The following is a 108490-nucleotide window of genomic DNA, read 5'->3' as shown; positions in this document are numbered from 1 at the left end:
CCACCAGCCACAGCACGAGCGGAATTCCGGGCACCGACCGCGCAGTCGATCAGGCGGCCGCGCTACTCAGCTCCAGCGGTCTTTCGGCGCACGCGCCCTGACGTCGATCGTTTGGCGACCCGGCTCCACTCGTCCTCTTCTTCGAGGTACGCGCGAGTGGACAACGCTCACGCACCCCTTCACGCGGTGTGTGCTCGCCACGGGTGCGGAACCGGTTCGCCCGCCCGTGCCGGGCTCCGATCATCCGGACGTTCGCTGCCTGCGTTCACTGACCAGCTCCCGCGAGCTGCGAGCAGCGGCCGGGCCGGCGCGCAGCACGGTGGTGGTGGGCGCCGGATTCATCGGTTGTGAGGCCGCGGTTTCACTGGCCCGGTCGGGCGTGCAGGTCACAGTCCTGTGTCCCGATTCGGTGCCGCAGCAAAAGCGCCTGGGCCGGGATGCCGGTGAGCTGATCCTGCACTGGCTCAAGACCGAAGGCGTCGGCGTGCTGCGCGAAACCCGGCTCAGGTCGATCACCGAAGGCCACCGGGAACACCTGCGCACCAGCCGCCCCGACGTGTACGCGGCCGGTGATGTCGCCTTGGCCCACAACCCGTCGGCTGGGCGCGCGCTCGCCGTAGAGCACCGGAGCGAAGGCCTCGCCATGGGTGAGGTCGCCGGCCGGTCCGCCGCGGGCGTGGCCGTCGGCGTCCTCACGCACAACGCCGACGACGACTACGAGCGGGGCGCCGAACTGATCCGCGAGCACCGTCCGGTTCCTTCGCGGTAGGCCCGGACCGGACCTTTTCGCGGTAGCCCGCCGCCGGAACCGAACGCCGGCGCCGCAGGCAGCTTTGGAACCGCCCGCGCGGGGGTAACCGGTGGGCGCAAGGACCCTGACTGCACAGGAGAAGCGCATGCCCGACCGACAACGTCCGCCCCAGGAGCAGGAGCCGCCCGGGGTCACCGAGGAGATGGAGCCGCGACCGCGGGACACGATGGACGGCTACGAGGGCCACGGGCTGCTCGCGGGCCGGCGCGCGTTGGTCACCGGGGGCGACTCGGGCATCGGACGGGCCGTGGCGATCGCGTTCGCCAAGGAAGGCGCGGACGTCGCCATCGCCTACCTCGAAGAGGACGACGACGCGAAGTACACCGCGAGCCGCGTCGAAGCAGAAGGACGCAAATGCGTGCTGCTGCCCGGCGATCTGGCCGCCGCGCGGCACTGTCGTGACGTGGTGGCCCGCGCCGTCGAGCAGCTCGGCGGTCTCGATCTGCTCGTGAACAACGCGGCGGTGCAGTGGCCCGTCGACGCGCCGGAGAACCTCACCGACGAACAGTGGCTGCGTACGTTCGACGTCAACATGCACAGCTACTTCCGCGTGACCGCCGCCGCGCTGCCCCACCTGGGCGCGGGCTCGTCGATCATCAACACCGGCTCGGTGAACGGCCTGCGCGGCAACAAGTCCCTCATCGACTACTCGGCCACCAAGGGCGCGATCCACGCGTGGACGTACTCGATGGCCCAGGCGCTGGCCGAGCGCGGGATCCGCGTGAACTGCGTGGCGCCGGGTCCGGTGTGGACACCGCTGATCCCTTCGACGTTCCCGCCGGAAAAGGTCGAAACGTTCGGCTCGCAGGTGCCCTTCGGCCGCGCCGCGCACCCCGACGAGCTGGCACCGTCCTACGTCTTCCTCGCCGCCGACCGCCTTTCCTCGTACTACAGCGGCGAAGTCCTCGCCGCCCTGGGTGGCGAGACCACCCCCGGCTGAACCCCCGACCGATCGGCAGACAGGAACCTCGTGATGACCTCGTTGCTGAGTGCCGAGCCGCCCGCGGAACCGCTTCCGATGCGGCGGACCGTCGAATGGGTGGCGGCCGAACTGCGTGCGCTGCTGGCAAACGGCGCGCTGGAGCTGCCCGTGCCCGGCCACGGCGGGCTCGCGCGGCGCTGGAGGGCGCTTGCCGCGTGGGGGCGGCGAGACCTCGCGTTGGCGCGGCTGGCCGAAGGGCACACCGACGCCGCGGCGATCCTCACCGAGGCGGGCCGCAAGCCGGAAACCGGTGCGCTGTACGGGGTCTGGGCCGCGAAGTCCGGGGGGACCGGCGCGGTCCTCGACGGCGGCCGGCTCTCCGGGACGGTCCGGTTCTGCTCCGGGCTGACCACGCTCGACCGCGCACTCGTGGCCGCCGGGAGCCGGCTCGTGGAGGTCGACCTCACCGCTGCGGGCGTGGTACGCCACCCCGAAGCGTGGCAGGCACTGGGGATGGACGCCTCCGACAGCGGCGACGTCGTCTTCGACTCCGCTCCCGTCGCGTCCGACTCGGTCATCGGTCCCCCGGGCTGGTACGTCGAGCGGCCCGGGTTCGTCTTCGGTGGCACGGGCGTCGCGGCCGTGTGGCTGGGCGGTGCCGCCGGTGTCTTCGACGGGGTCCGCGAAGTGCTGCGGGAGAAGGCCGACGACCACCAGCTCGCGCATTTCGGTGCGCTGCACACCGCGATCACCGCGGCCGACGCCCTGCTCACGGCGACCGCCGGCGTGCTCGAGGACGCGCCGGATCCCGAGCTGCTCAACGACACCTGCCGCGCGAGCGTGGAGCAGGCCGCCCGTGAGGTGCTCGACCGCGCGCCCCGCATCACCGGCCCCGCGCCGATGTGCCGCGACCGCGGGTTCGCCCAGCGCCTGGCCGACCTGCAGGTCTTCGTCCGCCAGCACCACGGCGAGCGGGACCTCGCCGCGCTGGGCCGCCGCGCGCTGGAGGTGACGCCGTGAAACCGTTCGTCCCGGAGAACCAGTGGACGCGGGAGTACGAGCCGTGGCCGGACGACGGCTTCCGGCGCGTGCTCGTGGTCGCCGCGCACCCCGACGACGAAACGCTCGGCGCCGGTGGGCTGGTGCAGCACCTGCACGCCGCCGGCGCGGCGGTGACGCTCGTCGTCGCCACCGACGGCGAAGCCGCCTTCCCCGCCGCCGGCACCGACGAACGCCGCCGGCTGGGACGGGCCCGCCGAAAGGAGCTGGCGCGGGCGCTCGCGGCCCAAGGACTGTCCGAAGTGGAACCGATCTGGCTCGGCCTGCCCGACTCGCGCCTGGCCGAGCACACCACGGAGCTCACGGACGCATTGCGCGAGCCCGCCGCCGACCGCGACCTGTGCCTGATGCCGTGGCCAGACGACCCGCACCCGGATCACCGGGCGGCGGGGCGGGCCACGGCGGCCGCCGCGCCCGTGACCGCGCACTGCTGGGCCTACCCGATCTGGCTGTGGCACTGGGGCCGGCCGGACTCGCCGGACGTCCCGTGGCACCTCGCCCGCGCGTACTCGCTCAACGGCGCCGAGCGGGCGGCCAAGGCCGCCGCCGTGCGCGAGTTCACCTCACAGCTCAAACCCGGCCCCCGCGGCGAAGACCCCATCCTGCCGCCCGAGGTGCTCGCCCATTTCGACCGGCCGCACGAGACTTTCCTGCGCGTGCCACCGACCCGCTCGGCGCCCGTCGGCCGGTTCGCCGAGCTCTACGACCGCGCGGCCGACCCGTGGCAGGTCGCCACCAGCTGGTACGAACGCCGCAAACGCGGGCTGCTGCTCGCCGCGCTGCCCCGCGAGCACTACGGCACCGTCGTCGAACCGGCCTGCGGCACCGGGGCGCTGACACGCGAACTCGCGGCCCGGTGCGACCGGCTGCTGGCCTCCGACCCGGTGCCGCAAGCTGTGCGACGCACCCGGGAAGCCACGGCCGGACTGTCCACAACGGACGTCCATGAGGGCGCCGTGCCGGACGTGCTGCCCGCGGGCCCGGTGGACCTCGTCGTGTTCGGCGAGCTGCTCTACTACCTGGACGACACCGACCTCACCGCCACCATCGACCGGACCGTGGCCTCGCTCGCGCCCGGCGGCGAGATCGCGGCCGTGCACTGGCGCCGCTGGGCACCGGAGGCGCCGCACGACGGCCAGGAGGCCCACCGGCGGCTGGCCGGGCACCCCGGGCTCGAGACCGTGGTGGAGCACGTCGACGAGGAGTTCCTGCTGCACGTGCTGAGGCGCCGGTGATCGACGCCGCCGCAGTGGTCGTCCCCGCCCGGGACGAAGCCGCGACCCTGCCCCGCTGTCTCGACGCCATCCGCCGTGCCCTGGCCCAGCTGCCGGCCGGGATCGCCCGCACCGTGGTCGTCGTCGCCGACCGCTGCACCGACGCCACCGCCGCGCTCGCCCACTGCCACGGAGCGCGCGTCACGACGAACACCCGGCTCACCACCATCGGCGCGGTGCGCGACCTCGGCTGCCGCACGGCGCTGCGAGCGCTCCCCGGGTATCCGGCCTCCGAGGTGCTGCTGCTCAACACCGACGCCGACACCGAAGTCGCGGGAGCGTGGGCAGCCCGCCACCTGGCTCGGGCACGCCGCGGGTGGCACGCGTCGGCCGGCCCGGCGCTGCTGTCCGAGCCGTTCCCGGGCAGCAGCGACGCCGCCGCACGCTACCGCGGCATCGTGGCCCGGGACAGCCCCAACGTCTACGGCGCCAACCTGGCCGTCCGCGCCGACGCCTACCGCGCCATCGACGGATTCGGCCCGATCGCGACCGGGGAGGATCACGCGCTCTGGCAGCGCCTCGGCCAGGCCGGGTTCCGCCGCTGCCACGAACCGGCGGCCCAGGTGTTCACGAGCGCCCGCCGGCAGGGCCGCGCACCGGGCGGGCTCGCTTCGCTGCTGAGGGAACTCGGGGCAGGGGGCTGAGCCGCCCCAGGCTTGACCTGGCCGGTCCACGCCGCGGCCTGGGTGGAAACCGGGCGGCAGGACGGGAGCCCACGATGCTTGGGCTGCTCGACGCGTCGCGGAGACCGGGGCAAGAAGCGAGAAGCCGTTTCCGCATCGCGCCAGGGAAGCGTTGTCAGGACCAGTCCAGGGTGCCCGCCGGCACCCCGATGTTCATCGAAGGGTTTTCGCGCCGTTGATGAACTTGTTGGACGGAGTGGTGAAGGAGAGCGCAACGCCGACGACCGCGGGCCAGGACACCGATGTACCCCAGGACGGTGCACTGACCCACGAGCAACGAAATCAGCTGCAGTGCGGTGATGACGGTGAGCACGATCCGCGCCCGGTTGCGCCCGGCCCGCAGCTTGAAAGCAAAAAGGAGACAGAGCAACGCGATCACCACGGCGACGACCATTCCGACGTTGACCGCCTGATCGATCTGGGCATCGGTGAGCTGCCCGCCATTCTGTCTGTTGGACGATCGCAGGGCATCTACCAACGCGCCTTTGTTCCCGAAGATCAGCACCGCCCCTACGACGACCACCTCGCCTGGGCCGCACGCGCACCACCCCGGCTTTCCGTCCGGCGAACTTCGAGCGCACGTCGGTGTGCACCTTCGAGTGGGTAAGCCTCTGGGCCGATCACCCGGCGTTGCTGCGCGAAAGCCGCACGCCGTACTTCCAGCGCGGCCCCGACCAGGTGCCCTGCGCGAACACCTTCGAGCCGGCCCTCTGGCTCGACGGCCGCGCCGCGGCCAGCCCGGCGCTCGTCCCGTTCAGCGGTGGTCCCGCCGCCTGCCCGGGCCGCGACCTGGTGTTCTTCACGACGTCCGCGGTGCTCGCCAACCTGGTCCAGCAGCACGGCGCCACCCTCACGCCGGGCGACCTGCCCCTGACGCTCGACAACTTCGGGCTCCGCTTCGAGGTCACCGCACGTTGATGCCAGGAGAAGACGACGCCGGGGGTCGCTTCGTGTCGGTTCAACGATGGTCGGTGCGTTCCGCGCTCCAGATTCCGGCGGACTTGAGCTCGGCGAGCACGGCGGCGGTCGTCTCCTGCGGCATCGCCGCCGTACGCCGGGTGCCGGCCGCGACCACCACCGCGGCGACGTCGTGCAGTTTCACGTTCGTGTGCTGCGAAACCTCGCGCAACGCCGTGAACGCGTCGTCCGCCGACCAGCTCCGCAGCACCATGAGCATGCCCTTGGCCTGCTCGATCACCGGCCGCGTCGCGAGCGCGTCCTCCAGCCGCTTCACCTTCATGGACTGCTCGACACGATCTGCTTGAGGGTTCACTCGAGAGTCCTCACACCCGTCCCGATTCAATGCTGTGACGACAAGCTGTTCCGCTCGGCCGTTTTCCCCAGAACTGTCCACATCGGACGTCCGCTGGTTCGATCACGCAGCCACCTGCGGCATGGCTCCTTCTTCCAGAGCTGATTCCGCTTCGGCGAGAACTGCGTCGATCGCACGCAGCTGCGCTTGGGTGCGGCGGATGGTGCCCTCGGCTTCCGCGCGCAGGGCGGCCGCGCGGCGCTGCGCCGTCAGAACGAGGTCGTCGGCTTCCGACCGGGCCAGCGCGAGCAAACGGCTCACCTTCGCACCGACCGCGGCCGGGTCCGCCGGGGCGCGGCAGAAGCGGTCGAGCTGGTCACGCAGCGCGGTGATCTCGGCGCGGGCTTGGGTGAGCCGGTCGGCGAGGAGTTCAGCCTGGGAATGCGCGGCATCGCGGTCGAGGGTGAGCAGGCGCAGTTCCTCGTGGAGCTCGGCGAGCCGGTCGTCGACTTGCTCGCGGTCGTAGCCGCGCAGTGTGAGCGCGAAGCTCTCGGGCAGCGGCAGCGTCATCACGGCCGCACCCTCTCGCCGAGCAGAGCGACAAGTTCCTCGGCGCGGCCCGCGGTCCGGAGGCGGGGCGGATCGGGTGTTCCGATCGTGTGGTCGTCGGCCAGCACGGCTTCGGTGAAGCGAGCCACCTGCTCCGGCGTCGGTGCGACGGTGCCGCCCAAGTAGCGGACGACGATGAGGTCTTCACCGGAGTGGGTCTCGACGGCTGCGGCCCAGCCACGCTCCTCGTCCCACAACAGCGCGAAGTCGCGGTCCGGGTACGCCGGGTGCCGCTGGTCCAGCGCGACGTAGGCCGACAGCGGCGAAGCGTGGTCGAGCGTGCACGACTCGAGGCCGATGCCCAGTTCGGCTGTCACGGCTCGCAGGTACGCGGTCAAAGCGGCGGCGGCGTGGTGGTCGGTCGGGATGTCGATCGATGCGGTCACGGGAGCCGATCTCCTCTCTCGTGCGGGAGGGCCGGGCCGGGGCGAGCCGGCCCGGCCCTCGGAAACGGCACGACGTCGTCAGGAAGTGATCTCCTTGCGGTCCGCACCGGAGGTTCCGGTGGAGACCGCGATCCGGCGCGGCTGCGCGGTTTCGGCGACCGGGATCCGCACGGTCAGCACGCCGGCTTCGTACGCGGCGGAGATCCGGGTGGTGTCGAGCCCATCGCCCAGCAGCAGTTGCCGGGAGAACACGCCGTACGGCCGCTCGGAGACCTGCAGCCGCGCATCGTCGCCGGTGGACAGCGGGCGGCGCTCGGCCTTCACGGTCAGGACGTTGCGTTCGACTTCGAGCTCGACCGCGTCGGGATCGACGCCGGGGAGGTCGAAGCAGGCGACGAACTCGTCGCCGGCACGGTAGGCGTCCATCGGCATCGCGGCGGGCCGCGACCACGTTCCGGGCGACGCGCTGCCCAGCAGCTGCTGCGTGAGCCGGTCGAACTCGCGGAACGGATCGGTGCGCATCAACATCTGTTCCACCTCCTGGAGTCGTATCGGGCTTGTCAACGCGCAGAACTGTTCTAACATGTCATCGGAACGTTGACAAGCCGAAAGTCATCGGAAGGTTGACAGGATGGACGAAGCCGATGTCGTGGCCCTCGTAGGTCAAGCCGTGACCGACGCTCGGGCCGGCGCCGCCGACGGAGAGCAGCTGCTCGCGGCGCTGAGTGCCCTGCACGCGCTGCGGGCGAGCCTCGCCGAGTGGGAGCCGGAGCTCATCACCGCGGCGCGCGTGGCCGGCGTGAGCTGGGCGGCCCTCGCACCGTCGCTCGGCGTCACGAGCCGGCAGGCCGCCGAACGGCGCTACCTGCGGCTGCAGCCCTCCGCCACCGGAGAGGAGACCGGCGAGGGCCGCATCGACGCCCAGCGCGACCGCCGGGCCGGCGACCGCGCGGTGTCGGAATGGGCGCGGCGCAACGCCGCGGTCCTGCGCCAGCTCGCCGCACACGTCACCGCGGCGGAAGGCATGTCCGCCGCGGGCCGGCGGGCCGCAGCGGGTGTCGCGCGAGCCCTGGCCGCGGACGACGCGTCGGCGCTGCTCGAACCACTCGCCGCGACGCGGCGCCACCTCGTGGCCGGCCACGCCGATCTCGCCGGCCGGGTCGGCGACGTCGACGCGGAGAGCGGCCGTGTGCGCGACGAGGCGATCTCCGATCGCCGGCGCCGGACGAACAGCTGACCGCCCCGCACGGTCGCCGCGAGCTCGTGGAGCAGGCGCCGGCGCGCGGCGACCGCGGCGCATGCTCGGGTCTGGCGAACGGTGGCCGCAACCGAAGGAACGACAAGCCGGGGCAGCGGGGTTGAAAAGCCGGGATGTCGGGTAGCCGCCGACCGTGACCGACTCCACCATCGCCGTCCTCGACGTCGACGGGACGCTCGTCGACTCCAACTACCAGCACGCGCTGGCCTGGTACCGCGCGCTGCGCTCGGTGGGCGAGACCTACCCGGTGTGGCGGCTGCACCGGCTGATCGGCATGGGCGGGGACAAGCTGCCCACGGCGCTCGGAGGCGAGGACCTCGAGCGCCGGGTGGGCGACCGGCTCCGGGAGCGGCAGGGCAAGGAGGTCGACGCCCTGCTCGAGGAGATGGCGCCGCTGCCCGGGGCCCACGACCTGCTCGTGGCGATCAGGAAACGCGGGCACCGGCTGGTGCTGGCCAGTTCCGGTCAGCAGCGTCACGTGGACGTCTACCTGGACAAGCTGCACGCCCGCGACATCGCCGAAGGCTGGACCACCAGCGCCGACGTCGAGGCCTCCAAACCAGCACCGGACCTGCTGCAGGTGGCGCTGAAAAAGCTGGGCGCACCGCCCGACGCGCGCAGCGTCATGGTGGGCGACTCGGTGTGGGACGTCGAGGCGGCGAAGAGCGCGGGCATGCCGGCGATCGTCGTGCGCTCCGGCGGCTTCGGCGAGGACGAGCTGCGGGAAGCCGGGGCCGTCGCGATCTATGACACCCCAGGCGATCTCCTGGACGCTCTGGACGACACCCCCCTCGCCTGACCCCGGCCGTCAGGTCTCGGCTCCCGGGAGGCCGCGAGGGTGGCCAAGCGACGATCCGCGAGCCACCTCCGGCGATGACCCGGGTTCGGATTCTCGCCGCAGCGCCCCGATTGGACCCGGCCCCCGCCGGGTAGCCGCCCCTGCAACGCCGCATTGCGGGGAAGAAGGACCCGATGGAACCCGAGCTGCCCCTGGCCGACGAGCTCGCCGCCGTGTTCGCCCGACTGTCCGGCCTGCTGCTCACCGCCGAAACGGTGCGGTCGCTGCTGAAACTGATCATCGCGGCCGCCCGGGAGGTGTTCCCCTCGGCGCTCGGGGCGGGGGTGACGGCCGCCGGCGACCAGGGCGCGCCGGTGACCTGGGCGGCCACCGGCGAAGAGGTCGAACGGGCGGACCGGCTGCAGTACGAGCTGGGAGCCGGCCCGTGTCTGACGGCGTGGCAGGAGCGTTCGGTGATCGACGTCGGCGACATGCACGACGACGACCGCTGGCCGGAGTGGGCGGCGTCGGCCGCGCGCCTCGGCCTGCGCTCCGCGCTGAGCGCGCCGATGGTCGCCGGCTGCCGCAGTGTCGGCGCCGTGAAGGTGTACGCCGACCGGCCGCACGCGTTCGGCGAGCGCGACCGGACGCTGCTCACGATGTTCGCGTCCCAGGCCGCGGTGCTGGTGGCGAACGCGAGGTCGGCCGAAGCCGCCGAACGGCTCAGCACCGAGCTGCGGTCTGCGCTGCGTACCCGGGACATCGTCAGCATGGCCAAGGGAATCGTGATGGCCCGCGACCACGTCCCCGAGGAGACGGCGTTCCTCGTGCTGGCGGACGAGGCCGCGCGAGCCGGCAAACCGTTGCGGGACAACGCCGAGGCGATGCTGCGCGCGGTCGCCCGCCCACGCCGATGAACGGGGACCAGCGTCGCGAGATCGTCCTCGCCTGCCGGCATGCCGACCTGACCGCGGAACAGCTCTGGACGCGGTACTTCGCCCTCGGCGGCAGCCAGGACCTGATGGAGGTCGAGGCCTACCTCGACGGTGTCGCCGGACTGCCGCCAAACCAACGCGACGTGCTGGCCCACGCGGTCAACGAGTGTCTCGACGAGATCGCCTGGACCCGCCGCGCCCCCTACAGCCGCACCCTCCGCCCCCGCCGGCCGCACGACGACACGCTGGCCGCTCTCGTGCACCTGCTCGAAGGCGCGGAACTGGCACCGCCCGATCGCCTTCCCGGCCTCGTCGAAGCGGCGGGCGAGCTGATCGGGATCGGGTTCAGCGCCTACCTCGCCGATTACGCCCAGCAGTATCTGCACCCGGTGTCCGCCGTCGCGGATTCCGGGCCACCGCTGCCGATCGACAGCACCCTGGCCGGGCGCGCCTTCCGCAGTCTGGAGATGCTGCCCGCGGATTCGGGTGGCCGGCCGTGCCTGTGGATACCCCTCGTCGACGGGGCCGAGCGGATCGGCGTCCTGCGAGCCGACGTGCCCGACGAGGACACGCTCGAGGACCCCGGGCTGCGTGCGCAGTGCCAGTGGGTAGCCCTGCTCGTCGGGCACCTCGTCGTGTTGATGACGCAGTACGGCGACGGCCTCGACGCGGTCCGCCGCCGCAGGGACCGGACGATCCCCGGCGAACTGATCTGGTCCCTGCTGCCGCCGCTGACCGCGGGTGTCGACGGCTTCGTCGTCACCGGCGTGCTCGAACCGCGGCACGCCGTCGCCGGGGACGCCTTCGACTACTCGCTCTCGGACACCACCGCCGTGCTGTTCATCGTCGACGCCGTCGGGCACGACCTGCGCAGCGGCCACATCGCCGCCACCGCACTGGCCACCCACCGCAGCGCCCGCCGCGCCGGCTACGGGCTCTTCGAACAGGCCCGGCAGATCGACGAGACGATCGGCGCGGCGTTCGGCAACGCCTCCTTCGCCACGGCCGTGCTCGCCGAGATCGACCTCGCGACCGGGCGGATGCGATACATCAACGCCGGCCACCCGGAGCCGCTGCTGATGCGCGGCGGCAAAGTCGTGAAACAGCTGACCGGCGGCAGACGGGCCGCGCTGGGGCTCGGCTCGGGCGAGCTGGTGGTCGGCGAGGAACGGCTGCAGCCCGACGACTGGCTGGTCCTCTACACCGACGGCATCACCGAGGCCCGCAACCGCGAAGGCGAGTTCTTCGGCGAGGCACGGCTGGCCGACTTCCTGCGCCGCGAGGCGTCGACCGGTTACCCACCACCGGAGACCGTGCGGCGCCTGATCCAGGCCGTGCTCGCCCACCACGACGGCACCTTGCAGGACGACGCCACCGTCCTGCTCGCGCGGTGGACCAACCCTCGCGACCTCGATCCGGGAAGGTGACGCTCTTTCCGGGTGAAGGGCGGATTCGGCTTCCCCGCCGAGCAATCCGTTCTGCCCGCTCAGCGTCACCGATGCCGCGGGTCAGCCGACGACGGTCGGCGGCCGGTGGGCGGCCCAGGGCATCGCCTGCTCCAGGTCGCCGGCGAGGGCGAGGAGGGTCGCTTCGTCGGCGTCGGGCGCCATGAGCTGCACGCCGACCGGCCAGCCCTCGTCGGTCCGGCCGAGGGGGAGCGAGATCGCCGGGTTGCCGGTGACGTTGGCCAGTGCGGTGAAACCGCCGAGGCGAAGAGGTGGTCGTACCAGCCGCGGGCGGTGAGCGAGTCGTCGTCGGCGTTCAGGTGGCCCAGGGGGGTGTTGGGCACGTTCATGGTCGGCGACAGCACGACGTCGTACTGCTGGTGGAAGGCCGCGATCGCGCGGGCGGTCGCGTTGAACACCCGCTCGGCGCCGTAGAGGTCCGCCGCCCGCAGCGTCCGCCCGTGTTCGACGCACGCCCGGGTGGTGGCCTCGAGGTGCTCGGGTCCGGCCGACACGCCCAGGGCGGCGCACAACCCGTCGACGCCGTCGGCGAGGAAACTGGTCCAGGCGACGAAGTTGGCGTCGTCGAGCTCCGCCTTGGCGATCCCGGGCGCGGCCGGCTCGACCGTGTGCCCCAGCGCCTCCAGTGCGCGGCCCACGGCCTCGGTCGCCGCCACACAGCGCGCGTCGACGGCACCGTTGCCACAGAACGGCGTCATGGTCAGCGCGATCCGCAACGGCCGGCAACCCGAGCGGGCCTCGTCCACGTAGCTGCGCGGCAGACCCGGCAGCTGGTACCGGTCGCCGGGCTCGTACCCGTGCACCGCGTCGAGCAGACCCGCGCAGTCCCGCACGGTCCGGGTCACCGCGAACTCGACGCCCAGGCCCATGAGCGGGTCGGCGTAGTCAGGACCCACCGACACCCGCCCGCGGCTGGGCTTGAGGCCGACCAGCCCGCAGGCCGCGGCCGGGATGCGGATGGACCCGCCGCCGTCGTTCGCGTGCGCGACCGGCAGCGCGCGGGCCGCGACCATGGCGGAAGACCCGCCGCTCGAACCACCCGCGCTGCGCGTCAGGTCCCACGGGTTGCGGACGGAACCGGACGTCAGCGGCTCGGTGTTGGCGTTGAAGCCGAGCTCCGGCGTGGCCGTGCGGGCGAAGGTGGCCAGGCCGGCACGCCGAAAGCGCGCCATCAGGTGGGTGTCGGACGGCATCGGCACACCCTCGCCGAGCAGCCGAGTGCCGGCGGCCTGTGTGACACCCTCGGCGTGCAGGATGAGGTCCTTGATGGCGAAGGGGACGCCGGCGAACGGCCCGTCGGCGGCGTAGTCCAGCGGTGCGGCGAAACGCTCGCCGACCAGCCCGTTCACCGTGGGCTGAACGGCATCGAGCGCCGCCGTCGCGGCGGCGTGGACCTCGTCCGTGGTCACCTCGCCGGACCGGATCAGCTCTGCGAGGGAGGTGGCGTCGAAATCGGCGTATTCGTGGGGCTTCATGGCGTCCTCCGATGTGTCGAAGGCGCGACCGTAGGAGCGAGCGTTCCGGAAAACATCGGTAGGTTGACGGATGTTTCGTCACCGTCGTCGGCTGTTCGAGAGCCCGCCGCCGGGGTAGCTTGCGCGGGTGACCGCCCTCAGCGCGGCCCGTGAGCTGCGCTCATTCCTGCGCCGAAACGGCAGCCGCTCCCTCGGCGCGGCGACGGCAGCCCTCGACGGGCTGCACGCCGTGGTGCCCTCCGAATGCTCGGCGCTGTCGGTCTGGGACCCCGTGGCCCGGCACCACCGATCGCTCGCCTCGTCGTACCCGCCGGTGGCCACGACCTTCCTCGACGCCCTCATGCACACCGATCCGGTCTTCACCTTCGTGCAGGCCGGGCGGACGCTCGTCCGAATCCGGGACCTCGCTCCCCCACTGCGCAACGGCCGGACCTTCGAGCAGGTCATCACCCCGCTGGGCTTCCGGGAAGGCTTCACCCAGTGCCTGTTCGCGACAGACGGGCGCTACGTCGGGATGCTGAACGCGAGCTCGCTCGACGTCGATCACGCCGGTGACGACACCGTCGCCCTGCTCGAACTGCTGGCCCCCGACCTCGGCGCCGCTCTGGACCCGGTCCCGGCGCCACGCCCGGCCACCGCCCGGCTGGCCGACGGAGAACTGGACGGGTTCGTCGTCGGCCCGGGCGGCGCGATCACGCCGCTCTCCCCCGGGGCGCGGCCGGACCTGCTCACCCCGCCCTCGCCCCTGCACGCCGCGGTGGCGCAGGTCCGCGCCGGCCTGCCGCCCTCGGCCCCGGTGCTGCACGTCGTCCGCAACGACAGCGTGGTCGCCGTCGAACTGCACCCGTCGCCGCCCGCGGTCGTGGTCCTGCACCGGGAAACCCCACCGCCCGCCGGCCTGACCCAGCGCGAGCTGCACGTGCTCGCCGACGTGGCCGAGGGCCTCAGCAACGGGGAGATCGCCGCCGCGCACTGCGTCAGCTCCCGCACAGTGGCCACCCACGTCGAGCACATCCTCGCGAAGACGGGCTGCCGCAACCGCATCGAGGCCGCCCGGCTGTCCTCGCGGTGGGGACTGCTGGTCACGCCGAACCGCTGACGCACTACAGCTCCTGCCGTCGCCGGTCAGGAGATCTTGCGGCGGTACGCCAGGATGGCGAAGAAGTAAGCCACGACGAGGATGCCGACGCACCAGGCCAGCGCGACCCAGATGTCGCTGCCGACCGGTTGCCCGGTGAACAGGTCGCGGACGGCGTTGACGATCGACGTCACCGGCTGGTGCTCGGCGAAGGCACGCACCGGGCCGGGCATCGTGTCGGTCGGGACGAAGGCCGAGCTGATGAACGGCAGGAAGATCAGCGGGTAGGCGAACGCGCTCGCGCCGTCCGCGGATTTCGCGGAAAGGCCGGGGATCACGGCGATCCAGGTCAGCGCCAGGGTGAACAGGATCAGCATGCCGGCGATCGCGAGCCACGCCAGCACACCCGCGCCCGAGCGGAATCCCATCACGAGGGCGACGACCACCACGACCACGACCGAGATCAGGTTGGCGACCAGCGAGGTCAGCACGTGGGCCCACAGCACGGACGAGCGGGCGATCGGCATGGACTGGAAGCGTTCGAAGATGCCGCTCTTCATGTCCAGGAAGAGCCGGAACGCGGTGTAGGAGATGCCCGAGGCGATCGTGATGAGGAGAATGCCGGGCAGCAGGTAGTTCACGTACGAGCCCGAGCCGGCCTTGATCGCGCCGCCGAACACGTAGACGAACAGCAGCATGAAGGCGATCGGCATGATCGTGGTCGTGATGATGGTGTCCACGCTGCGCGTGATGTGGCGCAGCGACCGTCCCAGCAGGACAGTGGTGTCACCGAAGAAGTGTCGGGTCATCGTCGTTCCTCACCGATCCGGGCCGGCGCCGCGTCGTCTGCGGTGCCGTTCTGGCCGACGATCGCGAAGAAGACGTCTTCGAGGGTCGGCTGCTTTTCGACGTATTCGACCTTGGCGGGTGGGAGCAGCTGCTTGAGCTCGGACAGCGTGCCGTTCACGATGATCCGGCCCTCGTGCAGGATCGCGATCCGGTCGGCGAGCTGTTCGGCTTCGTCCAGGTACTGCGTGGTGAGCAGCACGGTCGTCCCGTGCTCGGCGAGAGTCTTGACGGCCTGCCACACCTCGATGCGCGCCTGCGGGTCGAGCCCGGTCGTCGGCTCGTCGAGGAAGATGACGTCCGGGTTCCCGATGAGGCTCATCGCGATGTCGAGCCGGCGGCGCATGCCACCGGAGTACGTGGAGACCTTCCGCGCTGCCGCGTCGGTCAGCGAGAACCGCCGGAGCAGGTCGTCGGCGATCCCGCCCGGGTTGTTCAGGTGCCGCAACCGGGCGACCAGCACCAGGTTCTCCCGTCCACTCAGGATTTCGTCGACGGCCGCGAACTGCCCGGTGAGGCTGATGGATTCCCGCACGTTCGCCGCCTTCGTGGCGACGTCGAAGCCGTTGACGTCGGCGGTCCCCGCGTCGGCTTTGAGCAACGTGGAGAGGATCTTCACGATCGTGGTCTTGCCCGCTCCGTTGGAACCGAGCAGGGCGAAGATGCTGCCGCGCGCCACGTCGAAGTCGACCCCGCGCAGCACCTCCAGGCTCTTGTAGGACTTCTTCAGGTCTTGCACGCGGATCGCAGGCCGGTGCCCCTGATCGGCTGTCATCCCGGTGTCCGTTCTCTCAGCTCCGTGGTGGATGCGGATTTCGTGGCGTCGGCGGCCACGATTCCCCACGGAGCTGACATCCGGCTGACACGGCTCTGACGGGCGGTCACCCTGGTGGTATTGCGGCGATTCCGGTCTCCTCGGCGCGGTCGATCGTGTTCTTCGGGCCGCGCCACCACAGCACCCGCCCCCAGCCGAACACGGTCATCAGGATCGCCCCGACGACGACGTAGAGGCTCAGCACGATGAGCTGCTGGGTGATCGAGTTCCCGTGGAAGTACAGGGTGTTGCGGATCAGGGTGACGCCGTTCCACGGTGGCAGGATCGGGCCGATGAACTGCCAGAACGCGGGCAGGTACGCCGTCCCGTTCACGCCGCCGGTGGAGGGGTTGCCGAGGAACACGACCAGGACCACCGTCAGCAGCGTGCCCAGCGGCCCGATCAGGCTCTGCAGTGTCCCGGTCAGCATCGCCACCGCGAGCAGGACCAGGGCGAATTCGCCCCACAACGGCCAGAAGTTGGCTCCCACGTCCGGGTAGGCGTGCAGCCCCGGGCCCACGATCAGGTTGAACACCAGGCTCGCGACGACGGCGTACCCGGCCATGATGGTGACCCGGAGGTGCGCGGCGGCCTTCCCCGTGCGCTGCATCGCCATCGTGGACCCGAGGTAGCCGGCCACCATCAGCACGAACACCACCAACCCGGGAACCACGCCTTCGGGATCCTCCTGCGGCAGCGTGTTGATCACGCTGAAGTGGACGGGCTGCCCGAGCGCCCGGCTCGCTTTGAGGTATTCCGCGGGCATGACGCCGGGCGCCCACAGGCTCGCCGCCTCCGAGATCACCACCGTGTTCGTCTGGGCGTTGAAACCGCCGTAGATGGTGGTCTGGCCGGCCGCGTTCTCCAGGTCGGACTGGTCGGCGTAGGGGTAGATCTTCATGCTGACGTCCTGCTGCACCGCGCTGGTCAGCGCCGAGGATCCGGTCACGCCCCAGGGCAGGTTGCGGGCGACGACACCGTGGTTCGCCGAAACGTAGGTGGTCACCATGATGGTGCCCATCACCAGGGCGATCAGCAGGCCGACGAGCACCTTCCGCACCTGCGGGGCCCTCGCCTCCGTCGCGGCCCCGTCCGGCCGGCGAGCTTCTGCTTCCTGCCGCGCGTGTTGGGGTTCAGGGGCTGTCGGGTCTTCCGAGGGCGCCGGCGCTGCGTCCGCGTGGGCTGCGCGCTGGTCCGGGTCCTGTGCGCCTCCGGGTGTGCTCATGGCAAACCCTCCCTGGGGAGCGTGGCGATGCGCCTGCACCATCACAGGGCTCGCCGCGCTCGTGCATCACCCCGTCGAGGTGAGGCCGCCGGGCTGCCGCAAGGGTTGTCCGGCTACGACCCCAGCTTCGTCCATCGCCCTTCGGAGATCACCTCGACTGAGCCGTCGAGGACCTTGATGGCCGTCTGCTCGTCGATGGCGTAGGCCGGGACGCCGATTTCGGCGGCCCACCGCTGGGCGTCGGCCAGGGTGTTGGTGGGAAAGAGGTCCAGGTGCGGGAAGATCGAGAAGTCGACGACGCCCAGCGTGCGGTCGTCCGGCGCGGACCGCCACTCGACGAAGTACGACCCGATCCGCGGCGTCAGCACCATGCTTCCGGCGCTGACGCCCACCCAGACCGTGTCGGGCAGCGAAGGCAGCAGATCGGCCAGCCCGGACTCCCGCATCCAGTGACACAGGTACGTCGCGTCGCCGCCTTCGACCAGGAGCACGTCCGCCTCCCGGACCCAGGGTACCCATCGCTCCGCGCCGATGGTGGGCAGCGCGGTGAGCTCGAGGACCCCGAGCGACGCCCAGCCCAGGCCGGAGAAATGCTGCCAGGTGGGCTCGGCGGCGACGAACCCCCGCACCGAGGTCGGACCGCACATCGGATGCCCCCACTGCGCGGTCGGGACGCAGAGGGCGTGACACTCGGAGATCGGCTTGCCGAGAAGCTGCACGAGCGCCGAGCGGATGCTCGGGTTCGTGACGCCGCCTGAGGTGAGCAAGAACTTCAACGGTGCCTCCGGATTCGCGCGCGGAAGGTGGATGTCCCTGAAGATCAGGAACAGATCGTAGTCCGCGCGTCCGGTTCGCCGGCCTCGTCGGAGAACTCGGCCACGGGACCAGCGGCTTACACTGTCGTGCGTTGTCCTGCTCGTTGTCACCGCTGTGCTCGCGCGTGCGGAAGGGAACCAGGGAATGCAGATCCAGATCAGCACAGACAGAAACCTGCGCGGCGGCGCGGATGTGATCCAGGGCTTCGAGGCCGATCTCGAATCCAAGCTCGCGCGGTTCAGCGACCGCCTCACCCGGGTGGACGTCCACCTGAGCGACGAAATGGGCGGTGGTACCGACGGCGAAGACCTGCGGTGCGTGATCGAAGCCTTCCCGGCCGCGCGAGAGCCGGTCGTCGTCACGAACCGCGCCGGCTCGGTGCACGACGCGTTCAACGGCGCGGTGTCCCGGATCGAGCACGTCCTCGCCGGCCTGTTCGGCCGCACCGGCCACCACAAGGGCGGCGACTCCATCCGGCACCTGCCGAGCGACGACCACCGCTGAGCAGGTCTTCCGGAGCTAGACTCTGCCGATGAGCGAACGCGTCGAAGTCACCCGGACGGGGCCGATGGAGTATCGCGCTGTCGTGCAGGACGGGTTGGACACCACGCAGCACCGGATCACGATGTCGCATTCGGTGCTCGACGATCTGCTGATCCCGGACCTCGACACACACGCCGTGGCGCGGGAGACGGTGAAGTACCTGCTCGACCGCGAATCCGGCGACGAGCTGCCGGAGGACATCGACCTGGATCACCTCAGCAACGAAAACCCCGACTTCATGGCCGAGCTGAAGGCCCGGCTGACGAACTAGGCGCACCGGGGGCGCCGTGAAAAGCCACCTGAGCCCCGTCACCCGGCCGGGCACCCGCCGGTCCGCTACGCCAGGGCCATGCCCGGCACGCGGGCGCGGATGGCGTCGAGCTCGGCCTCGTCGGAGATGCCCTGCCAGTCGTGGCGCGGGGTGTACGGCGTGATGAGCGTGCGGACCTCGTCGTCGGTGAGGGTGAGGTCCAGGGAGGCCACGGCGTCGTCGATCTGCTGCACCGAGCCGGCGCCGACGAGCGGGGCGGTCACCACCGGCTGGCGGTGCAGCCAGGCCAGCGCGATCTGGGCGCGGCTCACGCCGCGGGCGGCGGCCACCGCGCCGACGGCGTCGACGATCGCGCGGTTCGACGCCTCTTCCGCGGGCGAGTAGAGCAGGTCGGCGTAGTCGCCGTCGGTCGCGGCGCGCGCGGTGGCCTTCGCGTCGTCCCAGGCGCGGGCGAGGCGGCCGCGCGCCAGCGGGCTCCAGATGATCGTGCCGACGCCCTCGTCCAGGCACAGCGGGATCATCTCGCGCTCCTCCTCGCGCTGCAGCAGGTTGTAGTGGTTCTGCATGGACACGAACCGCGCCCACCCGTGCTCGCGTTGCAGGTGCAGGGCCTTCGCGAATTCCCAGGCGTGCATGGAGGACGCGCCCAGGTAGCGCACCTTGCCCGCCTTCACGAGGTCGGAGAGGGCCTCGAGGGTCTCCTCCAGCGGTGTGGCGTGGTCGTTGCGGTGCACCTGGTACAGGTCGAGGTAATCGGTGCCGAGCCGCCGCAGCGAGTGGTCCACTTCGGACATGATCGCCTTGCGCGAGAGCCCCCGGCCGTTCGGACCGGGGCGCATCGGGTGGCGCAGCTTGGTGGCGATCACGACGTCGTCGCGGTCCGCGAAGTCCTTGAGCGCGCGGCCGAGGATCTCTTCGCTGGACCCGTTCGAGTACATGTTGGCGGTGTCGAAGAAGTTGATGCCGGCCTCGAGCGCGTGCTTGATCAGCGGACGGGCGTCCGGCTCGCCCAGCGACCAGACGGGGTGGCCGCGGTCCGGCTCGCCGTAGGTCATCGCGCCGATCGCGATGGGCGAGACGTCGAGGCCGGTGGTACCGAGCTTCACATAACGCATGAGCGGGTCTCCTGTCGAGGCAAACTCGCGGAGGATTCTCCGCGAGTACTCTCGAAACTAGCGGAGGATTCTCCGCGAGTCAAAGGTGGGGCATGATCGGAGCCATGACCGACGGGACGCCGGGCACCTACGGCACACAGCGCAAAGCGGCCGCGCGCAACCGGGTCGCGATCATCGAAGCCGCGCACGAGCTGTTCGCGCAGAACCCACTCGTGCCGCTGAGCGAGGTCGCCAAGCGCGCCGGCGTCGGCGCCGGGACGCTCTACCGCCACTTCCCCACCCGCGAGGACCTGATCCTGGGGGCCTACCAGCACGACATCGAGCGCCTCACCACCACCGCCGACGAGGTCCTGGCCCGTCAGCCGTCGGCGAAGGCCGCCTTCATCGAGTGGTTCGAGACGCTCGCCGCGTACATCCGCATCAAGCACGGCCTCGGCGACGCCCTCCACAGCGCCGCGGCCCAGGAGTTGATCACCGCCTCCTGGGCCCCGGCCACCGCGGCGGTGACGAAGCTGGTCGACGCCTGCGTCGCCGAGGGCACCATCGCGCCGGGCCACGACCCGGCGGACATCATCCTGCTGATGAGCTTCCTCTGGCGAGTCCCGAACAACGACACCGGCGCGGCACAGGGGCGGCGTCTTGTCGCGGCGGTGTTTTCGGGGTTGGCGGCACCGCCGCAGGCGAGCTGAGGCGTGGTGGCGTTTTCGGGCGGGATCCGTCGAGGGCGATCGCCTGGCCGGTCGGGTCGCCGCGGGAGTCGAGGGTCAAGAATGGGATGCGCCGGCTTCGGCTTCCTTTGTCGGGAAGCACTACTCAACGACACGGACCTCGCCGGGCTCAAAACGAGGCCTTCGCATCCCGTAGATCTCCCAGGCCGCCTCGGGAGCCAGCTGGGCCATTCGCCCATCTGGCACATCAGGCACGACGTATCCGTTCCGAGCAGCGTGCCAGACAAACTCCGGGTCGAGTTCCAGGTGATGCTTTTTGACCAAGTACGGCAGATCGAGTCGCCACACCCAAACCCCGTCGGTCATCAGCGACGAGCCACCCGAAACACCGGAACCGTCGTTGGCTATGACGTCGCTGGTGCCCTCCATGATGGCGATCAAAAAATGCCCGCCCTGCAGGTACGCGACCACATTGCTCTCACAGGGAGCCCGGTTCCTGCAGATCACCTCGAATATGCTCCCCTGGAACACATCGGGCCTCCGCTCTTCGAGCTCGGAGAAGAAGCCCACCCTCCTGAAACTCACCCGTTCATCCTTCCGACGGCGCAACCAGAGGTGACCACGTAAGTCGTTGCAAGGCAACGGCGTGAGGGTCACCTCGAGGACAGCGCCGGGATGATCTCCTTCGCGATCACGTCCGCGTGCCGGGCCTGGTCGTACAGCGGGGTGAAGAGGACGAGTTCGGCGCCGGCGTCGATGACCTCGCGGACGGCGGTGACGCAGTCGTCCGGGGTGCCGGCGATCGCGGCCGCCTCGATGGCGGGTGGGAGGCCGCCGTAGACGCCGGTGAGTTCGGCGTTGACGCGTTCGCGGGCGAGGGCGGGGTCGGATTCGACGGCGATGTAGACGCGTTTGGCGATCTCGAAGTCCGGGCGGGGGCCTTGCGCGCGGACGAACCGGACCTGCTCGGCGAAGTCGGCCGTCGGGGCCGAGCCCGCGCCGAAGAAGCCCGTGCCGAGGTCGAGGGCGCGCCGCAGCGCCTTCGGGCCGCTGCCGCCGAACCACAGGGGCGGATGCGGCTTCTGGAACGGGCGGGGCGTGATCGTCGCGCCGGACAGCTGCCAGAACTCGCCGTCGTGGTCGACGCCGTCCTGCGTCCAGAGCTTCTTGACCAGCTCGACGCCCTCGGTGAACCGCGCCAGGTAGCGCTCGGGCCGCATGCCGAACGCCGGGAACGGCCGGTTCTTGCCGCCGGAGCCGACGCCGACCTCCAGGCGCCCCCGCGACAGCTGGTCGAGGCTGCTGGTGCTCTTCGCCAGCTGGGCGGGGATCTGCAGCGTGGACACGAACACCGTGCAGCCCAGGCGCAACGTGTCGGTGCACGCGGCGGCGAACGTCATCGCCTCCAGCGGGCTCAGCTGCGGGCGCTTGCCGAACACGGCCTCCTGCGTCCACGCGCTGTGGAAGCCGGCCGCCTCCGCTCGCTGCAGATAGTCCCGGAACGCACCCGGGTCGAACGAGCCGTCGGCGTAGTACTGCGGAATCGCGATCGCGTACCTCATGATCACCGATCCTACGGCCGGCGCGCCTCAGGTGCCCGAACGCAGCGCCTCCACCGGTTCCAGGCGCGCGGCCCGCATCGCCGGGTACAGGCCGGCGAGCAGCCCCACCAGCGCACCCGTCACCGCGGGGCCGCCGCGAGGGACAGATCCAGCACCGGCGTCCCGCCGTTCACCGCCGACACGACCACCACGGCGATGATCCCCGCGCTGCTGCCGAGCAAGCCGCCGAAAACCCCCACGGTCACCGATTCCAGGAGGAACCGCGCCAGCAGCGAGTCGTGACCGTTGGGGCTCAACACGATCGGCGCATGGCGGGCGATGAGGCTCGCCGCGCCGAGGTCCGTGCGGATGAGGACCTTCGTCGGCCAGCCGGTCGGCCGAGTGACGAAGCGAAAAAGTTGATCCACGGCAGCGGCCCGCCACACTGGGTGGGGCGCCCGCACCGGGCGTCGCCGGCAACCTCACACACCCCAGGTGATCACGATGCACGAAGTGACCGGGCTCCTCCGCGAGTACGACCGGGCCCGCGCCTACACCGACCTGCTGTGGAAAGACCTCAGCGCCGACGAGGTGACGTGGCGCCCGCACGAGAACTCCAGCGCCATCGGCTGGCACCTCGGCCACCAGGCCCACGTGGCCCACTTCATGGTCCGCAACCTCACCGCCGCCGAGCCGAGCCCCGACCCCGAGCTCGACGGGCTCATGGACTCGGCGCAGCCCGAGCAGTTCCGCGGCGCGCTGCCGACGGTGGAGCGGCTCACCGCGTTCCGGGAAACCGTCGCGGCCCGCGTCCACGCGCGGCTCGGCGCCATCGCCGGCGGCCAGGTCGGCGCGCCCGACCAGCTCACCGTCGTCGGCCGGCACCTGCTGATCGCGCTGATCAACCACGAGTACCAGCACGACCAGTGGATCGGCGAGGTCCGCTCCGAGAACCTCGGGCACGCCCTGCCGCCGGACCCCGACACCGACCAGGTGAAGCGCCTCGACGGGTATCTGGTCCTCGACGCCCTCGGGTGACTCGCGAATCACTCCGCGAGGCTTCGGGCGACCGTGAAGTGGTGTTCGCCGCGCGGGTTTTCGAGTTCGTCGAGCACCGCGAGCGCGAGGTCGGGCGCGGAGATCCGCGAGTCGCCCGTCCCGTCGGTGAGGAGCGTGGTGCGCCCCCGCCGGTAGCCGCCGGTGCGCGTGCCCGGTTCGAGGATCGCCGGCGGACTGAGGTACGTCCAGGCGTCGTGGGGATGGTCCCGGCAGACGCGGAACTGGTCGAGACTGGCCTGGGCGATGGTCTTCCACTCGGCGGGGACGTAGGCGGGATCGTCGATGACGAGGCGGCCGGCGTCGTCCGGGGAACGCAACGGTGCCGAGCCGCCCACCACGAGGACCCGGGTGCCGCAGCGCTGCGCCGCGTCGAGGAAGCCGTGGGTCAGGGGCGCCAGCAGGTGCTCGCGGCCGGGGGCGAGGCGGACGGCGAGGACGGCGGCGTCCGCGGCGGTCAGCACCGGCGCCAGGTCCTCGGTTCGCCCGACGTCCAGGGCGAGCACGCTGAGCCGGCCGTGGTCCGGGGCGGGCGGCCGGCGCGCCACGGCGGTGACGGTGTGCCCGCGGGTGAGGGCCTCGGTGACGACGGCGCGGCCGGCCATTCCGGTGCCGCCGAAGACTGCGATTCTCATGACAGGCTGGTTTCCTTCTTGTTCGGTGGATTGAGCTGCCCGGCGACCGTCGCGGTGAGGGCGAACGCGAAACCGGCGAGCTGGACGAGCGTGAGTGCTTCCCCGGCCACACCGGCGCCGAGGACCGCGGCGACGAGCGGCGAGAGCAGCCCGAGCAACGCGGTGGCGGTGACCGGCAGCCGGCGGATGCCGGCGAACCAGAGCGTGTAGGTGAGCAGCGCGCCGACGAGCCCGAGCCACAGGTATCCGCCGACGGCCGGTCCGTCGATGTCGCCCGGAACACCGTCGAACACCAGGGCCGGGATCAGGAGGAAGAGCCCGGCCGCGGTGAGCTGCCACCCGGCCAGGCCGAGCGCGCTGACGTCTTCGGGCCGGCCCCAGCGTTTCGTCAGCACGACGCCGGTGGCCATGGACGTGGCACCGGCCAGGCCGGCGAGGATGCCGACGGGATCGAGCGCCGCGTCGGGCCCGAGGACGACGAGGGCGACGCCGAAAACCCCGACGACACCCCAGGCGACCCGCCAGGTGGAGAGCCGTTCGCGAAGGATCGCGACCGCGAGGAACGCGACGACGACCGGCTGCGCCGCGCCCAGCGTCGCCGCGACCCCGCCGGGCAGGTGCTGCGCGGCCAGGAAGAGCAGCGGGAAGAACGCCCCCATGTTCAGCACTCCCAGTACCGCGCTCTTCCACCACCACGACCCGTGCGGCAGGCGGCGCGCGAGCAGCAGGGCGATCAGCCCGACCGGCAACGACCGCATCAGCGCCGCGAACAGCGGATGCCCGGCCGGCAGCAGGTGGGTCGTGACGAGGTAGGTGGTGCCCCACACCGCGGGTGCGAGGGCCGTCAGTGCGGTCCACCCGGCGCGCGTGGCGGCGGGATGTGCAGTCGTGGTCACCGGTCCATCGTCGGCCGGTGGGACCGATGAGTCCAACACATGGATGTCATCGCAGCAATGAACATCGATAATCGGTGCATGGAGTTCCAGCAGATGCGGTACGTCGTCGCGGTGGCCGAGGAGCGCAGCTTCACCCGCGCCGCCGAACGTTGTTTCGTCGTGCAGTCCGCGCTCAGCCACCAGATCAAGGCGCTGGAGACGGAGCTCGGCCTCACGCTGTTCGCGCGGACGAGCCGGCGCGTCGACCTCACCGCCGCGGGCGAGGCGTTTCTCTCGGCCGCGCGCGCGAGCCTGGAAGCGGCGGACCGCGCGGTCGCGGACGCCGCCGCCGCGACCGGGCAGGTCCGCGGCACCCTGACGATCGGCGTGATCCCCACCGTCACCGCCCTCGACTTGCCCGCCGCGCTCGGCGGTTACCACCGGGCGCACCCGGCCGTGCGCATCAGGCTCCAGAGTGGCGGCAGCGCCGAGTTCATCACCGCCATCGCCGAGGGCAGTGTCGACGTCGCCCTTCTCGGGTTGCCCGAGCCGACGTCCGCGAAAGGAGTGGCCACGCGCGAGCTGGCGCGCGAACGCCTCGTCGCCGTCGTGTCCGCGGATCATCGTCTCGCGGGCCGCCGCCGGCTGAAACTGGCCGACCTGGCCGGTGAGACCTTCGTCGACTTCCCCGCCGGCACCCCGGGCCGCATTCCGTCCGACCGAGCGTTTCAGGCCGCCGGCGTCCACCGCGAGGTCGCCTTCGAGGCCATGAGCCCCACCCTCATCCTCGACCTCGTGCGGCACGGCCTCGCCGTCAGCCTGCTCTCGCCCTTCGTCGTCGCGGCCGACGCGGACCTGCGCAGGATTCCGGTGAGCGACGGCCCGAGCCGCATCGAGTACCTGGCGTGGAGCTCGTTCAACCCTTCCCCTGCGGCACAAGCGTTTCTGGATCAGGTACGGCCGCGGTGAGCGTTCAGTCGAGGTGACTCAGGCCGGGCCACAACTGCGCCCAGGTGCCGTGGGGTTGGCGGCACAGGTAGATCGCCGCGTGGTTGGTGGTTTCTTCGTTCGGGACGCCCCCGGGGGTGGTGACGGGGGCGATCTCGCGGACGTCGGACCAGAAGCGGCGCAGGTAGTCCGGGCCCCACTCCCCCACGCAGAGCACGGTGTCCGGGATGCCGGCGGGCGGGCCCCACAGGAGGTAACCGTTGTGGGCGCTGGAAACCGGCAGCCGCAGGCCCGCGTCGGGACCAAGGAGGGTCAGGGCGCCGGCTTCGCCGTAGTTGCTGGTGAAGACGCTTGCGCCGGGCGGCAGGGTGTCGGCGACGGCGGTGACCTGGTGGACGAAGTCGGGCCAGCCGTAGGTCTCCACCAGTTGCGGGTTGACCGAGGCGAACACGCGTTCCGCGCTCACCGGCAGCACCGGCAGTCCGATCAGCACCGCGAACACCGCGGAGAGCGCGATCGCGACCTGCCATCGTCGCGGGGTGACCGCGGCCCGGGTTTCGGCCCACACCCCGCCGGCGGCGAACAAGCCGAGCAAGGCCGGTGCCGCGTAGTAGCTCTTGCCGCCGCCCGCGGTGAAGACGACCAGGGCGGTCACCGCGACGACCAGCACCCACCGGTGCTCACGATTCCCCGCCAGCCATCGCACGCCGAAGATCCACAGAGCGATCAGCGGGGGGCCGGCGAGCACCAACAGCAGCAGCGGCACGTTCGGCAGCGCCCCGAGCGGACCGCCTTGCTCGGCCGAGAGCACGCCGGCCATGCGGAACTGCGCCCAGCTGTGCTGCGCGTTCCACACCACGTTGGGCGCGACCAGCAGCGCCGCCAGCGCACCGGCCAGCCACGGCCCGGGCGTCCGCAGCACGCCGCGGCGGAACAGCGCCAACCCCACGACGATGCCGAGCAGCAGCACCCCGACGGTGTACTTGTTCTCCAGCCCGACCCCGGCCACGGCACCGGCCAGGAGCCACGCGCGGACGGTGCCCGACCGCAGCGCCCGCGCCACCGTGACGAACACCGCCGCCCAGGCCAACTGGTCCGTCACCGTGGTGCCGAACAACATCGAGCCCGCCACGAACACGGGGCACGCCGCGACCGCCGCGGCCGTGATGGTCTGGGCGCGAGCGCGGCCGCCGAACTCGGCCGCCAGTTTGGCGGCAAGCAGGACACAGCCCAGCTGGGCCACGATCGCGAGCAGCCGCAGGGGCAGCACGCCGCCGGGCAGGTCGGCGGCCAGCCGCGCCAGGAGTGGCGTCAACGGCGGCTGGTCCGGGTAACCCCACGCGAGGTGCCGGCCGGAGATCACGTAGTAGAACTCGTCGCGATGCCAGCCGAAGCGCGCCGCCACCGCCAGGTGCACGCCACCGGCGACGGCGACCACCGCCAGGATCGGGCGCCACGCCAGCCGCCCCGCGGGGGCGACCGGTCTGTCGGTTTCGAGCTTTCCCGTGTCATGCATGGCTTCACGCCTTCCGGTCAGAACGGGGACGGGGTACGAACGCGGCGGTGATCCGAGGGCGAACCGCGGCCCGGCGGGCGCGGACGGCCGGTGTGCCCCTCGCGAACTTTCCGCTGCCGCGAAGGACATCTCGACCCTCCACTCAGGACGAGGGACGGGACACGAACACCACCGGGACCCGAGGGCGGACCGTGGCCCGGCGGGCGCGGACTGTCGGTCCGCCCCTCCCCAACTTTCCCTTGCCACGAAGAACATCTCGACCCTCCGGTCAGGACGGGGACGTGGTACGAGCGCAGCCGGGATCCGGGTGCGGACCATGCCCCGGCCGGCGCGGACGGCCGGGCCGCCCCTCCCGAACGTTCTCTCGCCACGAAGGACATCTCGGCCTTCCAGTCAGGACGAGGGACGAGGGACAAGGAACGAACGCAGCCAGCACCACGGGGCGCACCGGGTCCCGGCAGACGTGGACGGCCGGTCTGTCGGTTTCGAGTTTTCCCGTGTCGTGCATGGCATTACGCCTTCCGGTCAGAACGGGGACGGGGTACGAACGCGGCGGTGATCCGAGGGCGGACCGTGGCCCGGAGGCGCGGACGGCCGGTGTGCCCCTCGCGAACTTTCCGTTGCCACGAAGGACATCTCGGCCTTCCGCGGTCAGGACGAGGGACGGGGTACGAACGCCGCCAGCACCAGGTGGCGCACGGTGGACCGGCAGGCGTCGTCGGTGAGGTGGGCGGAGTCGGGGTCGCCGAGGCGGTGCCAGGCGAACCAGGCGATGGTCTCGACGATGAAGCGCGCCGCGGCCGGGATGTCGGGGACGGCGGCCAGCGCGCCGGAGCGGGTGCGCCGGGTGAGGTAGTCGGCGAGCTGGTCGAGCATGCCCCGGCGCCGTTGGACGAAGTAGTACTGGGCGAGTTCGGGCAGGTCGGCGGCGCACCGTTCGACCAGGGCGAGCAGGTGGCGGTTGCGTTCGATGAAGCCGTAGAGCTCGTCGACGATCGCGCCGAGCTCGTCGGCGACGGGTCCCTGCCGCCGGCCGGCGGCCGCGGCCAGGGCGGGGAGGCCGCTGCCGTCGGTGGCCCAGCCGTCGATCAGCGCCACGATCTCCTCCGGCGTCGGCGTGGGCACCGGGGTCGCCAAGGCCTCCAGGGCGTCCGGCCGGATCAGGCGCAGCAAAGCCAGGTACAGCAACGCTTCCTTGCTCTTGGCGTAGGTGTAGACCGCGCCGTGGCTCAGGCCGAGGGCCGCGGACACGTCCGACACCCCGGCCGCCTGGTAGCCCTTGGCCAGGAACACCCGCGCCGCCGCCTCGGCGATCTCCCCCACCGGCCGCGCCGGCACTCTCCCTCGCACGAGCCCAGTATTGATTGACTGACTGAGTCAGTCAAGAGTTCGGCGCACTACAATGGGCCAGAACGAAGGGGGGCGGTCAGATGACAACGAAGAACCCGGTCGCATTGGTGACCGGCGCGGCCGGGGGCATCGGCGCCGCCGTGTGCCGCGCGCTGGCCGCACAGGGGCACCGCGTCGTGGTGCACGACTTCGGCAAACCCGAGGCGGGCGACGCCCTCGTGTCGGAGCTGCCCGACGCGGTGTACGTCGACGGCGACATCTCCGACCCCGCGGCGGCGCCGCGGCTGGTGGCGGCGGCCGTCGAGCGGTGGGCCGGCTCGACGTGGTCGTGAACAACGCCGGCATCGCGCGATGGATCCCGCACCGGGACCTCGACGCCGTACCGGACGAGTGGTGGGACCAGGTGCTCGGCGTGAACCTGCTCGGCCCGTGGCACCTCTCGCGCGCGGCCGCGCCCGCGTTGCGAGCGAGCCGCGGCGCGATCGTCAACGTCGCATCGGTGGCCGGGTTGACGGTGAGCGGCAGCTCGATCCCTTACGCGGTCAGCAAAGCGGGGCTGATCCACCTGACCAAGCTGCTGTCCGTCGCGCTGGCACCGGAAATCCGCGTCAACGCGATCGCGCCGGGCTACATCGACACGCCACTGACCCACGACTGGACCGACCTGCGCGACAACGCCGGCGCGCGGGCGCCACTCGGCCGACTGGGCGCGCCCGAAGACGCGGCGGCCGCCGTGCTGAGCCTGCTGAACAGCCCGTACACGACTGGCGCCGTGCTGACCGTCGACGGCGGCCTGAACCTGGCCTGAACCCGGCCTGAAAGCTCAGCCGAGCCAGGTGATCAGCTCGTCCATCGGCAGCTTCGCGCGCTTGCCGGCACTGCCGCTCGGCGGCGCGCCCGGGTCCTCGGCGGAGTAGCCGAGCGTCAGGACGCCCGTCAGCACGACGTCCTCGGGAAAGCCGGTGAGCGCGTGGACCGCGTCGAACTGGCCCTGGTCACCGAGGCCGAAGAAGCCCGAGGCGAGCCCCTCGTCGGTGGCGGCGAGTTGCAGCAGGGACAGCAGCGCACCGCTGTCGAACCACCAGTACGGCACGGGCCACGCGTATTCCGCACCGTCGTCGTCGGTTTTGTCGGCTTCCTGGTAGCGCGCGTGGTAAGACGCTTCCCGGATGCCGACGGCGATGTGCACCGGCGCCTTCGAGATCCACGCGGGAAGGCCGAAATCGACGTACGGCTGCTCGGCGATCTCGGCGATGCGAGCGCGGACGTCGGGCGCCGTGATCACCGCGAGCCGGTGCCCCTGACTGAACCCGGCACTCGGCGCGCGCCGGACCACCCGCACCATGCGGCGCAGGACGTCTTCGGGCACGGGGTCGGACCGGTAGGCCCGGATCATCCGACGGTGGCGCAGAACCTCGGAGAACTCCATGCGATCAGCATGGCGCAAGATCCACCGCGCCCGCTGGAGTTTCGAAATCAGTCGAACCGTGACCCGCGAGCAGCCGAAACCAGTGCCGATTGACGGACAACTCGACAAGTGTGAAATTTTTCTCCGTGACCGGTTACGCGCCAAACGGTCGCCCGCCCGACGACTTTTCGTTGTTGTTGAGCCAAGATCTCCCCACCGACTGACGCCGATTTGACATGACACACTGTCGCGTTACCGCTACGCCGCCAGTTGATCTGTGTCGCTTCCCACGGACTCTGTACACATGTCGTTGCTTGTTCTTAACCTCGTCGTGCTTTCGCGGTGACCTGCGATCCACCCCCGAGGATCAGCGGCCGGAAGCCACCGCGAGACTCCGGCAGACGCGGCCCCTCCCCGGGCGCGGAGCCGGGCGTGCGGTGTGAAAAAGAAGGAGCCCACCCCCGTGGGGCGACACAGCAAACCCAGCCACACCAAAACCGTCCTGAAACGCACCGGCGCCACCGCGGCTCTCGCCGGCGCCACGCTCGGCGGCATCGGCCTCGTCGGCGCCGGTCCGGCCAACGCCTTCCCCGGGCAGGCCGGACTGGTCAAGTGCGAGAGCTCCGGCAACCCGACCGCGGTCAACAACACCGCGGCCGGCCAGCGCGCCGGACGTCCCGCCGGTCTGTTCCAGATCGTCACCAAGACCTGGCTCGCGAACGGCGGCGGCCAGTTCGCGCCGACCGCCGACAAGGCCTCCCCGGCCCAGCAGCAGGTCGTCGCGGACCGGATCTACGCCAAGTCGGGTTCGGCGCCGTGGGAGTGCAGCACGGGCTCCGGCCCTGCCGGCTTCGGCTCGTTCTCGGGCCAGCTGAGCACCGGGTCCGCCGACAGCGGTGCGGCCACCGGCCACAGCAAGGCCAAGGCGGCCAAGCCGCAGGCGAAGACCAAGCTCAAGGCCAAGGCGAAGCCGCAGGTCAAGCCGCAGGTCAAGAGCGCGCCCGCGACCGGCGCGACGCGGTCGAACCCGAACGGCGACTACACCGTCGTCGCGGGCGACACCCTGTCGGGCATCGCCGCGCGCACCGGCGTCGCCGGTGGCTGGCAGCACCTGCAGCAGCTGAACTCGGCGTACGTCCCCGATGCCAACCTGATCCTGGTCGGGCAGAAGATCGCCACGAAGTGACCCCCGTCCGCGTCCGCGCCGCTTTCCCCCGGGCGCCGCGGACGCGGGCGGCGAGCCACCGCGGATCCCCCGCCGCGGGTGCGCTCGGGCACCTTCGGCGAGTTCGCGGCGGAAGGCGCGCGGGGTAAGCGGGCTCTCGTTGTGGGAACACCGGCCCGCCTACCCCGCACGTCCCCGCCGGCAGCCCACGGCTTTACTCACCAAACAGACGTCAGGTAGTTTCGCCCCAGCCGACAGAAGCGGGGTGGGGCGGTGCAACGCGCGGTGTACGACGCCGAACACGAGGCGTACCGGGACAGCATCCGGCGGTTCGTGGCGGCGGAGGTGGTTCCGCACCGCGAGCGGTGGGAAGCCGCCGGCCGCGTCGACCGCGAACTGTTCCGCGCCGCCGGGAAAGTCGGTCTGCTCGGCATCTGCGCACCCGAGGAACACGGCGGAGGCGGCAGCGCGGACTTCCGCTTCAACGCCATCCTCAGCGAGGAACTGGCCGCCGCGGACGTCTTGGGCGCCGGGCTCGGCTTGTCGCTGCAGGCCGACATCGCGTTGCCCTACCTCGTGGACCACTGCACCCCCGAGCAAGCCGCCCGCTGGCTGCCCGGCGTGGTCGCCGGCGAGACCGTCCTCGCGCTGGCGATGACCGAACCCGGCGCGGGTTCCGACGTCGCCGCGATCACCACGCGGGCCGTGCGCGACGGCGAGCACTACGTCGTCAACGGCGGCCAAGACCTTCATCACCAACGCCCTCAACGCCGACCTCGTCATCACCGCGGTGAAGACCGACCCCGCGGCGGGCCGCAAGGGCATCTCGCTCCTGGTCGTCGAGACCGACCGCGCGGGCTTCCGCCGCGGCGCGAAGCTGGCCAAGGTGGGCCAGCACGCCGCCGACACGGCCGAGCTGTTCTTCGACGACGTCCGCGTGCCCGCGGCCAACCTCCTCGGCGAGGAGGGCCGCGGCTTCTACCTGATGATGAATCACCTCAGCCAGGAGCGCCTCGCCGTCGCCGTGCAGGCCACCGCGCAGGCGCGCCGGGCCTACGAGCTGTGCGTGGAGTACGCGAAGAGCCGCGAGGCGTTCGGCAGTCCGATCGGCTCGTTCCAGCACAACCGGTTCGTGCTGGCCGAGATGAAGACCGAGACCGAGATCGCGCAGTCCTACGTGGACCGGCTGCTGCTCGCCCACAGCCGCGGCGAGCTGGACGCCGTCGAGGCGGCGCAGGCGAAGTGGTGGACCACCGAGCTGTGCCGGCGGGTCGTCGACCGCGGCGTGCAGCTGCACGGCGGCTACGGCTACATGGCCGAGTACCCCATCGCCCGCGCCTGGACCGACAGCCGGATCCAGACCATCTACGCGGGCACCACCGAGGTCATGAAAGAGATCATCGGCCGTTCACTGGGTTTCTGACCCGGGCGGGCGACAGCGGGCGTCTTGGATGTGGCCCTGCCCACTGCTAAGCTCGGCCACCAAACGACCGGTAGATTCAAGTGAGGCGACGATGCCCGACCTGACGATGCGCGACGGCACCCGGCTGCACGTCCGGGACGAAGGAGCCGGCCCCACCCTGCTGCTCCTGCCCGGCTGGGGTGTCTCGACGTGGTGGTTCCGCAAGCAGTTCGCGACGCTCACCGCCTCGTTCCGGGTCGTGTCCTACGACCCGCGCGGGCAGGGCGAGTCGGACAAGACCACCCGCGGCCAGCGCACCGCGCGGCTGGCGGCGGATCTCGCCGAGGTCGTGGCGTGGACGGGCGACGAGCCGGTGCACCTGGTGGCCTGGTCCGGCGGTGGCTCCACGGCCCTGCAGTACGTCGAGCTGTTCGGCACCGAGCGCCTGCGCACGCTGACGCTGGTGGGCGCGAGCCCGAAGCTGCTCAAGTCCGAGGGCTGGGACCTGGGGTTCGCCGATCTCGACGGCCTGCTGGGCTGGGTCGGGCTGGTCGGCAGCGACTTCGGCGCCGCGGCGGAAAGCCTGCTGCCGGCGTTCTTCGCGGCCCCGCTCGCGCCGGAAGACCGCGAAGCCACGCTGGCCGAGATGCGCCGCTGCGATCAGGCGGCGATGGCGCTGGCGTCGTGGGACTTCATCATCCAGGACTACCGCGACGTGCTGGCGCTCATCAACGTCCCGACGCTGGTCGTCACGGGCGCCGACGACGTCGCCGTGCCGGCGGGCAACGCGCCCTACCTGCACGAGCACATCGCCGGGTCCCGGCTGGAGATCATCGAGCGGGCCGCGCACTGCCCGTTCCTGGAGCAGCCCGAGCAGTTCGACACCGTGCTGCGGAAGTTCCTCGACGCCTGACGCTCCCCCGCCGCGGGCCGGGACCACCCGGCTCGCGGTGAGTCAGCTTTCCGAGGCCGTGGTTTCCTTGCCCCGCTTGGGTTTGGCCGGCTTCTCGACCGGCAGCACGCCGTCGGCCGCGAGGCTGTGGACGATGAGATCCGCGAAGTGCTCGCCGATCTGCTTCGGCGTGAACTCGCCCCCGGGCCGGAACCAGCGGTACACCCAGTTCACCGACCCGAGGATCGACAGGCTCGCCAGCTTCGGGTCGATGTCCGCGCGCACCAGGCCTTCGGCCTTGCCCTTCTGGACCAGGTCGAGGAACACCGAGCGGTACGCGTGCTCGCCGCCGAGGATCTCGGCCTGCCGTTCCTCCGGCAGCGCCGCCATCTCGTGCAGGAACACGGTGGTCCCGGTGAGGTTGTTGCACATGTGGTCGACGTGCCCGATCACCACGTTGCGCAGGCGCTGCAACGGATCGCCCGGCCGGCTCGCCAGTTCGACGATGTTGGCGAGCCCCTGGCGGTGGACCTCGCTCATGACCTCGAAGAGCAGGTCTTCCTTCGAGTGGATGTAGTAGTAGAGGCTTCCCTTGAGCAGCCCCAGCCGGTCGGCGATGTGCTGCAGCGAAGCGCCTTCGTAGCCTTTTTCGTAGAAGACCTCGGTGGCGACGGCGAACAGCTCCGCCCACCGTTCCTCACGGGGCTTGCGCGAACCACCGCCGCGCCGCTCCGCCCTGCCCGCCGGCTGCCGCACCCGGACCACCCTCATTCGTGAGCTTCGCCGCCGGGCGCACTGGGCACGAGCGGACCTTTCGAAACCATCAATCTACCAAACGACCGATTAGTCAACCACCGGCCGAGGTCCCGGCGGGTGGCGATCACGCTACCGTCGGCAAGCGGCCGGCCTTCAGACGGCGAGTCCCGTGTCGGCGCCGGCGTTGATCGCGCGCACGAAGTCGGCCGGCGTTTCGGCGTCGCCGAGGACTCGGACGTCGACGCCGTCGGCCGCGAGCTCGGCGGCGACCTGGGGTCCCGTCGCGCGCCAGCCGATGGCCAGCGCGACGAGATCGGCCTCGACGGTCTCTTCGGCGGCGGTGTCCTCGTCGGCCGGGCGCCAGCGCACCAGACCCGGCTCGATTCCGACGACCACGGCGTTGGTGAGAACGCGAACCCCGTCGTGGCGCAGCTGTTTCACCAGCTCCCGCCGCGTGATTGCCTCGATGCCGCGGCCGATGCTGCCGCGCATCTCGACGATCGTCACCTCCGCGCCCCGGGCGCGCATCAGCTCCGCCGCCTCACAACCGGTCGCGCTGCCGCCGACGACCACCAGCCGGGTCCCGGCCGCCACGTCGATCTCCCCGCGTAGTAGCCGCTGCGCGTCGTGCACGTCCGGCCCGTCGATGCCGGGCACGGGCGGCACCCACGGAACCGCGCCCGTCGCCACGACCACGACGTCCGGCCGCTCCTCGGCCACCGTCGCCGCGGAGACCGGTGACGACGTGCGGATCTCGACGCCCAGCTCGGCCAGCCGGCGCGCCTGGAAATCCCGGAACCGCAACACTTCCCGCTTGCTCGGCGCCGCTCCCGCCACGGACAGCTTGCCGCCGAGCGCGTCGGCGGCCTCCCACACCGAGACGTGGTGCCCGCGCAGCCGGGCGATCCGCGCGGCCTCCAGCCCCGACGGCCCGGAGCCGACCACCAGCACGTTTCGCGCCGCCGCGGCCGGCTCGACGGACCACGTGAGCTCACGGCCCACCTCCGGGTTCACCGAGCAGCGCGCCCGCTCGCCCCGCCCGACCAGGTCCACGCAGGCGTTGCACGCGATGCACGGGCGCACCTCGTCCAGCCGGCCGGCGCGCACGAGGTCGGGCCAGTCCGGTTCGGCGATCAGGCCGCGCCCGAGCAGCACGAGGTCGGCGTCGCCGGAGGCCACGATCTCGGCGGCCAGCGCCGGGTCGTCCAGCCGGCCGACGGCCATGACCGGCACGGACACGGCTTGGCGCACGGCCTGGACGAGCGGGCGCATGTGGCCGCGCGGCACGGCCATCGGCGCCAGCGTCTCGTGCAGGGTCAGCCAGGTGCCCGAAGACACGGAGATCGCCGCGACGCCCGCGTCCTCCAGCAGCTTCGCCACCGTGACGGCGGAATCCAGGTCGAAGCCGCCGGGTTCGGCGTCGGTCCCGTTGAGCCGCCAGACGAGAGGGAGGTCGACGGCCGCGACGATCGCGCGCGCCACCTCGAGGGAGAACCGGGCGCGGTTTTCGAGCGGCCCGCCGTAGCCGTCGGTGCGCAGGTTGTGCCGGGGCGAAAGGAAGTTGGACGGCAGGTACCCGTGGGCGCCGTGCACCTCCAGGTAGTCGAAGCCCGCCTCGGCCGCGAACCGCGCCGCCCGCGCGTAGTCGGCGACGATCCGCTCGATCTCGGGCCCGGTCAGCTCGTGCGGAGTGGGCGCGGCCGAGTTCAGCGGGACCGGCGACGGCGCCACGGACGGGCCGGCCACGACCTGGCGGCCCGGGTGCATGAGCTGCACGCCGACCACGGTTCCGTGCGGGCGCACCGCCTCGACGATCCGCCGCAGCCCCGGCACGTACTCCGGCGCGCACAGCCGCGGCTCGGGCCCCACCGTGTCCGCGGAAACCAGGCAGCCCTCGACGGTGATCGCGCCGACGCCACCCTCGGCGCGGCGGCGGTAGTAGGCCACGGTGTCGTCGGTGATGTGGCCGTCCTGGTCCAGGCACGTGCCCATGGGCGCCATCACGAGCCGGTTGCCGAACGTCAGCCGCCCCACCCGAACCGGCGTGAACAACACGTCCGGCGCGCTCACCGGAGGATCCGCAGCGCCGCGACGGGGCAGGCCTCCACGCCCATCTCCGCGGTGTCCTCCTCCCCCGGCGGCACCTCCTGCTCCGCGGCGACGCCCGAAAATCCGTTGTCGTCGAGGGGGAACAGGTCCGGGTCGATGATGTAACACTGCGCGTGGCCCTGGCAGACGCCGGGCACCTGGCCGATCTTCACGCGGTCCTCCCGGCGCCGTGCGTGACGGGGAGCGTCTCCATGGCTCGCGACGCCAGGCTCGCCTTCCACTGTGGATCGCCGGCGAGCGCGAGCCCGGGGATACGGGCGAGGATCCGGCTGACCGCGATCCGCGTCTCCATCCGCGCGAGCTGCGCGCCGATGCAGGCGTGGATTCCCTTGCCGAACGCCAGGTGCGGGTTGGGCGCTCGGCCGAGGTCCAGGGAGTCGGGGTCGGTGAACTTCGCCGGGTCGCGGTTGGCGGCGGCCAGCACGAGGTGGACGCGTTCCCCGGGCGAGATCGTCCGGCCGCCGACCTCGGTCTCCGCGACGACCCAGCGGATCAGGACCTTGATCGGCCCGTCGAACCGGAGCAGCTCCTCGACCGCGGGCCCGATCAGCGCCGGATCCTCGCGCAGGCGGTCGAGCTGGTCCGGCCGCCGCAGCAAGGCCAGCAGGGAGTTGGCGATGGAGTTGGTCGTGGTTTCGTGGCCCGCGAACAGCAACAGGGCGCACATGGCCACGAGCTCGTCGTCGGAGAGGTGGTCGGCGTCGCCGTCGTGGGCCATGAGCGCGGAGAGCATGTCCTCACCCGGGTCGGTGCGGCGCTTCGCGATGAGCTCGCGGATGTAGGCGTCCATTTCGCGCAGGCCGCGCAACGCCCGCTCGTGGCGCTCGGCCCGCGCGGTGCCGCCGGCGCCGAACGCGACCAGCGCGAGCTCGTCGGACCACTCGCGGAAGCGGTCGCGGTCCTCGGGCGCCGCGCCGAGCATCGTGGCGATCACGGTGGTGGGCAAGGGATACGCGATGTGCTCGATCAGGTCCTGCGCGCCGGAGTCGCGAAGGAAACCGTCGATGTGCTCGTCGACGATCCGGGTGATCATGCCGTCCATCCGCGCGATCCCCTGGCCCTTGAACGCGCCCGCGGCCAGCTTGCGCAGCCGGGTGTGCGCCGGCGGGTCGGAGACGACCATCCAGCTCGCCATCAGCCCGAGCACCGCGGTCGTCGCCTCCGGTTGGCCGGGCCGCTCGGCGCGCGCGGCGAGCAGCGGCCGCACCCGGTCGCTGGAGAACGCCTTGTTCTGGAACGCGGCCGAGACGTCGTCGTAGCGCGTCAGCAGCCACGCGCCGTGCTTGTCGCTCCAGTGCACCGGGTCCGCGGCACGCAACTCGCGGAGCACCGGGTACGGGTCGGCGCTCGCCGAGGGCTCGAGCAGGTCGTCGGGGACGGCGTGATTTTCGGCGGCAGTGTGATTTTCGGTGACAGCGGGGTTTTCGGTGGCAGACATGAGTGTCCTCTCAGGAGCCGGCGGCGGCCGGCTGCGCGAGGCCGCGGGCCAGCCCGAGCCGGTCGCGGACGATCCAGCCGCCGATCCGGCCTCCCGCGACGGAGACCAGACCGACGAGGTGCAGGGTCGCGGGCGTGCCGACGGCCGCCTCGCCGCCGTCGGGACCGAGCCCGCCGGCGTAGGCGCCCGTGGCGGTGATCCGGAACGCGACGTGCTCGCCCGCGGAGAACAGCTCGTCGACACTCGACGTGACGTCGGTGAGCAAGGCGGGCCCGGCGTCGCCGTCGTCGAAGCGGATGGCGGCGGAGTCCTGGGGCTGAACGGCCCCGCCGGCCGCGATCCACTGCCGCACCAGGGATTCTGCCGCGGGGTTCGCCGGTTCGGCTTCGGTGTCCCACGGCGCCGACGCGGGCGCGTCGACCGGCGGCGGGTTCCCGGAGCTCAGCTGACGGCGGCGGGAGAGGTAGTCCTGTTCGACGAAGTTCGTCTCCAGCCGGCGGCCGTTCCAGCCGTACAGCCCGATGCCCGTCCACACGGCGACGCGCCCGTCGCGGGCACGCCGGCCGTGCTCGGAGAATCGCAGGGCCAGTTTCCGGCCGTCGGTGACGATCGAGTGGACCGTCAGGCACAGCCCGGGATACTGCTCGAACTGCCGCTGCGCCGCCGGGATGTACGCGTCGTCGCGCCCGGCGACCTCGTGCGGGCCCATGCGCAGGACGTAGCCGGGTTCCATGATCTCCGCGCACACGGACACGTCGTGGCGGTTGGTGTAGTCGTTGACGTAGCGGCGCATCAGCGCCACGAAGGGATCCGGGCGGGCGATCATCAACGGCCCTCGAACTTCGGCGGCCGCTTGCCCAGGAAGGCGGCGATGCCCTCCGCGGCGTCGGCGGTGGCGTGCAGGGTGGTGAGCGCGGCGGTCGAGTGGTCGAACTCGCCGCGGTCGACACCGCGGTTGACCAGGTTCTTGCCGCTGGCCACGGCGAGCGGGGCCATCGCCGCGAACCGCCCGGCGAGCTCGCGCGCGGCGCTCATCAGCTCGGCGGCGGGAACCACCTTCTGCGCCAAGCCGATCCGCAACGCCGTGGCCGCGTCGACCCGTTCGCCGCCGAACATCATGAGCTTCGTCCAGTGCCGCCCGATGACCGACGGCGCGCGCAGCACCCCGAACCCCGGCACCAGCCCGACGCCGCACTCCGGCATCCCGAACGTCGCCGTGTCGGCGGCCACCACCACGTCGCACGCCAGGGCCAGTTCGCACCCGCCGCCGAGGGCGAACCCGTTGACGGCCGCGACGATCGGCAGCGGCGACTCCTCCACCGCGGCGAAGGTGCGCATGCAGTCCTGCTGGAACTCCCGTTTGGCCACCAGGTCGGTCAGGTCGGCGAAACTCGCGATGTCGCCGCCGGCCGAGAACGCCTTGTCGCCGGCGCCGGTGATGATCACGGCGCGGGTGCGGCCGTCGGCGGCCAAGTGGGACAGCGCTTCCCGCAGCTCCGGCCAGAATTCGCGGCCCATCGCGTTGAGCTTGCCCGGGGTGTCCAGGGTGAGCACCGCGACCGCACCCGGGCCGTCGCCGGTGTCGTCGACCTCGACGCGCAGGGTGCGGGCCGCGGCGGGATTCCAGGTGCTCACGCAAGTCCTCCCGAGGTGATCTCAATGCTCGTCGCGATGACCTCCCGCGTGCGGGCGGGCTCGATGACGTCGTCCAGCGACAGGTGCGCGGCGGCCTCCCACGGCTCGGCCTCGCTGATCCACTCCTCGGTCAGCTCGACGACGAGTGCCGCGTGCGCTTCGGGCCCTTCTTCGGCCAGCACGCGTTCCAGCCGGCGCCGGTGGATGGTGCGGATGCCGGTCTCGGGCGCCATGAACCCCAGCTCCGCACTGGGCCACGCGTAGAGGAAATCCGGTTTGGTCGGGCGCCCGCCCATCGCGAAGTGCCCGCCGCCGTAGGCCTTGCGCAGCACCACGCCGACCTTCGGCACGGTGGCCTCGGCGATGGCGGACACGAGCCCTTCGTAGCCGTGGAGGATGCCACCGCGCTCGGCCTGGGTGCCGATCATCAGGCCGGGCACGTCGTGCAGGAACACCAGCGGCAGGCCGAACGTGTCGCACAGCTTCACGAACGTCCGCTCCTTCGCCAGCGTCGGCGGCTCGAGTGCCCCGGCCCGCACGATCGGCTGGTTGCCGATGAGCCCGACCGGCCGCCCTTCGATCCGGGCCAGGGCGCACAGCAGGCTCGGCCCCCAGCCGTCGGCCCACGGCAGCACACTCGCCTCGTCGGCGATGCACGCGAACACGTCGCGCATGTCGTAACCCGAGCGCGGGCCGAGGGGCACGATCGACTCGAGCTCACGCGGGTCCCGGGCCGGCGGCCGCGGCGGCGCGAGCGGCGGCTTCAGCGTGGAATTCTGCGGCAGGTAGGAGAGAAACGCGGCGATGGCGTCCATCGCGTCGGCCTCGGTCTCCACGACGAGGTGCGCGTTGCCCGCTTCCGTCGCGGCGGCCGGGCCGCCCAGCTCGGTGTCGGTGACCTTCTCGCCGATCGCCGGCTCCACGACCGACGGACCCGAGAGCGCGATCGACCCGCTGCGCACCATCACCACGAAGTGGGCGGTCGAGGCGTGCAGGGCGGAGTCGCCGTAGCTCGGGCCGAGCACGGCCGCGGCTCTCGGCACCACCGGCTGACCGGGCGGGGGCTTGAGGAACGTGGTGAAGTCCAGGGGAAGACCGGAAAACCGCCAGCCGGAGACGTCCGGCATCCGGCCGCCGTCGGCGTCGCACAGGAGAACGAGGGGGAATCCGTGGCGTTGCGCGTGCTCGATGAGCCGGCCCTGCTTGCGCATGCTGATGGGCGCGGTCGTGCCGGCCACCACGGAGGAGTCGATGCCGATCACGCCGATGCGCCGGCCGTCGAGCAGGCCGAAGCCGGTCACCACGGCGTCGCCGGGAATCGGCTTCTCCCGGCGCAGCTCCGGCAGCGCGAGCGCGCCGATCTCGAACCACGAGCCGGAGTCGACGAGCAGCTCGATCCGCTCCCGCACGGGCAGCCGGCCGGATTCCCGGTGCCGGCGCAGGCCTTCCGGCCCGCCGCTGGCGTGGGCCGCCGCCTGCTTCTCGCGGAGGACGGCGAGCCGGTCGGCCATCGTGACCTCGGCCGGTTCGGCGGTGTCGTCACCCGAGTCGTCGCGCACGGTGCTCCTCGTCGTCACGGGACCTCCCCTGGCCGGGATCGGGTGGTCCGTCCCCGGAGCCGACCCTAGACTATCAGACGACTGGTTGGTAGACAGTTCTCCACGGGGTGCTCGTCGTCCGCGACGGAACCCCCAAGACGGGTGTGCAGCGACACCACGGACGTGAGGGAAACCGACATGCCAGAGGCGACCGTCCTGGTGGCGAACCGCGGTGAGATCGCCGTGCGCGTCATCCGCGCGTGCCACGAACTCGGCCTGCGGGCCGCCGCCGTCCACAGCGACGCGGACGCCGGCGCGCTGCACGTCCGGCTCGCCGATGAAGCCCACCGGATCGGGCCGCCGCCGGCACGAGCGTCCTACCTGGACATCGACGCCGTGCTGGGCGCGGCGAAGGCGGCCGGCGCGCGCCTCGTGCACCCGGGTTACGGCCTGCTGAGCGAAGACGCCGCGTTCGCCGAGGCGGTCACCGCGGCGGGGCTGACGTTCGTCGGGCCGTCCGCGGCGGTCATCGCGCGGATGGGCGACAAGGTCGCGGCGCGCGCGGTGGCGGAGAAGTGCGGTGTGCCGGTGCCGCCGGGCACCGCGGATCTCACCGTCGAACAGGCGGCGGCCGAGGCGGACCGGATCGGGTTTCCCTTGGTGGTCAAGGCTTCGTTCGGCGGCGGCGGGCGGGGCATGCGCGTCGTGACGTCGGCCGACGGGCTCTCCGAGGCGATGGCCGCGGCCGCGCGGGAGGCGGGCGCCGCCTTCGGCCGGCCGGAGGTGCACCTGGAGCGCTACCTGCAGCCGGTGCGCCACGTCGAGGTGCAGGTGTTCGGCGACGCGCACGGCACGGTCGTCCACCTCGCCGACCGGGACTGCTCGGTGCAGCGCCGGCACCAGAAGCTGATCGAGGAGGCACCGGCGTTCGGCCTGCCGGACCGCGTGCGGACCGCGCTGCGGGAGGCGGCCGTGGCGCTGGCGGGCGAGGTCGGTTACGTCGGCGCGGGCACGGTCGAGTTCCTCGTGCTGCCGGAGACCGGCGAGTTCTTCTTCCTGGAGATGAACACCCGGCTGCAGGTCGAGCACGGCGTGACCGAGCTGGTGACCGGCCTGGACCTCGTCACGGCGCAGCTGCGGGTCGCGCTCGGTGAGCCGCTGCCGTTCACGCAGGACGACGTGGTGGTGCGCGGACACGCGATCCAGGCCCGCATCGCGGCGGAGGACCCGTCGGCGGGCTTCCGGCCGGCGCCGGGCACCGTGACCGGTCTGGCGTTGCCGCTGGGGCCAGGAATCCGCAACGACTTCGGCGTCGAAGCCGGCGACGCGGTGCCGGCGATGTACGACTCGCTCTTCGGCAAGGTCCTCGCCCACGGCACCGATCGCGACACCGCACGGCGCCGGCTCGTGGGCGCGCTGGGCGAGCTGCGGGTCGCGGGTCCGCCGACGACCGCGCCGTACCTGCGCACGATCCTCGAATCGGCGTCGTTCACGGAAGGCAGGCACGACACGGGATCCGTCGAACGCGAGTGGGTGCCGGCCGCGGCTCCCCCCGGTCCCGCCGCTCCCCCCGATCCGCCTGCCGCCGCGACGAACGCCGTGCCCGCCCGGCTGGTCCGGATCGCCACGGACCGCGGTCCGGTCGAGATCGCGGTCTACGGGCGCGCCGCGCGGCCGGGAGTGGTTGCCGCGCTGTCGGAACGCCCGGCGCGCGACAGCGGATCCGGCAGCACCGCGGGCGCGACCGCCGGCGGACCGCCGACCGCGCCGATGGACGCCACCGTGGTCGAGGTCCGGGTCGAGCTCGGGCAGGAGATCGCCGCGGGTGACGTCGTCGCGGTGCTGGAGGCGATGAAGATGGAGATGCAGGTGCGCACCGACGTCGGTGGTGTCGTCGGGACCGTCCTCGTCTCCGCCGGCACGTCCGTCGCCGCCGGGGCTCCGCTGATCACGCTCGGCTGAGCCCGGCGGTCACCGCTGCGGCGCGGCGACGATCGGGACGTCCGGGCCGCCGCCGTCGACGAGGATGCGTTGCGCCGTCAGGTAATCGGCGTCGGCGGAGGCGAGGAACGCCACCACGCCGGCCACGTCCTCGGGCCGCGCCACACGGCCGAAGGGGTAGCGCGCGTCGAGGTCGGCGATCGCCGGCGCGCCGGAGGCCGCGACGAGCCGCTCGCCCATGTCGGTCGCGACCAGGCCGGGCGCGACGATGTTGACGCGCACGCCGTGCGGCCGCTCCTCGTGCGCCAGGGTCCGCGCGGCGGTCTCCATCGCGGCCTTCGCCATCGTGTACGCGGCACCACCCGCCGGCGTGGTCTCGACGATCGCGCTCGACACCACGATCACGTCACCCCGGGCCGCGGCGCGAAGCCCCGGCAGCAGGGCCCGGATCAACGCGAGCGGTCCCAGCGTGTGCACCCGCAGCAGCCGCAGGTACTCCTGCTCCTCGGTGTCCGCGATCGGCGTGCCGCGGCTCGCCGTCCCGGCGTTGCTCACGAGCAGGTCGACCGGGCCGAGGTCGGCGCGGACCCGCTGCACCATGGCGCCGACGGCGGCCTCGTCGTCCACCGAAGCGCGGTAGGCGACCGCGGTCCCGCCCTCGGCCGCGATCCCCGCCACGACCTCCTCGGCCGCGCCGGCGTCACGCCGGTAGTTGACCGCGACGGCGGCACCGTCGGCCGCCAGCCGCGTCGCGATCGCGCGGCCCACACCGCGCGAGCCGCCGGTCACCAGGGCGATGCGGCCCGCCAGCGGCGTGGCGTTGCGGGACATCGGAAACTCCTCGTCGTCGATCGGGCGGTCAGAGGCGGGTCGCGGCGTCGAGCCGGACGACCTCGCCGTTGAGCAGCTCGTTTTCCATGAAGCTCGTCACGAGCCGGGCGAAGTCTTCGGGGCGGCCCAGGCGTTTCGGGAACACGTGCAGGTCCATCAGCGCGGCGCGGCGCTTCTCGTCGGCGCCGGCCAGCATGCCCGTGTCCATGATCCCCGGGCACACCGTCATCACGCGGATCCCCCAGATCGCGAGGTCCCGCGCGAGCGGCAGGGTCAGCGCGACCAGGCCGCCCTTCGACGCCGAATACGCCGCCTGCCCGGCCTGCCCTTCCAGCGCGGCGGCCGACGAGACGTTGACGATCAGCCCGCGTTCGCCGTCGGGCCCCGGCTCATTGCGCGTCATCACGGCGACGGCGTGACGCAGCACGTCGAACGCGCCCACCAGGTTGATCTCCAGCGTGCGCCGGAAGAGGTCGAGCGGGTGCAGCTCGCCCTTGCGCGACAGCACCCGCGCGGCCGGGCTGATCCCCGCCGCGTTCACGCACACGTCGAGGCGCCCGAACCGCTCCGCGACCGCGCCGACCGCCTTCTCCACCGCCGATTCGTCTGACACGTCGGTGGGCACGAACAGCGCGGCTTCGCCCAGCTCGGCCGCGAGCTCGGCGCCGGCCGAGCTCGCCAGGTCCAGGATGCCCACCCGGCCGCCCCCGGCGACCAGCCGCCGCGCGGTGCCGGCACCGAGACCCGACGCACCGCCGGTGACCAGGCCGACGGACCCTTCGATCCTCATGCAAACGCCTTTCCCGCCATGGTTGTCTCCTGCAAGTCGTTGCCGTCCCCAGATTTCCGGTCAATAGCGCATCGTCCCGGCGAACGCGTCGAGCCGCCGCCCGAGCACCGCTTCGGCCGCCGTGATGCCCGAGCGCGCGGCCTTGTCGATCCCGATGCCGCGGGCGCGCGTCGTGTCGCCGGTCAGCCACAGGCCTTCGACGCCGCGGACCTCGGTGTCGGGCCGGACCGGACCGACGAGGCCCGGTTTGGTGATCACGCCGTAGCTGGTGACGACGTGCGGCTTCGTCCACAGTGCACCGCGCGCCGCGGGCAGCATCTCCTCGATGTCCTCCCACAGCTCGGCGAACTTCCGGTCGAGCCAGGCCCGGTCGCCGTAGTGGGTGGTCGCGTCGAACGAGGCCCCGACGCACGTCAGGTACTCCCCGGCGGGTGAGACCCCGCCGTCGTAGCCGGTGAAGTTGAGGGTGAAGCCGGGCAGGCCGCACCGCGGCGTGGACAGGAACGAGGCCATCTCGCGCTCGGTCATCGCGATCACCGGCTCCTTCGCGGCGATCCAGTAGCCGATCCAGCAAGCGCGGTTCCGGTTGGCCGCGAGCATCCGGATGCGCGCCGCGAGGTCCCACGGCAGCACGTCGTCGTCGAACAGCCGCAGCAGATCCCACACGGGCGCCGACACGACCACCTGCGGCGCCTCGATCTCCTCGCCGTCGCGCAGCGTCACGCCGCGCACGGCGCCGTCGCGCACGTCGACCCGGCGGACCGGCGCGGACAGCCGCAGCTCACCGCCATGGGCCTCGAACGCCGAGACCATGTTGTGCCACAACGCATCCCAGCCGCCCAGGGGCCAGAACGAGTACCCGGCCGTGCGCCGCGTCGAGTAGTGCAGCTTGCGCGTGCAGAGGTTCTCCGACGCCGAGTGCTCCCACGGCCGCAAGGTGATCTGCTCCAGCACGGAGATGGCTTCCCACACGGTGTACACGCCCTCATCCGAGGTGTACTGCGCCATCCACTCCCGCAGCGAAGCGTGGTTCCAGTTCTCCAGCTCCTCGTACGACGTCTCGTTCAGCGCCTGGATGCACCGCTTGAGGCCCTGCTTCGCGCGGCCGGCGTACTGCTCCTGGATCGGCGCCCAGCCCCGGCCGTTGGTCCAGAACGGCATGGAGTCGCTGCGTTCGGAGTGCACGAGGTCGAGCCCCATCAGCGCGCACACCCTCGTGAGCGAGTCGCCGGGATCCTCGACGAGGTGGCTGCCCAGGCCGAGCTGGTGTCCCCGGTACCGGTACTCGCGCGCCCGCCCGCCGAGGTACGCGTGCTTTTCCAGCAGCAGCACGCGTTGGCCCTGCTCGGCCAGCAGCGACGCCGTGACCAGGCCGGACACGCCGGCACCGAGCACGATCACGTCGTAGGACAAGATCCCTCCTCCAGCCGGGTGTTCACGGGGCGACCACGTCGGCGACCGCCCGCAGCGGCGCGTCGAGCAGTTCGAGCACGGTCCCGTCCGGATCGCGCAGGTAGACCACCCGCACCGGACCCCACTGCTTCGGCCGGTTCCACAGCCGCTCGCCGCCGGCCGCCTCGGCCCGGGCCAGGGCGGCGTCGACGTCGTCGACCCGGATGCCGAGGTGCGGCAGCCGGGCCGCCGGCTCCGGCGCCGCACACCACTGCGGCGCCGGCTCACCGAACTCGAACAGCTCGATCCCGCTGCCGTCCGGGAACCCGAGCAGGGCGACCCGCACCTCGCGGTCGGTGTTCATCGCCAGCGCGGCCGCACCGGGGTCGAGCGTGAACTCACCTGCGAGCGGTTCGGCGCCGAGCTCGCGGTAGAAGGCCACCGCCCGCTCCAGCTCCGCCACGCGCACGCCGAGGTGGTGCAGTCCCGCCGTCACACCGACCGGCCGCGGTCCGCCCAGTACGCGCGGCGCAGGTCGCGCTTGAGGATCTTCCCCGTGGGCGCCTTGGGCAGAGCGTCGACGAACTCGACGGACCGGGGCTTCTGGTAGGACGCGAGGTGCTGCTTCGCCGTGGCGATGATGTCGGCCTCGGTGGCCGTCGTCTCGGGTTTGAGCACCACGAACGCCTTCACCGCTTCGCCCCACTCGTCGTCGGGCACGCCGATCACCGCGCACTCCAGCACCGACGGGTGCTTGTTCACCGCCTCCTCGACGTGGATCGAGTAGATGTTCTCGCCGCCGGAGATGATCATGTCCTTGGCGCGGTCGACGATGAACACGTAGGACTCGGCGTCCCAGGTGGCGATGTCGCCGGTCCACATCCAGCCGTCGCGGATCGTGTTCTCGGTGAGGTCGGGCCGGTTGAGGTACCCCAGCATGTTGGCCTCGGACCGCACGATGATCTCGCCCGCGGTCCGGCCGTCCTTCGGCACCTCGCGCCCGTCCGGGTCGACGACGCGGACCTGCGTGACGAAACCCTCGCGCCCGCACGACATCAGCCGCTCCGGGTGGATGCCGCGCACGGCGTCGAGGTGGTCCTCCTGCGACAGGAAGCACATCGTGGTGCCCTCGGTCTGCCCGTAACCCTGGATCAGCGTGCAGGGGAACTGGTCCAGCGCCGCCTTCACCACCGATGAGGGCATGGGCCCGCCGCCGTACTGGATGTTGCGCAGCGCCGAGATGTCGTAGGAGGAGAAGCCCGGCACGGCCATCATCCAGTTGAGCATCGTGGTGATGCCGAGGAACGCCGAGACGCGCTCCTCCTGGATGAGCTCCAGCGCCGTGCGCGCCTCGAAGTTCATCAGCACCAGCGGGCAGCCGTGGCGGTGGTAGTTCATCGAGAGCACCACCGGGATGTGGTACATCTGCCCGGTCAGCATGTAGACGTCGGTCGCGACGATGCGCTCGGCGACAGTCTGGTTGAGCATCCCGAACGACACGCTCGTGTGGCTGTGCAACGCGCCTTTCGACTCGCCGGTGGTGCCGCCGGTGTAGAGGATGAAAAACGGGTCGGCGTCACCGACCGACGACGACTGCACCGGCTCGTCGGTGCTGCTGCGGGCCAGCAGGTCCTCGTAGCTGCCGTCGCCCGATTCCCCGTACTGCAGCCAGTTCGGCACGTCCACCGCGGCCTGCAGCTGCTTCGCGGTGTCGAGCCACTCGTCGGAGGCGATCACCGCCTTCGGCGCCGCGTCGGCGACGATCCGGGTCAGCTCGCCCGCTCCGAGCCGCCAGTTCAGGGGCTGCGTGACGAGCCCGGCGCGCCCGGCGGCGTAGTACAGCTCCTGGTACTCGATCGAGTTCTTCGCCAGGATCGCGACCCGGTCCCCTTGCGACAGACCCAGACCGCCCTCGCCCGCCAGCCCGTTGGCGAGCCTGCGGACGCGTTCGTCGAGCGTTCTCCAGTCCATCCGCCGGCCGCTCGGGGCGTCGACGATCGCGTCCCGGGCCGGCGTGAGCGCCGCCCACTTCTCCGGGATCCGTCCGATGTTGACCATGGGTGTCCTCTGGTAGGTGCCGGTGCGGGGATCAGTACGGCAGGTCGAGGTAGATGTGCCGGGTCGCGATCAGCCAGCGGTCCCCCTGCTTCACCAGCTCGTCGCGGTACCAGCCGCTGGAGAGCACGCGCACCGCGCCGTTCTCGATCGAGAGCAGGGTGAGGTTCGCGGTCGTCGCCGCGCTGTCCGGGGTTTCCTTGGTGAGCACCAGGTTCGACAGGTTGTGCCGACGCTGGTCGGTCTGCGCGGCCAGCGAGTCGGCGTGCAGCTTGCGGATCGCCTCGCGGCCCTCGAACGGCCCGATCGGGTCGCCTTCGCGGCCGATCTGCATGGTCATCGTGGCCGTCTCCGTGAACTGATCGGCGATCAGGTCGACGTCGTTCTCGTCGTAGCCCCAAGAAGCCTTGCCCAGGACGTTTTCGATCTCGGCGCGTGCGGTCATGCGGGTGCCTCCTCAGGCGGCGTGAAGGTCAGGGGCAGCGAAGTGGGGGCGGGGGTGAACACGCCGCGCTCGGCCGTCACCTGCTCGGCGCCCGAGAGGTTCGGCAGGAAGGCCATGATCGAGCTGTACCAGCGGTGGCGGCTGCGGACATCGGCGTCCTCCATGACGTCATCGTCACTGACTAACGGCCGTTTGGTAGCGGTGAGATTAGCACCACACCGGAGCCCCAACAAGGGTCTGTCAACCAACCGTTTGACAGTGAAGATCGGGCTTGCCATGCTGCGGACAGGACTCGCCCAGGGAGGCTGCAGTGCACGACGACGGCAGGCCGGAAGGCTTCCCCCGAACGGCCCTGGCCTGATGAGCCGCGCGCTCGTCGTCGGCGGCACCGGCCCGACCGGTCCCCCGATCGTGGCCGGGCTGCTCACCCGCGGGCACGAGGTGACGGTGTTCCACACCGGCCGCCACGAGGTCGCGGAACTGCCGGACGTGCCGCACGTCCACGGCAGCCCGTTCGAGGCGGACGACATCGCGCGTGCCGTGGGCGAGGGCGGGTGGGACGTGGTCGTCGCGACCTACGGCCGGGTCCGGCTCATCGCCGACGCGGTCGCGAACCGCTGCGCACACCTGGTCGTGGTCGGCGGGGTGCCGGTCTACCAGGGTTACGTCAACCCGGGTTCGCGTTTCCCGTACGGCGTGCAGCTGCCCGTGCGCGAGGACTCGCACCCGCTCGTCGCGCCGGACGAGCCGCGCTTCGCCGGCTACAGCACCGGCCCGATCCGGCGCACCGAAGACCACGTTTTCTCGTTGGGCACCAAGGGTTCCTTCGCCGCGACCTACCTGCGTTACCCGACCGTCTACGGGCCGCGCAACCCGTATGCGTGGGAGTGGAACGTGGTGCGCCGCGTGCTCGACGGACGGCCGTGGCTGGTCCTCGCCGACGGCGGGCACGGCATCCACTCCCGCGCCGCTGCGCGCAACGCGGCCGAGGCCGTACTGCTGGCCGTCGACCGGCCGGCGATCGCGGCGGGCCAGGCGTACAACGTCGCCGACGACGACCTGCTCACCGTGCGGCAGTGGGCGCAGCTCGTCGCCCGCGCCGCGGGCCGCGACCTGGAAATCCGGTCGCTGCCCCGGGAACTGCCCAACCCCGGCCTCGCGGTGTCGGCGTTCGGCGGCCAGGAATCGCCGACGTCCATTGTGGACATAACCCGGCTGCGCGAGGACCTCGGCTACCGCGACGTGGTCTCGGTGCCCGACGGGATCGCCGAGACCGTGGAGTGGATGCTGGCGAACGAACCGCTCCTGCGGGCGTCGGGCACCACGGACCCCTTCGACTACCCGGCCGAAGACGCCTTGGTGGCCGCCTACGAGCAGGCGCTGGCGAGTCTCGCCGCGCTGGCCGCGCCGTTCGGGGCGGGCATCGAGCGGATGGACATGGTGCAGACCGCGAAAGGCCGCGCCCTATGACGCCAGCACCTGGCGGCGCACGTCGCGGGTGTCGTACCAGGTGGCAACTTTCGCGATCCGTCCCGCGCGTAGGTCGAACACGTCGAGTGCAGTGAAGACGATCGGCCGGCCGTCGCGCAGGCGGCCCGTGAAGTCGATCTCCGTCACGACGGCGTCGCCGGCTTCGATCCACCGCGTCACGCGGTCGTCGTGCTCGGCATAGCCCGCGAGGAGCTTCGTGAAGTGCGCGATCGCCGCGTCCCGGCCGACGACCGGGGCCGCGCCGACGGTGTGGATCTCCACGTCGCCGGCGAAAACCCCGGCCAGCTCGGCGAACCGTTCGGCGTTGATCGCGGAGAAGTACGCCTCCACCGCCGCCCGGCTCACGACCCGACCAGCTTCTTCAGCTCCGTCATCGCCTGGAACGACCACCTCGCCAGCGACGGGTCGCCGAACGCGGTGATGTTCCACATGACGAGGTGGCGCAGCCCGGCCTCGCGGTACTCCGCCAGCTGCTCGGCCACCTGGGCCGGGGTACCGCAGAACGCGTAGTGCCGCACGACTTTCGGCGGGATCGCGTCGATGATCCGCAGCGACTCGGCCCGCGACACGGCCGTGGGGATGAAGTCGTGGAACCCGGATCCGCCCGGGCGGGCGTCGAGCGGCGGTTCGACACCGAGGTCGCGGAAGACCTGTGCGGGCAGCAGAACGCACAACGCGCGCACGAGTGGCGCTTCGGTGAGCCGTTGCACGGTCTCCTCGTCGGGCCCCATGAGCAGGTACCCGAGCATGCCGGGCGTGATCGCCCCGGGATCACGGCGCGCGTCCTGCGCCGACTGGCGGATCGTGGTGAGCGACTTGGCGTACTCCGCGGGTGACATCTTGGTGGGCAGCCACCCGTCGGCCTTGGCCCCGGTCAGCTCCAGCATCCGCGGGCCGTGCGCGGCCGTCCAGATCTCGGGCGCTTTTCCTTGGTAGGGCTGCAATCCGAGGACGGCGTTCTCCAGGGTGTGGAACTTCCCGGCGTAGTCGACGGGTCCGTCGGCCTCCCACAGCAGCCGCATCACGTCGATGCCTTCGCCCAGCTTCGCGACGGGCTTGTCGAACGACATCCCGTACGGCGAGATGTTGAGCCGTTCCCCCGAGCCGAGCCCGATGATCGCGCGGCCCTTCGTGACGTGGTCCAGCGTCAGCGCACTGGCCGCGGCCATCGCCGGGTTGCGCCGGATCAGGTCGGTGACGACGACCCCGACCTTGATCCGCTCGGTCTGCGCCCCGACCACCCCCATCATGATCAGCGGGTCGAAGTACGCGTGCGGGTTGGGCTGCACCGCGGCCAGCGGCGTCAGATCCTCGGTCCACATGGTGTCGGCGTGCCAGCCCATGAGGTGGTCGGGCCACCACACGGCGTCGAAGCCCTCGGCCTCGCTGCGGCGCGCGAACTTCACCGCGGCGTCCGCGGGCGGCATGATCTGACCGGGCACACCGAGCTGCAGACGCTCCACTCAGTACCTCCATCCATCGCCGAACGTCGGGATCCGCGCCCCGAGGTAGTCCTCGACGCACGTGAGGGCGGCGCGGGCCGCACGGTCGGTGCCGACGCCACGGCTGCGGAAGGTCTCGCTGGCGAACCACAGCCCCTCGACGTTGGGCGCGCGCCAGTGCGGCCGGTACTTCCCGACCAGGCCGGGCATCTGGATCACGCCGAAGCTCGGCTCGAACACCAGGTGCCGGCGCCGCCAGACCGGGTTCGCCAGGCCGGGCCACATCGTCTCGACGTCGCGTTCGAAGGCCTGCATCGTGGCGCGGCACCATTCGCGGTCGCGGCCCTTCGCGCCGGGGATGATCGCGCCCAGCACGTGGAGGTGCGTGCCTTCGGGCGAGCACGACGGGTCCATCGCCGACTGGTCGAACATGAACCCGGAGCAGTCCGTCGACGGGGTCGCGGTCCACGTCGAGAGCTCACGCGGGTCGAACCGCGTGACCGGCTCCTCCGTGGCGAGGTAGAGGCCGAGCCAGGCGATGCGGAACTTGTCCTGCGCCAGGAACTCGATCTGCGAGGCGTACCACTCCGGGAGCACGCTGCGCGGCACCACGTTCAGCACGTGCCACACCGGCAGCGTGGAGATCACCGCGGGGGCCTCGAGGATCTCCTCCTCGAAGAACTCGTTGGGCAGCACCTTCGGCTCGCGCGCGACCGCGACGCCTTGCACCGCACCGTTTTCGACGATCACGCGCTCGACCGAGGTCCCCAGCCGCAGCTCGCCGCCGTGCCCGGTGATCGCGTCGGCGAGGTCGCGCCACAGCCCGTCCCAGCCCTGGCCGGGCCAGCACGAGTAGGCGGCGGTGTTGCGCTCCTCGTAGTGCATCTTGCGCACGTACAGGTTGTCGCTGGCGGAGTGGTCGTACCAGTTGTCGGTCATGCACTCCAGCACGGAGATGTACTCGAACAGGTCCACCACGCCCTGGTCGGAGGTGTGCTGGTGGATCCACTCGCGCAGCGGCCGGTCGTCCCAGTCGTCGAGTTCGGAGTACGGGGTGTCGGCGAGCGCCTTGACGACCTTCTTGAGCTCCGCGCGGTCGGTGTAGCGGTCGCGGATCGAGCCCCAGCCCGACCCGTTCTCCCAGATCGGCATCTCCTTGCTGACCTCGCCGTGGATCAGCTCCTTGCCCACGTACTCGAACACCTTGGTGAGGCCGGATCCGCCGTCTTCGATCAGGTGCCCGCCGAGGTTGACGGTGAACCCCTCGTCCGGCACGGCCATGGCTCGTCCGCCCAGATACGGGCTGCGGTCGAGCACGACGACCCGTTTGCCCTCGCGCGCGAGCAGCGCCCCCGCGCACAGGCCGGCCGCGCCCGCCCCGATCACCACCACGTCGTAGCTCGACACGGCATCACCTTTCTTCGCCGCAGTCGCGTTGAACGCACTGTCGCGGCTGGGTTTTCCGGCTTGTCCACCATCGAGTAAGCGCGCTAGTTTGTCAAACGGTCGGTAGATAGAGCGGGGAGTCGCCGATGACGAGCAGAGCCGCCGGATCCGTCCGGCCCGTGGCTGCCACCACGCTGGGCGATCTGGTGCGCCGTGGCGCGCTGGCGCATCCCGACCGAGAAGCCCTCGTCTTCCCTGGTGAACGGGCCACCTACGGCGCCCTCGCCGACCGCGTCCGGGAGTTCACCCGGGCACTGCTGGGGCTGGGAGTCCAGCCCGGCGACCGGGTCGGGATCCTGCTGCCCGCGTCGGTCGACCTCGTCGCGATGCTGGTGGCCGCGACCGAAGCCGGCGCGATCGCGGTGCCGGTCAACGCGCGGTTCAAGTCCGTGGAGCTCGAGAGCATCGTCACGCACTCCGGAATGCGGGTGCTCGTGACCGCTCCCCCGCAGGCCGGCGAGCCCGACTTCGCCGAGCTGCTGCACCGGACGTTTCCGGGGCTCGCCGAAGGAGCCGCGGCCGAGCTGGAGCACGTCGTGCACCTGGGTGGTCCCGGCGGTGGCGGGCTGATGTCGTCCGCGGAGTTCTTCGCGACCCCGTGCACTGCGGCCGAAGCCGACGCGGCGGCGGCGAGCGTGCGGGTCCGCGACACCGCGTTGCTGGTCTACACGTCGGGGACGACGGCCGCGCCCAAAGGCGCGATGCTCAGCCACGAAGCACTCACTCGGCTGGCCGACGGCATCGCCGGCGAGCGGATGCCACTGACCGCGCAAGACCGGGTGTGGACGGCGATCCCGCTGTTCCACGGCGGCGGGATCACCTTCGCCCTCACCTGCCTCACGGCGGGCGCCACGTTCGTGCACCCGCGGTTCTTCGACCCCGCCACGACGTTGGAGCTCCTGGTCCGCGAGCGCGTCACCGTCGCGCTGGCGGCGTTCGAGACGATCTGGCTGCCGGTGCTCGACCGGCCGGACTTCGCCGCGCACGACCTGTCGCGGATCCGGGTCGTGATGGTGGTCGGCGTGCCCGAACGGCTCCGCGCGATGGCGGCGCGGCTCCCGGACGCGGTGCACGTGTCCTGCGTGGCGATGACCGAGTCCGCGGCGTTCCTCACGCTCAACCGGCTCGACGACCCGCCGGACAAACGCGTGGAAACCGGCGGGCACCCGATGCCGGGGATGCGGTGCCGGGTCGTCGATCCCTCGGGTTTCGACGTGCCTGCCGGCGTGCCGGGTGAGCTGCTTTTCCGTGGCCCCAACACGTTCGACGGGTACTTCCGCGACCCCGAGCTGACCGCGCGCGTGTTCGACCCGGCCGGCTGGTTCCACACCGGCGACGTGGTCGTCGCGGATTCCGGCGGGCGGCTGACGTTCGTCTCCCGGCTCAAGGACATGCTCAAGGTGGGCGGCGAGAACGTCGCGGCGGCCGAGGTCGAGGGGCACCTGCTCACGCACCCGGCCGTGGCGATCGTGGCCGTGGTGGCGGCTCCGGACGCGCGGTACGTCGAGGTGCCGGCGGCGTTCGTCCAGCTCAAGCCGGGCTGGACGGTGACCGGGCGGGAGCTGATCGAGCATTGCGTCGGGCGGATCGCGTCCTACCGGGTGCCGCGCTACGTCCGCTGGGTGACCGAGTGGCCGATGTCGGGGACGAAGATCAAGAAAGCGGAGCTGCGCAAGAGGATCGCGGACGAGCTGGCGGCCGCCGGCATCACGGAAGCGCCGCGGGTCGGCCAGTAGTCGCTCTGGAGGGGCCATGTCCACCATCCCGGATCTGCTCGAGTCGTGCGCCGCCGGGCGCGAAGTCGTGTTCCCGGACGGGCGCTTGACTTACGGCGAGATCGCCGTCGAGGCCCGGCGGTTGGCGGGATCGTTGTGGGCACGGGGAATCCGGCCCGGGGACCACGTCGGCGTGCTGGTGCCGGGCGGCATCGCGAGTGTGACGACCTGGCTCGGGATCGCGTACCTGGGCGCGGTCACCGTCCCGGTGAACCCGCGGCTCAAGGCCGCCGAGCTGGCCTACGTGGTGGAGCACGCGGACCTGCGGCTGCTGTTCGCCGACACCGCGCTCGGGCCGGTCCTCGCGTCGGCCCTGCCCGGGCTCGCGGCGTGTTCCGGGCAGCTTTCCCTGCGTGGGGCGCCGGTGCTGCGTGCGGTCGTCGCCGTGGACGACGGCCCGGTGCCCGCCGGCTGGCTGTCGCGTGTCGCGTTCTCGGCGAATTCCGCCGACGCCGGAACAGCGGCCGCGGCCCGGGCCGGTGTGCGCGCCGAGGATCCCGCGTTGATCCTCTACACCTCCGGCACGACCGCGCGGCCGAATGGCTGTGTGCACGACAATGCTTCCCTGGTGGCCGAGGGGGAAGCCGTCGCCGAACGGCTCGGTCTCACCGCGCAGGACCGCTTCTGGACCGCCCTGCCGATGTTCCACTGCGGCGGCTACGACGTCATCCTCGCAGCCCTGGCGGCCGGGTGCGCGATGGTCCACACCGGACCGTTCGAGCCGGGTCCGGCGCTGCGTCAGCTGTCCGAAGAACGGTGCACGGTCGCGTTTCCCGCCTTCGAGACGATCTGGCTGCGCGTGCTCGACCACCCCGAGTTCGCCCGTACGGATCTGTCCGCGCTGCGCCTGGTCCTCAACGTCGGCGCGCCCGAACGGCTGCGCGCCATGCAGGCCCGGATCGCCCCGGCCGTGCAGATGTCGTCCCTCGGCTCGACGGAATCCCTCGGCTTCTGCTGCGTCGGCTCCCCCGACGACCCGGCCGACGTCCGCGCCACCACGAGCGGCAAAGTGCTGCGGCACATGGAAGTCCGCGTCGTCGACCCGTCGACCCGCGCACCGGTCCCCGCCGGCACCCGCGGCGAGCTCCAGTTCCGCGGCACCTCCCTGTTCTCCCACTACCACCGCGACCCCGAGCTGACCGCCGAACGCCTCGACCCCGCCGGCTGGTTCTCCACGGGCGACCTGGTCGTCGCCGACTCCGCCGGCCGCCTCTCCTTCGTTTCCCGGCTCAAAGACATGCTCAAAGTCGGCGGCGAAAACGTCTCCGCCGCCGAGGTCGAAGACTGCCTCGCCGCCCACCCCGCCTGCGGCGTCGTCCAGGTCGTCGCCGCCCCGGACGCCCGCCTGGGCGAAGTGGCCGCCGCCTTCGTCCAGCTCCGCCCCGGCGCGCACGCCACGGAACGCACCCTGATCGACCACTGCCTCGGCCGCATCGCGACGTTCAAGGTGCCCCGCTACATCCGCTTCGTCACGGACTGGCCGATGTCGGGCACGAAGGTGCAGAAGTTCCGCCTGCGGGAGACCATCGCCTCGGAACTGCGCGCCGCGGGCATCACCGAAGCGCCCCGGCTGTCGTCGCGCTCGAAGCAGACCGGCTAGTCCTCATTTCCCCGGCCGTTTCACCGCCTCACCCACCAGGAAGGTCTCCACCCGTTCCACCCCCAGTTGCGCCAGATCCTCGGTGACGAAGCGGTACAGGTGGTCCAGATCGCGCAGCCAGACGGCGGCGTGGAGGTTGGCGCGGCCGGTCGTGGCGAGGGCGCCGTGGACGGCCGGGTGGTGGGCGAGGGTGCGGCCGGCGTGGTCGAGGTTCGCGGGTGGGACCTGCATGGTGATGTTCGCGTCGATGCGGAGGCCGAGGCGGTGCGGGTCGACGAAGGTCTGGGTGAGGAGGCGGCCGTCGGTGAGGAGGGTGGCGAGGCGGCGGCGCACGGTGGACTCGGGGTGGCGCACCTCGGCGGCGACGGTGGCCGCGGGCAGGCGGGCGTCGCGGGCCAGTGCGGTGAGGATCGCGGAGTCGACGGCGTCGAGGGGGCCGGCGGCGTCCGGAGTGGCCGCCACGGTGAGTGCCGCTCGTTCGGCGACGGTGAGCACGTCGAGGCGCCAGTCGCTCGCGTCGGAGAAGACGTGCATGACGGTTTCGGCGTGGATCACGGTGACGGCGGTCGTCGCGGGGAGCTGGCGGAAGACGAGGGCGTTGCGGCGGCTCGGGTCGGACAGGACGGCGGCCGAGATCTCATCGCCGGCGTGGGAGAGGTCGAGGTAGAGGACGTCGTCGCGGGCGGCGAGCGCCGCGGTGACGGCGTCGATCTTGCCGCGCAGCTCCCGGATCCGCAGCAGGGTCGCGCCCGGGAACGCGGCGCGCGGGCGGGTGGCGACCACGCGCACGGCGCCGTCCAGCAACACGCGCAGTCGACGGCGGACCGTGCGCTGGTTGAGGCCGAGCACGGCCGCCGCGCGTTCGATCGTCACGCGGCCGTCGCACTGCAGGGCCGCGATCAGCCGCAGATCATCGTCTTCGAGGACGTCATCGCTCACCACCAGCCATGATGGCACCAAATCCGATCGAAAATGCCGTCGAAATCCGTACCTGGCACCCACCCGGGAGCACGCTTGTCCCATGACGACCACCCTCATCGACGGCATGATCACCGCGGCCCGCGAAGCCGGCCGCCTCCTCGCCGCCCGGCCCAGGCCCACGGCCCCCACCACCTTCGCCGAGTTCCGCCAGACCTTCGACGCGCTGGAACACTCGGCCGAAGGCGCACTCCGCGCCCGGCTCACCGGACTGCGGCCCGGCGTGGCCTGGGCCGACGAGATCGACACCACCGTCCCGCCCGGCGAGCAGCGCTGGGTCGTCGACCTCGCCGACGGCGCCGTCCAGTACCTGCGCGGCCTGCCCCACTGGTGCGTCAGCATCACCCTCGTCGAGGACGCCGCCCCGGTCGCCGCCGTGATCCACAGCGAAGTCCGCGGCGAGACCCACCACGCGGCGACCGGCCTCGGCGCATTCCTCAACGGCGAGCGCCTCACCCCGTCCGCCACGGCCGAGCTCCCGGTCACGCTCGTCGGCACCAGCCAGCCGCCGTTCATCACGACCCAGCCCGGCGCCGCCGAGCAAGCCGGCCGCTCGCTCGCGGCCGTCCTCCCCCACGTCGGCGCCGTCCGTAACCTGGGCCCGACCTCCCTGCAGATCGCGGACGTCGCCGCCGGGCGCATGGACGGCTTATGGCTGTACGGCCGCGACGCCGGCAACCTCCTCGGCGCGAGCCTGATCGCCCGCGAGGCCGGCGCGGTCGTCACCGACGTCGACGGCAACCCCTGGCGCCCGCAGGTCACGTCGTTCCTCGCCGGGCCCGCCCAGCTCCACGGCGCCTTCCTGGACCCGCTGAAAAACGCGTGATCGCTACTCGACCAGCGCCTGCGTGCCCAGCACGATCGCCAACGCCAAGCGCTCCGCGTCCTCGGTACCGGGTTCGGCGGTGTACACCATGATCCGCACGTCGTCGCCGGCCACGACGAGGGTGTCGCAGTCGAGGGTGATCGGCCCGGCCGCCGGGTGCGCCACGGTCTTGTGCCGCGCCGGGTCCGGCGGCGACATCGGGGCGTCGGCGTCCCAGAGCTCGGCGAAGCGCGGGCTCTGGTCGGCGAGCTCGCCGACGAGCCGCCGCAGGGCGTGGTCCGCGGGGGTACCGCGAGGCGGTGAGCCTCAGGTCCGCGACCAGCCGGGCCTCGTGGTCGGCCTGCTCCTGTGCACTGTGGACGATGCGATTGCGCGGCCCGACGAAGTTGCGCCACACGGCGTTGCGTTCGATGCCGCGCCACGTCGAGGTCTCGCCCATCAACGCGTCGTACGGCGCGTTGGCGAGCAGGACGGTCCAGGTGGCGTCGTAGACGACGACCGGGGTGTGGGCCAGACGGTCGAGCAGGCGCTGGACACTCGGCGTGACCCGCGAAGTGACGACGTCGAGCCCGGGCGCCGCGTGGCCCGCGAGGCGGAAGAGCAGGTCCCGCTCCTGGTCGGACAGCCGCAGCGCCCGGGCGAGCGCCTCCACCACCTGCGCGGACGGCCCGGTCGCCCGGCCCTGTTCGAGGCGCGTCAGGTAGTCGGCCGAGATCCCGGCCAGTGCGGCGAGCTCCTCGCGCCGCAGCCCGCTCGCCCGCCGTCGCGTCCCGACCGGCACGCCGACGGTCTCGGGCGCCACCCGGTCTCGCCAGCGGCGCACCATCCGCCCGAACTCCCACGACTCCACCCCGTCAGTCTGCCCCCGGCCGCCGCCGTTGTCCTGGCCCCGCCAGTCCCAGGAAAACGCGACGGCTGTCTGCTGCCGCGACCGGAGCGCACGCTCGAGGCATGACCACAACACTGATCACCGGGGCCAACCGCGGCCTCGGCAAGGAAACCGCCCGCCAGCTCGTCGCCGCCGGGCACACCGCCTACCTCGGCGCCCGCGACGAAGCCCGCGGCCGCGCCGCCGCCGCGGAAATCGGCGCGCGATTCGTGCGGCTCGACGTGACCGACGACGCCTCCGTCACCGCCGCGTTCGCCCGCATCGACGCCGACGGCGGGCTCGACGTCCTCGTCAACAACGCCGGCATCGCCCTGCTCGCCCTCAACGGCCCCGACGCGCTGAAAGTGTTCGACACCAACGCCGTCTCGATCGTCCGCGTCACGGAAGCCGCGCTGCCGCTGCTGAAGCGGTCCGCGAACCCGGTCGTCGTCAACATCTCCAGCGCGCTCGGCTCCTTCGCGGCCAACCACGACCCCGCCCGCCCCGCGTCGCACGTGTCCGCGATCGTGTACGGCGCGAGCAAGGCCGCCGTCTCCATGCTCACCGTCCAGTACGCGCGGGCCGTGCCGGAGATCAAGGTCAACGCGGTCGAGCCGGGCTACACCGCCACCGAGCTGGGTGGCATGGCCAACAGCGAGGGCCGCCCGGTCGAGGTCAGCGCCCGCGCGGTGGTCCGCATGGCCACGATCGGCACCGACGGCCCCACCGGCACCTTCCAGGAGGACGACCGCGAGCTGGGCTGGTGACCACGGGCGTCCTCAGCTGACCGGCGCGCCGATCAGCTGGCCGATTCCGTAGGTCACGGCGACGGCCAGAGCGCCGAGGACGAGCTGCCGCAGTCCGGAGTGGACCCACGGCCGCCCGGTCAGCCTGCCGACCGTCATCCCTCCGGCGAGCAGCGCGAGGGCCGTCAGGATCAGCGACACGACCAGCGTGCTCGCGCCGAGCAGGTACGGCAGCAACGGCAGCAGCGCACCGATCGAGAACGCGACGAACGACGCGCTGCCCGCCAGCAGCGCGGACGGCAGGTCCTGCGGGTCGACACCCAGCTCCTCGCGCGTGTGCAGCCGCAGCGCCTGGTCGGGGTCGCGCGCGACGGCTTCGGCCATGCGGCGGGCGGTGTCGTCGTCGGCGCCGTAGGAGACGAAGCGGCTGACCAGCTCGTCGTGCTCCTGCTGCGGGAAGCGGGCGTGCATGTCGGCTTCGAGCGCGACCTCGGCCTGCACGAGCTCGTTCTGGTTGGTCACCGACACGTACTCGCCGGCACCCATCGAGAACGCCCCGGCGACCAGGCCGGCCAGCCCGGTGAGCACGATCGTGTGCGGCGCGACGCCGCTGCCGCCGACACCCGCGATGAGGGCCGCGTTGGTGACCAGGCCGTCGACCGCGCCGAACACGGTCGGGCGGAGCCAGCCACCGGAGACGTCGCGGTGGCGGTGGGCCCAGCCGGTGGTCGCGGCCCGGCGACCACCGGGCTCGGAGCGTTCACTCATGCCCCGATTCTCACCGGGGCGTTCCGGGTCCGCCCGCCGGGATCTGGCTCGTTCGCGGTGCGGCGTCACGGGGTGATCGCCTCGGCCGCCGCGACGGGACGGGTCGTGGGGTCCCGGACTGGTCGGGCGCTCGCCCCGCGCGGGAGCGAGCGCCCGCGTGGCTCAGCCGGCCAGCGACGCGTCCAGCGTGACCTCGGGGACGCCCGCCAGCGCGCGGCTGACCGGGCAGCCGGCCTTGGCCTGCGCCGCGTACTCCTTGAACTGCTCCTCGTTGACGCCGGGCACGCGGCCCTCCGTCACGAGCTCGATCTTGATGATCGTCGGGGCGCCGTCGACCGGACGCAGCGTGACCGAAGCGTCCGTTTCGATCGACTCGGCCGGGAATCCCGCGGTCGCCAGCGTGTTGGCCAGCGCCATCGAGAAGCACGACGCGTGCGCCGCGGCGATGAGCTGTTCCGGGTTCGACCCCGGGCCGTCCTCGAAGCGCGACTTGAAGGTCACGCTCCCGGTGATGCTGCCTCCCCCGGCGGTGAACTGCCCGGATCCGGTGGGAAGGTCGCCGTTCCAGTTCGCGTGCGCCTTCGAGACGGGCATGCGTCCTCCAGAATCGTCTTGGGTGCCTGGTGCCCGGCCGAGCCGGGCAGCCACAGTCAATCAGGCGGGGGCCGCGTTCGCCAAAGTTCGGCCGCTGCGCGTCCCCCGGGTTCCCTAGGCTGGGCGGGGTGGAACCCGCCTGACGAGGAGGAGCCCGGCGCATGCGCGCGATCGTCGTCCTGTTCGACACGCTCAACCGCAGGTACCTGCCGCCGTACGGGGCGACCGGGGTGCACGCGCCGCAGTTCGAGCGCCTGGCCGAGGCGGCCGTGACGTTCGACAACTGCTACGCGGGCAGCATGCCGTGCATGCCGGCGCGCCGGGAGCTGCACACGGGCCGCTACAACTTCCTGCACCGGTCGTGGGGTCCGCTGGAACCGTTCGACGACTCCGTGCCCGAACTGCTCTCGCGCCACGGCGTGCACACCCACCTCGTGACGGATCACCGGCACTACTGGGAAGACGGCGGCGCGACCTACCACAACCGCTTCGACACCTACGAGTTCTTCCGCGGCCAGGAAGGCGACCGCTGGAAGGGCCAGGTCGCCGATCCCGACATCCCGGAACCGGCGGTCGGGGCGCGGCGGGCGTCGGCGATGATCCGCCAGCACTGGGTGAACCGGCAGCACTTCCTCAAACCCGGGCAGCACCCGCAGACGCTCACCGTCGACGCCGGGCTGGAGTTCCTCGGCACCAACGCGGGCGAGCAGGACTGGTTCCTCCAGATCGAGTGCTTCGACCCGCACGAACCGTTCGTCGCCACCGAGGACCATCGCGCGCGGTATTCGCTGCAGCACGAAGGCCCGAAGTACGACTGGCCCGGCTACCGCCGCGTCACCGAACAACCCGGCGACACGGTGCGGGTCCGCGACGAGTACCGCGCCCTGCTGTCCATGTGCGACAGTTCCCTCGGCCGGGTCCTCGACGCGATGGACACCCACGGGCTGTGGGACGACACCCTCCTCATCGTCTGCACCGACCACGGCCTGCTGCTCGGTGAGCACGGCTGGTGGGGCAAGAACGTGCAACCGTGGTACGACGAGAACATCCACACGCCCCTGTTCGTCTGGGATCCGCGCACCGGCGCCCGCGGCGAGCGCCGGGCCGAGCTGGTGCAGACCGTCGACTTCGGACCGACTTTGCTCGACTTCTTCGGCGTACCAAGGCCTCCCGACATGCAAGGCCTCCCGATGACGGGCGCGACCACGCGGGAAGCCTGCTTGTTCGGCAGCTTCGGTGCCCACGTCAACGTCACCGACGGCCGGTACGTCTACCTGCGAGCCTCCGCCACCCCCGCGAACGAGCCGCTGTTCGAGCACACCCTCATGCCGACCCACATGAACACCCGCTTCTCCCCCGCCGAACTCCGCGACGCCGAACTGATCCCGCCCCTGCCCTTCACCAAGGGCGCCGGTGCTGCGCCTGCCCGGCTACGCCTGGGGCGACCCGCACGCGTTCGGCACCCTGCTGTTCGACCTCGAAACCGACCCCGGCCAGCACAACCCCTTGGTCGACGACGACCTCGAGCTGACCATGGCCACCCGGCTGGCCGACCTGATGCGGGCCGCCGACGCGCCCGCGTCCCAGTTCGAACGCCTCGGCCTGCCCGCCGACGGACCGGTGACCCGGGCGCACCTCCTGGTCCGCGCCCAGCGCGACAACGCCCTCGCCGTGCTGGAGGAGCTCCCGCCGGCGTCCGAGTTCGGCTCCGCCGTCCGGACCCCGATCGGCGAACTGGCCCCGGCCGTCCGTGAAGTTCTCGCGCGCCACTTGCCGATGCTCGCCGACGACGACTTCGCCGCCTCGGTCGCGGCGCTGTCCGTGTGGGAACTGGCCGCCACGACTCCCAGTCTCACGGCCCAGGCCCTGCGCTCACTCGACGCCCGGCTGTCGCAGCCGGAGATCCCCGCGACTTCCTGACCGGATCCGCTGACGTCGGCCAGGACCGGTGCCGGGGCTCAGGTCTCCGTGAAGAAGTCCCGCAACGCTGCGGCGACAATCTCCGGTTGTTCCTCCGGCAGGTAGTGGTCGCTCTCGACGGCGAGCGTGTGCAGGTCCGTCGCGTACTCGCGCCACACCGCGGGCACGTCGTAGGTCCGGCCGACGAAGCTGCTGCTCCCCCACAGCGCCAGCAGCGGGCTGGTCACGAGCCGGCCCGCCGCGGCGTCCGCGTCGTCGTGCTCGAGGTCGATGCCCGCGGCGGCGCGGTAGTCCGCGCACGAAGCGGCGATCGCCTCCGGCGTGGAGAAGCAGCGCACGTACTCGGCGACGGCAGCGGGGTCGAAGGGCGTGCCGCCGTGGTGGCGGGAGTGCATGCGCGAGGTGACCCAGAACCCGGGGTCACCGGCGAGCAGCCGCTCGGGGATGCCGTTGCCGGCGGCGAGGAAGAACCAGTGGTAGTACCCGAGGCCGAAGTCCTTGCCGGCGTGCTGGAACGCGTACCGGGTGGGGACGATGTCCAGCACCGCCACCGCCTTCACGGCCCCGGGCGCGTCGAGCGCGAGCCGATGCGCCACCCGCCCGCCCCGATCGTGCCCGGCGACGGCGAAGCGGTCGAAACCCAGCTTCGCCATGAGCTGCAGCTGGTCGTCCGCCATGGCCCGTTTGGAGTACTCGTGGTCGCCCCCGGCCGGTTTGTCGCTGTCGCCGTACCCGCGCAAATCGGTCAGCACCACGGTGAACCCCTCCGCCAGCCGCGGCGCGACGTGGTGCCAGATCAGGTGCGTCTGCGGATACCCGTGCAGCAGCAACACCGGCGGCCCCTCCCCGGCGACCGCGCAGTTGATCCGCACGCCCCCCACGTCGACCCGCCGATACCCGAACTCCTCCGGCAAGGGAACACTCATCGACACCTCCGACGGGGCGGCTTCATGATCGACTGTAACCCGCCGGCCGGCGCACCGTGCCGGCCTCAGGCCGGCGCACTGTTCGCGACGGTGAAGACCAGGTTGAGCACTGCGACCGGGACGAAGGTGAAGAACCACCACTTCAAGCCCTTCAGGCAGGCACCCCGCAACCACGTCTCGCTGCGGCTGTAGATCCCAGAACTCGTCGCGGCCCAAGCCAGAACGAAGCCCAGCGTCGCCAGGTACTGCAGCAACGTCTGCGCCGCACCGCTGACCAGGACCGCCACGCCCGTGAGCACGATTGCCGCAACGAACGCGACCATGGCGAATCGGGTCGCGGCCACCACGCGCTCGAGCCCCGCCGCGACATCTGTGCGCACATCACCAGGCCTGACCTCGACCCGCTGGCTGCCTGCGGGGCGTTTGATCCGAGCCTGGCGGATCCGACGCCACGCTGCCGCAGCCGTGGCCGGCAGCTGCCGCAGCACCAACAACGGTGGGCGGGGATACCCGCGCTGGTAGAGCAACGTCGCACCGGCCGGCCGGAGCCGTACCAAGCCGACGCCGCGTTCCGGCCGGTCGACGATCACGTCGCCTTTGTCGAAGGTCTGCCATCGTTGAATGCCGGGATTCACCGAGTGTCCGAACCGGTAGTTCCGCCGCCGGTTGTGATGCCTGCACCGGGACCACTCGCCCGGCACCCAGTTCCGGCACTCCCAGCCCTTGCTGGTCTTGGGATACGCGCAGTGCACCAACCAGAAGCGACCGCGCAACAACCAGATCACCACCGAAATCGCCGCGACGTAGACCGGGAACAAGAGACCGATCCACAGCGGCCACGGCACGTCCGACACAGACCCCAGCCGGTTCGACACCCATTGCAATGTCGATGGCAACAGGGACAAGTAGTCGTTCAACTCGCCCTCCCCAGGCGCCAGAACGTAACAGGTCGACTACCATCTGTACCTGGCAATGGGCGGCCGAGGAATCCGCCATGCGGAGATCCCGGTTTCGCGCACGGTCGAACGGCGACTGCGGACCGTGATCAGTCAGGGGCTCCCGCGCTCGCCGAGGCGGTAGTGACGCTTGTGAGGGTCAGTCGGTCACCGCGGCTGGGGCCGGGTGGTTCATCACCGGCTACGCCGGCGGCGAAATTGCCCGTCGTGGGCGATATCGGGCCTAGGCTGGGTGCATGCCCTCACTGTTCGAGCACGCCGGCGGCGAAGCGGCCCTCCATCGGCTGGAGCAGGTGTTCTACGACAGCGTGCTGGTGGACCCGCTGCTGCAGCCGTTGTTCGGCGCGGGGCAGCCGAGGCACGTCGAGCACCTGACGGCGTTCACGGCCGAGTCGTTCGGCGGTCCGGAGCGCTTCTCGCGTGAGCTGGGGTTCGCGCACCTCATCGCCGTCCACCGGGGGCTGAAGATCACCGAGGCCCAGCGGCAGCGGTTCGTGCAGCTCTACCTCGCAGCCCTCGACACCGCGGGCATGCCCGCCGACGCGCCCTTCCGGGACGCCGTGCGCGAACACGTCGAGTTCGGCTCCCAGGTCGCCCTGCAGAACTCGCACGCCGAAACCGACGCCGACCTCCATCCCCTGCGCGAGGTTCCCCGCTGGACCTGGGCCGGCGACGACCCGCAGTAGGCGTGACATCATCGAGCCCGCTGGGATCACGTGCGGGAAGGGCGGCCGGTGGACTACGAGCGCGCTGTCGGTGAGGTGTGGGCGGCCACGCGGCCGCACATCGGGGCGGGCAAGGTGGCGGACTACATCCCCGACCTGATCTGCGTGGACCCCGGTCAGTTCGGGTTCGCGGTGGCGACCGTCGACGGCGAGCTGCACCAGGTGGGTGACGCCAAGGTGCCGTTCTCGATCCAGAGCATCTCGAAGGCCTTCGCGCTGGCGCACGTGCTCGGGCACGACGACGCGTCGATCTGGCGGCGCGTGAACCGGGAGCCGTCGGGGACGCGGTTCAACTCGCTGATCCAGCTGGAGATCGAACGCGGCGTGCCGCGCAACCCGTTCATCAACGCGGGCGCGCTGCTGGTCACCGACCAGCTCCTCGCGGACACGGGCGACGCCTGCGGTGCGCTGTGCGCGTTCATGGCCGCGGAGACCGGGAACCCCGGCCTCACCTACGACCCGGCGATGGCCGAGTCCGAGACGCGCACCGGGAACCGCAACCGTTCGCTGGCCTACCTGATGGCCGATTTCGGCAACGTCCTCAACCCCGTCGACGAGATGCTCGACCACTACTTCCGCCAGTGCTCGATCATGGCCTCGTGCGTCGAGCTCGCCCGCGCGGGGCTGGTCCTGGCGCGCCACGGCGTCCGCCGCGACGGCACGCGCCTGCTGTCCAAACAGGACGCCCGGCGCATCAACGCGATCATGCTCACCTGCGGCACCTACGACGCCGCCGGCGAGTTCGCCTACCGCGTGGGGCTGCCGTGCAAGAGCGGCGTCGGCGGCGGGATCCTCGCGATCGTGCCGGACCGCTGCGCGATCGCCGCGTGGGGGCCGGGACTCGACGAGAAGGGCAACTCCGTGTCCGCGGCGATGGCGCTCGAGACGTTCGGCAACGTCACCGGGCTCAGCATCTTCTGATGCGTCCACTCAGGGCTTGAGCGCGGCCGCCACCAGCATCCGCAGCTCCGGCACGACCTCCTGCTCGAACCACGGGTTCCGCAGGTGCCACCCCACGTTCAGCGGCGACGGGTGCACCAGCGGGATCGTCGACGGCAGGTAGTCCCGGAACGACCGCACGGTCTCCGTGAGGCTCCGCGAGCGCCCGGCGTGCAGGTAGTGCTTCTGCGCGTAGCTGCCGACGAGCACCGTCAGCCGGATCTCGGGCAGCTCGGTGAAAATCCGCGGATGCCACTTCTCCGCGATCCCGCGCCGCGGCGGCGCGTCACCGGAGGCCGCTTTGCCGGGGTAGAAGAAGTCCATCGGCACGATCGCGAACAGCGCGGGGTCGTAGAACTCCCCGTCGGTCACCCCGAGCCAGCCGCGCAGCTTCACGCCGCTGGCGTCGTTCCAGGGGACGCCGCTCTCCTGCGCCTTCCGCCCCGGCGCCTGGCCGATGAGCGCCACCTTCGCCGACGGCTCCGCGGTGTAGAGGGGCTCGTAGCCGGCTTCCTTCGCCCACGCGTTGTCGGGGTCGGCGATGAGGTCGGCGCGGATCCGGTCGAGGTTCGTCATGGTCCGGCGAGAATATCCGGGCCCCTCACGCGGGCCAGAGCTGGATCAGCCAGCGCTCGGCCCCCCGGGCGAACGTCCCTTCGCCCAGCTCCGCCGTCGCGGCGCGGCCGCCCCCGTGCACGCGGGCGTGGTGCGGGCCGGACCGGGCGAGCGCGAGAACGTCGGGCGACATCGCCGCGGTGACGGACTGCAGGCGCACCCCCTCGCCCAGGTCGCACGCGACCGTGACCACCCGGTCCCACTCTCCGTGCGCCGCCGGCGGCTCGGTGTCCCACAGCTCCACCCGCACGGCCGGGTTGTGGTCGTTCCCGGCGCTGTGCAGCAGCAGTCCCCCGGCCCCGCCCACGACGAGCCAGTCACCGCTCGGGTCCCCGACGGACAGCGCGCTGCGGTTCATCGAGATCTCCTGCAGCACGAACTGGCCGTACTCGACCGTGATGCCGCTGTCGATCGCGCCCAGCAGTTCCGGCATTGGCGAGTCCCCCCTCGGTGTGGCGATCGCGGGATCGTAGCGAGGCCGGGAGCGCGAGGAACCCGCAGGTGTGCAGGGCATGCATGCGCCCGACGGTGGTGTGCCCGGCAACTACCAGCGGAGCAGAGTCGGGTCGCGCGTCCTGGTGTCGATCCAGGCGATCCGGGGATATGAGCCCCGGCCGGCCACTGGGCCCCGCGCGTCGCGGTGTGCCGCGGTGCCCCCGGCAGGAGTCGAACCTGCGTTCCCGGCTTCGGACGCCGGAGTCGTGTCCGTTGGACCACGAGGGCTTCGCCGGGTACACGCCGGCGAGGTGCGGAGGATGCAGGAGTCGAACCCACGCGGGTGCTCAGCACACCCGACCACCGTTTTCGAAACGGCTGCCTTACCACTCGGCCAATCCTCCTTGGCCCGGCGGCACTCTCGTGCCGCCGTCGTGCGCGGAGGGCGCGCGGATCGAACGCGCGCCGGGACGTCGAGTCCCGGACCACGGATTAGCAATCCGGTGCCTTGCCACTCGGCCAGCCCTCCTCGTCTTGCCGCGTGAAGCTGCCCGTCGAGGATTCGAACCTCGGTTGCCGGATCCAGGGTCCGAAGTCCTGCCGGTTGGACGAACGGGCATCGCGCAGCGCTCCCGGGCCAGGACTCGAACCTGGCTCTGCGGAACCAAAATCCGCCGTGTTCACCGGATACACCACCCGGGAAAGCGTGCCCTCGCCAGGAGTCGAACCTGGACTGTCCGGAGCCTGGGTCCGGTGCCTCTGCCGGTTGGGCTACGAGGGCGCGGGGTCCCCTCGCGCGGGGACCCGTCTTCGGTGGAGCTGCGTGCGGTTGCGGGGATTCGAACCCCGACTGGCCTGGCCCTCAGCCAGGTGCCTCTGCCAGTTGGGCTACAACCGCGTAGCGCGTGCGGGAGTCGAACCCGCGTCTTCGGCTTGAGGGGCCGGTGTCCGTTCCGCTGGACCAACGCGCCGTGCCGGTGACGTCTTCACACCGGGCTCAGTCGAGTGCCCGCGAGTCGAACGCGGTGTCTTCCGCTCCCGAAGCGGATGGGTTCCCGTCTCCCTCGCACTCGTCGGCCGGGCACCCCCCTCGAGTGCCGGACCCGCGCTCACGACGGGACTCGAACCCGCGATCGTCTCCTCGACAAGGAGCTGCCCTCGCCACTGGGCCACGTGAGCCTGAAAACCTGCGTACCCCTACCAGGACTCGAACCTGGGACCTCCGGATCCGTAATCCGGCGCTCTGTCCAGCTGAGCTACAGGGGTGTGGCAGCCGATCCGGGTATCGATCCCGGTCCCCCGCCTTGAAGGGGCGGTGACCTAGCCAGCAGTCGCATCGGCCTCGCGTGGTGGGGGACGGAGTCGAACCGTCAAAGCCGCCGAAGGGCGTCCGGGTTACAGCCGGGTGGGCTCACCTGTGCCCAGCCCCACCGTGCTCGCCGCGGCCGGCGAGCGTGTTTCTGCTCCGCTGTGTAGTTGACAAAGACCAAGCGCCGAAGAAATGGGCGCAGCACATCCAACAAATAGATTTCGCACCATTTTTCGGGTGCCCGAAATAGAGAAAGCCGCCCGAATCGGTTTCCCGATGGGCGGCTCCCGGTCATGACGTCACTCACGTCACGGTGGGGAGCCCCCGGTGCTCAGCAGCTGCTCTTCAGGCAGCATCGAGCCACTGAGCCGCTCTTGCGGCCGGCGCGGCATCGATGACAGCGCATCCGACGAGCGCAGCGCATCGCGCAGATCGCCGAGATAGCGGCGCTGCGACCCTCGCTTCTCCATGCTCGCCACGACGACTCCTTCTGAGTTTCTGTGCCGGTTCGATGAGCTCTTGCGTTCAGCTCCATTACATAATCGCGAACCCACACCCGGGTGTCAATCTTTATTATCGAGCCGATTTCCTCACCCGAGCGCCACTTCCGAGAACCGCCGTGGCACCGGCCCGTTCGTACCCGGCAGGAACGCCGGCCGCGACCGGAATACGCGGCGCACCGGCGAGCGGGACGTCTCCGCGAACACGGCCGCCCTGTCCTCCGCGAAGAAGTGCACGCCCTGCAGCCGCAGTGAACGCACGGACCCGCGCGCGAGCGCGACGTCCACATTCTCCTGAGGCACAGCCGCGAGCGGGTCGTCGATGCGCACGAGGTCGACCGAGCTGCCGGTGGCGCGTTCGAACCGCGTCACGGTCTCCTGCGCCCGCGGGCGGCAGCCAGTTGAACGGCGGTCGAGTTCCCCAGCACCTCCCCAGGACGTGGCCCAGAAACCCCCGGCTCACGTCCGTCAGCTCCACCTGCCGCGACGAGCGGTCCCGCAGTCTCACGCGCAGCAGCTCCTCGAGCCGGAGCACGGTCCGGCTGAGCGCGGGCCGCTTGATGACGAGCTCCTGGGCGGCGTACGTGGACTGCACCGGCCCGTTCGTACCCGGCAGCAACGCCGGCCGTGCCACCGCCGAGGCCCGCCGCTGTGCCCTCGGCCACGCCCGCGGAGCGGCGCCCCGACGCGTATTTCCCAACGCGGCCGCGGGTGCCTAGCGTGGAGGCGAAGGGTTGACCCGGCGAAGAAAGAAGGCGTTCGACATGCACAGCTCGCTGTCCGGTCTCGGGGTGACCTCACCGGTCCTGGCGGCGCCGATGGCGGGCGGGGGCACCACGCCCGCCCTGGTGGCCGCGGCGGCGAGCGCCGGGGGCCTCGGCTTCGTCGCCGGCGGGTACAAGACGGCCGAAGCGCTCGCCGAGCAGATCACCCAGGTCCGCGCGCTGGGCATCCCGTTCGGGGTCAACCTGTTCGCGCCCAACCCGGTGCCCGTCGACCCGGACGCCTACCGCCGCTACGCCGGCGCGCTGCGGGCCGACGCCGACCGCTACGGCGTCGACCTCCCGCAGGCGATCACCGAGGACGACGACCACTGGCAGGCCAAGCTCGACCTCCTGCTGGCCGGCCCCGTCCCGCTGGTCAGCTTCACCTTCGGCCTGCCGGACGCGTCGGTCTTCGCCCGGCTGCGCCGCGCCGGCACGGTCGTCGCGCAGACCGTGACCTCGGCCGACGAAGCCCGGCTGGCCGCCGACGCCGGTGCGGATCTCCTGTTCGTGCAGGCCGCCGCCGCGGGTGGGCACTCGGGCACGCTCAAGCCCGGCCGCGTCCCGCCGGCGGTGCCGCTGCCGCAGCTCCTCGGCGAGATCCGCGCCGCCGTGTCGCTGCCGCTGGTCGGCGCCGGCGGGCTCGCCACCCCCGAGGCCGTGGCCGAAGCGCTGACCGCCGGTGCCACCGCCGTGGCCGTCGGCACCGTGCTGCTGCGGTCCGACGAGAGCGGCGCGTCGAAGCCCCACCGCGAAGCGCTGGCCGATCCGGCCCGCCGGGAGACGGTCGTCACGCGCGCGTTCACCGGCCGCCCCGCGCGCGGGCTGCGCAACGCGTTCACCGACGACCACTCGGCCGAGGCCCCCGCCGGGTACCCGGCCCTGCACCACCTGACCAGTGGGCTGCGCAAGGCGGCCGTGCAGGCCGGCGACGCCGAGCGCGTGCACCTGTGGGCCGGCACCGGCTACCGGCACGCCACCGCCGAACCCGCCGCCGACATCCTCACGCGGCTGTCGCATCGGCTCTAGCCCTCAACCGGACGGGTGAGATCGGCGACAGGTCGGCGGCCGCCGGAACGGGTACCCCACGCGGGCAATCCGTCATCGACCGGAGGAGAACGAGAACCATGGCACGAGTCCTGTTCGTCATAACGGGCGCCGACCACTGGACGCTCAGCGACGGCACCCGGCACCCGACCGGGTACTGGGCCGAGGAGTTCGCCGCCCCGTACACCGCGCTCAAGGACGCGGGCCACACGATCGTGGTGGCGACCCCGGGCGGTGTGGTGCCGGCCGTCGACCAGGGCAGCCTGAACCCGGACATGGCCGGCGGCGAGGAGGAGGCCGCGAAGCTCGCGCAGGTCATCGAGTCCGCGGGCGAGCTGCGTGAGCCGATCGTGCTCGCGGACGTGCACCTGCCGGACTACGACGCCGTCTACTACCCCGGCGGCCACGGCCCGATGGAGGACCTCTCCCACGACGCCGACTCCGGCGCTCTGCTCAACGCCGCCCTCGCCTCGGGCAAGCCGCTCGCCGTGGTGTGCCACGCGCCCGCCGCACTGCTGGCGACGCGCGACGGGCGCGGCGAGTCGCCGTTCGCCGGCTACCGCGTCACCGGGTTCACCAACGACGAGGAGAACGCGGTCGGCCTCGGCCCGAAGGCCAAGTGGCTGCTGGAGGACGAGCTGGGCAAGCTCGGCGTCGCGTTCGAGCGCGGGCCGGACTGGCAGCCGTACACGGTCGTCGACCGGACCCTCTACACGGGACAGAACCCGGCCTCGGCCGCACCGCTGGCGCAGGAACTCCTCAACGCTCTGAAGTAGACATGATCGCCGGCGGGGTGCGCGGACACGCGGCTCCGCCGGCGACCGTGCGATCGGCAGTCCCTGCCGCCGTGAAACTCACCGGTCCCGCGCGTCGTCCTCGGTCATCGCTGCGGCCGCCTGGTCGTGCACGGCCAGCACGCGGGCGTCGAGCTCCTCGACCGGCACGCCGACGTCACGCGCGAGCGCTTCGCGGAAGATGAGGTAGCCCTTGTAGGCCGCGACCATGAACACGTGCATCGCGATCGCGTCGGCGTCGGCGGGCAGGGCACCGGTGGCCTGGTCGCGTTCGAGGGCGGCTCGGGTCTTCTCGATCTCGGGCAGGGCGTGGTAGTCCGGGTCGCCGTCGATCGCAAGCAGGGCCTCGACCAGCGTGGGCGCCGGGTTGGCTAGCGCGCTGCGGAACATCGCCTTGCGGCGGCCGAGGAACGACGCCTCCCAGTGCCGTTTCGCACCGGCCGCCCATTCGCGGGCGCGGTGGGCCACGGCCGCCCTCAGCAGGGAGCGCCGGTCGCCGAAGTACTGGTAGATCTGGCCTCGGTTCACCCCCGAGCGGTCGGCGACCTCCTGCAGGTTCAGCCCGGCGAAGATCCCGTCGCGCTGGAGGAGGTCGAACGTCGCCTGGAGGAGGTCGGCCTCGGTGCGGGCCCGGTCGCGCCCGCGCCGGTTCGACGCCTGCCCGGCGGTGTCGTTCACGTCATCTCCCCTGTGCACTCTTCTCACCTGCCTCCGGCCTCGCAGTCTAGTGATCGCTCACACCACACCCCGGTCCCGCAACGCGTCGAGCTCCGCGGTGGACAGGCCCAGCAGCCCGCCGAGCACCTCGTCGGTGTGCGCGCCCAACGTCGTGCCGGCCCAGCGGACACTGCCGGGCGTCGCGCTCAGGTGCGGCAGCGGCGCGACCATCGGCACCTCACCGAACTCCGCGTCGTCCACGGTGATCACGGAGCCGCGGGCCCGGCAGTGCGGGTCGTTCATGAGGTCGGCGACGCTCATGATCGGGGACGCCGGGATGTCGGCGTCGCTCAGCAGCTTCACCACCTCGTCGGCGGTCAGCCGCGAAACCCACTCGCTGATCAGCGGGTAGAGCTCGTCCTGGTGGCGGATCCGGGCGGGGCGGTCGGCGAAGCGCGGATCGTCGGCCAGCCCGGGCCGGTTCATCACCGCGGACAGGCGCCGGAACAGCGAGTCGGTGCCCGCGTGCAGCGACACCCGGCGGTCGTCGGACGTCACGAAGTCCGACGCCGGCACGATGGCCGGGTTCTTGTTGCCCAGCCGTTCCCGGACCTGGCGGTCGAGGCCGTAGGCGGTCACCGAGTCCTCACTGGACCGCAACGCGGCCTCGTACAGCGCCAGGTCGATGACCTGGCCCGAGCCCGAGCCGAGGTCGCGGTGGTACAGCGCGGACACCACGGAGAACGCCGCGAGGTAGGCGCTCATGTAGTCGATCACCGAGTACCCGCTGCGCACCGGCGGCCGCTCCGGCTCGCCCGTGGCGTAGGTCAGTCCACTGTAGGCACTCGCGATCCGGTCGAACGCGCCGCGGTCGCGGTACGGCCCCGTGAGGCCGAACCCGGTGAGGTACAACAGGATCGCCCGCGGGTTGAGGGGCTGAAGGTGCTCGGGCAGCATGCGGTAGCGCTCGAGCGTCGGCGGCCGGAAGTTCGTGACCACCACGTCGAAGTGCGGCACCAGGCGGTGGAACACGGCCTGGCCTTCGGACGTGCGCAGGTCGAGCGCCACGGACTTCTTGTTGCGCCCCTCCTGCAGCCAGCCCGGCGACCGCCCGCCGCTGCGCGTGAAGTCGCCGACCTTCGGGTCTTCGATCTTGACCACCTCGGCGCCGAAGTCGCCCAGGATCGTCGCCGAGACCGGTCCGGCGAGGACGGTCGCGGCGTCGAGGACCCGGACACCGGCCAGCGCGTCGCTCATCGTGTGGTTGTCCTCCGTGCTCGCGTCGGGATGCGGGGGTTCACTTGCCTTGCGCCGCGTCGATCACGAGCGACAGGTCGATCAGCTCTTCGGGCTTCACCGGGGAGTCGATCTGCAGCGTGTTCGGCACCGCCTGGTACATCTTCTGCAGGCTCGCCACCGATTCGGCGGGCACGTTGAAGTCGAACGGCACCGACGGCGCGACCCGCAGCGTCTCGACGGTCGTGCCGAGCTGCTGGGCCATCTTGGTCATCACGTCGGTGTCCTGGTGGTAGTCACCGGACAGGTGCGTGTTCACCGTCCGCTCCACCGCGCGGAAGAACGCGACGCCCGCGCCGCGGTGTTCGCCCAGCAGCGCGGTGGTCGCGAAGTAGCCGGCGATCTGCATGCTGTCCGGGTACCCGCCTTCGGCGTTGAACGCGGTGCCCGGCTTGATGCTCGCGGTGAACGGCGGGCCGAGGGTGGCGCCGTCGATCGACCCGTTGTTGAGCGCCTGCACCATCGCGGCGATGTCGCTGAACGGTGTCATCCGCACGTCGTCGGGCTTGAGGCCGCCCTTGGTGATCAGGTCGTACAGCCCGTACTCCGACGGAGCGGCCAGCCCACCGGGGTTGACGCCGATGTTCTTGCCCTTCAGCGACGCCGGGTTGAAGTCGCTCGCCTTGCTGCCGTACTTGGTGCTCATGTAGACACCACTGTCCGGAGAGGACGAAGCGACGCCGGAGACCCAGCGGATCGGCACGCCGTGGCGCAGCGCGTTGAACACCAGGGCCTGCGCGCCCGCGTAGACGAGGTCGATCTTGTCCTGCCCCAGCAACGTGAGCAGGTTCGGCACCGTGTCGGTGACGAAGGTGACGTCGAGGTTCTCCTTGCCGAACTCGCCGTAGACCTGGGCGAGCAGCGCCGGTGCTTCGAGCTCCAGTTTGGACGGGATGCCGACCTTGAGCGAGGTGCGCTGTGCCAGCGGTTTGGGCGCGGGCGTGCCCGCCTTGCCCGACAGGCTCACGCCGGCCGGCAGCACGGACACCTGCCGGGCGTCGGTGGCCTGGTTCTGCTGCGACGACGGGGCACACGCGCTCGCGAACACCAGGCCGGCCGCGACGGCGGTGGCGCAGAGCGCCCGGGTGGTTCTGGACATGGCTCTCCTGAGGAAAAAAGGGGGGTTGGGGAGACGAGGGGCTCAGGACCGGCGCAGGCGCGGCCGCTGCTGGGGGACGGCGAACTTCAGCGCGAGGGTGACGAGGCCGGTGAAGGCCACGCCGATCACCCCGGCGATGATCACGCCGGCGTACATCGTCGCGGGGTCGAACACCTGGGAGCGCTGGAAGATCAGGTAGCCGAGGCCGCTGTCGCCCGAGACCATCTCGATGCCGACGATCACGAGGATGGCGATGCCCGCGGTCAGCCGGATCGAGGTCGCGATGGCGGGCAGCGCGGCCGGGAGGATGACGTGGCGCAGCAGCTGGGTGCGCTTGGCGCCGAGCACTTCGGCCGCGTCACGGTAGCCCTGCTCGACCGACAGGACCGCGGTGGTCGAGGCGAGCACCACGATGAAGAACACCGACACGCCGACCAGCACGATCTGCGGCAGCCCACCGAGACCGAACACGAGCAGGAACACGGGGAACAGCGCGAGCTTCGGCAGCGTGTACAGCGCGACCAATGTGTGTTCCAGTGCCGCCCGGACGATCCACGACAGTCCTAGCAGGACGCCGAGCGCCACGCCGGCCACGACGCCGATCCCGTAGCCGATCACGAGCTTGCGCACGGTGTCGACGATGGCGTCGGTCATCACCCCGTCCTGAATGGACTTGACGCCCGCCTGCCAGATCACGCTGGGGGCCGGGAAGAACCGGGTGTCGAGGATGCCGAACTGCGCGGTGAGCTCCCAGACCACGATGATCAGCACCGGGGTCGCCCAGGCCAGGGTGAGGGTCACGCCGCGGCGGCGCCGGGCGTGCCGCTGGGGCGCCAGCTCGGCGGGGCCGGGCGTGCGCCGGACGAGCTCGCGACCGCCGAGCCGGTCATGCGACGTCATGAGCGTGCTCACGTTCTTCCACCTCACCTTTCAGGAGCCGCCAGATGTGGTCTTCGAGAGCGCCGAACTCGGCCGCCGAACGCGCGGCGCGGGTGCGCGGCCGGGCGAACGGGACCTCCATGTCGTCGAGGATGCGCCCGGGCCGCGAGGACATGACGACGACGCGGTCGGCCAGCAGCAGCGCCTCGTCGATGGCGTGGGTGACGAACAGGATCGTGCGCCGGTGCGCCTCCCACACCCGCAGCAGCTCTTGCTGCAGCACGAGGCGCAGCTGCGCGTCGAGGGCGGCGAACGGCTCGTCCATCAGGAGGATCTCGGGGTTGGCCACGAACGCCCGGGCCAGGGCGACGCGCTGGCGCATGCCGCCGGACAGCGTGGCCGGGTAAGCGGACTCGAAGCCGGACACACCGGCGCGTTCGATCCAGTCGCGGGCGACCTCGTTGGCCCTCGCCCGTGCGACGCCGGCGATGTCGAGCGGGAGCCGTACATTGGCGAGCACGGTCTTCCAAGGGAAGATGCCGTAGTCCTGGAAGACCATGGAGCACAGCGGCGAGTCCGCGTCGGCGCGGTCGATCACGATCTCGCCGGCCGAGGGTGCGGCCAGCCCCGCGACGATCCGCAGCAACGTCGACTTCCCGCAGCCGGACGGGCCGACGATCGCGACGAACTGTCCTCTTTCGACGGTCAAGTCGACGGGGCCCAGCGCGTGGACCGCGTGGCCGCGGGAAACGAACGTCCGCTCGACGCCCGTCGCGCTGATCACGACGTCGGACATGCGGCCTCCTCCTGGTGGGTGTGGTCGAGGATCGTCGCGAAGGGCGCGGTCGCGAGCCACTCCCCCGCGGCCCGGTCGCCGTGCACGCGGTCGGCGAACGCCGTGGCCACCGCGCAGATCGCGGCCGCGGTCGGGCTGTTCTCGGTTTCGTGGCGCGGGATTCCACCGAGCTGGTGGTCGCCGTCGTGGACCACGGCGAGGTGCTTGACCCGCGAGCGCGCCCGGTCGTACGGCTCGCGGCGCCATTCGACGCCCTCGCCGCGAGCGCCGAAGTCGCGCGTGCCGGTGACGACCAGCAGGGGCAGCTCGACGTCCTGCCAGGAGCTCGGGGTGAGCCCACGGTCGCCGCTTCCCTGTGGTGACAACAGGATTCCGCCCGCGACGGCCGGGTGAGCGAAGGTCCCGTAGCCGGTCAGGCGCGTGCCCAGGAGGAGCTGGGCGGTGTAGGCGCCGAAGGAGTGCCCGGCGAGCAGGACGCCGTCGGGGTTCAGGTTCGGCCTGGCGGCGAGCGCGTCGAGCACCGCGTGCACCCGGTCGACCCGGGACAGCCAGTGTTCCGGGTCGAACAGCAGCGCGTGCATCCGCTGCCTGGCCACGGGATCCGCTGCCCAGGTCCGCTCGTCCACACCGGACAGTCCGAGCTCCGGTCCGGCGAGATCGAAGGCGTCGCGGAACTGCGGGTGCAGCACCGCGTAGCCGTGGGACGCGAGGTGGTGACCGAGGCCCGCGTAGCCGCGGTGGCTCCCGCCCAGCCCGTGGCACAGGACGACAACCGGCTTTTCCCCGGCACGGTCCGGTTCTTGCGCGAAAACGGCGACCCGCTGCCCGTCGGCGGTCGCCCATTCGTCGACTTCGCTCGTGACGACCCTGTTGCGGCCCGGCCGGGCCCACCGGGGGTCCGCGTGCTCGTTGCAGCCCACGCTGGCTCCTAACTAGCGACTTGTTAGTAACGTAATGCTAGTTAGTCGGCGTTGACAAGACTCGTCGCGCAAGTGACCGGACGCGAGCACTCTCCGTGGCTGCGAAGCAGGCACCGGGACCCCCGCGGGCCGGTTCCGCAGCGCGCTGAGCTGGAGTTTCGAACGACCGTGGGCCGGGCACTCCGAAGCGAGGTGTCGAAAGGACTACACGATGACCACGCCAGGCTGGCGGGAACCGACCCTCGCGACGTTGACCGACCGCCGGTTCTCCGACGCGGGCTGGATGTTCGAGCGCAAGCTCGACGGCGTCCGCGCGATCTGCGTGCGCGACGGCGGTACGCCCACGCTCTACTCGCGCAACCACAAGGTCATGGACAACGCCTACCCGGAGCTCGTCGAGGCGCTCGACCGCCAAGGCGGCCCGCGGTTCGTGGCGGACGGCGAGATCGTCGCGTTCGACGGCGACAACACCAGCTTCGCCGCGTTGCAGCCGCGGATCCACCTCACGGATCCGGCGCGGGCGCGGGCGACCGGGGTGCGCGTGTACTACTACCTGTTCGACCTGCTGCACTTCGACGGCCACGACGCCACGCCGTTGCCGCTGCGCGAACGCAAGGCCCTGCTGAAGGACGCGTTCGAGTTCGCGGATCCGCTGCGGTTGTCGGCGCACCGGGACGCCGACGGGGAGAAGTTCTTCGAGGAGGCCTGCCGGCGCGGTTGGGAGGGCGTGATCGCGAAGCGGGCCGACGCGCCGTACCACTCGGGACGGTCGGCGGACTGGCTGAAGTTCAAGTGCGCCCAGGGCCAGGAGCTCGTGGTCGCCGGGTTCACCGACCCGCAGGGCGCGCGGCACGGCTTCGGCGCGTTGCTGCTGGGCTACTACGAAGGCGACGAGCTGCGGTACGCCGGCAAGGTCGGCACCGGGTTCGGCGAGAAGCTGCTGGCGTCGCTGCACGACCAGCTGACGAAGCGCGAGACAACCCGTTCGCCGTTCGCCGATGCCGTGCGCGAGCAGGCGACGCACTGGGTGCGGCCGGAGCTCGTGGCGCAGATCGGGTTCTCGGAGTGGACCCGCGACGGGCGGCTGCGGCACCCGCGGTTCCTGGGCCTGCGCGACGACAAGAAGCCGGCCGACGTGGTGCGGGAGAAGCCGTGATCGAAGTTTCCCATCCCGACAAGGTGTTCTATCCCGCGGACGGGCTCACCAAGGGTGACGTCGTCGAGCACTACCGTGCGGTGGCCGGCGTGATGGTGCCGCACCTGCGCGGACGCCCGCTGACGTTGCGCCGCTTCCCCGACGGCATCGACGGCCAGGGCTGGTTCCAGAAGCACCCCGGCGAGCACTTCCCGGAGTGGCTGCGCGTGGAACGCGTGCCGCGGCGCGGCGGGGGCACGGACGAGTACGTGGTCTGCGACGACACCGACGCCCTCGTCTACCTCGCCGGCCAGGGGACGGTGGAGTTCCACGTGTGGCTGTCCACCGTGGACAGTCCCGGGCAGCCGGACCGGCTCGTGCTCGACCTCGACCCGCCGGACGGCACGCCGGTGGCCCGCCTGCGCGAGGTGGCGCGCAAGATCCGCGGCCACTACGAGAAAGCCGGCCTCACCGCCTTCGTGCAGGCGACCGGCGGGCGCGGCTTCCACGTGCTCGCCCCGCTCGACGCCCGCTCCGACACCGACGTCGTGCTGGACCTCGCCCGCACGCTCGCCGACCGCGTGGCCGACGAGGACCCGGACCACCTCACCACGGCGCAGCGCAAGGACAGCCGCGGCGACCGGATCTTCCTCGACGCCAACCGCAACGGCTACGCCCAGACGTTCATCGCGCCGTACTCCCTGCGCGCCCGCCCCGGCGCGGCAGCCGCGACGCCGCTCGACTGGCGCGAGCTCGGCAAGGCGGACCCGGACGGCTGGCCGCCCGCGAAGCAGAAGCAACGCCTGGCGCGCAAGGCCGACCCGTGGCGAGACCTGGCGAAGCACGCGGGCTCGGCGGAGGCGGCGCTGGCTTCGCTGGAGTGAAACGATGGCGGGAAGCGCACACTGGAGTGACTATGGTGACCCCACGACCAGGTCCGATCCGGTGGCTGCGCTACGTCTACGGCGCTCGGCTGCCCGATGAGTACCGCCCGTGGGTGCTGCACGACGCGACCGCCCGGACGTGGGTGCTGCGGTTCGCGCTCCGCGTGTTCTTCGAGGCGCTGCCGTGGCTCACCGCCGCGTTCCTCCTGCTGGTGTTCCTCACGCCGCTGCCCGCGGGGCTGGTGCTTCTCGGACTGCTCATGGCCCTGGTCCTGGGCCTGTTCCTCACCCTCGGCAGCGCCGACGAGCTCGCCGAAGTGCGCCTGGCCAAGCACGGCTACCCGCCGGGCACCGGCAAAGCAGTCCGCAAACGCCGAGGCGGGGCCGCCACCTGGCCCTGACCGGGGCACGACCCTGTCACGACACCCCGACCGGGCCCTCTCCGGGAACAGCAGCTACCCGCCGATGGTGACGGTGCGCCGCGCCGGGCCGTTGGCGCTGCGGGGCACGATGGGGACGATGCCGAGGGCGCTGAGCACGGCGACGAAACCGTTTTCGATCTGCGTTTCGGTGCTGGGCCAGTAGCCGACGGTCTCGCACATGAGCCCGTCGCACTGCTCGGGCGGCGGCGGCCCGGCGCAGCCGGTGGCGAGCAGGACGACGGAGGCGGCCGCGACGGCCAGACGCGAGCGTGACACGGCGGAACCCCTTCCCGGGCTCAGACGACGGCGGGCTGCCGGCGGCGGACGATCAGCGTGATCACGGCGAGGGCCAGCACGATCGCCACCACGGCCTGGGGGTATCCGGTGGTCACGCTGATCACGGCGCTCACCACGCCGATCACCTCCATGACCACCCCCAGCGTCGCCGCCCACTCGCGCCGCGGCAGGAACGCCGCGGCGACTGCGACGAGCACTGCGATGACCGGGTTCAGCACGAGCACGAGCCACACCGAACCCGGCACGTCCTGGCCGTGGTCGAGCCGTTCGAGCACCGTGAGCAGCTGCACCACCCAGATCCCGATCGACGCCACGGCCTGCACGGCCATCACCCACCGCGCGGTCCTGACCCCGCCACCCGCCCACGACGCACCCCTCCTCCGGTCGAGCACCGGGGACGGTAGCCGCGGGCGGCGGGAGCCCTCCCGAGCGTGTCCGCTACCGGCCACCCGCTCCGACGACGTCGGCGAGGTACCGCACCGCGAGCTCCTCGGCCCGGGCACGCCGTTCGACGGCGCCACGCCACCGCCGGTACAGCTCCACGCTCGCCAGCACCGCCGACGCGGCCTCCTTCGCGTCGTACCCGCAGACGGTGGCCTGCAGCTCGCGCGCCGCGTCCGGGGCGACGAACTCCAGCCGGCGCACGCCCCGAGGGGCAAGGCCGGCACGCACGGCGATCAGCGGCCCCAGCACCGTTTCGCGCAGGAAAGCCAGGAACCCGAGGACGTCGAACAGTTCGCCGCGCCCGAGTTTCGTCGCCGCGTAGTGGACCCAGACCCAGAAGCGGTCTTCGAGCCACTGCTCGTCCAGCGGCTCCTTGGCGAGCGGCGCGGCGGCGAGGGCCTGAGTCAGCGCACCGTCGCGTTCCCACAGGATCTTCGGGTCGCTCGTCCGCTCGCCGAAGTCCGCCACGCGCACGAACTTGAAGTCCACGTGCAGCAGGCGCGATCCGGTCAGGGTGATGACCAGCCGCGGTTCGCCGACGTGCTCGCCGGTGAAGGCGGCGACGAGGTCGGCCCACGAGCCGATCAACGCGAACCGCTCGGCCAGCACCGCTTCGAACGCCGCGTCGTCGACGACCACAACAATGTCCACATCGGAGTATTCGTCGGGCTCGCCGTGGGCGATCGAGCCTCCGACGGCCACCCCGGCCACGCGCGGGTCGCGGCGGATCTTCGGCAGTACGTCGTCGAGGAACTCGCGGTGCGGCGCGGGAACGGTCATGAGCTTCCTTTCGTTGGGAGCAGGGCAAAGTAGCACGCCACCGCGCCGGCCGGCACGCGAATAGGCGCTCAGCTCTCGTGCAGCGCCTCGACGATGCGGCCCGCGAGCGTCGCCATCTCGGGCGACCCGATGGTCACCACGACGTCGCCCCGCTGAACGCGCCGGACCACCTCGGTCAAGGCCACGGAGCCGGACCCGGCGTACACTTTGTCCTTCTCCGGCAACGGAATCGCGGCCGTGAGCGCCTCGCCGTCGAACCCCGCCGCGACGGTCTCGCCGGGGCCGAACACCGGAAGCACCACCGCCTGGTCCGCCAGGCTCAGCGACTCGGCCATCTCGCCGAGGAACTGCCGCACGCGGTACGCGCGATTGGGCTGGCACACCACGACCAGCCGGTGCTCCCGCGCGACCGACCGCAATGCCGTGAGCGACGCGGCCATCGACGTGTGGTGGCACGCGTAGTCGTCGTACACTCGCACGCCGCGCGCGACCCCGCGGAGCTCGAACCGCCTGCGCACGCCCGGAAACCGGCGTAACCCAGGGATCGCGCCGGTGCGGCCCAGCCGCTGCGCGACGAGCAGCGCGGCCGCGGAGTTGAGGCCGAGGTGCTTGCCCACCACCGGCACGTGCACCGCGCCGACGAGGGCACCGTCGAGCACGGCGTCGTAGCGGATTCCCGTGGTCACCGGGGAAAGCCCCACCACGATGAGGTCGGCGTCGTTGGCCTCGCCGTAGGTGTACACGGTCCGGCCTTCCGCCCGCAGCGCCGCGGCGAGCCGGCGGCACCGCTCGTCGTCGACGTTGGTCACCACGAAGCCGCCGGGCCGAACGCGGCGGCAGAAGTCGAGGAACGCCTGCTGCAGGCCCTCGACGTCGCCGTAGGTGTCGAGGTGATCGGAGTCGATGTTCGTGACCACCGCGACCTCGGGCGTGTAGGCGAAGAACGAGCGGTCGCTCTCGTCGGCCTCGACCACGAAGTACTCGCCCGAGCCGACGCCGCCGGAGCCCAGCGTGCGGACGTCGCCGCCGATCACGTACGACGGGTCGGCCCCGCCGGCGCGCAGCGCAACCGTGATCATCGCGGTGGTGGTCGTCTTGCCGTGCGTGCCCGCGACCGCGATCGCGCGACGCGCCGCCAATACCGCCGCGAGGGCCTCGGACCGGTGCAGCAGCGGCAGCCCGCGGTCGCGGGCCTCGATGAGCTCCACGTGGTCGCCGGGAATCGCGGTCGAGTACACCACGGTGTCGGCGTTCCAGAGGTGCCCGGGCGAGTGCCGGCGGTGCACGGTGGCGCCCAGCTCCTCCAGCAAAGCCAGGGCCGGCCGGTCGCCCACCTCGCTGCCGCTCACCGGCACCCCGTGGCGCAGCAGGATCTCCGCGAGGCCCGACATCCCCACCCCGCCGATGCCGATCAGGTACACGTGGCCCAGGTCCCGCACGGTCAGCTCGTTCATCACGCACCCTCTTGTTTCCGGTGAGGACTCCCTGTCCCCGGGTTCGAGGGTGCGGCCGGCATGTCCGCGGACCGCGAGCTGTCTGTCGCGGCAGGGCAACAGCCGGGTACCGATCCGTCAGCGCGGTACGGAGAACGGCTGCCGGTCTTGCTGCCCCGGCGCCGGCCGCGGTACAGCCAGTTCCACGGTCGCGGCGTCGGCGGGCAGCCGTGGGCCGCGGCGTTCGACCACGCACGCCGAGGCCAGCGCGTAGCCGGCCGCCGCGAGGAAGAAGCCGCCGAGGCAGTCGCTGGGGCGGTGCCAGCCCACGGTGAGCGTCGAGACGCCGACCGCGACGATCCACGCGACACCCAGCGGCGCCGCGACGAACCGCCCGACGCGCGGCAGCACGAGCAGCAGGGCGAACACGCTCATCGCGGCCACCGTCACGTGGCCGCTGGGGAAGCTGTTGCTGGTGGAGTGGATGCGCTCGGCCAGGTTCGGCCGGTCGAGGGCGACCTTGAGCAGCTGCGCGAAGCCCGCGACCACCACCATGAGCCCGACGGCCGCCGCCGTGCGCCGGTACGCGCGCCGTACCAGGCCGATCACCACGACCAGCACGAGCGCGAGGGCGAACAGCGCCGGCACCGGGACCTCCAGCGGCAGCGGCACCTCCCCCGACGCGCGGGTGAACGACGGGTCGAACGTCTCCAGGACCCGTTGGTCGGCCTCCTGGCCGGACTCCGTGCGGACCAGCAGCAAGTACGTCACCCCCGTCGCCACGACGAGGAGGACGGCGGCCACCAGCCGCCAGGCGATGCTGAGCACTCGGTTGTTCACCCCGTCCAGCCTGCCAACGCTTCGTCCGCGGCGGGGCCGGGAAATGTCATGGGTCTGCAACAACTGCGCACTGGTTCCGCACGGACCCGTCCCCTGTGGACGGACGTGGGCCCCTCACCCCACCCGCAGCGTGGTGCCGCGCGGGATCAACGTCGGCGCGAACCGGCGTGTGCTGGCCGGCACGCCGGCGCCCACGTCGATCAGCAGGTCCACGGCCGCGCCGGCGATCTCCGTGAACGGCACCCGGATCGTGGTGAGCGGCACCGGCAGGCGCGCGGCGAGGGGAATGTCGTTGTACCCCACCACGGACAGCTCGTCGGGCACCCGCACGCCGGCGCGCTGCACGGCCGAGAGCAGCCCGACGGCGGTGTTGTCGTTCACGGCGAAGACGGCGGTGGGGCGCGGGTCCAGGGCGAGCAGGGCCCGGCCGGCGTCCTCGCCGCTCTCCATGCTGAACGTCGAGGGCAGGACGAACGCGGGCAACCCGGCTTCGCGCAACGCGTCCTCGTACCCGGCCCGGCGGCCGAGCGCGCTGGACGCGTAGTCCGGGCCGGCGACCAGCGCGATGCGGCGGTGCCCGAGGTCCAGGAGGTGCCGCGTGGCGAGGTAGCCGCCGAGGCGGTCGTCGCCCACGGCGGCGGCGCTGTCGCCGAACGTGCGCATCGCCAGCACGTGCGGCACCTCGCGCTCCAGCAGTTCCTGGCAGAAGCCGCCTTCGGTGCGCGCGGTGGTGAGAATCAGGCCGTCGACGCGGCGGCCGAGCAGCATCCGGCCGTTCTCGCGCTCGAGCTCCGGCTCGTCGTGCGAGGTCGCGACCAGCGCGTGGTACCCGCGGCGCGTGCACGCCGAGGCGACCTCCTCGTAGAACATCGCCATCACCGTGTCGGTCAGCCGCGGCACGAGCACGCCGAAGGTGTTGGTCTGCCGGCGCCGCAGGTTGGCGGCGACCGGGTTCGGCTCGTAGCCCACGCCCTCGGCGATCTCGCGGATCCGCGCCGCCGACGGGCTGCGGAAGAACCGGTGCTCGGGGTTGAGCGCGCGCGAGACCGTCGACTTGCTGACGCCGGCCGCCAGCGCGACGTCGCTGATCGTCGGACGGACCCCCGGCTCCCGGGTGCTCTCCGGTGTTCGCTCGCTCATGCGGCTCCTTGACTCTCGCGCAACCCGCAGCCTACCGTTGTGCAACCGATTCCCCCATCGTTTGCACAGCCTGAAACAAGGGAGTGTCATGAAGTCTCTCGATCTGCGCGGCCTCGTCCCGGCGTGTGTCACCCCGTTCACCGAGAGCGGCGACGTCGACCACGAAGCCCTGGCCGTGCACGGGCGCTGGCTCGCCGGTCTGCCGGGCGTCAAGGGCATCGTGTGCAACGGGCACGCCGGCGAAGGTGCCAGCATGACCGAGACCGAGCGCGGCGACGTGGTGAAAACCCTGGTCGGCGCCGTGGAGGGCAAGCAGCCGATCATCACCGGGGTGATCAGCGACGGCAGCCGCGTCGCGGGTGAAGAGGCCAAGCGCTACGGCGAGGCCGGCGCGGCGGGCGTGCTGCTCTACCCGGCGCACAGCTGGCTGCGCTTCGGCTTCCAGCCCGGCGCCGCCGCCGACCGCTACCGCATCGTCGGCGAGATCTCCGGTCTGCCGCAGATCCTGTTCCAGTACCCGGATGTCACAAAGGCGAGCTACAACCTCACCGAGCAGCTCAAGATCGCCGAGCTCGACTCCGTGTTCGCGATCAAGAACGGCGTGCGAAACATGCGCCGCTGGGACACCGAGGTCCCGGTGCTGCGCAAGGAGTTCCCCGACCTGCAGATCCTCACCTGCCACGACGAGTACCTGCTGCACACCATGTTCGACGTCGACGGCGCGCTCGTCGGCTACGGCGCGCTGGCGCCCGAGGGCATGTGGGAGCTGCTGCAGGCCGGCAAGCGCCGCGACTACCCGGCGGCGCGCGCGGTGCACGACCGGCTGCTGCCGCTGACCAAGGCCGTGTACCACCGCGGTTCGCACATGGAGGGCAGCGTCGCGCTGAAGCTGGGCCTGGTGCAGCGCGGGGTAATCCCCAACGCCTACGTGCGCTCGCCGCTGCTGCCGCTCGCCCCTGAGGCCGACGACGAGGTCGCCGCCGCCCTCGCCCACGCCGGTCTCGGCAAGGTGCTCTGACCCCTCCCCACCGCTTCGGAAGGCACACCAATGACCGCTGTGTCAGCAGAGGCACCACCGAGAACCGGGAGCCGCCGGGAGCTGCGGTTCATCCTCGTGTTCGCGTTCCTCGGCTCGTTGTTCGACGGCGCCGAGCTCAACCTCGTCGGCTACCCGCTCACCTACCTGTCCGGCTCGCTGCACGTGTCCACGGTGACGCTGGTGAGCGTGGCGACGTTCCAGGGCTTCGCCTCGATCGCGGGCGGCTTCCTGTTCGGCTGGCTCGGTGACACGCTGGGGCGCCGCCGCACGTATGCGATCTCCGTGCTCGCTTTCGGCATCGCCGCCGCGCTCGGCGGGCTGGCGCCGAACTTCGGGACGTTCCTGGTCACCCGGCTGCTGGCCGGGCTCGGGATGGGCGGCCTGTTCGGCCTGTCGTTCTCGATGTTCACCGAGTGCTGGAAAACCACCCGCCGCGGCACGATGGGCGGGCTGATCCAGTCGATGTACTTCCTCGGCGAGATCGTTACGGTCGGCGTGCTGTATGCGTGCCTGTCGTGGTTCGGCAACGATCTGGGCTGGCGCACCGGTTACGTCGTGATCGGCGTGGTGAGCGTGGTGATCGGGCTCGCGGCGTTCCGGCTGCTGCCGGAGTCGCGCCACTGGCTCGAGTACCAACGGCGGCTGCGCGAAGGCACCCTGCCACCCGAACTACGGCGTACGCGCGTGCCGATCCTGGACGTGTTCCGCTCCAAGGTGGTCTACGGCAGCGTGATCTTCATGGTGCTGTCCACGGCCATGTTCCTCACGACCAACTCCGTCGGCGTGTACCTGTCCACGTACCTGCTGAAGGTGCAGCACCTGCCGCTGGGCACGGCGAGCGGCGTGGTGCTGATCGGGTACGTGTTCACGATCCTCGCGTACTCGGCGACGGGCGCGCTGTCGGACCTGGTGCGGCGCAAGTACGCGTTCCTGGCCAGCTGCGTGTTCGGGGTGGCGGGCTTCGGCTGGTTCCTCGGCCAGGTCCTGAGCGGCACGGACCACGTGAGCACGTCCTTCTGGGGCGATGCCACGTTCTGGGCGCTCATGTGGTCGGCCGCGGCCTGCGGCGGATTCGGCGTGCTGGGCGTGTGGATGTCGGAGTACTACCCGACCCGCATCCGGTCCACGGGCGCGAACAGCAGTTACTACGTCGGCCGCGGCCTGGGTGCCGGCGTGTATCCGCTTTTCGCGCTGACGCTGGCGGGCGGCGGCATTCCGCTCGCGTTGGCACTGGGTATTCTGGGCCCGTTGGCGGGGATTGTTTTCTCCGCGATCGCGCCCGACCGAACCGGACGCCACATCGTCGCCATCGAATAGCGAATGACGGTTTTCGGATTGGTTCCGGTGCCCGCCGGGGAATGGCCGGCGGGCACCGGAATCACGTCACTGGCGCCAGTCGACGATCACCGCGATGCTGCCGCCCATGCTCTTGACCCGGACCTGCGGGTTGGCGGCCATGTTGCCCCACGGCACCGTCATCTTGCCGCTCTTGCCGCAGCCGAGGCTGAACCAGCCGCCCTTCGGGTGCTTCGCGTCGAAGCCCCAGCCCTGGACGCACGCGGACTGGTTGGTGCCTTCCTGCACGTTCCAGCCGTAGCCCGCGCGCAACCCCGGGCGGCCGAAGATCGCGCAGTTCGACTTGCTGACCGGGCCCCACTTCCCGATGATGCCCGAGGCCTGGTGCGGGTCGGTGCACGCGCTGGCCGGCGCCGCGTTCGCGACCCCCGCGCCCGCGACGAGCGTGCCGGCCGCCGCGACCGTGGCGCCGAGCGCACCGATCCGCGAAATCCGCTTCCCCATGTGTTCTGTTCCCTCCAGTAGGAGCGGCAAGATCATCTCGCCGCGAACAGAACGTACAACGGAATGAGCGAGCGGCGCACCTCGAATGAGGTCATTTAGGAATGACTTAGGGTTGCCACGAATTCCTCCGTGGAAAATGAAACGTATTCACGCCGGGGTCAGGACCGCGCGTCCGTGGCTGATCCGCAGCACGTCGGCGAGGACCAGATCGGCGAGCAGGCGCTCCTCCTCGTCCGGCAGGTCCGGTCGCGCGGGCGGCGGCGCGCCGGTGGTCAGCGCCGCGGCGGCGTCGGCGGTGAAGCCGGCCAGCTCGGCCGAACCGGTGCGGCGCTGCAGCATCGCGCCGGCCGACGCCGCGAGGCCACGCAGGCCTTCCACGGACTCGTCGAGGGCGTCGCGCTGCGCGGAGTCCGGGCCACGGCTGCCGGGTTCGGGCGCGAGGAGGTCCTGGTGCGTGCGCACGGCCGTGCGGAAGCGCGGGCCGACCTCGCGCGCGTCGCCACCCGGTTCTCCGCGCAGACGCGCGGCCACTGATCCGAGCAGCTCGCCCATCGCCGTGGTCGCTTCGGAAAAGCGTTGCGCCACCGGCGGTTTCGGCACCCCCGGCACCGCGGCGAACCCGAACAGCAGCGCGATCGCGACGGCGAGCGCCACCAGCAGCACGTATTCCGCGAGCGTGGCGCCGGGGTCGAGGTGCTTGGTGACCGCGTTGACGCTCACGCTCATCAGCACGATGCACCCGTTGAACACCATCGGCTTCGCCTGCATGAACGGGAACCCGACCAGCAACGCGATGAGCCCCAGCGGCAACAGCGCCGAATGCGGCAGCAGCCACAGCGCGAGCACGAGCACCACCGCCCCGGCCACCGAACCGGCCACGCGCTGCCAGACCTTCGCCAGGGCGTCGCGCCATTCGGGTTGCATGATCGCGAACGTCGTCATCAGGAACGACACCGTGAGCGGGTCGCCCGGGCGGAACGAGGCGATCACGACGGCCAGCAGCATGCCCAGCGCGCACCGGACGGCGTGGCGCAGCTGGGCCGAGCGCCACGACAACGCGCCGGCGGCCTCGCGGCGCAACGCGGTGCGCACGATGTGACGGGGGAAGTCCACGAGGGACTCGTCGCGCGTCGAGGCCGCCTCGCACGGCCGCGACCGCCGTCCACAGGTCGTCGATCAGCACGCGGGTGTCGCCCGGCAGGCCGATCTCCGGGTCGACGCGCTCGACCTCCGGCACGTCGGCCGGGTCGAGGTTCTTGGCGCGCACCGCGTCCGCGAGCTGCGTCAGGGCCGCATCGACGGCCGCCAGCACCGCCGTGACGGCCGCCGCCTGCTCGGCGTCCAGTACCCGCAGCCGGTCGCGCAGCACCGCCGCCGTGCCGTGGCAGCGCAGGCCCGCCGCGACGACGCGCGCCTGCCAGCGCAGCGGCCGGTCGGCCAGCCACAGCCGCACGGCGCGTTCGGCGCTCTCGCGGTCCGGCCCGGCGAGCGCGTCGGCCAGCGCGGCGCGGGTCGGCTTGCCCGGGTCGCCCAGGCCGGTGAGCAGCCGCAGCACGAACACCACGCCGATGGCCAGCGCGGGCGCGCCGAGGATCTGCACCACGCTCGCCGTGCCCGTGAGCTGGAAGCCGTAGCCGAACACCGACGACATCCCGAGCCCGAGGCCCACGGTCACGTACCGCGCGCCCAGTGCCGGCAGCAGCGCCGCGCAGAACACCACGGCCACGAGCAACGCGATCGCCGCGACTGGCGAGACCGGCCCGAGCAGCCGCGGCCCGGCGGCGCCGATCACCACCGCCGGCGCGAACGCCGCCAGCAGCTTGAGATCGGGCACGAGCGGACCGCCGTTGGCCGCGATGAAGCAGAACAACGCGGTCAGCCCGGCGAGGATCATCGTGCCGCCGAGGCCGAGCACGGCCCCGAGCCCGGCCGTGCCGCCGACCACCACCAGGATCACGACGAGCAAACCGCCGCCGCGCGCCAGAACGTTCACTCGCACCCCACCGTCTCCGCGATCTTCCCGCGGAAGCCTCGCACCCCGGCCGCGGCGGCGCCACTCCCGGTCCGGGTCCTTTGTGGCCGAGTCCTTTGTGGAGCGGGACGGGCAGGGCTCAGGCGGTGATCGTGGCCAGCAGCTCCGCCGCGCGGGTGCGGAAGGTCTCGACGTTGGCGAGCTTGATGTCCTCGTAGCCGCGCACGACGTCGGGCAACGCGGCGAGCTCGGTGAACGCGTCGGCCGTCTTCGGGGTCAGGTGGGCGAGGCCGCGCTCCACGAGGTGCTGGTACTCCCCCGGCAGCGCGCGCTCGACGCGGCGCACCTTGGCGTACCCGAAGACGTCGGCCCGCGTGCCGCGCAGGCGGCGCGCGCCGCGAAGCGTGCGGAAGGCCACCGTGGCGGTGCGCCCGCGCAGGCGGATCTTGCGCTTCATGCCCATCGCGCGCAGCACGGGCGGGTGCAGCAGCACGGCGACGTCGGCGTCCACGCCGAACTCCGCCTCGCGCCGCGCCCGCTCGACCGGGTCGAGGTGCAGGCGCGCGACCTCGTACTCGTCCTTGTACGCCAGCAGTTTGTGCAGCCCGCGCGCGTACGCGGAAGCGATGCGGGCGCCCGTGTCGGCATCCGTGCGTTCGGCCGCCTCCGCGGCGAGCTTCCGGACCTGGGTGGCGTAGCGGCGCGCCAGCGTCTCGTCCTGGAAGCCGATCAGGTCGGCGACGCGCGGTGCCAGCACCTGCTCGAGGTCACCGGCGGCGATCGTCGCGGCCACGGCGTCCACCGGCACCTCCGCGAGGGCCGGGGCGATCGCGGCGGCCCGCACGGCGGCCGGGTCGACGACGGCGGCGCGGCCCCAGCGGAACGCCGCCAGTGTCTTCTCCACGGCCGTGCCGTTGAGGCGGATCGCCGCCTCGATCGCGTCGGCCGAGATCGGCACCACGCCGTGCTGGTAGGCCGCGCCGATGAGCAGCATGTTGGCCGGCATGTGGTCGCCGAAGAGCTCCTCGGCCAGCTCGTTCGCGTCGAGCGCCACGAGGTCGCGCGTGACCGCGCCGATCTTCTCCAGCGCGTCGTCGTTCGAACCGGGCAGCACTACGCGGTGGGTGACCATCGCGGCCGTGGGCACCAGCGCCGTGTTGACCACGGCGACGGTGTGGCCCGCCCGCGAGGTGGCGAGGTTGCCCGCGTCGGCCGCGCCCAGCAGGTCGAAGCCCACCAGCACGTCGGCGGTCGCGCGCGAGGCCCGCAGCGAACCGGTGACCGGCGACTTCGAGATCCGGATGTCGGAGACGACCGGGCCGCCCTTCTGCGCCAGGCCGGTCTGCTCCAGACCGGCGGCGAAGCGGCCGTCGAGGTGCGCGGCCATCTGCAGCACCGCCGAGATCGTGACCACGCCCGTGCCGCCGATGCCGGGCATCCGCATCAGCACGGTGTCCACTTCGGACAGCCGGGCCGCCGGTTCGGCCAGCACCACGGGGAGTTCGGGCACCTCGCGGCGCGGCTTCTTCGTGCCGGGCGTCACGAGCAGGAACGACGGGCAGTCGCCCTTGAGGCAGGTGAAGTCGCTGTTGCACGAGGACTGGTGGATGCGCGTCTTGGCGCCGAACTCCGTCTCGACCGGCCGCACCGACAGGCAGGTGGACACGTCGCCGCAGTCGCCGCAGCCCTCGCACACGCGCTCGTTGACGACCACGCGCTCGGCCGGCGTCGGCAGCTGGCCGCGCTTGCGCAGCCGGCGTTCCTCGGCCGCGCACCGGTCGTCGTGGATCAGCACGGTGACACCGTCGGTCGCGGCCAGCTCGGCCTCGACCTCGGCGAAATCGTCGCGGTGGCGCACCGAGGCGATCGGGTCGAGCGACACGCCGCGGTAGTCGGCGGGGCTCTCGGTGGTGATCACGATCCGCCGCACCCCTTCGACGGCCAGCAGGCGCGTGATGGCGGGAACGTCGAGGCGGCCCTCGGCGCGCTGGCCACCGGTCATGGCGACCGCGTCGTTGTAGAGCAGCTTGTAGGTCATGGTCACGCCGCCGGCCACCGCCGCGCGGATCGCGAGCGAGCCGGAGTGGTGGAACGTGCCGTCGCCGAGGTTCTGCACGAAGTGGCGGTCGTCGGTGAACGGCGCGAGGCCGAGCCACTGCGCGCCCTCGCCGCCCATCTGCGTGAGGCCGATCTGGTGGCCGCGGCCCGCGCCGTCGATGGCCACCATCGCGTGGCAGCCGATGCCGACGCCGACGAGGGTGTCGTCGCCGGTGCGCGTGGAGACGTTGTGCGGGCAGCCGGAGCAGAAGAACGGCGTGCGCGGCGCGGTGGCGGTGGGCAGCGCGATGCGCGCCGGGCGCGGCGGCGTGATCGCGTCCAGGTGCACGGCGGCGGTGCGCGGCAACCGGTCCGGGCCGACGACGGCCTCGATGCGCTTGACCAGCGCCTTCGCCACGTCTTCCGCGACGAGCTGGCCCCGGCCGGTGAGCAGGGGCCGGCCCCTCTCGTCCTGGCGGCCGACGACGTTCGGCGCGCCCGGACGGCGGTAGAGGGCCTCCTTGAGGTGGCCTTCGAGGAACGGCACCTTGTCCTCGACCACGAGCACCTCGTCGAGGCCCTCGGTGAGCTCGGCCAGCACGTCGGCGTCGACGGGGTAGGGCATGGCCAGGCGGATCAGCCGCAGGCCGAGCGCCTCCATGGCGGCCTCGTCGAGCCCCAGGTCCTGCAGCGCGCGCTGCACCACGGCGTAGCCGGTGCCCGACGCGAGCACGCCGAGCTTGGCCGCGCGGGCGGTGAAGGTGACGCGGTTGAGGCCGGTCGCGCGGGCGTAGGCGCGGGCCAGGTCGAGGCGGCGGGTGAACATGTCGTGCTCGGCGTCGAGCGCCGGCGCGCCGACCAGCGCGCGGCCGGTCGGGCGGAGGGTCTCGGGCGGCATCGGGATGCCGTGGGCCAGGGTGTCCATGTCGACCGTGGCCGACGCGTCGGCGATGTCCGCGACGATCTTCAGACCGGTCCACAGCCCGCTCGCGCGCGAGAGCGCCACGGCGTGCAGGCCGAACTCGATGATCTCGGCGACGCTGCCCGGCGCGAGCAGCGGCATGGCCAGGCTCTGCGCCATCGGCTCGCACGAGCTGGGCACCGTCGAGGACTTGCACGCCGGGTCGTCGCCGATCCACGCCACCGCGCCGCCGAGCGAGGCGGTGCCGGCGAGCGTGCCGTGGCGGATCGCGTCGGCCGCGCGGTCGAGGCCCGGGTTCTTGCCGTACCAGAAGCCGGTGACGCCGGCGTGGCGACGGCCGGGGACGTTGCCGAGCAGCTGCGTGCCGGCGACGGCGGTGGCGGCCAGCTCCTCGTTCACCCCGGGCCGGAACACGACGCCGGCCGGGTCGAGAAACTTCCTGGCACGCGCGAGCTCTTGATCCAGCCCGCCGAGCGGGGAACCCTGGTAGCCGGAGACGAACACGCGCGTGTCGAGGCCGCGGGCCTCGTCGAGCCGGCGCTGCTCGAGCGTGAGCCGCACGAGCGCTTGGACGCCGGAGATCAGCGCGCGGCCGTGGTCGGCGACGTACTTGTCGTCCAGCGAAACCGGTTCGGTGAGCACGTGGGGCGCTCCTCTCGCAGGGGCGTGGCGGGGGCCTGGTGGGACGGGCACAGTTACGTGGGACACAGGAGAAACCTCAGCCTCTCACGGCGCAAGATCGGTGCGCGGCCTGGCCACGATGACGCAACTATGTAACGTGCACCTGGTATCCACTTTAATTTCTTGCCAGGAGGTGCCATGGCCGGCGTCGACGACATCGACCTGCGCCTCGTGGAGTTCCTGCGCGTCGACGGCCGGCGTTCGTATGCGGACATGGCGGCCGAAGTCGGACTTTCCCTGCCCGCCGTGAAGCGCCGCGTCGACCGACTGCAGGCCACCGGCGTGATCACCGGCTTCACCGCGCAGATCGACTACACCAAGCTGGGCTGGAACATCGAGGCCTTCACCGAGCTGCGCTACACCGGCCGCACCCGGCCCCCGGACATCGAACGCCTCGCGCGCGACCTGCCCGAGGTCCAGGCCGTGTACCTCATCGCCGGCGATCCGGACGCCCTGTGCCACATCCGCGCCCGCGACGTGACCCACCTGCGCCAGGTCATCGACGCGATCCGCGTGTCGGGCGGCGTGGTGGGCACGAAGACGTTCATCACGCTGGGCAGTTCGACGGAGGCCGTGGAAGCCGGCTGATCCCCGGGCTGCGGTATATGTCGTTATACGGAAATCTCCTTGCGGGCCGCGGTTCGGGGCCGCGATCGTGGACGGCGTGGCAGAGATCCGGGAACTGACGGCGGACGACTGGCGCGCGTGGCGGGCCCTGCGGCTCACCGCGTTGTCCGAGGCGCCCCACGCGTTCGGCGCGAAGCTCGCCGATTGGCAGGGCGACGGCGACACCGAGGCCCGCTGGCGCGCGCGGCTCACGGACCGGCCGTTCAACGTCCTCGCCTCCGTCGACGGCCGCGACGCCGGCATGGCCAGCGGCACAACCCCCGACGACGAGGGCGTCGTGGACCTGCACTCGATGTACGTCGCGCCGTTCGCGCGCGGCCACGGCGTCGGCGACGCGCTCATCGAAGCCGTCGCACAATGGGCCGCATCCCAGGACGCCCGCACCGTGCGGCTGCAAGTGTTCGAGGACAACGCGGCGGCCATCGCCCTCTACCGCCGGCGCGGCTTCCTCGAAGAAGGCACGGTGCACTACCGGCGACCGGCGCTGAAGATGGTGCGGGGCCTCACGCACCCGTCACGGTCAGCATGATCGAGTAGATCGACGTCGTCGCGCAGATGTAGAGGATGTTGCGCTTCGGGCCGCCGAACACGAGGTTCGCGACGGGTTCGGGCACCTTCAGGCCGCCGAGCAGTGTGCCGTCGGGGGCGAAGCAGTCGACCCCACCGCCGGTGGCCGCCCAGAGGCGGCCCTGGTCGTCGAGGCGCAGCCCGTCGAAGTTGCCCTGGCGGCAGCGCGCGATCTCGGCACCGCCCGTCAGCGTGCCGCGCGGGGTCACGTCGAAGCGGCGCAGATGGCCGCGTTGCGTGTCCACGACGTAGAGCTGCGAGCCATCGCGGGAGAACGCCAGGCCGTTGGGCCGCTCGAAGTCGTCGGCCACCACGGTGACCGAGCCCGACGGGTCGATGCGGTACACGTGGTCGCCGCCGATCTCGCTCTCGGCGCGGAAACCCTCGTAGTCGCTGGAGATCCCGTAGCGCGGATCGGTGAACCAGACCGCGCCGTCGGCCGCCTCGACGAGGTCGTTGGGGCTGTTGAACCGCTTGCCCTCGAAGCGATCCGCGAGCACGGTGATCGAGCCGTCGTGCTCGGTGCGCGTGACCCGGCGCGGGCCCTGCTCGCACGTGAGCAGCCGGCCCTGGCGATCGCGAGAGTTGCCGTTCGCGTAGCCCGCCGGGTGGCGGAACACGCCGACGGCGCCGGTCGTCTCGTCCCAGCGCAGCATCCGGTCGTCGGGGATGTCGCTCCACACCAGCGAGCGCGCCGCCGGGAAGTACACCGCGCCTTCGGCCCAGCGGCAGCCGTCGTAGAGCCGTTCCAGCCGCGCGTCACCGCCGACGCGCCCGAACCGCTCGTCGAACCTCTCGAACTCCGCTTCGACGTACATCTGGCCCCCAGCCGCCGGATTTCCCGGCCTGGAGCCTACTCAGCCGACGGGCAGCACGCCCTCCAGTGAACCCAGGTCCGAGACCTCCCGCGGCCCGCCCAGCAGGCCCGTCACCGCGACGCAGCGGGCGGCCACCAGGGCGGCGTCGGTGTCGGCGTGCTCTTCCAGGGACAGCACGTCCTGGGCCGTCGGGAAGCGTTCGAGGCGCAGGCCGTCGGCGGCGGGTTTGATCATCAGGCCCGACGAGCCCACGCGGCCGAGCCGTGCCCAGCGCACGCCGCGCAGGTCGGCGAGGTCCACGTCGGGCACGTTGACGTTGAGGACGGTCCGCTTGGGCGCGTGGGCGACCAGCCAGTCGAGCACGGCGACGCCCACCGCGGCGGCGGTGTCGAAGCGCGCGCCCGGGCGGTCGCCGCAGCTGACGGCGAGGGCGGAGCGGCCGGCGGTCGACGCGGTGAGCGCCGCGCCGACGGTGCTGGAGTGCAGCACGGAGCGGCCTGTGTTGTGGCCGTCGTTGATGCCCGCCACCACCACGTCGGGCGGCGGGCCCAGGGCGCCGAAGCAGGCCGCGAGCACGGCGAACGCCGGCGGCGCGGACACGCGGTGCGCCGGCACGCCGTCGAGGCCGGGCAGCGCGTGCGGCTCGCACGCGACGATCGTGCCGTGGTCGATGGCGCCGAGCGACGTGCCGCTGCCGCTGCTGTCCCCCGCGGGCGCGGCCACGACGAGGTCGTGCCCCGCGTCCCGCAGGGCGTGGGCCAGCGCGAGCAGGCCAGGGGCTTCGATGCCGTCGTCGTTCGTGAGCAGTACCCGCACAGTCGCCCGCTCCCGGTTCGTCGGAGTGTTCGGATCGCTAGATTGTGACCACACGTTCGCTGTTGTGTCCACGCCCAACTCCGAATAAAGGAACTTGTCCAGCCAAGATACGCAAGTCACCCCCTTGACCAGAAGCCCCCGGGTCCGCATTATGTGATCTGCACGTCACAAACTGGCCGCGAGGAGTGACCCGTGAACGTCGAAGTCGACCCGGTCCTGTGCGAGAGCCACGGGCAGTGCGAGTTCGCCGCGCCCGAGGTGTTCAGCCTCGACGACGAAGCGGTGCTGCACGTCGACCTCGGGCCGGTCGCGAACCTGCGCGAAGCGGTGCACCGCGCGGCCCGCGCCTGCCCCACCCGCGCGATCCGGATCTCGGAGTAGCCCGTGCGGATCGTGGTCGCGGGAGCGGGGCTCGCCGGCTGGCGGGCCGCCGAAGCGCTGCGCGCCGAGGGGTTCCGCGGCGAGATCGTGGTGGCCGGCGCCGAAGCGCACCGGCCCTACGACCGGCCGCCGCTGTCGAAGGGCCTGCTCACCGGCGCCACCGGCGAATCCGCCCTGGCGCTGTCCGAAAGCGACACCGAAGTCACCTGGCGCCTCGGCAACCCCGTCGCGGCCTTGCACGGCCGCACCGTCGTCCTCGAAGACGGCGAAGAGCTCGACTTCACGGGGCTCGTGATCGCCACCGGCTCGGCCCCGGTGATCCCCGCTGGCCTCACCCGCCCGCCCGGCGTGCACGTCCTGCGCACCCTCGACGACGCCCGCGCCCTCAAAGCCGACCTCACCGGCCGCGTCCTCGTGCTCGGCGCCGGCTTCATCGGCTGCGAGCTCGCCTCGACGTGCCGCGACCTCGGGCTGCCCGTGGCCGTCGCCGACCCGCTCCCCCACCCGCTGATCCGCGTGCTCGGCGAGAACGTCGCCCGGCGCGTCGAGCGGCTGCACCGCGAACGCGGCGTGCGCTGGCTGCTCGGTACCCAGGTCGTGAAGTTCCTCGGCCGGGACCGCGTCACCGGCGCGGTGTTGTCCGACGGCCGCGCGGTGCGCGCCGACGTGGTCGTGATCGCCACCGGCGTCCGCCCGGTCACCGGCTGGCTCGCCGGCAGCGGCGTCGACGTGTCCGGCGGTGTCCGCTGCGACGAATACCTCCGCGTGCTCGACGAATCCGGCGCCGTCGTGCCGGACGTCGTGGCCGCGGGCGACGTCGCCCGCTGGACCCACCCGCTGCTCGGCGCGCCGGTGCGCGTGGAGCACTGGACCACCGCCGCGCTCGGTGCTGCGGCCGCGCGCACGCTGCTGCACGGCCCGCAGACGCCGTTCGACGCCGTGCCCTCGTTCTGGTCCGACCAGTGCGGCCTGCGCATCCAGGGCGTCGGGCTTCCCGGCCGCGGCGATCAGGTGGAGCTCGTGCACGGCAGCCTCGCCGGGGACAAGTTCGTCGCCCGCTACTCGGCCGGCGGCCGGCACGTCGGCTCCGTCGCGTTCGGCCTGCCCAAGCAGCTCGCCCTCGAACGGCGGCGGCTCACGTCCGCCTGAGTCACCGCACCGCAAGAAACCACACCCACACCACTCAATGACGAGGAGAGGTCTCCATGACCCAGTGGCCCATCTACGACAAGGCGTCGGCGGTCTTCCCGATCTACTCGCGCGCCAACATCGGCGAGATCTTCCCCGACCCGATCAGCCCGCTCAACGCCTCGGCGGGCTTCCAGGCGAACCTCTCGCCCGGCTGGGACGACGCGTTCGTCGCGTGCGGGGTGTGGGACCACGCCACCTACGACTCCGCCGTGCAGCACAACGTGCTCCCCGCGTTCGGCAGCTACCTCTACATCAACATGTCCCTGATGCGCCTGTTCGGCGTGCGCGTGCCCGGCATGACGCCGGAAGCGGTGGACCTGCAGTACTTCGGCGACCTGCCGGGGATCCCCTCGTACGAAAGCGAAAAGCGCGACTTCGACGACAACCCCGAGTTCGAGGCCACGGCCGGGCAGTGGCTGGCCGAGCAGGTCCTCGGCGCCACGGACCTCGCGGCCTACGACGCCGACCGGCGCACCGTCGAGGACATCCGCAAGAACCGCCCCGCCATCGCCGACCTGGGCAACCAGGAGCTGCGCGAGCGGATCACCTCGTTCAACGACGTGCTGCGGCCGCTGCTGAGCCGTCACATCGAGGCGAGCCTCAAGGCCGGCGTCGGCCTGGGTGCCGTCGCGCAGTTCACCGAGGCGATCGGCAAGCCCGAGCTCGCGCTGACGCTGGTGGCCGGCATCGGCGACATCGACTCGACCGGCCCGTCCACCGGCATGTGGGCGCTCTCGCGCCTGGCCCGCACCGGCCCGGTGGCCGCGTTGTTCGACGAGGGCCAGGACGGCCTGGTCGAGCGTCTGCGCGCGAGCAGTGATCCCGAGGTCGTGGCCTTCACCCGTCAGCTCGACGAGTTCCTGACGGCGTGGGACTTCCGCGGCCCGTCGGAGTGGGAGATCCGCGCGAAGACGTGGGGCGTCAAGCCTTCGCTCGTGCTGTCCACTGTGGACCGCATGCGCCAGGCCGACGACTCCGCGTCGCCCGCGGTGAAGAACGCCGAACGCGTCGAGCAGCGCGAGGCGGCCTCCGCCGGCGTGCGAGCCGCGCTGGCGGGCAACGACGAGGCGCTGGGCCAGTTCGAGGCCGTGCTGCACGCGGCCGCGCTGTGGCTGCGGGGCCGGGAACGCGGCCGCACGTCGTGCGCCATGGTCATGCACGAGCTGCGCCTGCCCGCCCTCGAGCTGGGCCGCCGCTTCACCGCCGAAGGGCACCTGGAGCGCCCCGAGCAGATCTTCATGCTGTTCGCCGACGAGCTCGACGCGTTCCTGGCCGACCCGGCGAGCTTCACCACGACGCTGCGCGACCGCGAAGCGGCCTACCTGGACCTGTTCGACCGCGAGCCGCCGTTCGTGGTCGTGGGCCAGCCGGAGCCCGTGGAGAACTGGCCGCGCCGCTCGGGCCGCGAGGTGCAGCCCGCCGTCGCCGGCGAGATCATCCAGGGCGTGCCCGGCTGCAACGGCTCGACGCGCGGGCGCGCCCGCGTGGTCACGAACGCCGACGACCCGTCGGCGCTGGAGCCCGGTGAGATCCTGGTGGCCCCGCTGACCGACCCGTCGTGGACGCCGCTGTTCGTGCCCGCCGCCGCGGTGGTCGTGGACGTCGGCGCGCCGTTCTCCCACGCCGCGATCGTGAGCCGCGAGCTCGGCATCCCGTGCGTGGTCTCGGCGACGGCCGCGTCGGCCCGGATCCCGGACGGCGCCCTCATCGAGGTCGACGGCACCACCGGCACCGTCACGGTGCTGGAAGTCTAGCTCCGGCAAGGGAAAGGGCCTGCACTCCGCGTGGGGTGCAGGCCCTTTCCCTTGGGACACGGACGTTTGTTCAGCCTTCGTCGGCGGCCGAGCGTTCCCGGCCGGCGGACAGCAGGAGGTCCTGGTGCAGTTCCATCCAGATGTCGTGGTACGAGTCGGCCATCGGCCGGGCGAACGCCGCGGTCTCCCCGGCCCGCACCCGCTCCAGCGCTCCGGCGAGGCGCACCGGGTAGGTGCCGAACCGGCCGGCCGACGCGGTCAGTGCGTCGAGCAGGCCGGTCACCTTCGCGTTCACCTCCGCCAGCGACTCGACCACCTCGGCGTCGTACCCGGCGTCGGCGTGGTCGTTGGGCTCGCCAGACGGTCGCAACTGCCAGGCCGAGCAGACGCGCTTGAACTCGCCGTTCACCGGCAGAAACGCTTCGTACGCCACGGAAAGCGCCTCGGCGGAACCCGCGACGTCGGCCGCGAGCAGCTCCGGGTGGGCGGCGCGCCCGGCCGGCGTCGGCATGGTCCCGGCGAGCCGGCCTTCCCGGCGCACCGCGAGCCCGTCGTCGACCAGCGCGGCGACCTCGGCGGCCACCTCGTCCGCGGGCAGTCCCGTGAGCGCCTGCAGCACGGGGTCGGGGGCCAGGCCCTTCACGCGCAACGCGTGGAGCACGAGGAACCGTGTTCGGGTGGACGTCGTCATGGGTCACGCTCCTTCGCCGGATGCACCGGAGTCGCCGGACAGGATCCGGTCTCGCAGCAGGGTTTTGTTCAGCTTGCCCGTCGGCAGCCGCGGCAGGCTCACCACGAACTCGACGCGCCGCGGCGCCTTGAACCCGGCCAGCCGCTCGCGGCAGTACCCGATCAGCTCGGCCCCGCTCACCTCGCCGGCGGGCTCGATCACCGCGGTCACGCCCTCACCGAACTCGGGGTCCGGCAGGCCGATCACGGCGGCGTCGGCCACCGCGGGGTGCGTGAGCAGGGTGTCCTCGATCTCGGTCGGGTAGACGTTCACGCCGCCGGAGATGATCGTGTGCCCCTCACGGCCGACGAGGTAGAGGAACCCGTCCTCGTCGAGGCGGCCGAGGTCGCCGACGCTGCGCAAGTCGGCACCCGCGTCGCCGGCGTTGCGGTAGGCCGAGCCGCCCGGCGCGAACCACACCTTCCCGACGGTGCCCGCCGGGATCTCGCGCCCGGCGTCGTCGGTCACGTGCACGCTGCCGGACAACGGTTTCCCCACCGTGCCCGGGTGGGCCAGCGCGTCGTGCGGGCCGACGTAGGTGTGGCCGTAGCCCTCGGACGCGCCGTAGTACTCGTGCAGGATCGGCCCCCACCAGTCCATGATCGCCGCCTTGACCTCGGGCGGGCACGGCGCGCCGGAGGTGAACGCGACGCGGTGGCTGCTCAGGTCGTGGCGCGCCCGGGCTTCCGGGGACAGGCGCAGCAGCCGCAGCAGCATCGTGGGCACCCACTGGGAGTGCGTCACGCCGTGGGCCGCGATCGCCGCGAGCGAGCCCTCCGCGTCGAACCGGTCGAGGCACACGACGGTCCCGCCGAGCGAGAGCGTGATGAGCTGGAAGGTGAACGGCGCGGCGTGGTAGTTCGGCGCCGGAGACAGGAACACGGTGTCGGCGGCCAGCTCCAGCTTCGCCGCGAGCCCCGCGTGGCGGGCTGGCGCGTCGGCCGGGTGCACGCCGAGCAGCTGCTGGCGGAACGCCTTGGGCCGCCCGGTGCTGCCGCCGCTGTAGAGCACCCGCGCGCCGAGCAGCTCGCCGTCGATCGGCGTCTCGGGCCGGCCGGCCACCGCGTCGCCGAGGAATTCCAGGTCGCCGCCCGCGTCCACGGACAGCAGCAGCGCGGGTTTCTCCACCTCACGCAGTGCTTCGGCGACGACGTCGGCGCGGCGGGCGCTGGTGACGATCGCGCACGAGCCGCCGTCGCCCACCGCCTCCGCGAGCAGCGGACCGAGCTCACCGCTGCGCAGGTGCCAGTTCACCGGGGTCACGTAGAGTCCGGAGCGCATGCCCGCGGCGACGAGCACCGGCCACTCCAGCCGGTTCTCGAGCACGAGCAGCAGCGTGCCGCCGGGGCCGATCCCCCGCTCGCGCAGCAGGTGCGCGACCTGGTTGGAGCGGGCCTCGAGCTCGGCGTAGGTGAGGCTCTCGCCGCTCGGCGCCATCACGTACGCCCGGGCGCCGGGCCGCTCGCGCGCAATCGGGGCGGGGTACACGCCATCGACCTCCTTCTCGACTGTTTGTGAATGCTATGTCACGAACGAGCGCCACCGCAACGCCCTTGCTTAGCTCTTCCGTTCTCGGACGTGATGTGCTGTAGTGATTGAGCGTTCGCAATCCAGCAAGGCGCGACAGAAGGGACAGCGGTGTCCGAACAGACGTCCGGCGCGACAGCCGTCGACCTCATGGATCTGGACCTGTTCGCCACGGGGTCCGACCACGAGGCGTTCCGCGAGCTGCGTGAGCACGATCCGCTGCACTGGAACGACGAACCCGGCGGCCGCGGTTTCTGGTCGGTCACGCGGTACGCCGACATCAAGCGCATCGCCGCCGACCACGAGAGCTTCTCCTCCGCCGAAGGGACGCAGATCCCGGACCGCCGCGCCGAGGGGCACGGCGAACCCAGCATCCACAACATGGACCCGCCGCGCCACGGGGCGCTGCGCAAGCTCGTGGTGCCGCACGTGCGGCCCGCGAAGGTCCGCCCGCTCGAGGGCGAGATCGTGACGGTGATCGACGGGCTGCTCGACACCGCGCTGGAGCACGGCGGCACCTTCGACTTCGTGCACACGGTCGCCGCGCAGCTGCCGCTGCTGGTGATCAGCCGGCTGCTCGGCGCGCCGCCCGAGGCGTGCCCGCACATGCAGCGCTGGACCAACCAGATGGCGTCGGACGACCCCGAGTACAGCACGGGTCCGGAGACCGCCGCCCGGGCGCGCGACGAGATCTTCGCCTTCTTCCACGAGCTGGAAGCCGAGCGACGCGCGAACCCGGCCGAGGACCTGGTGAGCGTGCTCGCCCACGCCGCGCCGGGCGGCGAGCCGCTCAACCGCGGCCAGCTCGACGCGTACTACCTGCTGCTCATGGTCGCCGGCAACGAGACCACGCGGAACCTGCTCACCGGCGGGATGATCGCCTTCGGCGCGTTCCCGGAGCAGTGGGCGGCGCTGCGCGCCGACGCGGACCGGATCCCGGGCGCCGTCGAGGAAATGGTGCGCTGGGTGTCGCCGGTGCTGTGCATGCGGCGGACCGCGACACGCGACGTCGAGCTGCACGGCCGCACGATCGAGGCCGGGCAGAAAGTGGTGCTGTGGTTCGCCTCGGGCAACCGCGACGAGACGGTGTTCACCGCGCCCGACGAGTTCCGCGCGGAGCGCACGCCCAACGAGCACCTCGGCTTCGGCTGGGGCGTGCACGCCTGCCTCGGCGCGCACCTCGCGCGGCTGGAAGCGCAGCTGTTCCTGCGCCGCCTGCGTGAGCGCGCCCTGCGCGTGGACGTGCAGGCGCCGCCGGAACGCTTGCGCAGCAACTTCTTCCGCGGCGTGAAGCGGCTGCCGGTGCGGCTGGTGAACGACCGTGGCTGAGCAGTGGCTGGGGCGCGCGGCGTGCCTCGTCGGGGGTGAGTGGCGGACGCCCGACGGGCCCGCGATCCCCGTCGTCGACCCGTACACCGAGCAGCCCATCGGCGAGACGGCCGAAGCCGGCCCTGCGCTGACGGCCGAGGCCGTCACCGCGGCGGACGCGGCGCTCCCGGAGTGGGAACGGACCGGCCCGGCCGACCGCGCCGACCTGCTCGACCGGCTGGCCGACCTGCTCGAGGCCCGCGCGGGCGAGCTCGCGGCGCTGATCACGCGCGAGATGGGCATGCCCGCCACGCTCGCGGCGGCGAGCCAGGGCGACCTGCCGCCGCGGGTGCTGCGCGCGTTCGCCACGGCCACGCGGGCGTTCGGGTGGACCGAGAAGATCGACGGCGCGCAGCTCCACCGCGTGCCGCTCGGCGTGGTCGGCGCGATCACGCCGTGGAACATGCCGGCGCACCAGATCATCGCGAAGGTCGGCGCGGCGCTCGCCGCCGGCAACACCGTGGTGCTCAAGCCGAGTGAGGCCACCCCGTTCGACGCGAACCTCATCGCGGCCGCCGCGCTGGAAGCGGGCTTCCCGCCGGGCGTGTTCTCGGTCGTGCAAGGCACCGGACCGGTGACCGGGGAGGCGCTCGTGGCCGATCCGCGCGTGTCCCATGTGTCGTTCACCGGCAGCGTCCCGGCCGGGCAGGCGGTGGCCGCGCTCGCCGCCGGGCACACCGCGTCGACCACGCTGGAGCTGGGCGGCAAGTCGGCCGCCGTGCTGCTGCCGGACGCGGACCTGGCGCGCGCCGTCCCGGCGGCGGTGAAGAGCGGTCTCGTGAACTCGGGGCAGGCGTGCAACGCGACCACGCGGATCGTGGTGCCGCGCAGTGCGCTCGCCGACGTGGAAGCACTGGTCATCGACGCACTCGACGCCGTGGTCGCCGGCGACCCGCGTGACCCGGTCACCACGTTCGGGCCGCTGGCCTCGGCGCGCCAGCGCGAGCGCGTGCGCCACCTGCTCGACACCGCCGGCGACGACCGCGCGGTGACACCGCCGCTGCAACTGCTGCCCTCGCACGGGTTCTTCGTCGGCCCGCGCGTCTACTTCGGACTCGACGCCCGGCATCCGCTGGTGCGCCAGGAGGTGTTCGGTCCCGTGCTCGTCGTGCAGCCCTACACCGACGAGGCGGACGCCACCGCGGTCGCGAACGACAGCGACTTCGGGCTGTCCGCCGAGGTCTGGTCGGCCGACCCCGACCGGGCCGAGAGCTTCGCGCGGACGCTGCGCGTGGGCCAGGTCAAGATCAACGGCGTACGCACCCGCGAACGCCCCGGTGTGCCGTTCGGCGGGCGCAAGAACTCCGGCTACGGCCGGGAACTCGGCGCCGAAGGCATCGCCGACCTCACCGCGGTGCAGGCGGTGCTGCGATGACGCGCCGGATCCTCGTCACGGGCGCCGCGTCCGGCGTCGGCCTCGCGCTGGCCCGGCAGCTGACCGACGACGGCGTGGCCGTGATCGGCGTCGACCGCGCCGAGATCCCCGTGCCCGTGGAGCGGGCCCTGCGGGTGGACCTCACCGACTTCGCCGCCGTGCGCGAGGCCGCGGCGAGCGTCGCCGAGCTGGACGGCATCGCCAACGTCGCCGGTGTGCCCGGCACTGCGCCCGCCGCGACCGTGCTCGCGGTGAACGTGGTCGGCACCCGCGTGCTCACCGAAGCGCTGCTGCCGCGCCTGGCCGAGGGCGGCGCCGTGGTGACGGTGGCGTCCATCGCCGCCCACCGCAACACTTTGCCGGCCGAGGCCCTCGACCGGCTGTGCGCTGTGGACAGCGACGCTGAGCTGGCGGACTGGCTCGCGCAGTTCCCGCTCTCGGGTGCCGCCGCCTACGACACGTCCAAAGCCGCGCTCGTCGCCTGGAGCGCGCGGCTGGCCGCCCGGCTGCTGCCGCGCGCCCGTGCGGTGAGCGTGAGCCCCGGCCCCGTGCACACGCCGATCCTGGCCGACTTCCGCGAGTCGATGGGCGCCGAGTCGATCGACCGCGCCGGCGCCGTGGTCGGAAGGCACGGACAACCCGGCGAGGTCGCCGCGGCGGCCGCGTTCCTGCTCAGCCCCGCGGCCTCGTGGGTCAACGGCATCGACCTGCCCGTCGAAGGCGGCCTCGCCGCCGCGCGCACGCACCTGGCCGCGGTGGCCGAGCCCGGCACCGTCGAGCCCAGCACCGAAAGGACCACCCGGTGACCACCACGGCGCCTCCCGAGTCGACCGAGACCGTGCTTCCCCTCGACGGCACGCGCCCGCTGGGCCGCGACCTCGTGGGCGGCAAGGCCCACAGCCTCAACCGGATGCGTTCGCTCGGCCTGCCGGTGCCGCCGGCGTTCGCGATCACCGTGGACGTCTGCACCGCCTACCACGCGGGCGGCACGCTGCCGGACGCCGTCTGGACGCAGGTCATCGACCACCTGGCGCACCTGGAGGAACGCACCGGCCGCCGCTTCGGCGGACCGGGCTGGCCGCTGCTCGTGTCCGTGCGTTCCGGTGCCGCCCGCAGCATGCCCGGGATGATGGACACCGTCCTCAACCTCGGCCTCACGGCCGAGCTGCGCGACACGCTGGCCGAACAGTCGGGCGACCCCGCGTGGGCCGCGGACACGTGGGAGCGGTTCGAGCGCTCGTACTCCGGCATCGTCGGCGGCCCGCCGCCCGCGGATCCGCGCGAGCAGCTGCGTGCGGCGATCGGCGCCGTGTTCCGCTCGTGGTTCTCGCCGCGCGCGGTGAGCTACCGCGAGCACCACGGCATCACCGATCTCGGCGGCACGGCCGTGACCGTGCAGGCCATGGCGTTCGGCAACCGCGACGCCGAGTCCGGCACCGGGGTGCTGTTCAGCCGCGACCCCGGCACCGGCGAGCCCGGCGTCTACGGCGAGTGGCTGGCCCGCGCGCAGGGCGAGGACGTCGTGTCCGGCGAGCGGACCCCGGCGCGGCTCGACGAGCTGGCGCGCACGCAGCCGGGCAACCACCGTGAGCTGCTCCGCCTGGCCGGGGTGCTGGAGCGCGAGTACGGCGACATGGTCGACGTGGAGTTCACGATCGAGTCCGGCACGCTCTACGTGCTGCAGGCCCGGGCGGGCAAGCGCACGCCGGGCGCGGCGGCGCGCATCGCCGTGGACCTCGTCGGCGAGGGCCTGATCGACGTCGACACGGCGCTCACGCGCGTGACCCCGGCCCAGGCCACGCAGCTGCTGGAGACGGCAGGCGCGGCCGAGGGCGTCGAGCTCGCCCGCGGCACCGGCGCGGGCCCCGGCCTGGGTGTGGGCCAGGTCGTGACCGACCCGGACGAAGCGCTGGACGCCGCCGACGCCGGGACCGCCGTGGTGCTCGTGCGGCCGTTCACGTCCCCCGAGGACGTGCCGGCGATGTTCGCCGCGGCGGCCGTCGTGACCGAGCACGGTGGGTCGACCTCGCACGCGGCGCTGGTGTGCCGGGAGGCGGGCATCCCGTGCGTGGTCGGCTGCGGCGACGGCACCGTCGACGCGCTGCGCGGCCGCCTGGTGACGGTCGACGGCACGACCGGCGCGGTGCTCGACGGCGACCGCGCGAGCGGCGCGGGCACGACCGTCGACGGTCCCGCGGCGACGCTCACGGAGTGGGCCGCCGCACGGACCGGCGGCGACGGCGCGCTGCCCGAGCTGCTCGCGCTGGTGCACAGTACTGATCCGGCCGAAAAGCAGGCCGGCCCCCCGCGCGGCACGTAACCGTTGCCGCGAAGTCATTCGGCCGTGACTGTGGTCGGATTGGCAACGATGTGCACAGTATCGTCGGCGGACGCGAATGACCGGTTGGGTGAGCAGAAGATGAGCAGTAGCACGCAGGAGACGACCGGCGAGGACCGGGCGGAGGCCGCGCGCGTGCGCGTCCGCGAACTGATCGCCGCGCTGCAGCCCGACGCCGTGGACAAGCGCCCCAACAAACGCGGCGCGCAGACCCGCGACAAGCTCGTGCAGGCCGCCACGGCGTGTTTTTCCGAGTACGGCTACACACGCACCCGCGTCTCGGACATCACCAACCGCGCCGACACCGCGCAGGGCAACTTCTACCGCCACTTCACCAGCCTCGACGACATCTTCCTCGCGGCCCTGCAACCGGCACTGGAGGAGCTCGCGGCGGCCTCGGCCACCGCACCACGCTCCGGCGACGAGCAGCACCACCTGGTGGAGCAGACCATCGCGTACCTCCACTCGTACGCCCGCAACCGCCACCTGCTGCGCGTGATGCGCGAAGCCGCGGCCGCGAGCGAAAACGAGGGCTTCCTCAAACTGTGGCTCCAGGTGCGCTCCGGCTTCGTCCACCGCACCGAACGCTGGCTGCGGCGGCTCCACGAGAGCGGCGTCATCGAGGCCACCCACTACGAGCTCCACGCCGAGGCCCTCGGCTCGCTCATCGAGCAGATGGCCTACGTCCACATCGGACTTCTGCCGGTGACGCCCCGGCCCGAACGCATCCAGGACCTCGGTTCGGTGATCGGCCAGATCTGGTACCGGTCTCTGCCGTTCGTGGCCGACCGCTAGACGGATCCGCCGTTCGGCCCGAGGATGAGCCGATGACGACGACCGACACCCGGCGAGATCGCGCCGGCTTCCGGACTGAGCGGTTTTCGCGCAGCCCCTGGGCTGGGCGAAAACCGGGAGGGAAGAAGCCGGCTTGAGGCGATCTCGCACGCCTCGGCGGAGCCGGGGCAGACAACACAGCCGCGCGGGCGAGCTGTTGCGCACGGACGGGCCGTTCGCGCTGCGGATCGTGGTGACGGCGGCCGTGGCGTGGCAGATCTGTGTGTGGCTGGGCGCGCGGCAGCCTCCGGTGTACGCGGTGATCGTGCCGCTGGTGTCCATCCGGGACGCGCCGTACTCGACGCTGAACGTGTCCCTGGCGCGCGTGGCCGGTGTGGTGTGCGGGCTGTCGATCGGGATTCTCGTGCTGCGTGTGGTGCACCCGTCCGCCGGGGCGCTCGCACTCGTGCTGGCGCTGGCGCTCGCCGTGGGCATCGTGCTGCGCATCGGCGGCACGCTCAACATCCAGGTCGCCGTGTCGGCGCTGCTGGTGTTCGCCAGCACCGACCCGGACTCCTACGCGCTGTCGCGCCTGTGGGAGACGGCCGTCGGCGCCGGGGTGACCGTGGTGCTGGCGCCGCTGCTGCTGCCGGCGAACCCGGCCCGCACGTTCGTGAAAGAACTCCACGAGACCGCGGCCGAACTGGCCCGGAACCTCCGGGCGCCACTCGACGAGGAGGCGGTGCGCGCGGTCGAGACCCGCGCCCGCGCGCTGCCGGGAAAGCTCGCCCTGGCGCGCAAAGCCGTGCGCTCCCACCCGTGGTGGCGCCGCACCGAGACCGACCACCTCGCCGCCCTGGTGCCCCTCGCCCAGGCCGCCTCCGACATCGGCACCCTCGTGCGCATCCACTTCGAGGACACCACCGAACTCACCGCCCGCGGCGAACCGACCGACACGTCGGAAGTCGCGGGCCCCCTCTCCGACGCCGTGACCGCCGCCCTCACCGGCACGCCCGACCCCCCGGCCCTGGCCACCGCGGAAGCCGCCATCCTGCACAACGCCGAAACCGACGGCACCCGCCTCGGCGCCATCGCGCGACGGCCGCTCCGTCGCATCGCCGCGCTCCTGCGGGAGCTGTAATTTTGGCCCCGCCTCCGGCGTGGCGTGCGAGATCGCCTTTGAGCCGGTTTCCGGATTCGGGCGGTCGGATCGGCCTGGCGGTTGCGCTCGCGGGCGATGTCGAGGGCGCGGCGGGCGGTGGCCTCGTCGGGGTAGGGCCCGAGG

112 protein-coding genes, 12 tRNA genes and 5 pseudogenes (1 of these 129 cut by a window edge) are annotated in these 108490 nt (G+C 72.0%); 50 read left to right on the top strand and 79 right to left on the bottom strand.

The window, feature by feature from the left end:
- From AB0878_RS18610 to AB0878_RS18590, 5 genes are all read left to right on the top strand, one after another.
- Window positions 1-769 carry the 3' portion of an FAD-dependent oxidoreductase gene (locus AB0878_RS18610; RefSeq protein WP_366581323.1) on the top strand. 32 nt of this gene lie to the left of the window's left edge, so 769 of the gene's 801 nt are visible here — the last part of the coding sequence; its start codon lies beyond the left edge, outside the window; it ends in the stop codon at window positions 767-769.
- Between the two features lie 127 nt (window positions 770-896).
- Entirely contained in the window at window positions 897-1751 is an 855-nt protein-coding gene (locus tag AB0878_RS18605) for an SDR family oxidoreductase (protein WP_366581321.1), read from the top strand.
- 33 nt (window positions 1752-1784) lie between these two features.
- Complete coding sequence (locus tag AB0878_RS18600) at window positions 1785-2753, top strand: acyl-CoA dehydrogenase family protein (RefSeq protein ID WP_366581319.1); 969 nt, start codon at window positions 1785-1787, stop codon at window positions 2751-2753.
- Window positions 2750-4027 (top strand): bifunctional PIG-L family deacetylase/class I SAM-dependent methyltransferase, encoded by a 1278-nt coding sequence (locus tag AB0878_RS18595; RefSeq protein ID WP_366581317.1) that lies wholly within the window; start codon window positions 2750-2752, stop codon window positions 4025-4027. The genes AB0878_RS18600 and AB0878_RS18595 overlap by 4 nt, the downstream gene beginning before the upstream one ends.
- Window positions 4024-4710 carry a glycosyltransferase family 2 protein gene (locus AB0878_RS18590; protein ID WP_366581315.1) on the top strand — a complete coding sequence of 229 codons (687 nt, stop codon included), beginning with the start codon at window positions 4024-4026 and terminating at the stop codon, window positions 4708-4710. The genes AB0878_RS18595 and AB0878_RS18590 overlap by 4 nt, the downstream gene beginning before the upstream one ends.
- 154 nt (window positions 4711-4864) lie before the next feature.
- Here AB0878_RS18590 and AB0878_RS18585 read toward each other — a convergent pair whose 3' ends face one another.
- Complete coding sequence (locus AB0878_RS18585; RefSeq protein WP_366581313.1) at window positions 4865-5254, bottom strand: hypothetical protein; 390 nt, start codon at window positions 5252-5254, stop codon at window positions 4865-4867.
- An 80-nt stretch (window positions 5255-5334) separates the two neighbouring features.
- Between AB0878_RS18585 and AB0878_RS18580 the strand changes: the two genes are divergently transcribed.
- The gene (locus tag AB0878_RS18580) at window positions 5335-5667 is read left to right on the top strand and encodes a cytochrome P450 (RefSeq protein ID WP_366581311.1); all 333 of its coding nucleotides are present in this window, start codon (window positions 5335-5337) and stop codon (window positions 5665-5667) included.
- Between the two features lie 40 nt (window positions 5668-5707).
- On the opposite strand, the gene AB0878_RS18575 is transcribed toward AB0878_RS18580, so the two are convergent.
- The 4 genes from AB0878_RS18575 to AB0878_RS18560 form a co-directional block, all read right to left on the bottom strand.
- The gene (locus AB0878_RS18575; protein ID WP_366581309.1) at window positions 5708-5989 is read right to left on the bottom strand and encodes an ANTAR domain-containing protein; all 282 of its coding nucleotides are present in this window, start codon (window positions 5987-5989) and stop codon (window positions 5708-5710) included.
- Window positions 5990-6124: 135 nt separating this feature from the next.
- Window positions 6125-6571, bottom strand: coding sequence for a hypothetical protein (locus AB0878_RS18570; protein ID WP_366581307.1), 447 nt, complete (start codon window positions 6569-6571; stop codon window positions 6125-6127).
- A complete protein-coding gene (locus AB0878_RS18565; protein WP_366581305.1) occupies window positions 6571-6996 on the bottom strand; it encodes a DUF6292 family protein in 426 nt (141 codons plus the stop codon). Before AB0878_RS18565 ends, AB0878_RS18570 begins: the two co-directional genes overlap by 1 nt.
- A gap of 78 nt (window positions 6997-7074) precedes the next feature.
- A complete protein-coding gene (locus AB0878_RS18560) occupies window positions 7075-7524 on the bottom strand; it encodes an Hsp20/alpha crystallin family protein (RefSeq protein WP_366581303.1) in 450 nt (149 codons plus the stop codon).
- 103 nt (window positions 7525-7627) lie between these two features.
- On the opposite strand from AB0878_RS18560, the gene AB0878_RS18555 reads away from it, so the two are divergent.
- From AB0878_RS18555 to AB0878_RS18540, 4 genes are all read left to right on the top strand, one after another.
- Window positions 7628-8233, top strand: coding sequence for an HSP18 transcriptional regulator (locus AB0878_RS18555; RefSeq protein ID WP_366581301.1), 606 nt, complete (start codon window positions 7628-7630; stop codon window positions 8231-8233).
- Window positions 8234-8387: 154 nt separating this feature from the next.
- The gene (locus AB0878_RS18550) at window positions 8388-9053 is read left to right on the top strand and encodes an HAD family hydrolase (protein WP_366581299.1); all 666 of its coding nucleotides are present in this window, start codon (window positions 8388-8390) and stop codon (window positions 9051-9053) included.
- Between the two features lie 173 nt (window positions 9054-9226).
- A complete protein-coding gene (locus AB0878_RS18545; protein ID WP_366581297.1) occupies window positions 9227-9949 on the top strand; it encodes a GAF and ANTAR domain-containing protein in 723 nt (240 codons plus the stop codon).
- On the top strand, window positions 9946-11394 hold the full coding sequence (locus AB0878_RS18540) for a PP2C family protein-serine/threonine phosphatase (protein ID WP_366581295.1): 1449 nt from the start codon (window positions 9946-9948) through the stop codon (window positions 11392-11394). Before AB0878_RS18545 ends, AB0878_RS18540 begins: the two co-directional genes overlap by 4 nt.
- Before the next feature lie 81 nt (window positions 11395-11475).
- On the opposite strand, the gene AB0878_RS18535 is transcribed toward AB0878_RS18540, so the two are convergent.
- Entirely contained in the window at window positions 11476-11631 is a 156-nt protein-coding gene (locus AB0878_RS18535; RefSeq protein WP_366581645.1) for a hypothetical protein, read from the bottom strand.
- A gap of 134 nt (window positions 11632-11765) precedes the next feature.
- A pseudogene (locus tag AB0878_RS18530) lies at window positions 11766-12908 on the bottom strand (amidase family protein); the annotation flags it as partial.
- Window positions 12909-13035: 127 nt separating this feature from the next.
- Here AB0878_RS18530 and AB0878_RS18525 point away from each other — a divergent pair.
- Window positions 13036-14007 (top strand): LuxR C-terminal-related transcriptional regulator, encoded by a 972-nt coding sequence (locus AB0878_RS18525; RefSeq protein WP_366581293.1) that lies wholly within the window; start codon window positions 13036-13038, stop codon window positions 14005-14007.
- Window positions 14008-14033: 26 nt separating this feature from the next.
- Here the strand turns inward: AB0878_RS18525 and AB0878_RS18520 are convergent, their stop codons facing one another.
- The 4 genes from AB0878_RS18520 to AB0878_RS18505 all read right to left on the bottom strand — a co-directional run bounded on the left by AB0878_RS18520 (window position 14034) and on the right by AB0878_RS18505 (window position 17647).
- Window positions 14034-14795, bottom strand: a complete 762-nt coding sequence (locus AB0878_RS18520; protein ID WP_366581291.1) for an ABC transporter permease — start codon at window positions 14793-14795, stop codon at window positions 14034-14036.
- A complete protein-coding gene (locus AB0878_RS18515; RefSeq protein ID WP_366581289.1) occupies window positions 14792-15607 on the bottom strand; it encodes an ATP-binding cassette domain-containing protein in 816 nt (271 codons plus the stop codon). The genes AB0878_RS18520 and AB0878_RS18515 overlap by 4 nt, the downstream gene beginning before the upstream one ends.
- Before the next feature lie 106 nt (window positions 15608-15713).
- Window positions 15714-16706 carry a hypothetical protein gene (locus tag AB0878_RS18510; RefSeq protein WP_366581287.1) on the bottom strand — a complete coding sequence of 331 codons (993 nt, stop codon included), beginning with the start codon at window positions 16704-16706 and terminating at the stop codon, window positions 15714-15716.
- Between the two features lie 278 nt (window positions 16707-16984).
- Window positions 16985-17647, bottom strand: a complete 663-nt coding sequence (locus AB0878_RS18505) for a Type 1 glutamine amidotransferase-like domain-containing protein (protein ID WP_366581285.1) — start codon at window positions 17645-17647, stop codon at window positions 16985-16987.
- 184 nt (window positions 17648-17831) lie between these two features.
- Between AB0878_RS18505 and AB0878_RS18500 the strand changes: the two genes are divergently transcribed.
- Window positions 17832-18191: an HPF/RaiA family ribosome-associated protein gene (locus AB0878_RS18500; protein ID WP_366581283.1), complete on the top strand. Its 360-nt coding sequence runs from the start codon at window positions 17832-17834 to the stop codon at window positions 18189-18191.
- Window positions 18192-18219: 28 nt separating this feature from the next.
- Window positions 18220-18501 (top strand): hypothetical protein, encoded by a 282-nt coding sequence (locus tag AB0878_RS18495; RefSeq protein WP_366581281.1) that lies wholly within the window; start codon window positions 18220-18222, stop codon window positions 18499-18501.
- Window positions 18502-18566: 65 nt separating this feature from the next.
- On the opposite strand, the gene AB0878_RS18490 is transcribed toward AB0878_RS18495, so the two are convergent.
- Entirely contained in the window at window positions 18567-19616 is a 1050-nt protein-coding gene (locus AB0878_RS18490; RefSeq protein ID WP_366581279.1) for an aldo/keto reductase, read from the bottom strand.
- Window positions 19617-19720: 104 nt separating this feature from the next.
- On the opposite strand from AB0878_RS18490, the gene AB0878_RS18485 reads away from it, so the two are divergent.
- Window positions 19721-20305, top strand: coding sequence for a TetR/AcrR family transcriptional regulator (locus AB0878_RS18485; RefSeq protein ID WP_366581277.1), 585 nt, complete (start codon window positions 19721-19723; stop codon window positions 20303-20305).
- A 120-nt stretch (window positions 20306-20425) separates the two neighbouring features.
- On the opposite strand, the gene AB0878_RS18480 is transcribed toward AB0878_RS18485, so the two are convergent.
- The 3 genes from AB0878_RS18480 to AB0878_RS18470 all read right to left on the bottom strand — a co-directional run bounded on the left by AB0878_RS18480 (window position 20426) and on the right by AB0878_RS18470 (window position 22253).
- Window positions 20426-20869 carry a hypothetical protein gene (locus AB0878_RS18480; RefSeq protein ID WP_366581275.1) on the bottom strand — a complete coding sequence of 148 codons (444 nt, stop codon included), beginning with the start codon at window positions 20867-20869 and terminating at the stop codon, window positions 20426-20428.
- 68 nt (window positions 20870-20937) lie between these two features.
- Window positions 20938-21846 carry an LLM class flavin-dependent oxidoreductase gene (locus AB0878_RS18475; RefSeq protein WP_366581273.1) on the bottom strand — a complete coding sequence of 303 codons (909 nt, stop codon included), beginning with the start codon at window positions 21844-21846 and terminating at the stop codon, window positions 20938-20940.
- Between the two features lie 119 nt (window positions 21847-21965).
- A complete protein-coding gene (locus AB0878_RS18470) occupies window positions 21966-22253 on the bottom strand; it encodes a hypothetical protein (RefSeq protein WP_366581271.1) in 288 nt (95 codons plus the stop codon).
- Between the two features lie 76 nt (window positions 22254-22329).
- On the opposite strand from AB0878_RS18470, the gene AB0878_RS18465 reads away from it, so the two are divergent.
- Window positions 22330-22863, top strand: coding sequence for a DinB family protein (locus AB0878_RS18465; protein WP_366581269.1), 534 nt, complete (start codon window positions 22330-22332; stop codon window positions 22861-22863).
- 8 nt (window positions 22864-22871) lie between these two features.
- On the opposite strand, the gene AB0878_RS18460 is transcribed toward AB0878_RS18465, so the two are convergent.
- Together AB0878_RS18460 and AB0878_RS18455 are read right to left on the bottom strand one after the other, a co-directional pair.
- Window positions 22872-23516: an NAD(P)H-binding protein gene (locus tag AB0878_RS18460; RefSeq protein ID WP_366581267.1), complete on the bottom strand. Its 645-nt coding sequence runs from the start codon at window positions 23514-23516 to the stop codon at window positions 22872-22874.
- Window positions 23513-24412 (bottom strand): EamA family transporter, encoded by a 900-nt coding sequence (locus AB0878_RS18455; RefSeq protein ID WP_366581265.1) that lies wholly within the window; start codon window positions 24410-24412, stop codon window positions 23513-23515. The genes AB0878_RS18460 and AB0878_RS18455 overlap by 4 nt, the downstream gene beginning before the upstream one ends.
- A gap of 78 nt (window positions 24413-24490) precedes the next feature.
- On the opposite strand from AB0878_RS18455, the gene AB0878_RS18450 reads away from it, so the two are divergent.
- Window positions 24491-25360 (top strand): LysR family transcriptional regulator, encoded by an 870-nt coding sequence (locus tag AB0878_RS18450; protein ID WP_366581263.1) that lies wholly within the window; start codon window positions 24491-24493, stop codon window positions 25358-25360.
- A 4-nt stretch (window positions 25361-25364) separates the two neighbouring features.
- Here the strand turns inward: AB0878_RS18450 and AB0878_RS18445 are convergent, their stop codons facing one another.
- Both AB0878_RS18445 and AB0878_RS18440 read right to left on the bottom strand, forming a co-directional pair.
- On the bottom strand, window positions 25365-26855 hold the full coding sequence (locus AB0878_RS18445) for a glycosyltransferase family 39 protein (RefSeq protein WP_366581261.1): 1491 nt from the start codon (window positions 26853-26855) through the stop codon (window positions 25365-25367).
- A gap of 651 nt (window positions 26856-27506) precedes the next feature.
- The gene (locus tag AB0878_RS18440) at window positions 27507-28205 is read right to left on the bottom strand and encodes a helix-turn-helix domain-containing protein (RefSeq protein ID WP_366581259.1); all 699 of its coding nucleotides are present in this window, start codon (window positions 28203-28205) and stop codon (window positions 27507-27509) included.
- Between the two features lie 80 nt (window positions 28206-28285).
- Here AB0878_RS18440 and AB0878_RS18435 point away from each other — a divergent pair.
- A pseudogene (locus tag AB0878_RS18435) lies at window positions 28286-29013 on the top strand (SDR family oxidoreductase).
- Between the two features lie 15 nt (window positions 29014-29028).
- Here the strand turns inward: AB0878_RS18435 and AB0878_RS18430 are convergent.
- Window positions 29029-29634, bottom strand: a complete 606-nt coding sequence (locus tag AB0878_RS18430) for a nitroreductase family protein (protein WP_366581257.1) — start codon at window positions 29632-29634, stop codon at window positions 29029-29031.
- Window positions 29635-30076: 442 nt separating this feature from the next.
- Here AB0878_RS18430 and AB0878_RS18425 point away from each other — a divergent pair, with 442 nt between their 5' ends.
- The 4 genes and pseudogenes from AB0878_RS18425 (at window position 30077) to AB0878_RS18410 (ending at window position 33093) form a co-directional block, all read left to right on the top strand.
- Complete coding sequence (locus tag AB0878_RS18425; protein WP_366581255.1) at window positions 30077-30799, top strand: transglycosylase family protein; 723 nt, start codon at window positions 30077-30079, stop codon at window positions 30797-30799.
- A gap of 252 nt (window positions 30800-31051) precedes the next feature.
- Window positions 31052-31354: pseudogene (locus tag AB0878_RS18420) on the top strand (acyl-CoA dehydrogenase family protein); the annotation flags it as partial.
- Window positions 31355-31568: 214 nt separating this feature from the next.
- Complete coding sequence (locus AB0878_RS18415; protein ID WP_366581253.1) at window positions 31569-32201, top strand: acyl-CoA dehydrogenase family protein; 633 nt, start codon at window positions 31569-31571, stop codon at window positions 32199-32201.
- Window positions 32202-32292: 91 nt separating this feature from the next.
- On the top strand, window positions 32293-33093 hold the full coding sequence (locus AB0878_RS18410) for an alpha/beta hydrolase (RefSeq protein WP_366581251.1): 801 nt from the start codon (window positions 32293-32295) through the stop codon (window positions 33091-33093).
- A gap of 42 nt (window positions 33094-33135) precedes the next feature.
- Here the strand turns inward: AB0878_RS18410 and AB0878_RS18405 are convergent, their stop codons facing one another.
- From AB0878_RS18405 to AB0878_RS18375, 7 genes are all read right to left on the bottom strand, one after another.
- A complete protein-coding gene (locus tag AB0878_RS18405) occupies window positions 33136-33828 on the bottom strand; it encodes a TetR/AcrR family transcriptional regulator (RefSeq protein ID WP_366581249.1) in 693 nt (230 codons plus the stop codon).
- A 153-nt stretch (window positions 33829-33981) separates the two neighbouring features.
- Window positions 33982-35898 (bottom strand): FAD-dependent oxidoreductase, encoded by a 1917-nt coding sequence (locus AB0878_RS18400; protein WP_366581247.1) that lies wholly within the window; start codon window positions 35896-35898, stop codon window positions 33982-33984.
- The gene (locus AB0878_RS18395) at window positions 35895-36089 is read right to left on the bottom strand and encodes a ferredoxin (protein WP_366581245.1); all 195 of its coding nucleotides are present in this window, start codon (window positions 36087-36089) and stop codon (window positions 35895-35897) included. The genes AB0878_RS18400 and AB0878_RS18395 overlap by 4 nt, the downstream gene beginning before the upstream one ends.
- Window positions 36086-37375 carry a cytochrome P450 gene (locus AB0878_RS18390; RefSeq protein ID WP_366581244.1) on the bottom strand — a complete coding sequence of 430 codons (1290 nt, stop codon included), beginning with the start codon at window positions 37373-37375 and terminating at the stop codon, window positions 36086-36088. Before AB0878_RS18390 ends, AB0878_RS18395 begins: the two co-directional genes overlap by 4 nt.
- A 10-nt stretch (window positions 37376-37385) precedes the next feature.
- Complete coding sequence (locus AB0878_RS18385) at window positions 37386-38201, bottom strand: nuclear transport factor 2 family protein (RefSeq protein WP_366581243.1); 816 nt, start codon at window positions 38199-38201, stop codon at window positions 37386-37388.
- Entirely contained in the window at window positions 38201-39010 is an 810-nt protein-coding gene (locus tag AB0878_RS18380; RefSeq protein WP_366581242.1) for an enoyl-CoA hydratase/isomerase family protein, read from the bottom strand. The genes AB0878_RS18385 and AB0878_RS18380 overlap by 1 nt, the downstream gene beginning before the upstream one ends.
- Window positions 39007-40587 (bottom strand): carboxyl transferase domain-containing protein, encoded by a 1581-nt coding sequence (locus AB0878_RS18375; protein ID WP_366581240.1) that lies wholly within the window; start codon window positions 40585-40587, stop codon window positions 39007-39009. Before AB0878_RS18375 ends, AB0878_RS18380 begins: the two co-directional genes overlap by 4 nt.
- Window positions 40588-40746: 159 nt before the next feature.
- Between AB0878_RS18375 and AB0878_RS18370 the strand changes: the two genes are divergently transcribed.
- A complete protein-coding gene (locus AB0878_RS18370; RefSeq protein WP_366581238.1) occupies window positions 40747-42510 on the top strand; it encodes a biotin carboxylase N-terminal domain-containing protein in 1764 nt (587 codons plus the stop codon).
- Window positions 42511-42519: 9 nt separating this feature from the next.
- Here the strand turns inward: AB0878_RS18370 and AB0878_RS18365 are convergent, their stop codons facing one another.
- From AB0878_RS18365 to AB0878_RS18335, 7 genes are read right to left on the bottom strand one after another with little or no spacing between them, the layout of a single operon-like run.
- Window positions 42520-43320 (bottom strand): SDR family oxidoreductase, encoded by an 801-nt coding sequence (locus AB0878_RS18365; protein ID WP_366581237.1) that lies wholly within the window; start codon window positions 43318-43320, stop codon window positions 42520-42522.
- 28 nt (window positions 43321-43348) lie between these two features.
- Window positions 43349-44110 carry an SDR family NAD(P)-dependent oxidoreductase gene (locus AB0878_RS18360; protein ID WP_366581235.1) on the bottom strand — a complete coding sequence of 254 codons (762 nt, stop codon included), beginning with the start codon at window positions 44108-44110 and terminating at the stop codon, window positions 43349-43351.
- Between the two features lie 60 nt (window positions 44111-44170).
- The gene (locus AB0878_RS18355; RefSeq protein ID WP_366581233.1) at window positions 44171-45523 is read right to left on the bottom strand and encodes an FAD-dependent oxidoreductase; all 1353 of its coding nucleotides are present in this window, start codon (window positions 45521-45523) and stop codon (window positions 44171-44173) included.
- 22 nt (window positions 45524-45545) lie between these two features.
- Complete coding sequence (locus AB0878_RS18350; protein ID WP_366581232.1) at window positions 45546-45998, bottom strand: VOC family protein; 453 nt, start codon at window positions 45996-45998, stop codon at window positions 45546-45548.
- On the bottom strand, window positions 45995-47560 hold the full coding sequence (locus tag AB0878_RS18345; protein ID WP_366581231.1) for an AMP-binding protein: 1566 nt from the start codon (window positions 47558-47560) through the stop codon (window positions 45995-45997). Before AB0878_RS18345 ends, AB0878_RS18350 begins: the two co-directional genes overlap by 4 nt.
- A gap of 31 nt (window positions 47561-47591) precedes the next feature.
- Window positions 47592-48002 carry a nuclear transport factor 2 family protein gene (locus tag AB0878_RS18340; protein WP_366581229.1) on the bottom strand — a complete coding sequence of 137 codons (411 nt, stop codon included), beginning with the start codon at window positions 48000-48002 and terminating at the stop codon, window positions 47592-47594.
- On the bottom strand, window positions 47999-48166 hold the full coding sequence (locus AB0878_RS18335) for a hypothetical protein (protein WP_366581228.1): 168 nt from the start codon (window positions 48164-48166) through the stop codon (window positions 47999-48001). The genes AB0878_RS18340 and AB0878_RS18335 overlap by 4 nt, the downstream gene beginning before the upstream one ends.
- Before the next feature lie 196 nt (window positions 48167-48362).
- On the opposite strand from AB0878_RS18335, the gene AB0878_RS18330 reads away from it, so the two are divergent.
- Window positions 48363-49472: a hypothetical protein gene (locus AB0878_RS18330; RefSeq protein WP_366581226.1), complete on the top strand. Its 1110-nt coding sequence runs from the start codon at window positions 48363-48365 to the stop codon at window positions 49470-49472.
- Here the strand turns inward: AB0878_RS18330 and AB0878_RS18325 are convergent.
- From AB0878_RS18325 to AB0878_RS18315, 3 genes are read right to left on the bottom strand one after another with little or no spacing between them, the layout of a single operon-like run.
- On the bottom strand, window positions 49467-49838 hold the full coding sequence (locus AB0878_RS18325; protein WP_366581224.1) for a nuclear transport factor 2 family protein: 372 nt from the start codon (window positions 49836-49838) through the stop codon (window positions 49467-49469). The two genes, AB0878_RS18330 and AB0878_RS18325, sit on opposite strands and share 6 nt — an antisense overlap.
- Entirely contained in the window at window positions 49835-50956 is a 1122-nt protein-coding gene (locus AB0878_RS18320; protein ID WP_366581222.1) for an LLM class flavin-dependent oxidoreductase, read from the bottom strand. Before AB0878_RS18320 ends, AB0878_RS18325 begins: the two co-directional genes overlap by 4 nt.
- Window positions 50957-52342, bottom strand: coding sequence for an FAD-dependent oxidoreductase (locus tag AB0878_RS18315; protein WP_366581221.1), 1386 nt, complete (start codon window positions 52340-52342; stop codon window positions 50957-50959).
- Window positions 52343-52467: 125 nt separating this feature from the next.
- Here AB0878_RS18315 and AB0878_RS18310 point away from each other — a divergent pair, with 125 nt between their 5' ends.
- Together AB0878_RS18310 and AB0878_RS18305 are read left to right on the top strand one after the other, a co-directional pair.
- Window positions 52468-54117 carry an AMP-binding protein gene (locus tag AB0878_RS18310; protein ID WP_366581219.1) on the top strand — a complete coding sequence of 550 codons (1650 nt, stop codon included), beginning with the start codon at window positions 52468-52470 and terminating at the stop codon, window positions 54115-54117.
- Between the two features lie 16 nt (window positions 54118-54133).
- A complete protein-coding gene (locus tag AB0878_RS18305) occupies window positions 54134-55756 on the top strand; it encodes an AMP-binding protein (RefSeq protein WP_366581217.1) in 1623 nt (540 codons plus the stop codon).
- 3 nt (window positions 55757-55759) lie between these two features.
- Here AB0878_RS18305 and AB0878_RS18300 read toward each other — a convergent pair whose 3' ends face one another.
- A complete protein-coding gene (locus AB0878_RS18300) occupies window positions 55760-56695 on the bottom strand; it encodes an Lrp/AsnC family transcriptional regulator (protein WP_366581215.1) in 936 nt (311 codons plus the stop codon).
- Between the two features lie 82 nt (window positions 56696-56777).
- Between AB0878_RS18300 and AB0878_RS18295 the strand changes: the two genes are divergently transcribed.
- Window positions 56778-57560, top strand: a complete 783-nt coding sequence (locus AB0878_RS18295) for an inositol monophosphatase (protein ID WP_366581213.1) — start codon at window positions 56778-56780, stop codon at window positions 57558-57560.
- A 3-nt stretch (window positions 57561-57563) separates the two neighbouring features.
- On the opposite strand, the pseudogene AB0878_RS18290 reads toward AB0878_RS18295, so the two are convergent.
- Window positions 57564-58386 (bottom strand): annotated as a pseudogene (locus AB0878_RS18290) (helix-turn-helix transcriptional regulator).
- Between the two features lie 125 nt (window positions 58387-58511).
- On the opposite strand from AB0878_RS18290, the gene AB0878_RS18285 reads away from it, so the two are divergent.
- Complete coding sequence (locus tag AB0878_RS18285; RefSeq protein ID WP_366581211.1) at window positions 58512-59195, top strand: SDR family NAD(P)-dependent oxidoreductase; 684 nt, start codon at window positions 58512-58514, stop codon at window positions 59193-59195.
- A gap of 12 nt (window positions 59196-59207) precedes the next feature.
- Here the strand turns inward: AB0878_RS18285 and AB0878_RS18280 are convergent, their stop codons facing one another.
- Window positions 59208-59942: a VIT1/CCC1 transporter family protein gene (locus tag AB0878_RS18280; protein ID WP_366581209.1), complete on the bottom strand. Its 735-nt coding sequence runs from the start codon at window positions 59940-59942 to the stop codon at window positions 59208-59210.
- A 162-nt stretch (window positions 59943-60104) separates the two neighbouring features.
- Window positions 60105-60536: an OsmC family protein gene (locus AB0878_RS18275; RefSeq protein WP_366581207.1), complete on the bottom strand. Its 432-nt coding sequence runs from the start codon at window positions 60534-60536 to the stop codon at window positions 60105-60107.
- A 161-nt stretch (window positions 60537-60697) separates the two neighbouring features.
- Here AB0878_RS18275 and AB0878_RS18270 point away from each other — a divergent pair, with 161 nt between their 5' ends.
- Together AB0878_RS18270 and AB0878_RS18265 are read left to right on the top strand one after the other, a co-directional pair.
- Window positions 60698-62290, top strand: a complete 1593-nt coding sequence (locus tag AB0878_RS18270) for a sulfatase-like hydrolase/transferase (protein ID WP_366581205.1) — start codon at window positions 60698-60700, stop codon at window positions 62288-62290.
- Window positions 62291-62306: 16 nt separating this feature from the next.
- Complete coding sequence (locus AB0878_RS18265; protein ID WP_366581203.1) at window positions 62307-62456, top strand: hypothetical protein; 150 nt, start codon at window positions 62307-62309, stop codon at window positions 62454-62456.
- Window positions 62457-62494: 38 nt separating this feature from the next.
- Here the strand turns inward: AB0878_RS18265 and AB0878_RS18260 are convergent, their stop codons facing one another.
- On the bottom strand, window positions 62495-63382 hold the full coding sequence (locus AB0878_RS18260; RefSeq protein ID WP_366581201.1) for an alpha/beta hydrolase: 888 nt from the start codon (window positions 63380-63382) through the stop codon (window positions 62495-62497).
- Window positions 63383-63447: 65 nt separating this feature from the next.
- Window positions 63448-64299: a hypothetical protein gene (locus AB0878_RS18255; RefSeq protein ID WP_366581199.1), complete on the bottom strand. Its 852-nt coding sequence runs from the start codon at window positions 64297-64299 to the stop codon at window positions 63448-63450.
- A 275-nt stretch (window positions 64300-64574) separates the two neighbouring features.
- On the opposite strand from AB0878_RS18255, the gene AB0878_RS18250 reads away from it, so the two are divergent.
- Both AB0878_RS18250 and AB0878_RS18245 read left to right on the top strand, forming a co-directional pair.
- The gene (locus AB0878_RS18250) at window positions 64575-65024 is read left to right on the top strand and encodes a group II truncated hemoglobin (protein ID WP_366581197.1); all 450 of its coding nucleotides are present in this window, start codon (window positions 64575-64577) and stop codon (window positions 65022-65024) included.
- 48 nt (window positions 65025-65072) lie between these two features.
- Entirely contained in the window at window positions 65073-65984 is a 912-nt protein-coding gene (locus AB0878_RS18245) for a glutaminase (protein ID WP_366581196.1), read from the top strand.
- Between the two features lie 9 nt (window positions 65985-65993).
- Here AB0878_RS18245 and AB0878_RS18240 read toward each other — a convergent pair whose 3' ends face one another.
- The 17 genes and pseudogenes from AB0878_RS18240 to AB0878_RS18160 form a co-directional block, all read right to left on the bottom strand.
- Window positions 65994-66578, bottom strand: coding sequence for a uracil-DNA glycosylase family protein (locus AB0878_RS18240; RefSeq protein WP_366581194.1), 585 nt, complete (start codon window positions 66576-66578; stop codon window positions 65994-65996).
- A 25-nt stretch (window positions 66579-66603) separates the two neighbouring features.
- The gene (locus tag AB0878_RS18235; RefSeq protein WP_366581192.1) at window positions 66604-67050 is read right to left on the bottom strand and encodes a hypothetical protein; all 447 of its coding nucleotides are present in this window, start codon (window positions 67048-67050) and stop codon (window positions 66604-66606) included.
- Between the two features lie 218 nt (window positions 67051-67268).
- Window positions 67269-67340 (bottom strand) — tRNA-Arg (locus AB0878_RS18230).
- A 26-nt stretch (window positions 67341-67366) separates the two neighbouring features.
- A tRNA-Ser gene (locus AB0878_RS18225) sits at window positions 67367-67456 on the bottom strand.
- 35 nt (window positions 67457-67491) lie between these two features.
- Window positions 67492-67581: transfer RNA gene (locus AB0878_RS18220), tRNA-Ser, on the bottom strand.
- Between the two features lie 18 nt (window positions 67582-67599).
- A tRNA-Gln gene (locus AB0878_RS18215) sits at window positions 67600-67671 on the bottom strand.
- Window positions 67672-67681: 10 nt separating this feature from the next.
- A tRNA-Gln gene (locus tag AB0878_RS18210) sits at window positions 67682-67754 on the bottom strand.
- A gap of 5 nt (window positions 67755-67759) precedes the next feature.
- A tRNA-Leu gene (locus AB0878_RS18205) sits at window positions 67760-67833 on the bottom strand.
- Between the two features lie 43 nt (window positions 67834-67876).
- Window positions 67877-67950 (bottom strand) — tRNA-Leu (locus tag AB0878_RS18200).
- A 1-nt stretch (window position 67951) separates the two neighbouring features.
- Window positions 67952-68023, bottom strand: a tRNA-Glu gene (locus tag AB0878_RS18195).
- A 135-nt stretch (window positions 68024-68158) separates the two neighbouring features.
- Window positions 68159-68231 (bottom strand) — tRNA-Asp (locus AB0878_RS18190).
- A gap of 13 nt (window positions 68232-68244) precedes the next feature.
- Window positions 68245-68318 (bottom strand) — tRNA-Arg (locus AB0878_RS18185).
- 1 nt (window position 68319) lies between these two features.
- Window positions 68320-68394 (bottom strand) — tRNA-Glu (locus tag AB0878_RS18180).
- A 5-nt stretch (window positions 68395-68399) separates the two neighbouring features.
- A tRNA-Tyr gene (locus AB0878_RS18175) sits at window positions 68400-68484 on the bottom strand.
- Window positions 68485-68669: 185 nt separating this feature from the next.
- Complete coding sequence (locus AB0878_RS18170; RefSeq protein WP_366581190.1) at window positions 68670-68840, bottom strand: hypothetical protein; 171 nt, start codon at window positions 68838-68840, stop codon at window positions 68670-68672.
- A 111-nt stretch (window positions 68841-68951) separates the two neighbouring features.
- Window positions 68952-69233: a hypothetical protein gene (locus AB0878_RS18165; RefSeq protein ID WP_366581650.1), complete on the bottom strand. Its 282-nt coding sequence runs from the start codon at window positions 69231-69233 to the stop codon at window positions 68952-68954.
- A gap of 103 nt (window positions 69234-69336) precedes the next feature.
- Window positions 69337-69456: pseudogene (locus tag AB0878_RS18160) on the bottom strand (LysR family transcriptional regulator); the annotation flags it as partial.
- 139 nt (window positions 69457-69595) lie between these two features.
- Between AB0878_RS18160 and AB0878_RS18155 the strand changes: the two are divergent.
- Both AB0878_RS18155 and AB0878_RS18150 read left to right on the top strand, forming a co-directional pair.
- Window positions 69596-70654 carry a nitronate monooxygenase gene (locus tag AB0878_RS18155; RefSeq protein ID WP_366581189.1) on the top strand — a complete coding sequence of 353 codons (1059 nt, stop codon included), beginning with the start codon at window positions 69596-69598 and terminating at the stop codon, window positions 70652-70654.
- Window positions 70655-70752: 98 nt separating this feature from the next.
- Window positions 70753-71448 carry a type 1 glutamine amidotransferase domain-containing protein gene (locus AB0878_RS18150; RefSeq protein WP_366581187.1) on the top strand — a complete coding sequence of 232 codons (696 nt, stop codon included), beginning with the start codon at window positions 70753-70755 and terminating at the stop codon, window positions 71446-71448.
- A 78-nt stretch (window positions 71449-71526) separates the two neighbouring features.
- On the opposite strand, the gene AB0878_RS18145 is transcribed toward AB0878_RS18150, so the two are convergent.
- The 6 genes from AB0878_RS18145 to AB0878_RS18120 are packed head-to-tail and all read right to left on the bottom strand — an operon-like array spanning window position 71527 to window position 77113.
- Window positions 71527-72144, bottom strand: a complete 618-nt coding sequence (locus AB0878_RS18145) for a helix-turn-helix domain-containing protein (RefSeq protein WP_366581185.1) — start codon at window positions 72142-72144, stop codon at window positions 71527-71529.
- 57 nt (window positions 72145-72201) lie between these two features.
- The gene (locus tag AB0878_RS18140) at window positions 72202-73380 is read right to left on the bottom strand and encodes a CoA transferase (RefSeq protein ID WP_366581183.1); all 1179 of its coding nucleotides are present in this window, start codon (window positions 73378-73380) and stop codon (window positions 72202-72204) included.
- Window positions 73381-73420: 40 nt separating this feature from the next.
- Entirely contained in the window at window positions 73421-74518 is a 1098-nt protein-coding gene (locus tag AB0878_RS18135) for an ABC transporter substrate-binding protein (RefSeq protein ID WP_366581181.1), read from the bottom strand.
- Window positions 74519-74560: 42 nt separating this feature from the next.
- Entirely contained in the window at window positions 74561-75430 is an 870-nt protein-coding gene (locus AB0878_RS18130) for an ABC transporter permease (protein ID WP_366581180.1), read from the bottom strand.
- On the bottom strand, window positions 75405-76193 hold the full coding sequence (locus AB0878_RS18125) for an ABC transporter ATP-binding protein (protein ID WP_366581178.1): 789 nt from the start codon (window positions 76191-76193) through the stop codon (window positions 75405-75407). Before AB0878_RS18125 ends, AB0878_RS18130 begins: the two co-directional genes overlap by 26 nt.
- Window positions 76178-77113, bottom strand: coding sequence for a dienelactone hydrolase family protein (locus AB0878_RS18120; protein WP_366581177.1), 936 nt, complete (start codon window positions 77111-77113; stop codon window positions 76178-76180). The genes AB0878_RS18125 and AB0878_RS18120 overlap by 16 nt, the downstream gene beginning before the upstream one ends.
- Before the next feature lie 211 nt (window positions 77114-77324).
- Here AB0878_RS18120 and ligD (AB0878_RS18115) point away from each other — a divergent pair, with 211 nt between their 5' ends.
- From ligD (AB0878_RS18115) to AB0878_RS18105, 3 genes are read left to right on the top strand one after another with little or no spacing between them, the layout of a single operon-like run.
- Window positions 77325-78269 carry a non-homologous end-joining DNA ligase gene (gene ligD, locus AB0878_RS18115; RefSeq protein ID WP_366581175.1) on the top strand — a complete coding sequence of 315 codons (945 nt, stop codon included), beginning with the start codon at window positions 77325-77327 and terminating at the stop codon, window positions 78267-78269.
- The gene (ligD, locus tag AB0878_RS18110; RefSeq protein WP_366581644.1) at window positions 78269-79132 is read left to right on the top strand and encodes a non-homologous end-joining DNA ligase; all 864 of its coding nucleotides are present in this window, start codon (window positions 78269-78271) and stop codon (window positions 79130-79132) included. The genes ligD (AB0878_RS18115) and ligD (AB0878_RS18110) overlap by 1 nt, the downstream gene beginning before the upstream one ends.
- A gap of 32 nt (window positions 79133-79164) precedes the next feature.
- Window positions 79165-79533 carry a DUF5313 family protein gene (locus tag AB0878_RS18105; RefSeq protein WP_285965810.1) on the top strand — a complete coding sequence of 123 codons (369 nt, stop codon included), beginning with the start codon at window positions 79165-79167 and terminating at the stop codon, window positions 79531-79533.
- Between the two features lie 54 nt (window positions 79534-79587).
- Here AB0878_RS18105 and AB0878_RS18100 read toward each other — a convergent pair whose 3' ends face one another.
- The 6 genes from AB0878_RS18100 to AB0878_RS18075 all read right to left on the bottom strand — a co-directional run bounded on the left by AB0878_RS18100 (window position 79588) and on the right by AB0878_RS18075 (window position 84488).
- Window positions 79588-79830, bottom strand: coding sequence for a hypothetical protein (locus tag AB0878_RS18100; RefSeq protein ID WP_366581173.1), 243 nt, complete (start codon window positions 79828-79830; stop codon window positions 79588-79590).
- A gap of 20 nt (window positions 79831-79850) precedes the next feature.
- The gene (locus AB0878_RS18095) at window positions 79851-80180 is read right to left on the bottom strand and encodes a hypothetical protein (protein ID WP_366581171.1); all 330 of its coding nucleotides are present in this window, start codon (window positions 80178-80180) and stop codon (window positions 79851-79853) included.
- 109 nt (window positions 80181-80289) lie between these two features.
- Window positions 80290-81075: a nucleotidyltransferase domain-containing protein gene (locus AB0878_RS18090; RefSeq protein WP_366581170.1), complete on the bottom strand. Its 786-nt coding sequence runs from the start codon at window positions 81073-81075 to the stop codon at window positions 80290-80292.
- A 68-nt stretch (window positions 81076-81143) separates the two neighbouring features.
- Window positions 81144-82529, bottom strand: coding sequence for a UDP-N-acetylmuramate--L-alanine ligase (murC, locus tag AB0878_RS18085; protein ID WP_366581168.1), 1386 nt, complete (start codon window positions 82527-82529; stop codon window positions 81144-81146).
- Window positions 82530-82646: 117 nt separating this feature from the next.
- Window positions 82647-83348, bottom strand: coding sequence for a phosphatase PAP2 family protein (locus AB0878_RS18080; RefSeq protein WP_366581167.1), 702 nt, complete (start codon window positions 83346-83348; stop codon window positions 82647-82649).
- 114 nt (window positions 83349-83462) lie between these two features.
- Window positions 83463-84488 (bottom strand): LacI family DNA-binding transcriptional regulator, encoded by a 1026-nt coding sequence (locus AB0878_RS18075; protein ID WP_366581165.1) that lies wholly within the window; start codon window positions 84486-84488, stop codon window positions 83463-83465.
- Between the two features lie 88 nt (window positions 84489-84576).
- Here AB0878_RS18075 and AB0878_RS18070 point away from each other — a divergent pair, with 88 nt between their 5' ends.
- Window positions 84577-85506 (top strand): dihydrodipicolinate synthase family protein, encoded by a 930-nt coding sequence (locus tag AB0878_RS18070; RefSeq protein ID WP_366581163.1) that lies wholly within the window; start codon window positions 84577-84579, stop codon window positions 85504-85506.
- Between the two features lie 30 nt (window positions 85507-85536).
- Window positions 85537-86844, top strand: coding sequence for an MFS transporter (locus tag AB0878_RS18065; RefSeq protein ID WP_366581161.1), 1308 nt, complete (start codon window positions 85537-85539; stop codon window positions 86842-86844).
- Window positions 86845-86910: 66 nt separating this feature from the next.
- Here AB0878_RS18065 and AB0878_RS18060 read toward each other — a convergent pair whose 3' ends face one another.
- Complete coding sequence (locus AB0878_RS18060; RefSeq protein ID WP_366581160.1) at window positions 86911-87327, bottom strand: hypothetical protein; 417 nt, start codon at window positions 87325-87327, stop codon at window positions 86911-86913.
- A gap of 147 nt (window positions 87328-87474) precedes the next feature.
- Window positions 87475-88440 carry an FUSC family protein gene (locus AB0878_RS18055; protein WP_366581158.1) on the bottom strand — a complete coding sequence of 322 codons (966 nt, stop codon included), beginning with the start codon at window positions 88438-88440 and terminating at the stop codon, window positions 87475-87477.
- Between the two features lie 268 nt (window positions 88441-88708).
- On the opposite strand from AB0878_RS18055, the gene AB0878_RS18050 reads away from it, so the two are divergent.
- Window positions 88709-89449, top strand: coding sequence for a hypothetical protein (locus tag AB0878_RS18050; RefSeq protein ID WP_366581156.1), 741 nt, complete (start codon window positions 88709-88711; stop codon window positions 89447-89449).
- On the opposite strand, the gene AB0878_RS18045 is transcribed toward AB0878_RS18050, so the two are convergent.
- Window positions 89439-92951, bottom strand: a complete 3513-nt coding sequence (locus AB0878_RS18045) for an indolepyruvate ferredoxin oxidoreductase family protein (protein ID WP_366581643.1) — start codon at window positions 92949-92951, stop codon at window positions 89439-89441. The two genes, AB0878_RS18050 and AB0878_RS18045, sit on opposite strands and share 11 nt — an antisense overlap.
- Window positions 92952-93077: 126 nt before the next feature.
- On the opposite strand from AB0878_RS18045, the gene AB0878_RS18040 reads away from it, so the two are divergent.
- Both AB0878_RS18040 and AB0878_RS18035 read left to right on the top strand, forming a co-directional pair.
- The gene (locus tag AB0878_RS18040) at window positions 93078-93527 is read left to right on the top strand and encodes an Lrp/AsnC family transcriptional regulator (protein WP_366581154.1); all 450 of its coding nucleotides are present in this window, start codon (window positions 93078-93080) and stop codon (window positions 93525-93527) included.
- A gap of 76 nt (window positions 93528-93603) precedes the next feature.
- Entirely contained in the window at window positions 93604-94095 is a 492-nt protein-coding gene (locus AB0878_RS18035) for a GNAT family N-acetyltransferase (protein ID WP_366581152.1), read from the top strand.
- Here the strand turns inward: AB0878_RS18035 and AB0878_RS18030 are convergent.
- The gene (locus tag AB0878_RS18030) at window positions 94070-94951 is read right to left on the bottom strand and encodes an SMP-30/gluconolactonase/LRE family protein (protein ID WP_366581150.1); all 882 of its coding nucleotides are present in this window, start codon (window positions 94949-94951) and stop codon (window positions 94070-94072) included. The genes AB0878_RS18035 and AB0878_RS18030 overlap by 26 nt on opposite strands.
- 39 nt (window positions 94952-94990) lie before the next feature.
- On the bottom strand, window positions 94991-95767 hold the full coding sequence (locus tag AB0878_RS18025; RefSeq protein ID WP_366581148.1) for a 5'/3'-nucleotidase SurE: 777 nt from the start codon (window positions 95765-95767) through the stop codon (window positions 94991-94993).
- A gap of 192 nt (window positions 95768-95959) precedes the next feature.
- Between AB0878_RS18025 and AB0878_RS18020 the strand changes: the two genes are divergently transcribed.
- Genes AB0878_RS18020 through AB0878_RS18010 form a run of 3 tightly spaced genes read left to right on the top strand, consistent with a single transcriptional unit; the run spans window position 95960 to window position 99093 of the window.
- A complete protein-coding gene (locus AB0878_RS18020; RefSeq protein ID WP_366581147.1) occupies window positions 95960-96148 on the top strand; it encodes a ferredoxin in 189 nt (62 codons plus the stop codon).
- A gap of 3 nt (window positions 96149-96151) precedes the next feature.
- On the top strand, window positions 96152-97297 hold the full coding sequence (locus tag AB0878_RS18015) for an FAD-dependent oxidoreductase (RefSeq protein ID WP_366581145.1): 1146 nt from the start codon (window positions 96152-96154) through the stop codon (window positions 97295-97297).
- 56 nt (window positions 97298-97353) lie between these two features.
- Complete coding sequence (locus AB0878_RS18010) at window positions 97354-99093, top strand: PEP-utilizing enzyme (RefSeq protein WP_366581143.1); 1740 nt, start codon at window positions 97354-97356, stop codon at window positions 99091-99093.
- Window positions 99094-99163: 70 nt separating this feature from the next.
- Here AB0878_RS18010 and AB0878_RS18005 read toward each other — a convergent pair whose 3' ends face one another.
- Entirely contained in the window at window positions 99164-99784 is a 621-nt protein-coding gene (locus tag AB0878_RS18005) for a MarR family transcriptional regulator (protein ID WP_366581141.1), read from the bottom strand.
- A 3-nt stretch (window positions 99785-99787) separates the two neighbouring features.
- Entirely contained in the window at window positions 99788-101311 is a 1524-nt protein-coding gene (locus AB0878_RS18000) for an AMP-binding protein (protein WP_366581139.1), read from the bottom strand.
- 150 nt (window positions 101312-101461) lie between these two features.
- Here AB0878_RS18000 and AB0878_RS17995 point away from each other — a divergent pair, with 150 nt between their 5' ends.
- The 6 genes from AB0878_RS17995 (at window position 101462) to AB0878_RS17970 (ending at window position 108346) form a co-directional block, all read left to right on the top strand.
- Complete coding sequence (locus AB0878_RS17995; protein ID WP_366581137.1) at window positions 101462-102679, top strand: cytochrome P450; 1218 nt, start codon at window positions 101462-101464, stop codon at window positions 102677-102679.
- On the top strand, window positions 102672-104093 hold the full coding sequence (locus tag AB0878_RS17990) for an aldehyde dehydrogenase family protein (protein WP_366581135.1): 1422 nt from the start codon (window positions 102672-102674) through the stop codon (window positions 104091-104093). Before AB0878_RS17995 ends, AB0878_RS17990 begins: the two co-directional genes overlap by 8 nt.
- Entirely contained in the window at window positions 104090-104899 is an 810-nt protein-coding gene (locus AB0878_RS17985) for an SDR family oxidoreductase (protein ID WP_366581133.1), read from the top strand. The genes AB0878_RS17990 and AB0878_RS17985 overlap by 4 nt, the downstream gene beginning before the upstream one ends.
- Window positions 104896-106413, top strand: coding sequence for a pyruvate, phosphate dikinase (locus tag AB0878_RS17980; protein WP_366581131.1), 1518 nt, complete (start codon window positions 104896-104898; stop codon window positions 106411-106413). The genes AB0878_RS17985 and AB0878_RS17980 overlap by 4 nt, the downstream gene beginning before the upstream one ends.
- 99 nt (window positions 106414-106512) lie before the next feature.
- Window positions 106513-107226, top strand: a complete 714-nt coding sequence (locus AB0878_RS17975) for a TetR/AcrR family transcriptional regulator (protein WP_366581129.1) — start codon at window positions 106513-106515, stop codon at window positions 107224-107226.
- 196 nt (window positions 107227-107422) lie between these two features.
- Window positions 107423-108346 carry an aromatic acid exporter family protein gene (locus AB0878_RS17970; protein ID WP_366581127.1) on the top strand — a complete coding sequence of 308 codons (924 nt, stop codon included), beginning with the start codon at window positions 107423-107425 and terminating at the stop codon, window positions 108344-108346.
- The last annotated feature ends 144 nt before the right edge of the window (window positions 108347-108490 follow it).

It is taken from the genome of Amycolatopsis sp. NPDC047767 (genome assembly GCF_040704195.1).
Classification (GTDB): Bacteria; Actinomycetota; Actinomycetes; order Mycobacteriales; family Pseudonocardiaceae; genus Amycolatopsis.
This window is presented reverse-complemented; position numbering and strand designations above follow the sequence as displayed.

Bases quoted from the DNA above. Each gene is read 5' to 3' on its own strand.
- AB0878_RS18605 (WP_366581321.1), top strand. From the start codon at position 897: ATGCCCGACCGACAACGTCCGCCCCAGGAGCAGGAGCCGCCCGGGGTC.
- AB0878_RS18600 (WP_366581319.1), top strand. From the start codon at position 1,785: ATGACCTCGTTGCTGAGTGCCGAGCCGCCCGCGGAACCGCTTCCGATG.
- AB0878_RS18575 (WP_366581309.1), bottom strand. From the start codon at position 5,989: ATGAAGGTGAAGCGGCTGGAGGACGCGCTCGCGACGCGGCCGGTGATC.
- AB0878_RS18570 (WP_366581307.1), bottom strand. From the start codon at position 6,571: ATGACGCTGCCGCTGCCCGAGAGCTTCGCGCTCACACTGCGCGGCTAC.
- AB0878_RS18560 (WP_366581303.1), bottom strand. From the start codon at position 7,524: ATGTTGATGCGCACCGATCCGTTCCGCGAGTTCGACCGGCTCACGCAG.
- AB0878_RS18555 (WP_366581301.1), top strand. From the start codon at position 7,628: ATGGACGAAGCCGATGTCGTGGCCCTCGTAGGTCAAGCCGTGACCGAC.
- AB0878_RS18545 (WP_366581297.1), top strand. From the start codon at position 9,227: ATGGAACCCGAGCTGCCCCTGGCCGACGAGCTCGCCGCCGTGTTCGCC.
- AB0878_RS18540 (WP_366581295.1), top strand. From the start codon at position 9,946: ATGAACGGGGACCAGCGTCGCGAGATCGTCCTCGCCTGCCGGCATGCC.
- AB0878_RS18520 (WP_366581291.1), bottom strand. From the start codon at position 14,795: ATGACCCGACACTTCTTCGGTGACACCACTGTCCTGCTGGGACGGTCG.
- AB0878_RS18515 (WP_366581289.1), bottom strand. From the start codon at position 15,607: ATGACAGCCGATCAGGGGCACCGGCCTGCGATCCGCGTGCAAGACCTG.
- AB0878_RS18500 (WP_366581283.1), top strand. From the start codon at position 17,832: ATGCAGATCCAGATCAGCACAGACAGAAACCTGCGCGGCGGCGCGGAT.
- AB0878_RS18495 (WP_366581281.1), top strand. From the start codon at position 18,220: ATGAGCGAACGCGTCGAAGTCACCCGGACGGGGCCGATGGAGTATCGC.
- AB0878_RS18490 (WP_366581279.1), bottom strand. From the start codon at position 19,616: ATGCGTTATGTGAAGCTCGGTACCACCGGCCTCGACGTCTCGCCCATC.
- AB0878_RS18485 (WP_366581277.1), top strand. From the start codon at position 19,721: ATGACCGACGGGACGCCGGGCACCTACGGCACACAGCGCAAAGCGGCC.
- AB0878_RS18475 (WP_366581273.1), bottom strand. From the start codon at position 21,846: ATGAGGTACGCGATCGCGATTCCGCAGTACTACGCCGACGGCTCGTTC.
- AB0878_RS18465 (WP_366581269.1), top strand. From the start codon at position 22,330: ATGCACGAAGTGACCGGGCTCCTCCGCGAGTACGACCGGGCCCGCGCC.
- AB0878_RS18460 (WP_366581267.1), bottom strand. From the start codon at position 23,516: ATGAGAATCGCAGTCTTCGGCGGCACCGGAATGGCCGGCCGCGCCGTC.
- AB0878_RS18450 (WP_366581263.1), top strand. From the start codon at position 24,491: ATGGAGTTCCAGCAGATGCGGTACGTCGTCGCGGTGGCCGAGGAGCGC.
- AB0878_RS18445 (WP_366581261.1), bottom strand. From the start codon at position 26,855: ATGCATGACACGGGAAAGCTCGAAACCGACAGACCGGTCGCCCCCGCG.
- AB0878_RS18430 (WP_366581257.1), bottom strand. From the start codon at position 29,634: ATGGAGTTCTCCGAGGTTCTGCGCCACCGTCGGATGATCCGGGCCTAC.
- AB0878_RS18410 (WP_366581251.1), top strand. From the start codon at position 32,293: ATGCCCGACCTGACGATGCGCGACGGCACCCGGCTGCACGTCCGGGAC.
- AB0878_RS18390 (WP_366581244.1), bottom strand. From the start codon at position 37,375: ATGTCTGCCACCGAAAACCCCGCTGTCACCGAAAATCACACTGCCGCC.
- AB0878_RS18385 (WP_366581243.1), bottom strand. From the start codon at position 38,201: ATGATCGCCCGCCCGGATCCCTTCGTGGCGCTGATGCGCCGCTACGTC.
- AB0878_RS18370 (WP_366581238.1), top strand. From the start codon at position 40,747: ATGCCAGAGGCGACCGTCCTGGTGGCGAACCGCGGTGAGATCGCCGTG.
- AB0878_RS18365 (WP_366581237.1), bottom strand. From the start codon at position 43,320: ATGTCCCGCAACGCCACGCCGCTGGCGGGCCGCATCGCCCTGGTGACC.
- AB0878_RS18360 (WP_366581235.1), bottom strand. From the start codon at position 44,110: ATGAGGATCGAAGGGTCCGTCGGCCTGGTCACCGGCGGTGCGTCGGGT.
- AB0878_RS18345 (WP_366581231.1), bottom strand. From the start codon at position 47,560: ATGGTCAACATCGGACGGATCCCGGAGAAGTGGGCGGCGCTCACGCCG.
- AB0878_RS18340 (WP_366581229.1), bottom strand. From the start codon at position 48,002: ATGACCGCACGCGCCGAGATCGAAAACGTCCTGGGCAAGGCTTCTTGG.
- AB0878_RS18335 (WP_366581228.1), bottom strand. From the start codon at position 48,166: ATGGAGGACGCCGATGTCCGCAGCCGCCACCGCTGGTACAGCTCGATC.
- AB0878_RS18330 (WP_366581226.1), top strand. From the start codon at position 48,363: ATGAGCCGCGCGCTCGTCGTCGGCGGCACCGGCCCGACCGGTCCCCCG.
- AB0878_RS18310 (WP_366581219.1), top strand. From the start codon at position 52,468: ATGACGAGCAGAGCCGCCGGATCCGTCCGGCCCGTGGCTGCCACCACG.
- AB0878_RS18305 (WP_366581217.1), top strand. From the start codon at position 54,134: ATGTCCACCATCCCGGATCTGCTCGAGTCGTGCGCCGCCGGGCGCGAA.
- AB0878_RS18295 (WP_366581213.1), top strand. From the start codon at position 56,778: ATGACGACCACCCTCATCGACGGCATGATCACCGCGGCCCGCGAAGCC.
- AB0878_RS18285 (WP_366581211.1), top strand. From the start codon at position 58,512: ATGACCACAACACTGATCACCGGGGCCAACCGCGGCCTCGGCAAGGAA.
- AB0878_RS18280 (WP_366581209.1), bottom strand. From the start codon at position 59,942: ATGAGTGAACGCTCCGAGCCCGGTGGTCGCCGGGCCGCGACCACCGGC.
- AB0878_RS18275 (WP_366581207.1), bottom strand. From the start codon at position 60,536: ATGCCCGTCTCGAAGGCGCACGCGAACTGGAACGGCGACCTTCCCACC.
- AB0878_RS18270 (WP_366581205.1), top strand. From the start codon at position 60,698: ATGCGCGCGATCGTCGTCCTGTTCGACACGCTCAACCGCAGGTACCTG.
- AB0878_RS18260 (WP_366581201.1), bottom strand. From the start codon at position 63,382: ATGAGTGTTCCCTTGCCGGAGGAGTTCGGGTATCGGCGGGTCGACGTG.
- AB0878_RS18250 (WP_366581197.1), top strand. From the start codon at position 64,575: ATGCCCTCACTGTTCGAGCACGCCGGCGGCGAAGCGGCCCTCCATCGG.
- AB0878_RS18240 (WP_366581194.1), bottom strand. From the start codon at position 66,578: ATGACGAACCTCGACCGGATCCGCGCCGACCTCATCGCCGACCCCGAC.
- AB0878_RS18235 (WP_366581192.1), bottom strand. From the start codon at position 67,050: ATGCCGGAACTGCTGGGCGCGATCGACAGCGGCATCACGGTCGAGTAC.
- AB0878_RS18150 (WP_366581187.1), top strand. From the start codon at position 70,753: ATGGCACGAGTCCTGTTCGTCATAACGGGCGCCGACCACTGGACGCTC.
- AB0878_RS18140 (WP_366581183.1), bottom strand. From the start codon at position 73,380: ATGAGCGACGCGCTGGCCGGTGTCCGGGTCCTCGACGCCGCGACCGTC.
- AB0878_RS18135 (WP_366581181.1), bottom strand. From the start codon at position 74,518: ATGTCCAGAACCACCCGGGCGCTCTGCGCCACCGCCGTCGCGGCCGGC.
- AB0878_RS18125 (WP_366581178.1), bottom strand. From the start codon at position 76,193: ATGTCCGACGTCGTGATCAGCGCGACGGGCGTCGAGCGGACGTTCGTT.
- ligD (WP_366581175.1), top strand. From the start codon at position 77,325: ATGACCACGCCAGGCTGGCGGGAACCGACCCTCGCGACGTTGACCGAC.
- AB0878_RS18105 (WP_285965810.1), top strand. From the start codon at position 79,165: ATGGTGACCCCACGACCAGGTCCGATCCGGTGGCTGCGCTACGTCTAC.
- AB0878_RS18095 (WP_366581171.1), bottom strand. From the start codon at position 80,180: ATGGCCGTGCAGGCCGTGGCGTCGATCGGGATCTGGGTGGTGCAGCTG.
- AB0878_RS18090 (WP_366581170.1), bottom strand. From the start codon at position 81,075: ATGACCGTTCCCGCGCCGCACCGCGAGTTCCTCGACGACGTACTGCCG.
- murC (WP_366581168.1), bottom strand. From the start codon at position 82,529: ATGAACGAGCTGACCGTGCGGGACCTGGGCCACGTGTACCTGATCGGC.
- AB0878_RS18075 (WP_366581165.1), bottom strand. From the start codon at position 84,488: ATGAGCGAGCGAACACCGGAGAGCACCCGGGAGCCGGGGGTCCGTCCG.
- AB0878_RS18070 (WP_366581163.1), top strand. From the start codon at position 84,577: ATGAAGTCTCTCGATCTGCGCGGCCTCGTCCCGGCGTGTGTCACCCCG.
- AB0878_RS18065 (WP_366581161.1), top strand. From the start codon at position 85,537: ATGACCGCTGTGTCAGCAGAGGCACCACCGAGAACCGGGAGCCGCCGG.
- AB0878_RS18060 (WP_366581160.1), bottom strand. From the start codon at position 87,327: ATGGGGAAGCGGATTTCGCGGATCGGTGCGCTCGGCGCCACGGTCGCG.
- AB0878_RS18040 (WP_366581154.1), top strand. From the start codon at position 93,078: ATGGCCGGCGTCGACGACATCGACCTGCGCCTCGTGGAGTTCCTGCGC.
- AB0878_RS18030 (WP_366581150.1), bottom strand. From the start codon at position 94,951: ATGTACGTCGAAGCGGAGTTCGAGAGGTTCGACGAGCGGTTCGGGCGC.
- AB0878_RS18010 (WP_366581143.1), top strand. From the start codon at position 97,354: ATGACCCAGTGGCCCATCTACGACAAGGCGTCGGCGGTCTTCCCGATC.
- AB0878_RS18005 (WP_366581141.1), bottom strand. From the start codon at position 99,784: ATGACGACGTCCACCCGAACACGGTTCCTCGTGCTCCACGCGTTGCGC.
- AB0878_RS17985 (WP_366581133.1), top strand. From the start codon at position 104,090: ATGACGCGCCGGATCCTCGTCACGGGCGCCGCGTCCGGCGTCGGCCTC.
- AB0878_RS17975 (WP_366581129.1), top strand. From the start codon at position 106,513: ATGAGCAGTAGCACGCAGGAGACGACCGGCGAGGACCGGGCGGAGGCC.